Annotated in this window: 107 protein-coding genes (2 of these 107 running past the window's edge); 60 read left to right on the top strand and 47 right to left on the bottom strand. The window is 71.3% G+C overall.

Features of this window, described 5'->3' with window-relative positions; all coding sequences use genetic code 11:
• From dnaE to ABD286_RS03640, 3 genes are all read left to right on the top strand, one after another.
• Positions 1-2,504, top strand: partial view of a DNA polymerase III subunit alpha gene (gene dnaE / locus ABD286_RS03650; protein ID WP_344190363.1) — the 3' portion only. Its footprint begins 1,108 nt before the window's first position; 2,504 of the gene's 3,612 nt are visible here — the last part of the coding sequence; its start codon lies off the left edge, out of view; its stop codon occupies positions 2,502-2,504.
• A 21-nt stretch (positions 2,505-2,525) separates the two neighbouring features.
• On the top strand, positions 2,526-4,688 hold the full coding sequence (locus ABD286_RS03645; RefSeq protein ID WP_344190361.1) for a S9 family peptidase: 2,163 nt from the start codon (positions 2,526-2,528) through the stop codon (positions 4,686-4,688).
• Between the two features lie 94 nt (positions 4,689-4,782).
• Positions 4,783-6,942, top strand: a complete 2,160-nt coding sequence (locus ABD286_RS03640) for an ATP-binding SpoIIE family protein phosphatase (RefSeq protein WP_344190359.1) — start codon at positions 4,783-4,785, stop codon at positions 6,940-6,942.
• A 160-nt stretch (positions 6,943-7,102) separates the two neighbouring features.
• Here ABD286_RS03640 and ABD286_RS03635 read toward each other — a convergent pair whose 3' ends face one another.
• Positions 7,103-8,845: an FG-GAP-like repeat-containing protein gene (locus tag ABD286_RS03635; protein ID WP_344190357.1), complete on the bottom strand. Its 1,743-nt coding sequence runs from the start codon at positions 8,843-8,845 to the stop codon at positions 7,103-7,105.
• A 261-nt stretch (positions 8,846-9,106) separates the two neighbouring features.
• On the opposite strand from ABD286_RS03635, the gene ABD286_RS03630 reads away from it, so the two are divergent.
• From ABD286_RS03630 to ABD286_RS03620, 3 genes are all read left to right on the top strand, one after another.
• On the top strand, positions 9,107-9,271 hold the full coding sequence (locus tag ABD286_RS03630) for a hypothetical protein (protein ID WP_344190355.1): 165 nt from the start codon (positions 9,107-9,109) through the stop codon (positions 9,269-9,271).
• Positions 9,272-9,412: 141 nt separating this feature from the next.
• Positions 9,413-10,255, top strand: a complete 843-nt coding sequence (locus ABD286_RS03625) for a hypothetical protein (protein WP_344190353.1) — start codon at positions 9,413-9,415, stop codon at positions 10,253-10,255.
• A 36-nt stretch (positions 10,256-10,291) separates the two neighbouring features.
• Positions 10,292-10,813 carry a hypothetical protein gene (locus ABD286_RS03620; RefSeq protein WP_344190351.1) on the top strand — a complete coding sequence of 174 codons (522 nt, stop codon included), beginning with the start codon at positions 10,292-10,294 and terminating at the stop codon, positions 10,811-10,813.
• Here ABD286_RS03620 and ABD286_RS03615 read toward each other — a convergent pair.
• Entirely contained in the window at positions 10,810-13,056 is a 2,247-nt protein-coding gene (locus ABD286_RS03615) for an MMPL family transporter (protein WP_344190349.1), read from the bottom strand. The genes ABD286_RS03620 and ABD286_RS03615 overlap by 4 nt on opposite strands.
• 188 nt (positions 13,057-13,244) lie before the next feature.
• Here ABD286_RS03615 and ABD286_RS03610 point away from each other — a divergent pair, with 188 nt between their 5' ends.
• Both ABD286_RS03610 and ABD286_RS03605 read left to right on the top strand, forming a co-directional pair.
• Positions 13,245-13,817 carry a TetR/AcrR family transcriptional regulator gene (locus ABD286_RS03610; protein WP_344190347.1) on the top strand — a complete coding sequence of 191 codons (573 nt, stop codon included), beginning with the start codon at positions 13,245-13,247 and terminating at the stop codon, positions 13,815-13,817.
• A gap of 42 nt (positions 13,818-13,859) precedes the next feature.
• Complete coding sequence (locus ABD286_RS03605; RefSeq protein WP_344190345.1) at positions 13,860-16,181, top strand: exo-beta-d-1,3/1,6-glucosidase; 2,322 nt, start codon at positions 13,860-13,862, stop codon at positions 16,179-16,181.
• Here the strand turns inward: ABD286_RS03605 and ABD286_RS03600 are convergent.
• From ABD286_RS03600 to glnA, 4 genes are all read right to left on the bottom strand, one after another.
• Positions 16,174-16,530 (bottom strand): VOC family protein, encoded by a 357-nt coding sequence (locus ABD286_RS03600; RefSeq protein ID WP_344190343.1) that lies wholly within the window; start codon positions 16,528-16,530, stop codon positions 16,174-16,176. The genes ABD286_RS03605 and ABD286_RS03600 overlap by 8 nt on opposite strands.
• 94 nt (positions 16,531-16,624) lie before the next feature.
• Positions 16,625-18,214 (bottom strand): HNH endonuclease signature motif containing protein, encoded by a 1,590-nt coding sequence (locus tag ABD286_RS03595; protein ID WP_344190341.1) that lies wholly within the window; start codon positions 18,212-18,214, stop codon positions 16,625-16,627.
• A 122-nt stretch (positions 18,215-18,336) separates the two neighbouring features.
• Entirely contained in the window at positions 18,337-19,437 is a 1,101-nt protein-coding gene (locus ABD286_RS03590) for a cell wall-binding repeat-containing protein (protein ID WP_344190339.1), read from the bottom strand.
• 330 nt (positions 19,438-19,767) lie between these two features.
• Positions 19,768-21,192, bottom strand: coding sequence for a type I glutamate--ammonia ligase (gene glnA / locus ABD286_RS03585; RefSeq protein ID WP_344190337.1), 1,425 nt, complete (start codon positions 21,190-21,192; stop codon positions 19,768-19,770).
• 159 nt (positions 21,193-21,351) lie between these two features.
• On the opposite strand from glnA, the gene ABD286_RS03580 reads away from it, so the two are divergent.
• On the top strand, positions 21,352-21,828 hold the full coding sequence (locus ABD286_RS03580; protein ID WP_344190334.1) for an RDD family protein: 477 nt from the start codon (positions 21,352-21,354) through the stop codon (positions 21,826-21,828).
• Here ABD286_RS03580 and ABD286_RS03575 read toward each other — a convergent pair.
• Both ABD286_RS03575 and ABD286_RS03570 read right to left on the bottom strand, forming a co-directional pair.
• Positions 21,812-22,423, bottom strand: a complete 612-nt coding sequence (locus tag ABD286_RS03575; protein WP_344190332.1) for a PadR family transcriptional regulator — start codon at positions 22,421-22,423, stop codon at positions 21,812-21,814. The two genes, ABD286_RS03580 and ABD286_RS03575, sit on opposite strands and share 17 nt — an antisense overlap.
• Positions 22,420-23,244, bottom strand: coding sequence for a DUF4097 family beta strand repeat-containing protein (locus tag ABD286_RS03570; protein ID WP_344190330.1), 825 nt, complete (start codon positions 23,242-23,244; stop codon positions 22,420-22,422). Before ABD286_RS03570 ends, ABD286_RS03575 begins: the two co-directional genes overlap by 4 nt.
• Before the next feature lie 119 nt (positions 23,245-23,363).
• Between ABD286_RS03570 and ABD286_RS03565 the strand changes: the two genes are divergently transcribed.
• The 6 genes from ABD286_RS03565 to ABD286_RS03540 all read left to right on the top strand — a co-directional run bounded on the left by ABD286_RS03565 (position 23,364) and on the right by ABD286_RS03540 (position 29,981).
• Positions 23,364-24,233: an ATP-grasp domain-containing protein gene (locus ABD286_RS03565; protein ID WP_344190328.1), complete on the top strand. Its 870-nt coding sequence runs from the start codon at positions 23,364-23,366 to the stop codon at positions 24,231-24,233.
• A gap of 116 nt (positions 24,234-24,349) precedes the next feature.
• Complete coding sequence (locus ABD286_RS03560; protein WP_344190325.1) at positions 24,350-25,645, top strand: ABC transporter substrate-binding protein; 1,296 nt, start codon at positions 24,350-24,352, stop codon at positions 25,643-25,645.
• A 6-nt stretch (positions 25,646-25,651) separates the two neighbouring features.
• The gene (locus tag ABD286_RS03555) at positions 25,652-26,614 is read left to right on the top strand and encodes a carbohydrate ABC transporter permease (protein WP_344190322.1); all 963 of its coding nucleotides are present in this window, start codon (positions 25,652-25,654) and stop codon (positions 26,612-26,614) included.
• A 7-nt stretch (positions 26,615-26,621) separates the two neighbouring features.
• Positions 26,622-27,575: a carbohydrate ABC transporter permease gene (locus tag ABD286_RS03550; protein ID WP_344190319.1), complete on the top strand. Its 954-nt coding sequence runs from the start codon at positions 26,622-26,624 to the stop codon at positions 27,573-27,575.
• Positions 27,576-27,577: 2 nt separating this feature from the next.
• Positions 27,578-28,927 (top strand): GH1 family beta-glucosidase, encoded by a 1,350-nt coding sequence (locus tag ABD286_RS03545; RefSeq protein ID WP_344190317.1) that lies wholly within the window; start codon positions 27,578-27,580, stop codon positions 28,925-28,927.
• Positions 28,928-28,931: 4 nt separating this feature from the next.
• Positions 28,932-29,981, top strand: a complete 1,050-nt coding sequence (locus ABD286_RS03540) for a LacI family DNA-binding transcriptional regulator (RefSeq protein ID WP_344190315.1) — start codon at positions 28,932-28,934, stop codon at positions 29,979-29,981.
• Positions 29,982-29,999: 18 nt separating this feature from the next.
• On the opposite strand, the gene ABD286_RS03535 is transcribed toward ABD286_RS03540, so the two are convergent.
• The 4 genes from ABD286_RS03535 to ABD286_RS03520 all read right to left on the bottom strand — a co-directional run bounded on the left by ABD286_RS03535 (position 30,000) and on the right by ABD286_RS03520 (position 33,356).
• A complete protein-coding gene (locus ABD286_RS03535) occupies positions 30,000-30,734 on the bottom strand; it encodes a DUF4191 domain-containing protein (RefSeq protein ID WP_344190312.1) in 735 nt (244 codons plus the stop codon).
• Between the two features lie 19 nt (positions 30,735-30,753).
• On the bottom strand, positions 30,754-31,791 hold the full coding sequence (gene lipA / locus ABD286_RS03530; RefSeq protein WP_344190310.1) for a lipoyl synthase: 1,038 nt from the start codon (positions 31,789-31,791) through the stop codon (positions 30,754-30,756).
• 172 nt (positions 31,792-31,963) lie between these two features.
• Positions 31,964-32,599: a lipoyl(octanoyl) transferase LipB gene (lipB, locus tag ABD286_RS03525; RefSeq protein WP_344190308.1), complete on the bottom strand. Its 636-nt coding sequence runs from the start codon at positions 32,597-32,599 to the stop codon at positions 31,964-31,966.
• Positions 32,600-32,609: 10 nt separating this feature from the next.
• Positions 32,610-33,356, bottom strand: a complete 747-nt coding sequence (locus ABD286_RS03520; protein ID WP_344190306.1) for a Type 1 glutamine amidotransferase-like domain-containing protein — start codon at positions 33,354-33,356, stop codon at positions 32,610-32,612.
• A 72-nt stretch (positions 33,357-33,428) separates the two neighbouring features.
• Here ABD286_RS03520 and ABD286_RS03515 point away from each other — a divergent pair, with 72 nt between their 5' ends.
• Positions 33,429-35,021, top strand: coding sequence for a serine/threonine-protein kinase (locus ABD286_RS03515; protein ID WP_344190304.1), 1,593 nt, complete (start codon positions 33,429-33,431; stop codon positions 35,019-35,021).
• Positions 35,022-35,054: 33 nt separating this feature from the next.
• On the opposite strand, the gene ABD286_RS03510 is transcribed toward ABD286_RS03515, so the two are convergent.
• Genes ABD286_RS03510 through lpdA form a run of 3 tightly spaced genes read right to left on the bottom strand, consistent with a single transcriptional unit; the run spans position 35,055 to position 39,319 of the window.
• Positions 35,055-35,957 (bottom strand): TIGR01777 family oxidoreductase, encoded by a 903-nt coding sequence (locus ABD286_RS03510; RefSeq protein ID WP_344190302.1) that lies wholly within the window; start codon positions 35,955-35,957, stop codon positions 35,055-35,057.
• A 26-nt stretch (positions 35,958-35,983) separates the two neighbouring features.
• Positions 35,984-37,891: a 2-oxoglutarate dehydrogenase, E2 component, dihydrolipoamide succinyltransferase gene (gene sucB, locus ABD286_RS03505; RefSeq protein ID WP_344190300.1), complete on the bottom strand. Its 1,908-nt coding sequence runs from the start codon at positions 37,889-37,891 to the stop codon at positions 35,984-35,986.
• A 48-nt stretch (positions 37,892-37,939) separates the two neighbouring features.
• Positions 37,940-39,319, bottom strand: coding sequence for a dihydrolipoyl dehydrogenase (gene lpdA, locus ABD286_RS03500; RefSeq protein WP_344190298.1), 1,380 nt, complete (start codon positions 39,317-39,319; stop codon positions 37,940-37,942).
• Positions 39,320-39,497: 178 nt separating this feature from the next.
• Here lpdA and ABD286_RS03495 point away from each other — a divergent pair, with 178 nt between their 5' ends.
• Together ABD286_RS03495 and ABD286_RS03490 are read left to right on the top strand one after the other, a co-directional pair.
• A complete protein-coding gene (locus ABD286_RS03495; RefSeq protein WP_344190296.1) occupies positions 39,498-39,833 on the top strand; it encodes a hypothetical protein in 336 nt (111 codons plus the stop codon).
• A gap of 143 nt (positions 39,834-39,976) precedes the next feature.
• On the top strand, positions 39,977-40,183 hold the full coding sequence (locus ABD286_RS03490) for a DUF5302 domain-containing protein (RefSeq protein ID WP_056918074.1): 207 nt from the start codon (positions 39,977-39,979) through the stop codon (positions 40,181-40,183).
• 105 nt (positions 40,184-40,288) lie between these two features.
• Here ABD286_RS03490 and ABD286_RS03485 read toward each other — a convergent pair whose 3' ends face one another.
• Positions 40,289-41,827 (bottom strand): leucyl aminopeptidase, encoded by a 1,539-nt coding sequence (locus ABD286_RS03485; RefSeq protein WP_344190291.1) that lies wholly within the window; start codon positions 41,825-41,827, stop codon positions 40,289-40,291.
• A 103-nt stretch (positions 41,828-41,930) separates the two neighbouring features.
• Here ABD286_RS03485 and gcvT point away from each other — a divergent pair, with 103 nt between their 5' ends.
• Genes gcvT through ABD286_RS03470 form a run of 3 tightly spaced genes read left to right on the top strand, consistent with a single transcriptional unit; the run spans position 41,931 to position 44,438 of the window.
• Positions 41,931-43,037 carry a glycine cleavage system aminomethyltransferase GcvT gene (gene gcvT, locus ABD286_RS03480; RefSeq protein ID WP_344190290.1) on the top strand — a complete coding sequence of 369 codons (1,107 nt, stop codon included), beginning with the start codon at positions 41,931-41,933 and terminating at the stop codon, positions 43,035-43,037.
• Positions 43,038-43,065: 28 nt separating this feature from the next.
• On the top strand, positions 43,066-43,524 hold the full coding sequence (locus tag ABD286_RS03475; RefSeq protein WP_344190289.1) for an OsmC family protein: 459 nt from the start codon (positions 43,066-43,068) through the stop codon (positions 43,522-43,524).
• Positions 43,525-43,577: 53 nt separating this feature from the next.
• On the top strand, positions 43,578-44,438 hold the full coding sequence (locus ABD286_RS03470; protein ID WP_344190287.1) for an LLM class flavin-dependent oxidoreductase: 861 nt from the start codon (positions 43,578-43,580) through the stop codon (positions 44,436-44,438).
• A 28-nt stretch (positions 44,439-44,466) separates the two neighbouring features.
• On the opposite strand, the gene ABD286_RS03465 is transcribed toward ABD286_RS03470, so the two are convergent.
• Positions 44,467-46,059, bottom strand: coding sequence for an ABC transporter ATP-binding protein (locus tag ABD286_RS03465; RefSeq protein ID WP_344190285.1), 1,593 nt, complete (start codon positions 46,057-46,059; stop codon positions 44,467-44,469).
• A gap of 83 nt (positions 46,060-46,142) precedes the next feature.
• Here ABD286_RS03465 and ABD286_RS03460 point away from each other — a divergent pair, with 83 nt between their 5' ends.
• Entirely contained in the window at positions 46,143-46,358 is a 216-nt protein-coding gene (locus ABD286_RS03460) for a hypothetical protein (protein ID WP_344190283.1), read from the top strand.
• 26 nt (positions 46,359-46,384) lie between these two features.
• Here the strand turns inward: ABD286_RS03460 and ABD286_RS03455 are convergent, their stop codons facing one another.
• Positions 46,385-46,966 carry a DUF3043 domain-containing protein gene (locus tag ABD286_RS03455; protein WP_344190281.1) on the bottom strand — a complete coding sequence of 194 codons (582 nt, stop codon included), beginning with the start codon at positions 46,964-46,966 and terminating at the stop codon, positions 46,385-46,387.
• Positions 46,967-47,040: 74 nt separating this feature from the next.
• Between ABD286_RS03455 and ABD286_RS03450 the strand changes: the two genes are divergently transcribed.
• The 4 genes from ABD286_RS03450 (at position 47,041) to ABD286_RS03435 (ending at position 52,495) form a co-directional block, all read left to right on the top strand.
• Positions 47,041-48,405 carry a dipeptidase gene (locus tag ABD286_RS03450; RefSeq protein WP_344190279.1) on the top strand — a complete coding sequence of 455 codons (1,365 nt, stop codon included), beginning with the start codon at positions 47,041-47,043 and terminating at the stop codon, positions 48,403-48,405.
• A 60-nt stretch (positions 48,406-48,465) separates the two neighbouring features.
• Positions 48,466-49,485, top strand: a complete 1,020-nt coding sequence (locus ABD286_RS03445; protein WP_344190277.1) for a glutathione S-transferase family protein — start codon at positions 48,466-48,468, stop codon at positions 49,483-49,485.
• Positions 49,482-50,768 (top strand): saccharopine dehydrogenase family protein, encoded by a 1,287-nt coding sequence (locus ABD286_RS03440; RefSeq protein WP_344190275.1) that lies wholly within the window; start codon positions 49,482-49,484, stop codon positions 50,766-50,768. The genes ABD286_RS03445 and ABD286_RS03440 overlap by 4 nt, the downstream gene beginning before the upstream one ends.
• A 173-nt stretch (positions 50,769-50,941) precedes the next feature.
• Positions 50,942-52,495: a DEAD/DEAH box helicase gene (locus ABD286_RS03435; RefSeq protein ID WP_344190273.1), complete on the top strand. Its 1,554-nt coding sequence runs from the start codon at positions 50,942-50,944 to the stop codon at positions 52,493-52,495.
• Between the two features lie 231 nt (positions 52,496-52,726).
• Here ABD286_RS03435 and ABD286_RS03430 read toward each other — a convergent pair whose 3' ends face one another.
• Positions 52,727-53,917, bottom strand: coding sequence for a ScyD/ScyE family protein (locus ABD286_RS03430; RefSeq protein ID WP_344190271.1), 1,191 nt, complete (start codon positions 53,915-53,917; stop codon positions 52,727-52,729).
• Positions 53,918-54,041: 124 nt separating this feature from the next.
• Positions 54,042-55,238, bottom strand: a complete 1,197-nt coding sequence (gene nadA, locus ABD286_RS03425) for a quinolinate synthase NadA (RefSeq protein WP_344190269.1) — start codon at positions 55,236-55,238, stop codon at positions 54,042-54,044.
• A 73-nt stretch (positions 55,239-55,311) separates the two neighbouring features.
• Between nadA and ABD286_RS03420 the strand changes: the two genes are divergently transcribed.
• Positions 55,312-56,091 carry a maleylpyruvate isomerase N-terminal domain-containing protein gene (locus ABD286_RS03420; RefSeq protein ID WP_344190267.1) on the top strand — a complete coding sequence of 260 codons (780 nt, stop codon included), beginning with the start codon at positions 55,312-55,314 and terminating at the stop codon, positions 56,089-56,091.
• A 14-nt stretch (positions 56,092-56,105) separates the two neighbouring features.
• Here ABD286_RS03420 and ABD286_RS03415 read toward each other — a convergent pair whose 3' ends face one another.
• Together ABD286_RS03415 and ABD286_RS03410 are read right to left on the bottom strand one after the other, a co-directional pair.
• A complete protein-coding gene (locus tag ABD286_RS03415; RefSeq protein ID WP_344190265.1) occupies positions 56,106-56,327 on the bottom strand; it encodes a hypothetical protein in 222 nt (73 codons plus the stop codon).
• 144 nt (positions 56,328-56,471) lie between these two features.
• On the bottom strand, positions 56,472-57,692 hold the full coding sequence (locus ABD286_RS03410; protein ID WP_344190263.1) for an extracellular catalytic domain type 1 short-chain-length polyhydroxyalkanoate depolymerase: 1,221 nt from the start codon (positions 57,690-57,692) through the stop codon (positions 56,472-56,474).
• 198 nt (positions 57,693-57,890) lie between these two features.
• On the opposite strand from ABD286_RS03410, the gene ABD286_RS03405 reads away from it, so the two are divergent.
• Positions 57,891-59,057, top strand: a complete 1,167-nt coding sequence (locus ABD286_RS03405) for a glycerate kinase family protein (protein WP_344190261.1) — start codon at positions 57,891-57,893, stop codon at positions 59,055-59,057.
• A gap of 104 nt (positions 59,058-59,161) precedes the next feature.
• A complete protein-coding gene (locus ABD286_RS03400) occupies positions 59,162-59,551 on the top strand; it encodes a HesB/IscA family protein (protein WP_344190259.1) in 390 nt (129 codons plus the stop codon).
• A gap of 133 nt (positions 59,552-59,684) precedes the next feature.
• On the opposite strand, the gene ABD286_RS03395 is transcribed toward ABD286_RS03400, so the two are convergent.
• The 3 genes from ABD286_RS03395 to ABD286_RS03385 form a co-directional block, all read right to left on the bottom strand.
• The gene (locus tag ABD286_RS03395; RefSeq protein WP_344190257.1) at positions 59,685-60,230 is read right to left on the bottom strand and encodes a hypothetical protein; all 546 of its coding nucleotides are present in this window, start codon (positions 60,228-60,230) and stop codon (positions 59,685-59,687) included.
• Positions 60,227-60,601 (bottom strand): PadR family transcriptional regulator, encoded by a 375-nt coding sequence (locus tag ABD286_RS03390; protein ID WP_344190255.1) that lies wholly within the window; start codon positions 60,599-60,601, stop codon positions 60,227-60,229. The genes ABD286_RS03395 and ABD286_RS03390 overlap by 4 nt, the downstream gene beginning before the upstream one ends.
• Positions 60,602-60,699: 98 nt before the next feature.
• A complete protein-coding gene (locus ABD286_RS03385; protein WP_344190253.1) occupies positions 60,700-61,425 on the bottom strand; it encodes a flavodoxin family protein in 726 nt (241 codons plus the stop codon).
• Between the two features lie 91 nt (positions 61,426-61,516).
• Between ABD286_RS03385 and ABD286_RS03380 the strand changes: the two genes are divergently transcribed.
• Together ABD286_RS03380 and aat are read left to right on the top strand one after the other, a co-directional pair.
• Positions 61,517-62,503 (top strand): carbohydrate kinase family protein, encoded by a 987-nt coding sequence (locus ABD286_RS03380; protein WP_344190251.1) that lies wholly within the window; start codon positions 61,517-61,519, stop codon positions 62,501-62,503.
• 2 nt (positions 62,504-62,505) lie between these two features.
• Positions 62,506-63,186: a leucyl/phenylalanyl-tRNA--protein transferase gene (aat, locus tag ABD286_RS03375; protein WP_344190249.1), complete on the top strand. Its 681-nt coding sequence runs from the start codon at positions 62,506-62,508 to the stop codon at positions 63,184-63,186.
• Between the two features lie 6 nt (positions 63,187-63,192).
• Here aat and ABD286_RS03370 read toward each other — a convergent pair whose 3' ends face one another.
• Both ABD286_RS03370 and ABD286_RS03365 read right to left on the bottom strand, forming a co-directional pair.
• Positions 63,193-63,492: a sulfurtransferase TusA family protein gene (locus ABD286_RS03370; protein WP_344190247.1), complete on the bottom strand. Its 300-nt coding sequence runs from the start codon at positions 63,490-63,492 to the stop codon at positions 63,193-63,195.
• Positions 63,489-64,679, bottom strand: a complete 1,191-nt coding sequence (locus ABD286_RS03365) for an aminotransferase class V-fold PLP-dependent enzyme (protein ID WP_344190245.1) — start codon at positions 64,677-64,679, stop codon at positions 63,489-63,491. Before ABD286_RS03365 ends, ABD286_RS03370 begins: the two co-directional genes overlap by 4 nt.
• Before the next feature lie 96 nt (positions 64,680-64,775).
• On the opposite strand from ABD286_RS03365, the gene ctaC reads away from it, so the two are divergent.
• The 4 genes from ctaC to ABD286_RS03345 all read left to right on the top strand — a co-directional run bounded on the left by ctaC (position 64,776) and on the right by ABD286_RS03345 (position 69,482).
• Positions 64,776-65,672 (top strand): aa3-type cytochrome oxidase subunit II, encoded by an 897-nt coding sequence (gene ctaC / locus ABD286_RS03360; RefSeq protein WP_425565308.1) that lies wholly within the window; start codon positions 64,776-64,778, stop codon positions 65,670-65,672.
• The gene (gene ctaD / locus ABD286_RS03355; protein ID WP_344190242.1) at positions 65,672-67,471 is read left to right on the top strand and encodes an aa3-type cytochrome oxidase subunit I; all 1,800 of its coding nucleotides are present in this window, start codon (positions 65,672-65,674) and stop codon (positions 67,469-67,471) included. Before ctaC ends, ctaD begins: the two co-directional genes overlap by 1 nt.
• A 2-nt stretch (positions 67,472-67,473) precedes the next feature.
• Positions 67,474-67,875 (top strand): cytochrome c oxidase subunit 4, encoded by a 402-nt coding sequence (locus ABD286_RS03350; protein ID WP_344190240.1) that lies wholly within the window; start codon positions 67,474-67,476, stop codon positions 67,873-67,875.
• Positions 67,876-68,234: 359 nt separating this feature from the next.
• Positions 68,235-69,482, top strand: a complete 1,248-nt coding sequence (locus tag ABD286_RS03345) for a L,D-transpeptidase (RefSeq protein WP_344190238.1) — start codon at positions 68,235-68,237, stop codon at positions 69,480-69,482.
• A gap of 111 nt (positions 69,483-69,593) precedes the next feature.
• Here the strand turns inward: ABD286_RS03345 and ABD286_RS03340 are convergent, their stop codons facing one another.
• From ABD286_RS03340 to ctaE, 5 genes are all read right to left on the bottom strand, one after another.
• Positions 69,594-69,935 carry a metallopeptidase family protein gene (locus ABD286_RS03340; RefSeq protein WP_344193242.1) on the bottom strand — a complete coding sequence of 114 codons (342 nt, stop codon included), beginning with the start codon at positions 69,933-69,935 and terminating at the stop codon, positions 69,594-69,596.
• Between the two features lie 148 nt (positions 69,936-70,083).
• Positions 70,084-71,838 (bottom strand): cytochrome bc1 complex cytochrome b subunit, encoded by a 1,755-nt coding sequence (gene qcrB, locus ABD286_RS03335; RefSeq protein ID WP_344190236.1) that lies wholly within the window; start codon positions 71,836-71,838, stop codon positions 70,084-70,086.
• Positions 71,835-72,923 carry a cytochrome bc1 complex Rieske iron-sulfur subunit gene (qcrA, locus tag ABD286_RS03330; RefSeq protein ID WP_344190234.1) on the bottom strand — a complete coding sequence of 363 codons (1,089 nt, stop codon included), beginning with the start codon at positions 72,921-72,923 and terminating at the stop codon, positions 71,835-71,837. The genes qcrB and qcrA overlap by 4 nt, the downstream gene beginning before the upstream one ends.
• Positions 72,924-73,008: 85 nt before the next feature.
• The gene (gene qcrC / locus ABD286_RS03325; RefSeq protein WP_344190232.1) at positions 73,009-73,794 is read right to left on the bottom strand and encodes a cytochrome bc1 complex diheme cytochrome c subunit; all 786 of its coding nucleotides are present in this window, start codon (positions 73,792-73,794) and stop codon (positions 73,009-73,011) included.
• A 73-nt stretch (positions 73,795-73,867) separates the two neighbouring features.
• Positions 73,868-74,539: an aa3-type cytochrome oxidase subunit III gene (gene ctaE / locus ABD286_RS03320; protein WP_425565354.1), complete on the bottom strand. Its 672-nt coding sequence runs from the start codon at positions 74,537-74,539 to the stop codon at positions 73,868-73,870.
• 263 nt (positions 74,540-74,802) lie between these two features.
• Here ctaE and ABD286_RS03315 point away from each other — a divergent pair, with 263 nt between their 5' ends.
• Both ABD286_RS03315 and trpD read left to right on the top strand, forming a co-directional pair.
• Positions 74,803-75,255, top strand: coding sequence for a response regulator transcription factor (locus ABD286_RS03315; RefSeq protein ID WP_344190230.1), 453 nt, complete (start codon positions 74,803-74,805; stop codon positions 75,253-75,255).
• Positions 75,252-76,319, top strand: coding sequence for an anthranilate phosphoribosyltransferase (trpD, locus tag ABD286_RS03310; protein ID WP_425565353.1), 1,068 nt, complete (start codon positions 75,252-75,254; stop codon positions 76,317-76,319). The genes ABD286_RS03315 and trpD overlap by 4 nt, the downstream gene beginning before the upstream one ends.
• A gap of 83 nt (positions 76,320-76,402) precedes the next feature.
• Here trpD and ABD286_RS03305 read toward each other — a convergent pair whose 3' ends face one another.
• Together ABD286_RS03305 and ABD286_RS03300 are read right to left on the bottom strand one after the other, a co-directional pair.
• A complete protein-coding gene (locus ABD286_RS03305) occupies positions 76,403-78,940 on the bottom strand; it encodes an SCO7613 C-terminal domain-containing membrane protein (RefSeq protein ID WP_344190225.1) in 2,538 nt (845 codons plus the stop codon).
• A gap of 170 nt (positions 78,941-79,110) precedes the next feature.
• Positions 79,111-79,395: an Lrp/AsnC family transcriptional regulator gene (locus ABD286_RS03300; RefSeq protein ID WP_056914887.1), complete on the bottom strand. Its 285-nt coding sequence runs from the start codon at positions 79,393-79,395 to the stop codon at positions 79,111-79,113.
• 38 nt (positions 79,396-79,433) lie between these two features.
• Between ABD286_RS03300 and ABD286_RS03295 the strand changes: the two genes are divergently transcribed.
• Positions 79,434-81,194: a glycoside hydrolase family 9 protein gene (locus ABD286_RS03295; RefSeq protein WP_344190222.1), complete on the top strand. Its 1,761-nt coding sequence runs from the start codon at positions 79,434-79,436 to the stop codon at positions 81,192-81,194.
• Here ABD286_RS03295 and ABD286_RS03290 read toward each other — a convergent pair.
• Complete coding sequence (locus ABD286_RS03290) at positions 81,191-82,936, bottom strand: DEDD exonuclease domain-containing protein (protein ID WP_425565352.1); 1,746 nt, start codon at positions 82,934-82,936, stop codon at positions 81,191-81,193. The genes ABD286_RS03295 and ABD286_RS03290 overlap by 4 nt on opposite strands.
• 149 nt (positions 82,937-83,085) lie before the next feature.
• Here ABD286_RS03290 and ABD286_RS03285 point away from each other — a divergent pair, with 149 nt between their 5' ends.
• From ABD286_RS03285 to ABD286_RS03270, 4 genes are all read left to right on the top strand, one after another.
• Positions 83,086-83,307, top strand: a complete 222-nt coding sequence (locus ABD286_RS03285) for a hypothetical protein (protein WP_344193238.1) — start codon at positions 83,086-83,088, stop codon at positions 83,305-83,307.
• Positions 83,308-83,345: 38 nt separating this feature from the next.
• Positions 83,346-84,704: a hypothetical protein gene (locus tag ABD286_RS03280; protein WP_344190218.1), complete on the top strand. Its 1,359-nt coding sequence runs from the start codon at positions 83,346-83,348 to the stop codon at positions 84,702-84,704.
• Positions 84,701-85,216, top strand: coding sequence for an NUDIX hydrolase (locus ABD286_RS03275; protein ID WP_344190216.1), 516 nt, complete (start codon positions 84,701-84,703; stop codon positions 85,214-85,216). Before ABD286_RS03280 ends, ABD286_RS03275 begins: the two co-directional genes overlap by 4 nt.
• Before the next feature lie 166 nt (positions 85,217-85,382).
• Complete coding sequence (locus tag ABD286_RS03270; RefSeq protein ID WP_344190214.1) at positions 85,383-86,072, top strand: snapalysin family zinc-dependent metalloprotease; 690 nt, start codon at positions 85,383-85,385, stop codon at positions 86,070-86,072.
• Between the two features lie 17 nt (positions 86,073-86,089).
• Here ABD286_RS03270 and ABD286_RS03265 read toward each other — a convergent pair whose 3' ends face one another.
• The gene (locus ABD286_RS03265) at positions 86,090-87,541 is read right to left on the bottom strand and encodes a hypothetical protein (protein ID WP_344190212.1); all 1,452 of its coding nucleotides are present in this window, start codon (positions 87,539-87,541) and stop codon (positions 86,090-86,092) included.
• Positions 87,542-87,557: 16 nt separating this feature from the next.
• On the bottom strand, positions 87,558-89,357 hold the full coding sequence (locus ABD286_RS03260; RefSeq protein WP_344190210.1) for an AMP-dependent synthetase/ligase: 1,800 nt from the start codon (positions 89,355-89,357) through the stop codon (positions 87,558-87,560).
• 128 nt (positions 89,358-89,485) lie between these two features.
• Between ABD286_RS03260 and ABD286_RS03255 the strand changes: the two genes are divergently transcribed.
• Genes ABD286_RS03255 through ABD286_RS03225 form a run of 7 tightly spaced genes read left to right on the top strand, consistent with a single transcriptional unit; the run spans position 89,486 to position 94,767 of the window.
• Positions 89,486-89,836: a hypothetical protein gene (locus tag ABD286_RS03255; protein WP_344190208.1), complete on the top strand. Its 351-nt coding sequence runs from the start codon at positions 89,486-89,488 to the stop codon at positions 89,834-89,836.
• A gap of 10 nt (positions 89,837-89,846) precedes the next feature.
• On the top strand, positions 89,847-90,293 hold the full coding sequence (locus ABD286_RS03250) for an SRPBCC family protein (protein WP_344190206.1): 447 nt from the start codon (positions 89,847-89,849) through the stop codon (positions 90,291-90,293).
• A 24-nt stretch (positions 90,294-90,317) separates the two neighbouring features.
• Positions 90,318-91,556, top strand: coding sequence for an ArsA family ATPase (locus ABD286_RS03245; RefSeq protein ID WP_344190204.1), 1,239 nt, complete (start codon positions 90,318-90,320; stop codon positions 91,554-91,556).
• Positions 91,549-92,130, top strand: coding sequence for a hypothetical protein (locus ABD286_RS03240; RefSeq protein ID WP_344190202.1), 582 nt, complete (start codon positions 91,549-91,551; stop codon positions 92,128-92,130). The genes ABD286_RS03245 and ABD286_RS03240 overlap by 8 nt, the downstream gene beginning before the upstream one ends.
• The gene (locus ABD286_RS03235) at positions 92,127-93,083 is read left to right on the top strand and encodes an ROK family glucokinase (RefSeq protein WP_344190200.1); all 957 of its coding nucleotides are present in this window, start codon (positions 92,127-92,129) and stop codon (positions 93,081-93,083) included. The genes ABD286_RS03240 and ABD286_RS03235 overlap by 4 nt, the downstream gene beginning before the upstream one ends.
• Positions 93,080-94,045: an ROK family glucokinase gene (locus tag ABD286_RS03230; protein WP_344190198.1), complete on the top strand. Its 966-nt coding sequence runs from the start codon at positions 93,080-93,082 to the stop codon at positions 94,043-94,045. Before ABD286_RS03235 ends, ABD286_RS03230 begins: the two co-directional genes overlap by 4 nt.
• Positions 94,042-94,767 (top strand): endonuclease/exonuclease/phosphatase family protein, encoded by a 726-nt coding sequence (locus tag ABD286_RS03225; protein WP_344190196.1) that lies wholly within the window; start codon positions 94,042-94,044, stop codon positions 94,765-94,767. Before ABD286_RS03230 ends, ABD286_RS03225 begins: the two co-directional genes overlap by 4 nt.
• A gap of 38 nt (positions 94,768-94,805) precedes the next feature.
• Here ABD286_RS03225 and ABD286_RS03220 read toward each other — a convergent pair whose 3' ends face one another.
• The 4 genes from ABD286_RS03220 to ABD286_RS03205 all read right to left on the bottom strand — a co-directional run bounded on the left by ABD286_RS03220 (position 94,806) and on the right by ABD286_RS03205 (position 97,640).
• Complete coding sequence (locus tag ABD286_RS03220) at positions 94,806-95,648, bottom strand: hypothetical protein (RefSeq protein ID WP_344190194.1); 843 nt, start codon at positions 95,646-95,648, stop codon at positions 94,806-94,808.
• A gap of 53 nt (positions 95,649-95,701) precedes the next feature.
• Positions 95,702-96,160 (bottom strand): hypothetical protein, encoded by a 459-nt coding sequence (locus ABD286_RS03215; protein WP_344190192.1) that lies wholly within the window; start codon positions 96,158-96,160, stop codon positions 95,702-95,704.
• 197 nt (positions 96,161-96,357) lie between these two features.
• A complete protein-coding gene (locus tag ABD286_RS03210) occupies positions 96,358-96,849 on the bottom strand; it encodes a hypothetical protein (RefSeq protein ID WP_344190190.1) in 492 nt (163 codons plus the stop codon).
• A 35-nt stretch (positions 96,850-96,884) separates the two neighbouring features.
• Positions 96,885-97,640 carry an alpha/beta hydrolase gene (locus tag ABD286_RS03205; protein WP_344190188.1) on the bottom strand — a complete coding sequence of 252 codons (756 nt, stop codon included), beginning with the start codon at positions 97,638-97,640 and terminating at the stop codon, positions 96,885-96,887.
• 112 nt (positions 97,641-97,752) lie between these two features.
• On the opposite strand from ABD286_RS03205, the gene ABD286_RS03200 reads away from it, so the two are divergent.
• From ABD286_RS03200 to ABD286_RS03165, 8 genes are all read left to right on the top strand, one after another.
• The gene (locus tag ABD286_RS03200; protein WP_344190186.1) at positions 97,753-98,661 is read left to right on the top strand and encodes a lysophospholipid acyltransferase family protein; all 909 of its coding nucleotides are present in this window, start codon (positions 97,753-97,755) and stop codon (positions 98,659-98,661) included.
• Between the two features lie 22 nt (positions 98,662-98,683).
• Positions 98,684-99,886 (top strand): MacS family sensor histidine kinase, encoded by a 1,203-nt coding sequence (macS, locus tag ABD286_RS03195; RefSeq protein ID WP_344190184.1) that lies wholly within the window; start codon positions 98,684-98,686, stop codon positions 99,884-99,886.
• A complete protein-coding gene (locus ABD286_RS03190) occupies positions 99,883-100,599 on the top strand; it encodes a response regulator (protein ID WP_344190182.1) in 717 nt (238 codons plus the stop codon). Before macS ends, ABD286_RS03190 begins: the two co-directional genes overlap by 4 nt.
• Before the next feature lie 83 nt (positions 100,600-100,682).
• A complete protein-coding gene (locus ABD286_RS03185) occupies positions 100,683-102,035 on the top strand; it encodes a class II 3-deoxy-7-phosphoheptulonate synthase (protein WP_344190180.1) in 1,353 nt (450 codons plus the stop codon).
• 8 nt (positions 102,036-102,043) lie between these two features.
• On the top strand, positions 102,044-103,105 hold the full coding sequence (locus tag ABD286_RS03180; RefSeq protein WP_344190178.1) for a threonine aldolase family protein: 1,062 nt from the start codon (positions 102,044-102,046) through the stop codon (positions 103,103-103,105).
• A 57-nt stretch (positions 103,106-103,162) separates the two neighbouring features.
• A complete protein-coding gene (locus ABD286_RS03175) occupies positions 103,163-103,549 on the top strand; it encodes a VOC family protein (protein ID WP_344190176.1) in 387 nt (128 codons plus the stop codon).
• Between the two features lie 197 nt (positions 103,550-103,746).
• Positions 103,747-104,085, top strand: coding sequence for a hypothetical protein (locus ABD286_RS03170; protein ID WP_344190174.1), 339 nt, complete (start codon positions 103,747-103,749; stop codon positions 104,083-104,085).
• A 190-nt stretch (positions 104,086-104,275) separates the two neighbouring features.
• A complete protein-coding gene (locus ABD286_RS03165) occupies positions 104,276-104,635 on the top strand; it encodes a YciI family protein (RefSeq protein ID WP_344190172.1) in 360 nt (119 codons plus the stop codon).
• A gap of 25 nt (positions 104,636-104,660) precedes the next feature.
• Here ABD286_RS03165 and ABD286_RS03160 read toward each other — a convergent pair whose 3' ends face one another.
• The 3 genes from ABD286_RS03160 to ABD286_RS03150 all read right to left on the bottom strand — a co-directional run bounded on the left by ABD286_RS03160 (position 104,661) and on the right by ABD286_RS03150 (position 108,982).
• Positions 104,661-105,575: a DMT family transporter gene (locus ABD286_RS03160; protein ID WP_344190170.1), complete on the bottom strand. Its 915-nt coding sequence runs from the start codon at positions 105,573-105,575 to the stop codon at positions 104,661-104,663.
• A gap of 47 nt (positions 105,576-105,622) precedes the next feature.
• Positions 105,623-107,596, bottom strand: coding sequence for a Stk1 family PASTA domain-containing Ser/Thr kinase (gene pknB / locus ABD286_RS03155; protein WP_344190168.1), 1,974 nt, complete (start codon positions 107,594-107,596; stop codon positions 105,623-105,625).
• Between the two features lie 69 nt (positions 107,597-107,665).
• Positions 107,666-108,982, bottom strand: a complete 1,317-nt coding sequence (locus ABD286_RS03150) for a LysM peptidoglycan-binding domain-containing protein (RefSeq protein ID WP_344190166.1) — start codon at positions 108,980-108,982, stop codon at positions 107,666-107,668.
• Positions 108,983-109,159: 177 nt separating this feature from the next.
• Between ABD286_RS03150 and ABD286_RS03145 the strand changes: the two genes are divergently transcribed.
• Positions 109,160-109,543: an Rv2175c family DNA-binding protein gene (locus ABD286_RS03145; RefSeq protein ID WP_344190164.1), complete on the top strand. Its 384-nt coding sequence runs from the start codon at positions 109,160-109,162 to the stop codon at positions 109,541-109,543.
• A 99-nt stretch (positions 109,544-109,642) separates the two neighbouring features.
• Here ABD286_RS03145 and ABD286_RS03140 read toward each other — a convergent pair whose 3' ends face one another.
• Entirely contained in the window at positions 109,643-110,728 is a 1,086-nt protein-coding gene (locus tag ABD286_RS03140) for a polyprenyl synthetase family protein (RefSeq protein WP_425565351.1), read from the bottom strand.
• Positions 110,729-110,869: 141 nt separating this feature from the next.
• Between ABD286_RS03140 and metF the strand changes: the two genes are divergently transcribed.
• Positions 110,870-111,787 carry a methylenetetrahydrofolate reductase [NAD(P)H] gene (metF, locus tag ABD286_RS03135; protein WP_344190160.1) on the top strand — a complete coding sequence of 306 codons (918 nt, stop codon included), beginning with the start codon at positions 110,870-110,872 and terminating at the stop codon, positions 111,785-111,787.
• 225 nt (positions 111,788-112,012) lie between these two features.
• On the opposite strand, the gene ABD286_RS03130 is transcribed toward metF, so the two are convergent.
• A complete protein-coding gene (locus tag ABD286_RS03130; protein ID WP_344190158.1) occupies positions 112,013-113,299 on the bottom strand; it encodes an MFS transporter in 1,287 nt (428 codons plus the stop codon).
• Positions 113,300-113,409: 110 nt separating this feature from the next.
• On the opposite strand from ABD286_RS03130, the gene ABD286_RS03125 reads away from it, so the two are divergent.
• Positions 113,410-113,724: an ArsR/SmtB family transcription factor gene (locus tag ABD286_RS03125; RefSeq protein ID WP_344190156.1), complete on the top strand. Its 315-nt coding sequence runs from the start codon at positions 113,410-113,412 to the stop codon at positions 113,722-113,724.
• Positions 113,725-113,784: 60 nt separating this feature from the next.
• Here ABD286_RS03125 and ABD286_RS03120 read toward each other — a convergent pair whose 3' ends face one another.
• Positions 113,785-113,861: the 3' portion of an HAD-IIA family hydrolase gene (locus ABD286_RS03120; protein ID WP_344190154.1), read on the bottom strand. It continues 733 nt past the right edge of the window; 77 of the gene's 810 nt are visible here — the last part of the coding sequence; its start codon lies off the right edge, out of view; it ends in the stop codon at positions 113,785-113,787.

The following is a 113,861-nucleotide window of genomic DNA, read 5'->3' as shown; positions in this document are numbered from 1 at the left end:
TCGTCGTCGCCGACTTCATCAACTGGGCCAAGAAGAACGGCATCCGCGTGGGTCCCGGTCGTGGTTCGGGTGCCGGCTCCATGTGCGCCTACGCCATGAAGATCACCGACCTCGACCCGATCCCGCACGGCCTGATCTTCGAGCGCTTCCTCAACCCCGAGCGCGCGTCGATGCCCGACTTCGACATCGACTTCGACGAGCGCCGACGCGGCGAGGTCATCAAGTACGTGACGGAGAAGTACGGCGCCGAGCGCGTCGCGCAGATCGTCACCTACGGCACGATCAAGGCCAAGCAGGCGGTCAAGGACGCGTCCCGCGTGATGGGCCACCCCTTCGTCGTCGGCGAGCAGCTGACCAAGGCGATGCCCCCGGATGTCATGGGCAAGGGCGTCCCCCTGTCGGAGATCTACAACAAGGACCACAAGCGCTACAACGAGGGTGGCGACTTCCGGGCCCTGGTCGAGTCCGAGCCGCACTTCAAGGAGATCGTCGAGACCGCCAAGGGCCTCGAGGGGCTCAAGCGCCAGTGGGGCGTCCACGCCGCCGGCGTCATCATGTCCAGCGAGCCGCTGATCGACGTCATCCCGATCATGCGACGGCTCCAGGACGGCCAGGTCATCACCCAGTTCGACTACCCGAGCTGCGAGTCGCTCGGCCTGGTCAAGATGGACTTCCTCGGCCTGCGCAACCTCACGATCCTCGACGACGCCATCGAGAACATCAAGGCCAACCGCGACGAGGACATCGACCTCGACGCGCTGTCCAAGGACATGACCGACAAGGCGACGTACGACCTGCTCGCCCGCGGCGACACCCTCGGCGTCTTCCAGCTCGACGGCGGCGGCATGCGCACGCTGCTCAAGCTCATGCAGCCCGACAACTTCGAGGACATCTCCGCCGCCCTCGCGCTCTACCGCCCGGGGCCGATGGGCGTCAACGCGCACACCAACTTCGCGCTGCGCAAGAACGGCAAGCAGATCCTCACGCCGCTCGACCCCCAGCTCGAGGGCAAGCTCCAGCAGGAGATGATCGACGCCCTCGGGCCGATCCTCGGCACGACCTACGGCCTGGTGATCTACCAGGAGCAGGTCATGGAGATCGCCCAGAAGCTCGCCGGCTACACCCTCGGCAACGCCGACCTGCTGCGTCGCGCCATGGGCAAGAAGAAGAAGGAGGTGCTCGACGCCGAGTACGTCCCCTTCTCCGAGGGCATGAAGGCCAAGGGGTTCAACGAGGCCTCGATCGCCGCGCTGTGGGGCGTCCTCGTCCCGTTCTCCGACTACGCGTTCAACAAGGCGCACACCGCCGCCTACGGGTTGGTCTCCTACTGGACCGGCTACCTCAAGGCCAACTACCCGGCCGAGTACATGGCCGCGCTGCTCACCAGCGTCGGCGACGACAAGGACAAGTCCGCGCTCTACCTCGGCGAGTGCCGTCGGATGGGCATCAAGGTGCTGCCCCCGGACGTCAACGACTCGGTGGGGAGGTTCGCCGCCGTCGGCACCGACATCCGCTTCGGCCTCCAGGCCATCCGCAACGTCGGCCACAACGTCGTCGAGGGGATCATCGCCGCGCGCGAGGAGAAGGGGCGCTTCACCTCGTTCAAGGACTTCTTGTCCAAGTGCCCGGCCGTCGTGTGCAACAAGCGCACCATCGAGTCGCTGATCAAGGCCGGGGCCTTCGACGGGCTCGCCGAGTCGCGCCAGGGCCTGGTCCGGGTCCACGAGGACTACGTCGACAACTTCGTCGACATCAAGCGCCAGGAGGCCATCGGCCAGGACTCGCTGTTCGGGTCCTTCGGCGGCGACGACAGCGGCGCGGAGTCGGTGGACTTCTCCGTGCTGCCACCCATCCCGACGACGGAGTGGGACAAGAAGACGCTGCTGCAGTTCGAGCGCGAGATGCTCGGCCTCTACGTCTCCGACCACCCGTTGTTCGGCATCGAGCACGTGCTGAGCTCGCACGCCGACACCTCCATCGCGAGCCTCACGGGAGAGGACGGCAAGCCCGAGGGCTCCAACGTCACGATCGCCGGGCTCATCACCGGCCTGCAGGTCAAGCGCACCAAGAAGGGCGACCTCTGGGCGATCGTCACGGTGGAGGACCTCGAGGGTGCCATCGAGTGCCTGTTCTTCCCCTCGGCCTACCTCACGGTCCAGCACGCCCTGACCCACGACGCCGTCGTGGTCGTCAAGGGTCGGGTCAACCGGCGCGACGACACCCCGTCGATCTACGCCTCCGACCTCACGCTGCCCGACATCTCCGAGGGGCCCCGCGGGCCGGTCGTGGTCACGATGGACACCAACCGGGCCACGGCGGCCAAGGTCGAGGAGCTCAAGTCCGTGCTCTCGTCGCACCCGGGGTCGACCGAGGTGCACGTCCGGCTCAGCCAGCCCGGCCGGTCGGTGCTGATGAAGCTCGAGGACGCCTACCGCGTCAACGCCACCGAGGCGTTGTTCGGCGACCTCAAGGTGATCCTCGGGCCACGCTGCCTCGTCGGCTGAGGCACCCGTAGTGTTCGTGGCGTGAGCACGCCTTCGGTCACCCCGCTGACACCACCGCGTCCCGAGCACCGCGACACCATCCGTGAGCACCACGGCGATGTCGTCGTCGACCCGTACGAGTGGCTGCGCGACAAGTCCGACCGCGCCGTGGTGGCCCACCTCGAGGCCGAGAACGCGTATGCCGAGGCTGCCACCGCGCGGCTCCAGCCACTGCGGGACGAGATCTTCGAGGAGATCCGCTCGCGCACGCAGGAGACCGACCTCTCGGTGCCGGTGGCCAGCGGACCGTGGTGGTACTACTCGCGCAGCTACGAGGGGTCGCAGTACTCCGTCGAGTGCCGCGCGCCGCGGGTCGAGGGCGCGCCCCGGCCGAACCCCGGCGCAGGGGCCTCCATCGAGGGGGAGCAGGTCCTGCTCGACGGCAACATCGAGTCCAAGGGACACGACTTCTTCGCCCTCGGCGCGCTGAGCATCAGCCCAGACCACCGGCTGCTCGCCTACGCCATCGACACCGAGGGCGACGAGCGCTTCGCCCTGCGCATCAAGGACCTCGGCACGGGGGAGGTGGTCGACACCGCCGTGCAGGAGGTGGGCTACGGCTGCGTCTTCTCCTTCGACGGCCGCTACCTGTTCTACACGCGCGTCGACGAGACCTGGCGTCCGCACCAGACCTGGCGGCACGAGGTCGGCTCGCCCGCCGACACCGACGTGCTGGTCCACGAGGAGCCCGACGAGCGCTTCTGGATGGGGCTGGGCTCCTCGCGCGACGACCGCTGGATCATGATCGGCCTCGGCTCCAAGACGACCTCCGAGGTGCGCCTGCTGGACGCCACCGACCCGCTCGGTGAGTTCCGCGTCGTCGCGCCCCGCCGCGAGGGCGTCGAGTACGACGTCGAACCCGCGGCTGACCGGCTGCTCATCGTCCACAACGCCGACTCCATCGACTCCGACCTCGCCTGGGCGCCGCTCGACGCGACCTCGGCCGACCAGTGGCAGCCGCTCATGCGCTCCGCAGGGGGCGAGAGGTTCCAGGGCGTGGAGGCGTTCGACGACGTCGCCGTCCTCGCGCTGCGACGGGACGGGCTCACGGCCGTGCGGGTCCTCGAGCGCGACGCCTCCTCCCCGACGGGGTATGGCGCCTCGCACGACCTCGACTTCGACGAACCGGTCTACTCGGTGGGGCTGGGGGAGAACCCCGAGAGCGCCACGACCAGCCTGCAGGTCGTCTTCGAGTCCCTGGTCACCCCGCGCACGGTGCTGGACTACGACCTGGGCACCCGCGAGTACACCCTGCTCAAGCGACAGTCCGTGCTCGGTGGCTACGACCCGACGCAGTACGAGCAGCGGCGCGAGTGGGCCACCGCCGAGGACGGGACCAGGGTGCCGATCTCGCTGGTCTACCCCGCCGGCAGCGTGCCCGACGGCAGCCGTCCCGGCATGCTGACCGCCTACGGCTCCTACGAGATCTCCTCCGACCCGTACTTCTCCGTGGCCAGGCTGTCCCTGCTCCAGCGCGGGTTCGTCTACGCCATCGCGCACGTCCGCGGCGGCGGGGAGCTCGGCCGCTCGTGGTACGACCAGGGCAAGCTCACGCACAAGCGCTCGACCTTCACCGACTTCGTGGCCTGCGCCGACCACCTCGTCGAGACCGGCTGGGTCCACCCGGACCGGCTCGTGGCCGAGGGCGGGTCGGCGGGTGGTCTGCTCATCGGCGCCGCGATCAACCTCGCGCCGCAGCGGTTCAGGGCGGTGCACGCCGCGGTGCCCTTCGTCGACGCGCTCACGACCATCCTCGACCCGAGCCTGCCGCTCACCGTGGTCGAGTGGGAGGAGTGGGGCAACCCGCTCGAGGACCCCGAGGTCTACGCCTACATGAAGTCCTACTCGCCGTACGAGAACGTGCACCGCGCGCCATACCCCGCCGTGCTGGCGACCACGTCGCTCAACGACACGCGCGTGTACTTCACCGAGCCGGCCAAGTGGGTGGCCCGCCTGCGCGAGAACACCACCAGCGGTCCGGATGAGCGCCCTGTGCTGCTGCGCACCGAGATGGTGGCCGGCCACGGCGGCAAGAGCGGCCGGTACGACTCGTGGCGGCAGGTGGCGTGGGAGTGGGCCTTCCTCGTCGACCAGGCCGGGGCAGCGACGATCTCCCGGGAAGGCGTTGCCCCACACGCCTCATGAACCGGGCCGATCGGCCGATGGGAGGGTCAACAGACAGATGAGGCCCCACGGCACCAGGTGACCCTGCGCTGCGTGGAGGCGAAAGGTGGAGCAGGTGGTCGACGTCGGTACGCAGGGCACGCGCGCGCTCGCTGCCCACACCGACTGGGCCGCCACCGCGACCGGTGCCGCCGACCAGTGGCCCGCGGCCCTGCTCGCCGCCTGGGACCTCGCCCTCGACTCCCTCGTGCCCACCGCCCTGCTCGTGGGTCCGCGCCGGGTGCTGCTCTACAACGACGCCTTCGCGGAGCGGCTCGGGACCCGTCACCCGGCCGCGTTCGGCTGCCCGGCGCAGGAGGTGCTCCCGGAGCTGTGGAGCGAGTCGCACCTGGGCGGCCTGATCGACCGGGTCCTCACCGACGGTGACCCTTTCCTCGACGCAGACTCCCGCGTAGGGCACCTGCCCGTGGGGGCGCCCGAGACCTCCGGCGTCCCCCTGCTCGGCCACCACCTGCGCACGGCGTCCGCCGTCCGCGACGGAGCCGGTGCGGTGGTTGCAGCGCTGCACGTGGTCGTCGAGACCTCCTCGAGCCACGACCGGGCGCGGGCCGTCGCGGAGCTGGCGACTGCCCTCGGCACCGCCGTCACCGTGGACGACGTCTGCAAGGTGGTGCTCCGCGAGGCCGTGACGGCCTTCGGCGCGCGGACCGCCGGCATCTGCCTGCCCTCACCGGGACCGGGCGGCTGGCGCATCGCCCGGCGGCACCGGATCGAGGACCTCTCCCCGGACGAGGAACGTCTGCCGCTCATCTGGTCTGAGGTGCCCGACGACCTCGCCGAGACGGTCTCGTGGGCCGTCGACGAGGGGGAGGTGCACCGGTCGGGCTCCGGTGAGCTCGTCGTGGTCCCCCTCGAGGCCCGCGCGATCCGCGCCGCGGTCGTCGGCTTCAGGGAAGCCACCCCGTTGCCGCCCTCGCTGGGGACGGTGCTGTCCGCGTTCACCGACCTGGTCGCCGAGGCGCTCGGGCGCGCGGTCGTCTACGACGCCGAACGCTCCACCGCTGAGCTGCTCCAGCGGACCCTGCTGCCCCCGAACCTGCCCCAGTCCGACGCGGTGAGCGTCGCGGCCCGGTACGAGCCGGTCTCCGAGGGCACCGTCGCAGGTGGCGACTTCTACGACTCGTTCTTCCTGCCCGACGGGCGGCTCGCCCTCGTCATCGGTGACGTCGTCGGCCGTGGCGTGATGGCGGCCACGGTGATGGGCCAGGTGCGTGCCGCCGTCCGCGGTGCGGCGCTCGCGAACAGCCGTCCCGAGGCGGTCATGGGCGCCCTCGACCGCGTGGTGTGGGACCTCGACGCCCTCTGGCCGGCGTCGCTCCCGCTCGGCACGACTCGTGCCCGACCGGGGATGTCCTTCGGTGGCGAGCTCTTCGTCACCATGCTCTACGCGACCATCACACCCGACACCGGTGTCGTCGAGATCGCCAGCGCCGGGCACCCCCTGCCCGCCCTGCTCTCCGGCCGGGCGTCCCGCGACGACGGTGCGCCCCGCGGTCGACTGCTCAGCATGCCGGTGGGCCCGCCCCTGGGCATCGCCGGAGCGCGCCCGGCCACCGAGCTGGTCCTCGAGGTCGGCGACATGCTCGTGGCCTACACCGACGGGCTGCTCGAGCGTCGCGGCGAGGACCTGGTCCGCGGCGAGGAGCGGCTGCTCGCGGTGCTCGCCGACGTCCCGCCCAGCAGCCCGCGCCGGGTGGCGCAGGTCGTCATGGAGGCGATGGTGCCGCGGACCGGTCAGGAGGACGACTGCGCGGTGCTCACCGTCGGCCGCTCGCCGGCCGGGCACCGGCGGTGCTCGGTCGTCGTGCCGCCGATGCCGGAGTCGGTCAAGGCGGCCCGTGACTGGGCCCGCGCCCAGCTCACGCAGTGGCACGTCGACGACGCCGACCAGTACACGATCGTCACCGGGATCTCCGAGCTCATCACCAACGCCGTCCTGCACGCGGGCACCGAGTCGCACCTCACCATGGACCTGGACTCGGGCCAGGTGTCGGTCACCGTCGCCGACAGCGGGAACCGCGGGGAGCCGTTGCTCACCGGCGGCGAGTCGATGGCCGTCCGTGGGCGCGGGCTGTCACTCGTGCAGGCCATCAGCGACGCCTTCGGCTCGCACCGCACCTCAGCCGGCACGACCGTGTGGTTCGAGGTCGCGGTCACCCCGGCGGGAACGACGTCGACCCTCGACCTGCCCGCGGTGGGGGAGCCAGTGCGCTGAGTGGGCCTGTGGACGTCACGTGACGTCCTGACCCACCCAGCGCACCGACGACGGGGATGCCCCCCTCAGCGCATCCCCTTCGGCGTGCGTCAGGGACGCACGCTGTCCGTGGGGGCGTCCGGTGGTCGGCCGTCAGCCGACGACCGCCACCGTCCGCCCGTCAACGCACTCCGACGACCAGCTCCTCGGAGGACCAGTCGCCCCGGGAGACCTGCTGCCCGGAGCCGGCGGCGAAACCACCAGAACCGTTGCCGTAGTAGGCGAGCCAGCGACCATCGGCGGTGCGGCCGAGCACATCGGAGCGTCCGTCGCGGTTGAGGTCCCCACCGGCGACGAGGCTGGTGAGGTCCTGGAGGCCGGAGGCCACCCACTTCTTCGAGCCCGACCACAGGCCCTTGCCGTCACCCTTGTAGAGCCAGAGCGAGCCGTCAGGCCGACGGGCCAGGACGTCGGCGCGCCCGTCACCGCTGAAGTCACCGGGGGAGAAGACCTTGTCGAATCCCTGCCAGCCCCAACCGATCTGGGCGCTGCCGGAGAAGCCACCCCTGCCGTTGCCCTCGATGCGGTAGAGCGTGCCGTCGGGGCGCAGCCCGATCACGTCGGACCGCCCGTCACCCGTGAAGTCGCCGGGGGAGAAGACGGTGGAGTAGACGTTCCAGCCTTTGCCCCACGTCACGGCCGGCGCGAAGGTGGCGTTGCCGGTGCCGCGGTGCACCCGCAGGGCGCCCGCGGAGGTGCGGCTGAGCAGGTCGGGGTAGGCGTCTCCGGTGAAGTCGCCGGGTGCGACCACGGCCGTGACGTCAGACCACTGGGTAGTGAGCACCCGGCCGTAGGGATCGGCGACCGAGTCGCTGAGCTTGAGGCGTCCCTCGGTCAGGCTGAGGATGTCGGAGTCGATCGAGGCGTCGAGGCCCAGCGAGACCGGCTGGGCCGCGTGGAAGCGGATCAGGGCCCGCCACGTGGCGACGTCGGTGACCCCGGTGGCCGGGACCCCGTTGCGCTTCTGCCAGGCGATCAGGGCGTTGTAGGTGGTGGTCGAGAACGACCCCGTGGCGCTGGTGCCGATGGCCGTCTGCACCGAGGTCACCGCCGGGCCGAAGCTCCCCTTCTTCAGGTACATGCCCGAGATCGAGACCAGCCGCTTGCCCAGCGTGCTGGCCGAGGGGAGCGGGGTGACCGACGCGGGGACCTGGCATCGGGTGAGGTTGGCCGACGAGCGTGGGCTGGCCCAGTTGGTCTGCCAGGTGCGGCACGGCCCGTACTCCGGCGGCGCGACCTTCTTCGACCAGTAGGAGCTGCGCTTCATCGCCCCGGACCACGACAGCGAGACGTGGACGTGGTTGCGGTGGCAGGTGGTGTCGTAGGCGCTGCCGGCCTTCGACGACGAGAGGCAGCCGTTGTACTCGCGCCAGCCGTCGGACGGGCGGTACGCCGACCAGGACCGGTTGTTCCAGATGAGGTACATGACGCCGAGCCGGCGGGCCATCGCGTAGGGGTTGCCGGCCTTGTCCTTGGCGAGCATCCAGGCGACGGCAGCATTGCCTTGGGCCTTCTGCGTCGCGTTGCGGCTGTTGACCATCCAGTCGACGGCACGACCGTCGTAGTGCTCGGAGGTGGCCAGCGAGTCCGATGCGCAGGCGCGGGCGGTGCCGTAGCTGGTGCCCGGGTAGGTCTTGACGAGGAGGGCGCCGAGGGCGGCCGAGCCGGGTTTCGTCGCGGCGTCGCAGGAGTTGGCGCCGACGTAGGACGACAGCTCCTCGACACCGGCGGGGAGACCGGTCGGGGTGGGCGGCACGGGGGTCGCCGCGGAGGCGGCGGGAGCGGTGACGAGGACGCTGCTCAGCAGCGCCGCGATGGTCAGCAGGAGACCGGCAGACAGGCGGGGGTGCGGCGATCGGGACATGACAACTCCGGTGACAGGGTGCGTGTGGGGGGAGACGCGGGTGTCAGTTTGTGGCATTTGGACCGTCTCCAGCGCGGTTCGGTCCCGGATGCACCCGTTCGCTGGTTGCCGGGCCTCATACGAACGGGTGAGACTGTCCGCAGAATGGTTGAGGTGCCCCGCTGCGGCGAGGCGCCGCACCATCACGGGTTGCATGCTCGATGCTGCGCGGTAGACCCAGATCGGCGATGTCGCTGATCCCGCAGAAGGGTAGGTGTGGACATGTGGCAGCTTTTCCTGGAGCGCTTCGTCCCGGTGATGGAGGACGACACGTCCGTGCTCGACGCCCGCGACGGTGTGGGGTACCCCGCTTCTGCCCGGTCGACCAGCGGTGAGCCGGTCGCTGTCGCGGTCGGCGGCGACGCCTCCTCCCTCCCGTACGCCTGACCTGACCTCGCCGCGGCGCCCTCGTCGCGCCGTGGGGCTCGAGCCCTGAACGCTCGTCCCCCCTTTGCGTCCCGGTCGCCGCCGTTGCAGGCTGGAGGCACCGCGGGCACCGTGCGCCCCGCCGACCAGACGGAGTGCGTCATGGGATTCCTCGACCGACTGCTGGGCCGCGAGGCCCGCGAGACCTACCCGCCGCAGGGCACCGGGTCCACCTCATCTCCCAGCCCCGTCACCGCTCCCGCCCGGTATGGCGCCGGCCCCTCGGCCGGGGCCTCGACCACCGACCCGGGGGCGCAGCAGCGCGCGGTGGACGAGCGCGCGGTGGCGCGGTACCGCTACCTGCTGAGGACCGCCCCGCCGGAGTCGCTCGAGCAGGTGCACGCCGAGGCCTTCGCGCAGCTCGGCCCCGAGCAGCGGCGCCAGGTGCTCGCCGAGCTCTCGCGCGACCTCCCGCCGGGGGAGCAGGTGCCGAGCGACGACCCGCAGTCGATGGCGCGGTTCGCCACGCGTGCGGAGCTGCGCCGTCCCGGCTTCCTCGAGCAGGCCTTCGGGGGACGCGGCGGTGGTGGTCTGGGCAGGGGTGCCGGTGGACTGGGTCTGGGCGGGACGGTGATGGGTTCGATGATGGGCACCATCGCCGGTGTCGTCGTGGGATCGATGGTCGCGGACGCCCTGCTGACCGACTTCGACTCCTCGCCCGAGGCGACGGACGCGACGGATTCTGCTGGGACCACTGGTGACTCGGCGGATGCTGCGGACGACGGCACCGATGGCACCGACAGCGCCGCGGGCCCCGACGCCGGCAGCGACGTCGGCACCGAGGCCGGCGCCGACACCACCGGCGACGCGGGTGCTTTCGACTCCGCCGGCTACGACGCGGGGGGTTTCGGCAGCGGGGACTTCGGCGGTGGCAGCGACTTCGGTGGCGGTGGTTTCGGCGGGGGTGACTTCGGCGGGGGCGGCGACTTCGGTGGAGGATTCTGACCCCGGAACCGCTAGGTGTCGGCCTATCCTCTCGGCATGGCCACCGTCCTGATCAGCCCGCCCGCCCCGGACGTGCCGACCGAACCACCACTGCCTGCGGTCTGCCTCAAGACGGGTGTCCCCACCGGTGACCGGGTCCGCGTCCGCGGTCGGGCAGCACCCTCCTGGGCGGGCGCGACCATCGTGTTCGGGCTGGTCGCCTGGCTCTTCGTCAGCTCGGCGTCGTCGAGGTCGTACGACATCCTCGTGCCGTTCCGCGCCGAGGCGTGGCAGCGGTACCGGACCCTGCGCCGGGCCGCCTCGGTGACGTTCTGGGCCGGGATCGTCCTCGCCGGGGTCGTGGGCGTGGCCGGGGCCTCGGCCCCGTGGATGCTGTTGCTGCTCAGCGTCGTCGGGCTGGCCATGTTCGTCGTCAACGACTGGCGCAACAGCTTCGGGGTGCGCCTGGGTCGTGACGGCGCCCTGGTACTGACCCGCGTCCACCGCGACTTCGCGGCCGCCGCCGAGGGCCGACAGGACCAGTCGGCCCCGTCGGCGCGGTCCTCGAAGATCTCCTAGCCCTCCACGGCGTCGGCGAGCTCGCGCGAACCCGTCCGACCGGCGTCGGCCCCCGCAGCGCTGCCGGCTCCCCTCGCGGTCGTGTCGACCGGCGGGAGGGTCTCGCCCTCGATGTCGACGCGGGGCAGGACCCGGTCGAGCCAGCGGGGGAGCCACCAAGCGGCGTCGCCGAGGAACGACATGATCGCCGGGACCAGCGAGAGCCGGACGACGAACGCGTCCACGAGCACCCCGAACGCCAGGGCGAAGCCCATCGACTTGATGATCGGGTCGTCGACGAGCATGAAGCCGGCGAACACCGAGATCATGATGAGGGCTGCGGCCACCACGACCCGCGCCCCGTGGCCGACCCCGGAGACGACGGCGGCGCGCGCGCCCTGCCCGTGGACGAAGTCCTCACGCATGCGCGACACGAGGAACACCTCGTAGTCCATGGCCAGGCCGAAGAGGATTCCGATGAGCAGGATCGGCAGGAAGCTCACGAGCGGTCCGGGCGTCTGGAGCCCGACGAGGTCGGCCAGCCAACCCCACTGGAAGATCGCGACGGTGGCGCCGAAGGTCGCGCCGACGGTGAGTAGGAACCCGGCGGTGGCCTTGAGCGGGACGAGCAGCGAGCGGAAGACCAGGGTCAGCAGGACGAAGCTCAGCCCCACGACGACGAGCAGGTAGACCGGCAGGGCGTCGCTGAGCTTGTCGGAGACGTCCACGCCGGCGGCCGTCGCCCCGGTGAGGGCGATGTCGGTCCCGGTGGTGTCTGCGGTCGGAGCGACCCCCTCGCGCAGGTCCCGCACGAGGTCGAAGGTGGCTGCGTCGGAAGGGCCGGAGGCGGGGATGACCGCCACGAGCGCCGTACGTCCATCGGCGCTGACCCCACCCGGTGCGACGGCGACGACGTCCTTGGTCCTCGCCATGACGGCGCTCGCCTCGGTGACGGCCCGCTGGACCGTGGCCGGGTCGTCACCGTGGACGACCATGACGAGGCGGCCGTTGAAGCCGGGGCCGAAGCCCTCGGCGATGAGGTCGTAGGCCACGCGCTTGCTCGTGCCGACCGGGGCGGTGCCGTCGTCCGGCAGTGCCAGGCGCATGTCGGCGGCGGGCAGCGCGACGGCGCCGAGCAGGACGATCCCGCCGAGGATGACGGGGATGCGCAGCCGCACCATGGCCCGGCCCCAGCCGAAGCCGCGGCCTGCCCCGTCGGGGTCGGTCGCACTGGTCGCGGAGGCCGCCCCGGCCCTGCGCTGGGAGCGGGGCAGGACGCGGTCGCCGGCGAACCCGAGCAGCGCCGGGAGCAGCGTGATCGCCACAAGGACGGCCACAGCGACCGTGCCGGCGGCGGCGAGGCCCATGGCGGTGAGGAAGGGGATGCCGACGACGGACAGGCCGGCGAGGGCGATGACGACGGTGAGCCCGGCGAACACGACCGCGGACCCGGCGGTGCCGATGGCCCGGCCGGCTGCCTCCTCGCGGCCGAGGCCGGTCGCGAGGTTGTGGCGGTAGCGCGAGGTGATGAACAGCGAGTAGTCGATGCCGACGGCGAGGCCGAGCATGAGGGCCAGCACCGGCGTCACGCTCGTCATCTCGAACAGGTGCCCGGCGAGGAGTAGTCCGAGCAGCCCGACACCGACGCCGATGAGGGCGTTGACCATGGTCATGCCGGCGGCGACCAGGGAGCCGAACGTCATGAGCAGCACCACGAGGGCGACTGCGACACCGATCGCCTCGGTGGACCCGACCTCGGGTTCGGTCATGAGTGGCTCACCGCCCGCAGCGACGGTCCAGCCCGCCGGTGCGGACTCCCCGAGCTCCTCGTATGCGGTGCGCTGCTCGGGCGTGAGCGCGTCGGAGGTCTCCTTGAACTGCACCGTCACCAAGGCGTAGCGGCCGTCCTGGCTGATCGCCTTGGAGTCGTAGGGGCTCACCGCGCCGACGACCCCGGGCAGCTTCGCGGCCCGGGCCACGATGCCGGCGACGGTGGGCTGGTTGGCCTCGTCGGCGACGCTCTGGCCCTCGGGCGCCCGGACGACGACCGTGCCGGCCGCACCACTGGCCTGGGGGAACTCGCGAGCCAAGGAGTCCAGCGCCCGCTGCGACTCGGTGCCGGGGATGGCCACCCCGGCCGTCGGCGCGGTCCCGACCGAGACCACCGTCGCCACGAGGGCACCGAGCAGCACCAGCCAGACCGAGGCGACCACGCCACGACGGCGGAAGCCGAGGCGCCCGATCCGGTAGAGAAGATTGGCCATCGGTGAGCTCCCCGTGCGTGACGGTCGACCCGGGTGGTCGGCCACTCATCAAGTTAGTCGATCGGCAAGGCTGGAACAAGCCGATCGGCTAACTACGGTGCTACCGTGGCCGCCGTCACGGCCGACGAGCGGTCGCCGACGCCCGCGCCGGGCACGGTTCCGGCGCGCCATACGAACGAGGGGACACGATGGCCAGGCCGCAGGCACCACGGGGTCAGGGCCGCGCCAGGGTCCTCGCGGCGGCCCTCGAGCTGTTCGCCCTGCACGGGGTCAGCGGCACGTCGTTGCAGATGATCGGTGACCACCTCGGGGTGACCAAGGCAGCGGTCTACTACCAGTTCCACGCCAAGGAGGACATCGTCCTCGCGGTCGTCGAGAGCGCCGTCGAGCAGCTGCGCGGCCACATCGAGGCGGCCGAGGCGGCGCCGACCCCGGAGGAGTCGACCGTGGTGGCGCTCGACGGGCTCATCGACGTCGTGCTCGCCCACCGCCAGGTCGTGGCCTCGATGCTGAGCGACCCGGAGGTGACGCGGATCCTCGAGGCGCACGAGGACTTCAACGACCTCACCACGAGACTCGGCGAGCAGCTGCTCGGACCCGAGCCCAGCCAGCGTCGAGCCGTGGCGGTGCCGCTGCTCGCGCTCGGCATCGCGCACGCCGGCGCCGACCCGCATCTCGTCGACATGGACGACGACACCCTCCGTGCGGAGATGCGCCACCTGGGCAGGGTGCTCGTCGAGGCCTCGTCCCGCACGCCCTGACGCGTCTGCGGACCCACGCCGTCCGGGCCTAGCATCGTCAGGGTGACCGAGACGCTGCCGTACCTCGACCCCACCCGCCCCGTCGCCGAGCGCGTCGCCGATCTCCTCGGGCGGATGACCGTGCAGGAGAAGGTCGGGCAGATGATGCAGCTCGATGCGCGCGAAGGCCTCGACGACCACGTCCTGACGACGCATGTCGGTTCGATCCTGCACGCGTCGCCGGAGCGGCTGGCCCGGGCGCACGAGCTGGTGCCGCAGAGTCGGCTCGGCATCCCGCTGCTCGTGGGGGAGGACTGCATCCACGGGCACTCGTTCTTCAAGGGCGCCACGATCTTCCCGACCCAGCTCGGCATGGCCGCCTCGTGGGATCCCGAGCTGGTCGAGCGAGCCGCTCGGGCGACGGCCGTCGAGGTCGCCGCGACCGGGGTCCACTGGACCTTCTCTCCCGTGCTGTGCATCGCGAGGGACCTGCGGTGGGGGCGCGTCAACGAGACCTTCGGCGAGGACCCGCACCTGCTCGGTGAGCTCGCCTCGGCGATGGTGCGCGGCTACCAGGGGGACGGGCTCGACGACCCGACCGCGATCCTCGCGACGGCGAAGCACTTCGCGGGGTACTCCGAGACGCAGGGTGGCCGCGACGCGAGCGAGGCCGACATCTCGCGGCGCAAGCTGAGGTCGTGGTTCCTGCCGCCGTTCGAACGCGTTGCGGCAGAAGGCTGTCGGACGTTCATGCTCGGCTACCAGACGATGGACGGCGTCCCGATCACCATCAACGACTGGCTGCTGAGCGACGTGCTGCGCGGTGAGTGGGGGTACACCGGGACGCTCATCACCGACTGGGACAACGTCGGCCGGATGGTGTGGGAGCAGCAGGTGCAGCCGGACCACACCCACGCCGCTGCCGCTGCCGTGAAGGCTGGCAACGACATGGTCATGACCACGCCGCAGTTCTTCGACGGCGCCCTGGACGCCATCGAGCGTGGGCTCTTGGCCGAGACGGACCTGCACGCCGCGGTCAGCCGCATCCTGACGCTGAAGTTCGAGCTGGGGTTGTTCGAGGACCCGCGTCGTCCCGACGCAGACCGTCAGCGCGAGGTCATCGCGTCGGCGCCGCACACCGAGCTCAACCTCGAGGTGGCCCGCAGGTCGCTGGTCCTGTTGCGCAACACCGGGATCCTGCCGCTGCGCGACGCTTCGGGTGCAGCGGGTTCTGTGGCCGGTCCTGCCGGTGCCCCCCGCCGGGTCGCCGTCGTAGGACCGCTCGCCGACGACGCCCAGACGCAGCTGGGGGACTGGGCCGGGTCCTCCGGCCAGGCCGACTGGATCATGGAGGGGCACCCGCGCGACATGATCACCACGGTGCTCGATGGCCTGCGCGCAGCGGTGCCGGACGACTGGACGGTCAGCCACGCCCGCGGCGCCGACATCCTCACGCTGGCCGCAGACCCCGCTGGCGAGTTCTTCCCGGACGGCCAGCCACGCCCCCAGGTGGCCGCGCCGTGCGCCCCGGACGCAGCCCTCATCGAGGAGGCGGTGGTTGCCGCTGCGGAGGCCGATGTCGTGGTCGCGGTGGTGGGTGACCGCATCGAGCTCGTCGGCGAGGGGCGTTCCACCGCGACGCTCGAGCTGGTCGGTGGCCAGGTCGCGCTGCTGGATGCGCTCGCCGCGACCGGGACGCCGCTCGTCGTGGTGCTGCTCGCGTCCAAGCCGCTCGTCCTCCCGGGCTCCGCGCTCGACGCCGCTGCCGTGGTGTGGGTCGCGAACCCCGGCATGCAGGGTGGCCGGGCGGTCGCCGAGCTGCTCCTCGGCGAGATCGAGCCCAGCGGTCGGCTGCCGATCTCGTTCGCCCGTCACGTCGGCCAGCAGCCGACCTACTACAACCAGGTGCGGGGCCAGCACGGTGACCGGTATGCCGACCTGACGCAGCGGCCGGCGTACGCCTTCGGCGAGGGACTCTCCTACACAACGGTCGAGTACACCGACCTCGTCCTGGAGGGCGACGCGACGGGGGAGGGTGGCACGGCTGCATACCCCATCGATGGGGTGGTGCGTGCGCGAGTGACGTTGTCCAACAAGGGAACTCGACCATCCTTGGAGACGGTGCAGGTCTACGTGCGGGACCTCGTGACATCGGCGAGCTGGGCCGACAAGGAGCTGAAGTCGTTCACCCAGGTCGTCGTCGAGCCGGGACAGTCGGTCCCGGTCGCCGTGGCTGTGCCGGTGTCGGCGTGCTCGATCGTCGACGCGGCGGGCCGCAGGGTGGTCGAGCCGGGGCGGTTCGAGCTCCTGGTCGGGTCGTCGTCCTGCGACGAGGACCTCCTGGTGGTGCCGTTCGAGGTCTCGGTCGACGGCCGGGTCAGCTGAGGCAGAGGCAGAACGGGTGACCTGCGGGGTCGAGGAAGACCCTGAACGTCGTCCCGGGCTGGTGCTCGTGCTTGGTGGCGCCCAGCGCGATCACCTCGGCCTCGGCGGCGTCGAGGTCATCGACGACGACGTCGATGTGCATCTGCTGGGGCGAGTCCTGGCCGGGCCAGACCGGGGCGCGGTAGTCGTCGACCTTCTGGAAGCAGATGCACTGCCCGTAGTCAGCCCGGATCTCGTACCAGTCGTCCTCCTCGGTGACCTTCCAGTCGAGCATCGTGCCGTAGAAGGTCGCCAGGGCTGCGGGGTCGGGGCAGTCGAGGACGAAGCTGGGGAAGCGCGCGATAGCCATGCCAGCACCGTACCGACGGTTGCGGACGCTGCGCGTCCGAAATCGCGGGACGACGATGAGTCCACTGTCGTGGTGGTCGAGTACCGCCGAGGCCTCATTCCCAGGGAATGAGGCCTTCGGAGATGATGACGAGCCCGGCTCCGGAGGACGTGGTCCTGCGCTTGGTTGGGGTGCGGGGTGTGCGGGTGGGGCGGCCTGGTGGCCTGGTGCGGTCGAGTTCGGGGTGGTCGATCTCGTGGTCGGAGGGGAGCTCGATGTCGTTCCAGCTGGCGTTGCCGCCGGTGGGTGGTCGGTAGGTGCCGGCCGGGACGGGTGGGTCGCCGGCGGGTGGTGGGGCTGTCTCTGCGGGTCGGGGTGGGCGGATGGGTAGCCCGTACCGGTTGATCACGGTCAGGCCGTCGGGTCGGTCGGGGTCGCCGGTGATCTGGTAGTCGCCGCGGTCGATGCCGTCGTGGTGCTTGGTGCACAAGCTGATCTGGTTGGTGGTGTCGGTGGCACCGCCATCGGCCCAGGGGTGCAGGTGGTGGATCTCGACGAAGCCGGTGTTGGTGGTGGGGCAGCCGGGGAACCGGCAGCCTCGGTCGCGGTCGAGGACCAGGCGTCGGGAGCGTTCGGGCAGGATCCGCATCGACCGCCCGACCGAGACCGGTCGCCCTTGGGTTTCCCAGACGGGTTGGACCACGCCATCCGACACGAACCGCCCGAGCAGTCGCTTCGGGATCGCGTGCCCGCCGGTGGCCCAGGCACCGTTGGTGTCCAGGTGCAGGTACACCCGGTAGTGCGCCGCCCGTGATGTCGAGGTGATCGAGGCCAGGGAACGGTTGGCCATCTCCTCGAGCGCGTCGGCATACGTCGGCAACCCGGCGTGCGGGTCCTGGCTGTGGCCCAGCCCTGCGCCCGACTCGGCGCCATCGGCACGGCCATCGCTGGCGGCATCGCTCCCGGCTTCGCCAGATGCGGCCGTGTCGCGGCGGCGGGTGAACAACGCGTCCTTGGCCTCCTTGACGGCTTGTTCGACCAGCGCGCCGATGGTGGCTGGGGCGGAGTAGCGCAGCTGGAATCGACCATCAGCGTCATACGACATCGACAGGTCCGGCCTGGCACAAGCCCGATCCTCCGCCGCCGACGCACGGGCCGCCTCGTGGTCGGCCTGCACCTGCGCGCGAGCGTCTGGCGTGGCGGACGCTTCTGGTTCGGTGATAGTCGCTTCTGCTTCGGGGGCGGTCGAGGCTGGGACAGGGTCGGCGGGGAAGGCGTGCATCCGGACCGCACGGCGTAGCTGGGGCACGGTCGCTTCGCGCGCGAATCGGGTCAGTGACTTCTGGTGACTCGCGGGCACGTTGCGGGCCAGGACCGCGACCTGGTCCAGGGACAGCTCACCGGCAGACAGTGCAGTCCCGGCATCGGTCAGCTCGGTGCGGCGCCGTGCGACGGCGACGATGTCGGCGGCGTGGGCAGGGGCCAATCCGGCCCGGACGACGAGGTAGTGCTCGGGGGACTTGAACCCGCCCTCACCCCAGTGACCGCCGGTCATGACCTCGTCGATGATGTCGACCAGCTCGGCCTGCGCACGGTTCAACCGTCCTGCAACGGCGGCGGTCCGGTCCCACAGGTCCCGGTTCCGCACACCCCAGCTGCCCGGCGCAAGTGCGTCGGGGACGGTGCTAAGGGGAGCGGTCGACATACCCCAATCGTACAGGTGTTCGAACGATGACGAAAGAGTTGTCCACACCCGAACGTGGTGAATTCACCTACAGCTGAACATGATTCGTCGCGGGAGGTCCTGCAGCAGAGCGGGCACGAAGGCTATGGCGCGCCAGGCAGGTCTTCACAGGCGATGAGGTCGCCGTCCCTGTCCAGACGGAAGACGTCTCCATACGCGGGGTAGTACCGGTCGAAGACGGCCTGGGCCTCGGGCCACGTCGAGAAGTCGCCGCAGTCGTAGTCCACGGACGGCGGTGACGGCGGTGTGGGCGGGGGCGGGGGCGGTGTGGGTGCTACCGGCGTGCTTCCGCAGACGGTCCCGCTGGTCGTGACGACTCCAGTGCCGCCGACGAAGACACGCAGGCTCGGGCTGAGGGATGCGGATGCCGACGCCGTGGGGCTCGGCATGCAGGACTTCGAGGTCAGCAACAGGGGGGCCTTGTTCACCGCTGCGGACGGGGTCGCGGAGAGCCCGTCAGGGAACGACGTTCCGGAGGCATCGAAGACGGTTCGTGAACCGTTGGGCCACACCGCCTTCGCAACGGAGGCCGCTGTCGCATACCGATCCGCCCCGCTGTAGCGGGTGATCCTCGCACTGGGGACGGCGGCTTGGATCTGGCTCTGGACGCGGCTGGATACTGCGCCGTTGCCTCCAAGGATCTTCACCGCACTGGGCTGCAGGCGTGTCAGTTCGGCGCGGGTCGCCGCCGGCAAGGAGGTCGCGGACGTGAGCAGCATGGGGGCGGCCTGCTTGGCGGCCGCAGGTCCGCCAGCAAGGGCGTCGGCGAAACCCAGTCCTGAGGCGATGTACACCGTCGAGGCGCTGGTGAAGATGGCCTTGGAGGTATTTGCAGCCGTTGCATAACGATCGGCGCCACCGATGCGCTGCGTGGGGGCGATCCCGTTGAGAGCTACAGCAGTGGCGCCCGAGACTGCACCGGTGCCGCCGAGGATGTAGATCTTCGAGGGTCGTAGCCGCTTGAGCTCGTTCGATGTGGCCCCGCTCAAGCGGGAGCTCGACGTCAGCAGGAGGGGGCCGACCTGCTTCGCCGCTGCGGCGCCCCCCGCGAGGGCGTCAGGAAAGTTCTGCCCCGAGGCGACGAAGACGGCGCCCTGCGGAGAAGTGAACGACTTCGCCGACACCGCTGCCGATGTCGCGTACCGATCGGCTCCTGCAATTCGTTGTGTCCCCGTGGATGTCATCGGGGTCGGCGCCGCCGTCGCCAACGCTGTAGACAAACACAGCAGGGGTGCCGTAGCGCAGGCAGCCACCAGCAACCTCGAAGTCTTCACGGTCAGCCCCTCGTGTCACCGACCCCGGGTCGCTGATCGACCACGCAGCAATCGGTTCGTGCCGAGTATGGGGCGCAGGTGCGTGAGATGAAGCCATTTCGTCGCAAACGCCCACACAGTGGGATTCGTCATCGGTTGGCATCGGTCGCACCCCTTGCCCTACAACGAGCCCCGGCCAGGGAATCCCTGGCCGGGGCTCGTCCTCCCACAACTGAGCCGGGAGGAAGTTGGCAAGCTCGACTAGATGTCGAAGTACATCTCGAACTCGTGCGGGTGCGGGCGGAAACGGATCGGGTCGACCTCGTTCTTGCGCTTCCACTCGATCCAGGTCTCGATGAGGTCCTTGGTGAACACGTCACCCTCGAGCAGGAACTCGTGGTCGGCCTCCAGCGCATCCAGCACGGCCGGCAGCGAACCGGGGACCTGCTCGATGGCGTCGTGCTCCTCGGGCGGGAGCTCGTAGAGGTCCTTGTCCACCGGCTCCGGGGGCTCGATGCGGTTCTTGATGCCGTCGAGGCCGGCCATCAGCATCGCGGAGAACGCGAGGTACGGGTTGGCCGACGGGTCCGGCACGCGGAACTCGACGCGCTTGGCCTTCGGGTTGTCACCGGTGATCGGGATGCGGATGCAGGCCGAGCGGTTACGGGCCGAGTAGACCAGGTTGACCGGGGCCTCGTAGCCGGGGACCAGGCGGTGGTAGGAGTTCACCGTCGGGTTGGTGAAGGCGAGCAGCGCCGGGGCGTGCTTGAGCAGGCCACCGATGTACCAGCGGGCCAGGTCCGACAGGCCGCCGTAGCCGCGCTCGTCGTAGAAGAGCGGCTCGCCGTCCTTCCAGAGCGACTGGTGCGAGTGCATGCCTGAGCCGTTGTCACCGAAGATCGGCTTCGGCATGAAGGTGACGGTCTTGCCGCCCTCCCAGGCCACGTTCTTGACGATGTACTTGAACTTCAGCACGTCGTCGGCGGCCTGCTTCAGCGTGTTGAAGCGGTAGTTGATCTCCTGCTGACCGGCGGTGCCGACCTCGTGGTGCGCGCGCTCGACGGACAGGCCGGCCTCCTCGAGGGCGAGGGACATGTCGTCACGCATGTCGGCGAAGTGGTCGGTCGGGGGCACGGGGAAGTAGCCGCCCTTGTAGCGGGTCTTGTACCCCTTGTTGCCACCCTCCTCCTCGCGACCGGTGTTCCACGCGGCCTCGATGGAGTTGATGTAGTAGTAGCTGGCGTTCTGCTTGGTCTCGAAGCGCACGTCGTCGAAGACGTAGAACTCGGCCTCGGCACCGAAGTAGGCGGTGTCCGCGATGCCGGTCGACTTGAGGTAGGCCTCAGCCTTCGCAGCGATGTTGCGCGGGTCGCGGGAGTACTCCTCGCCGGTGAACGGGTCGACGATGGAGAAGTTGAGGATGAGCGTCTTTTCCTTGCGGAACGGGTCGAGGTACGCGCTCGTGGGGTCCGGCACCAGCTTCATGTCGGACTCGTGGATGGCCTGGAAGCCGCGGATCGAGGATCCGTCGAACATCTGGCCTTCCTTGAAGAAGTCCGCGTCCAGGCTCTTGGCGGGCACGTTGAAGTGCTGCATCACGCCGGGCAGGTCGCAGAAGCGCACGTCGACGAACTTGACGTCCTCGTCCTTGATGAACTTCAGGACCTCGTCAGCATTGCTGAACAAATTGGGGCCTCCTGTTGGTGGGACGGAGGGGATCCGCCCATGACTGAACTGCTGTCGACGTCGACCCTAACGGGTGGAGGTTGCCCGACCATGACCCGAATGTTTCGTGGGTGTTACACCGCCTGTGGCTTCGACAGGGCGGCGGCATAGGCTTCCGGGATGGTCGACCGCAGGGACATCGGGTCCTGGCTCGAAGGGCCGGGTTCGCGCTCGGGTGACCCCTCGGCATACCCGGGGGAGCGCCTCGGTATGCCGCGCGGTGGCGTGGGCTCGCTCGGCCGGTTCGGGCGCCGCCTCCTCGGCGTCGTCATCGACTGGACCGTCTGCCAGCTCATCGCCTTCGCCTTCTTCAGGGTCCCGCTCCCCTTCACGGACGTGGCGACCGGGCGCGACACGGCGATCCTGCTCGGACTCTTCGCGCTCGAGAACCTGCTCCTCGTCGGCACCGTCGGCGCCACCCTGGGTCACCGCGTCGTGGGCCTGCGCGTCCACTCGACCGACGGCCGCACGCCGCGGCCCTTCCAGACCCTGGTGCGGACCGTGCTGCTGTGCGCGTTCATCCCGGCGATGTTCTGGGACCGCGACGGCCGCGGCCTGCACGACAAGGCCGCCGGCACCGTCATCGTCCGGACCTGACCACCACCTCGCGGATCCGCGCCGAGGCGTCGCCGAGGATCTCGACGATCTCGCGGGTCTGCTCACTGGTCAGCCCGTGCCGCTTCCAGGCGTCGCGAGCCTCCTGGCGCAGCTGGTGGACGGCGCGTTCGAGGTCGCCCCCGCCGTTGCCCTCCCACGTGCTCCTGTCGCCCCACTGCTCGTGGCCACCGACCGGCGTGGCGGTGCGCCGGGCCTCCTGGGCCGCGGCCCGCAGCTCGGCGCGCAGGTCGCTGGTCTGCCCCCGCACCCGGGACCGCACCTCCTCGGCGAGGGAGCGCACCGACAGGTCGAGGTTCGACTCCAGGCTGGACAGGTCGTCCTGGCGGGCGGCAACCTCGGCGCGGCCGGCGTCGGTGATCCGGTAGACCGCCTTGCGGCCCTCGTCGGTGCGCTCGACCAGCCCTTCCTCCTCGAGCTTGGCCAGGCGCGGGTAGACCGTCCCGGCGCTGGGGGAGTACAGCCCGTTGAACCGCTGCTCGAGGTCCTGGATGACCTCGTACCCGTGCCTGGGCCCGTCGTTGAGCAGGGCCAGGACGTACAGCCGCAGCTGGCCGTGCGCGAAGACGGGGCTCATGCCGGGCTCCCGGAGACCGACTGGAGGACCACGACGTTGCCGGAGACGGCGTTCGCCTTGAGCCGCAGGCTGCCGGCGCCGTCGGCCAGCCGACCGTTCGCCGGGCGCGAGTACTTGTCGAACGTCCTGCCGTCGATGACGACCTGCCCCGAGGCAAGGCTGGCCTTCACGTCGTAGCCGTCGTGCGGCGAGCGCACCGTGACGTCGCCGGACACGGAGTTGGACCCGATCGTCGTGGTGCCGTTGAGCAGGTCCAGCGTCACGTCGCCGCTGACGGTGTGGATGCTCACCTCGGGGACGTCGCTGCGCTGGGCGGTCACCGACCCGGAGACCGAGTTGACCTTGAGTGGTCCACGCAGGCCACCGCACTCGACGTCGCCGCTGACGGTGTTAATGTCGACGGGTCCGGTGACGTCGTCGAGGGTGAGCGAGCCGGACACCGTGTTGGCCTTGACCCCGTTGCGCAGCCCGGCGATCAGGCCCGTGGCGCTCACGGTGCTCACCGTGGCCCGGGTGTCCTCGGGGACGGAGATGCTCAGGGCCACGCGGTTGTGCTCGAGGCCGTCGAAGGCCTGCCGCACCTTGTCGAGGATCCGCGACCCGTCGACGCCGTGGGTGATCTTGAGCTTGCTGCCGTCCCACACGACGCGCAGCGGCATGCCCTGGACATCGGCGACCTCGACCCGCGCCGTGGACGAGTCGGTGTGGGTCACGACGTCGACGCGTCCCCCGACGACGGCGACGCTGAGGGCGCCGACCTGCTCACCGTCACCGCCGATGTCGAGCACCCTGGGGGAGTCGATCGACCATTCCTGGCTCATGGGAGTTCCTCTCTGACCGTTCGTCGCTTCACGCTATATCGCGTTGTCGGACTTCACGTTATATCGCGTATCACGCGACGGCAAGACCCTTCATCCTGCGCCTTTGGCAGACTCGCGCCATGACGTCCCGCATCGCCCTCTGCACCTGGTCCGACCCGTCCTACGTCGACCCCGAGCCGCGGCAGGCGGCTGCCCTCCTGCAGGACCGCGGCCACCGGGCGGATGTCGTGATCTGGCACCATGACGTCGACTGGAGCGCCTACGACCTTGTGGTCATCCGGTCGACGTGGGACTACTTCGACCGGCTGGAGGAGTTCCTCGCCTGGGTCGACCGCGTCCATGTCGAGAGCCGGATCATCAACCCTCCCAACGTGATTCGCTGGAACGTGCACAAGGGGTACCTCGCGGAGCTCGGCGCGGCCGGCATCGCCGTGCTGCCCATGCTCGTCCTGCCGCGCGGGGCGTCGGACGTCGTTGCCCGACTGGCCGCCACCGGGTGGGACAGGGTCGTCGTCAAGCCTGCCGTCGACGGGGGAGCGCGCCGGGCGGCTCTGGGTGAGGTGGGATCGGCCGTCCTCGTCGAGCACCTCGACAACATCGTCGCCCTCGGTGACGTCGTCGTGCAGCCGTACGCCCCCGGCATCGAGGACGGTGAGGTCTCCCTCCTGCTCTTCGGCGGTGAGGTGTCGCACGCGGTGCGCAAGGTGCCGGCCGCCGGCGACTACCGGGTCCAGGCGCACCACGGTGGCTCCGAGCTCGCGCACGAGGTCACCGAGGCCGAGCTCGCCACGGCACGGGCGGCGCTGGCCCTGGTGCCCGACGGGGTCGTCTACGCCCGGGTGGACCTCGTCCAGCACGACGGGGTCCCCACCGTGATGGAGCTCGAGCTCATCGAGCCGGACCTGTTCCTCCGGGTCGACGACCGGGCCCTGGAGCGGTTCGTCGATTGCATCGTGGCGCAGTTGGCCGAGGGCGACGAGCCCGCATAGGTCACGGGAAGGTCACGAAATGGGAAGGCTCCCACGAGAGTCTTGACGCGCCGTACCCGCCGGACGCACTCTGTCCGGGAGCGCTCCCATGAGGGGGCCCGACGAAAGGTGCAACGGTGCACTCACGTTCTCGCTGGCTGGTGCCGGCCACCGTCCTGATCACCACGGCCTCCCTCACGGCAGCGTGCGGAGGTGGTGGATCCTCGCCCTCGTCCTCGGGGGAGAAGATCACCCTGCGGGTGAGCACGTTCGGGAAGTTCGGCTACACGGACCTCTACACGCAGTACATGAAGGACCACCCGAACATCACGGTCGTCGAGACCGCGGAGGGTGACCTCGGCAAGTACAACACCCAGCTGATCCAGCGGATCGCCGCCGGGTCCGGTGCAGGCGACGTCGTCGCGATCGAGGAGGGGCAGGTCGTCAACTTCCTCCAGAGTGCCGACAAGTTCGTCAACCTCCAGAAGTTCGGCAGCAACGAGCTCAAGGACGACTGGCTCCCCTGGAAGTACACGAACGCCACCACGGCCGATGGTGCGACGACGATCGGGCTCGGTACCGACGTCGGTGGCCTGGCCATGTGCTACCGCACGGACCTGTTCGAGAAGGCGGGCCTGCCCACCGACCGCGTCGAGGTCGGCAAGCTCTGGCCGACGTGGGACGACTACATCGCCACCGGCCAGAAGTACCAGGCGGGCATCAAGGACCCCAAGGCGAAGTTCGTCGACAGCGCCACGAACACCTACAACTCGATCCTCATGCAGTCCGGTGACCACACCTACTTCGACAAGAGCAACGCGCTCGTCATCGAGTCCAACCCGGCCGTGAAATCGGCGTGGGACGAGTCGCTCAAGATGGTCGACACCGGGCTTTCCGCCAAGCTCAAGGCGTTCTCGCCCGAGTGGAACGCCGGGTTCAAGAACGGCTCGTTCGCGACGCTCGCCTGCCCCGCGTGGATGACCGGCTACATCAAGGACCAGGCCGGCGAGGCCAACAGCGGCAAGTGGGACATCACCACCGTCCCCGGCGGCGGTGGCAACTGGGGTGGCTCGTGGCTCGGGGTCCCGACGCAGAGCAAGCACCAGAAGGAGGCCGTCGAGCTCGCGAAGTTCCTCACGACGGGCGACAGCCAGCTGACCGCCTTCAAGGCCGCGGGCAACCTCCCGTCCAACCCCAAGCTGTACGCCGACGCGGCGCTCAAGGACGCGAAGAACGAGTACTTCAACGACGCCCCCGTCGGCGAGCTCTTCGTCGCAGGTGCGGCCAACCTCAAGCCGGTCTACCTCGGGGCCAAGAACCAGCCGGTCCGCGACGCGGTGGAGAACGCCATGCGCAGCGTCGAGGGCGGCCAGCGCAGCGCCAGCGAGGGCTGGTCCGAGGCGGTCAAGGCTGCCACGAAGGCCGCGAAGTAGTCCCTCGTGACCACGACGACAGCAGTACCCCGCTCGGCGCCACCGGGTCAGCACCCGGCCCGGTGGCGCCAGCGGCTGCGCCGCGCGGACACGCGGTACACCCCGTACGCGATGGTCTCGCCGTTCTTCCTGCTCTTCGCCGTTTTCGGGCTCTTCCCGCTCGTCTACACGGCCTGGGTCTCGACGCACGACTGGAGCCTGCTCGCCGGGAACGAGGGCTACGTCGGCCTCGGCAACTACCGCGAGCTGATGGCGGACACCGACTTCTGGAACGCCATGCTCAACACCTTCACGATGTTCGTCATCGCGACCGTGCCGCAGCTGGTCCTGGCCATGGTCCTCGCGCAGCTGCTCAACTCCCGGCTGCGCGGAGCGACGTTGTGGCGCATGGGGATCCTGCTCCCGAACGTCACCTCGGTCGCCGCCGTCGGCATCATCTTCACGATGATGTTCAGCCGGGACTTCGGGTTGTTCAACTGGCTCCTCGGTCACGTCGGGGTCGACCCGATCGCCTGGCAGGACCACCGCTGGTCCTCCTGGCTCGCGATCTCCACGATGGTCGACTGGCGGTGGACCGGCTACAACGCGCTGATCCTGCTGGCGGCCCTGCAGTCCGTGCCGACCGAGATCTACGAAGCGGCCCGGATCGACGGGGCGAACGCCTGGCGGACGTTCTGGTCGATCACCGTCCCCATGCTGCGGCCCACCCTGATCTTCGTCTCCGTCGTGGCCACGATCGGCGGCACCCAGCTGTTCACCGAGCCGCTGCTGTTCAACCCCGGCGCCAACTCCATCGGTGGGGGGACGACGGCGCAGTTCCAGACCGCGGCGATGTACCTCATCCAGCAGGCCTTCACCGGCCAGCGCTTCGGGTACGCCGCCACCGTCGCCTGGGTGCTGTTCCTGTTCATCGCCGTGTTCTCGGCGGTCAACGTGCTGCTGCTGCGCCGGATCCGATCGGCCGAGTGAGGACACCGTGACCCAGACCCAGATCCCCGTCGTGCCCGCCGCGACCACCGTGCCGCCCCGAGCAGGCGGCGACCGATCACCGCAGGTGAGCAGGCGCCGTACCCGGTCGCTCGCGCGCGCCGCCGCGCGCAGCACCTCCGCCACGCCGGCGACCCCGCTGGTCTACCTCACCCTCGCGGTCTCGGTGCTGATCGCCGCCGGACCGCTCTACTACATGGTCGTCATGGCCTCGCGGCCCAACAGCGACATCACGTCGATCCCGCCGCCCCTGACACCCGGCGACCAGCTCGGCGCGAACATCTCGCGTGTCTTCGCCAACCAGGACGTCATGTTCGGCCAGGCGATGCTCAACTCGGTGCTCGTCGCCGGACTGGCCACGGTGTCGGTCGTCGTGCTCTCGGCGTTGGCCGGGTTCGCGTTCGCCAAGCTGCCGTTCAAGGGCCGAAATGCGTTGCTGCTCATCGTGATCGGCACGATGATGGTGCCGGTCCAGCTCGGCCTGGTGCCTCTCTACATGCTCATGGGCAAGCTCGGTCTCGCGGGCACCCTGCCCTCGGCGCTGCTGCCGTTCCTCGTCAGCGGGTTCGGGGTCTTCATGATGCGGCAGTACGCCGCGCAGGCGATCCCCAACGAGCTCATCGAGGCGGCTCGGGTGGACGGGGCGTCGACGACCCGGATCTTCTTCTCGATCGTCTTCCCCATCCTGCGACCCGCCGCGGCGGTCCTCGGGCTGCTGACGTTCATGGAGCGCTGGAACGACTTCCTGTGGCCCTACCTCACCCTCGACGCCGAGCACCCGACCGTGCAGGTCGCGCTGTCCCGGCTGTCCGGGGGCTACTACACCGACCAGGCGCTGGTCATGGCCGGCACGCTCCTCGGGACGCTGCCGCTCGTCGTGGTGTTCATCGTGTTCGGCCGCCAGATCATCGGCGGCATCATGCAGGGCGGAGTCAAAGGATGACCATGGACCTGTCGCGCAGCGACTTCCCGGCCGACTTCACGTGGGGCGTCGCCACGTCGAGCTACCAGATCGAGGGGGCGACCACCGAGGGTGGCCGCGGCCCGTCGATCTGGGACACCTTCTCGGCGACGCCGGGACGCGTGGTGGGTGGTGACAGCGGGGAAGTCGCCGTCGAGCACTTCCACCGCTACGCCCAGGACGTCGACCTCATGGCCGACCTCGGGGTCGATGCCTACCGGTTCTCGATCGCCTGGCCCCGGGTGCAACCGACCGGCTCCGGCGCGGTGAGCAGGGCCGGCCTGGCGTTCTACGACCGGCTCGTCGACACCTTGCTGGACAAGGGCATCACCCCCTGGGCGACGCTCTACCACTGGGACCTCCCGCAGCCGCTCGAGGACGCCGGCGGCTGGCCGGTGCGTGACACCGCGCACCGCTTCGCGGAGTATGCCGCGCACGTCGCCGACGCCCTCGGCGACCGGGTCGGGCACTTCATCACCCTCAACGAGCCGTGGTGCTCGGCCTTCCTCGGGTATGGCTCGGGCCGGCACGCGCCGGGTCGCTCCGACGCGGGAGCAGCCCTCGCGGCGTCGCACCACCTGCTGCTCGGTCACGGACTCGCGGTGCAGGCCCTGCGCGAGCGCGCCCCGCAGGCGCAGGTGGGCATCACGCTCAACCTCTACCCGGTGGCGCCGGCCCACGACGGCCACGGCACCCAGGACGTGGTCCGCCGCGTCGACGGCCTGTCGAACCGGTGGTTCCTCGACCCGGTCCTGCGTGGCAGCTACCCCCAGGACGTGGTCGACGACGTGGCGCACCTGACCGACCTGTCGTTCGTCCACGACGGCGACCTCGAGGTCACCAGTGCCTCCCTGGACTTCCTCGGGGTCAACTACTACACGCGGCACGTGGTGGCTCCGGGTGCGCTGCCTGGCACCGGCGAGGTCGACTTCGCCTCCCGCGGCCTGCCGACGACGGCGCTCGGCTGGGAGGTTGACCCCGAGGGGCTCAGCGACATCCTCCTGCGGGTCACCCGTGACTACGGAGACATCCCGCTGGTCATCACCGAGAACGGTGCCGCCTTCGACGACGAGCTCGTGGACGGCGCGGTGCACGACACCGAACGCGTCGACTTCCTGCGTGGGCACCTCGAGGCCGGGGCCAAGGCGATCGCCGGCGGCGTGCCGCTGCGCGGCTACTTCGCGTGGTCGCTGATGGACAACTTCGAGTGGGCCGAGGGCTACGCGAAGCGGTTCGGGATCGTCCACGTCGACTTCGACACCCAGGTCCGCACGATCAAGGACAGCGGGCACTGGTATGCCGCGTTCCTCGCGGGGGAGCGCACGCAATACTGACCCCATGACGAGAGGTGCCACGAACGGCATGACCCACGGTTCGGGTGCGCAGCCCACCCTCGAGGCGGTCGCCGCCCGCGCCGGTGTGGGCCGGGGGACGGTGTCGCGCGTCATCAACGGCTCGCCGCAGGTCTCCGAGCGCACCCGCGTCCGCGTGATGAAGGCGGTCGACGAGCTGGGGTACGTGCCCAACATGGCGGCCCGCGCGCTGGTCACCCGGCGCACCGGGGCCATCGCGCTGGTCATCTCCGAGTCCGAGGAGCGGATCTTCGGCGAGCCCTTCTTCGCCGGGGTGGTCCGCGGCATCACGACGGTCGTGGGGGAGGCCTCGCGCCAGCTCGTGCTCGCGCTGGTGCAGACCCGCGAGCAGGTCGACCGGCTGGACACCTACCTCACCCCGCAGCACGTCGACGGCGTCCTCATGCTCTCGGCGCACGACGCCGACACCCTGCCCGGCCTGATCCAGGGACGGGGGCTGCCCATCGTGTTCTGTGGCCGCCCCCACGGACTGGCCCACGCCAGCTACGTCGACGTGGACAACACCGGCGGGGCACGGGACGCAGTGGCGCACCTGTTCGCCGGCGGTCGGTCCGCGGTCGGCCACATCGCGGGCCCGCAGGACATGATCGCCGGCCGCGACCGCCTCGACGGCTACCGCGCCGCCGTGCAGGCGTCCGGGCGGGACGTCGACGACTCGCTCGTCGAGGTCGGGGACTTCAGCGAGGCCAGCGGCGCCGCGGCGATGCGTGCCCTGCTGGCGCGGCGCCCCGACGTGGACGCGGTCTTCGCAGCCAGCGACCCGATGGCCCTGGGGGCTCTGCGCGCATTGCGCGAGGCGGGTCGCTCGGTGCCCGGCGACGTCGCCCTGGTGGGTTTCGACGACGGTCCGCTGGCGGAGGTCGCCGAACCGCCGCTGACGACGGTGCACCAGCCGATGGAGCAGATCGGCCGCGAGATGGCCACGATGCTGCTCGCGCAGATCAGCTCGGGCGAGGGCCGGGTCGACCAGCAGCTCGTGCTGGACACCGAGCTGGTCGAGCGCGCCTCGGCCTGAACCGAGCGCCCTGCCCGATCAGCGGCCGCGCATCGCCTTGCGGTCGACGCGCTGGCGCTGCGGGTCCACGCCCGCCGGGATGGGGGGACGCATGCCGCCGAGGGACTTCAGCCGCTTGTTGACCGCGGAGACCTCCTCCTTGGTCAGCACCGGCTTCATGCGGGTCATCTTGCCGCTCAGCTTGCGCACCGGCACCTGGTCGGCGCCGTCACCGACGACGATCGCCGAGACCGGGACACCGGGGGCGACGCGCTCGATCTTCTTGCGCTCCTGGGCGATGAGCTTGGTGCGACGGGCGTCGGGGCCCTCGGCGACCAGGACGACACCGGGACGACCGATCGCCCGGTAGACGAAGGCTGCGCCGATCATGTCCTCGGGCCGGGTCCCGCGGGCGCCGTCGATGGCGACCGGCTCCTGCGAGTAGAACCAGCCGCGACGCAGGGCACCCAGGGCGGCACCGGCCGCACCCGGCTGGCCCGCGAGGCTCGCGTAGGCAGCACGCTCAGCGCGACGGCTCAGCACGAGGGTGGCGGCCAGCATGGCCATCGGGATGCTGAGGACGAGCGCGTAGATCCAGTGGCCCACGAGCACACCGATGCCCGTGCCCACCGCGAGCACCGCGACGAACGCGAGGAGCATCCACCACGGGATGGTGGGGTCTGCCTTGCGTGCCGCCGTGAACACCTGGCGGACCTGGGCGAGCCGACCCGGCTTCTTGGGCGTGTCGGACTCGGTCTTCTTGTTGCGGGCCATGGGGGTCAGGATACGGGTGTCAGGCGGGTGCACCCAACGCGGCCGGCGTGCGCGCGGCCACGAGGGAGGCGGCCTCCTGACGAGCGGGGTCGCCCGCGGCGTTGGCGAGGTGCTGGAGGTGCTCGGGGATGTCGCGGCCCCACTTCTTCATGGCCGTCGCCCACAGGCGACCGGCGCGGTAGGACGAGCGCACGAGCGGGCCGGCCATGACGCCCTTGAAGCCCATCTCCTGGGCCACGTCGGACCAGTGCACGAACTCCTCGGGCTTGACCCACCGGTCGATCGGATGGTGCAGCTTCGAGGGGCGCAGGTACTGGGTGATCGTCAGGATGTCGCAGCCGGCGTCGTGCAGGTCGCGGATCGCCTGCTCGACCTCGTGGTCCTCCTCGCCCATCCCGAGGATGAGGTTGGACTTGGTGACGAGCTCGGCCTCGCGGGCCATCGACAGCACCTTGAGCGACTTGTCGTAGGTGAAGGCGGGGCGGATCTGCTTGAAGATGCGCGGGACGGTCTCGAGGTTGTGCGCGAACACCTCGGGGCGGGCGTCGAAGACCTGGCCGACGAGCTCCGGCTTGGCGCCGAAGTCGGGGGGCAGGATCTCCACGCCGGTGGTGGGGTTCTTGGCGTGGATCTGGCGGATCGTCTCGGCGTAGAGCCACGCGGCACCGTCGGGCTGGTCGTCGCGGGCGACACCGGTGACGGTGGAGTAGCGCAGGCCCATCGAGGCGACCGACTCGGCCACGCGGCGGGGCTCGTCACGGTCGAGCGCCTCGGGGCGGCCGGTGGCGATGTCGCAGAAGTCGCAGCGGCGGGTGCAGACGTCACCGCCGATGAGGAAGGTCGCCTCGCGGTCCTCCCAGCACTCGAAGATGTTGGGGCACGCCGCCTCCTGGCAGACCGTGTGCAGTCCCTCGGTCTTCACCATCGAGTGCAGCTTGGTGTACTCCGGGCCCATCTTCGCGGTGGTCCGGATCCACTCGGGCTTGCGCTCGATCGGGGTCTCGGCGTTGCGCGCCTCGACGCGCAGCATGCGCCGTCCCTCGGGTGCCACGGTCACAGCAGACTCCCTCGCCTTTGCCTTCGGGTGCGCCGCCGGCGGCCGGTATGCCGCGGGGCACGGGTACGCCCGGAGGTCACCGGGCGTCGTCTAAGACTACGCCTGCCCCTGTCGAGGTATTCCGCCGCCGTCCTCGTGGTGGGTGGACACCGCGGTCGGGGGAAGCCCTCGTTCAGGACGAGGCGAGGACGTCCGCGAGGTGCTTCTCGGCATACGGGAGCACGTCCTGGACGGTGACCACGCGGCCGGCTTCGCGGCTCACCGAGCTGACCCCGGCGTCCTCGATGCCGCAGGCGATGATGTTGTCGGCCCACGAGAGGTCGGCGTCGCAGTTGAGCGCGAAGCCGTGCATGGTCACCTGGCGACTGACGCGCACGCCGATGGCCCCGAGCTTGCGATCAGGCCCCCGGTCGTCGGCGAGCACCCAGACGCCGCTGCGGCCCTCGACCCGGACGGTCTCGACACCGAACTCGCGGCAGGTCCGGATCATCACCTCCTCGAGCCGGCGCACATGCGCGACGACGTCGATCGGCACACCGTGGAGGCGGACGATGGGGTAGCCCACGAGCTGGCCGGGGCCGTGCCACGTGATGAGGCCTCCGCGGTCGACGTCGACCACTGGTGTGCCGTCGACCGGCCGCTGCTGGGGCTCGGTGCGCTTCCCGGCGGTGTAGACGGCGGCGTGCTCGAGCAGCAGCACGGTGTCCTCACCCCCGGCGACGACACCGGCGTGGACCTCGCGCTGGTGGGCCCAGGCCTGCTCGTAGTCGACGAGGTCAGGGGCGAAACCGACGTGCTCGAACCGCATGACCGTGACTTTACGCCCGCGTGGGCGGGGCCTTGAGGCGGACCGGCTCGAGCCGCTCCTCGACGGCGGTGTCGCCCTCACGGGTCACGAGGTAGGCGCCCTTGCCGTCGGCCTCCGACACGGCGCCGACGAGCTCGGTGCCGCGGTAGAGCAGGCCGACGCCGTCGTCGGTGCAGTGGGTCGTCGACAGGGTGCCGTCGGCGACGAGCTGGTGGACGAGCGGGCGGCGGCGCTCCTCGGAGTCGTAGTGGACGCCGTTGCCATAGGGGAGCAGTGCGAGACCGTTGGTGACGGCGCGCAGCTCCGGGCCGAAGGAGTCGGTGGTGCCACCCTGGTACCAGCAGATCGATCCGGCCGACACCCCGCCGAGGACGACCCCGGCCTGCCAGACGCGCGGGAAGATCTCGTCGAGTCCGTGCACCCGCCAGACGGCGAGGAGGTTCGCGACCGAGCCACCGTTGACCCAGACGACGTCCTGCTCGAGCAGGTGGCCCTCGATGTCGTCGACGCTCGGCATCGAGAACAGGTTGAGGTGGCTGAGCTCGAACCCGGCGACGCCGGCCGCCTCGCTCATCCAGCTGTTGAAGTAGGCCTGGTCGCCACCGGCCGTGCCGAGGTGGGTGATCCGCGGCGCGCGGCCCTGGACGCCCGAGAGCTCGACCGCGTGGTGCACGAGGGAGTTGAACTCCAGGCGCGTCCGGGAGCCGTAGCGGTAGCCACCCGAGGTGGCCAGGATCGTGGGCTGGTCTGCAGGCATGACCCGACCCTATGTGCCGGGGCCTGTGGACAACCCGACGGCCGGTGACGTCGTCGTGCCCAGACTGGGGTGGTGGACGAACGAGGACCGCATTCGCCCGACGACGGGTCGCAGGCACCGACCGTGCCCGGGTACGCGGTGGGCAGGCGGATCGGTGTCGGGGGCACCGCCGTCGTGTGGGCGGCGACGCGGGAGGCCGACGGGGCGCCGGTGGCCGTCAAGGTGGTGACGGTCGGTGCCGACGGCCCGGCGGGAGCCGCGGTGCGCGAGCTCGGCGTCCTCAGCCGGGTCCGCGTCGAAGGGCTGGTGCGGTTCCACGAGGCCGTGCCGCTGCCGGGTGAGGACCGGCGGGTCGCGCTCGTCCTCGACCTTGTCGCCGGCGGGTCGTTGGAGGCCGTGGTCCGGGCCCGCGGTCACCTCAGCGTGGGGGAGTCGGTGACGGTCCTCGCACCGGTGGCCAGGACCCTCGCCGGGCTGCACGAGGCAGGGGTGGTCCACGGGGACCTGACCCCCGGCAACGTCCTGCTCGAACGGTCCGGGCGCCCGCTGCTCGCCGACCTCGGGGTGGCCCGCCTCGTGGGCGAGGAGCCGGGCGACGCCTTCGGCACCGAGGGCTTCGTGGCCCCCGAGGTCATGGACGGCGGGGCAGTGACCACCGCCGCAGACGTGTATGCAGCCGGCGCCCTGGCCTGGTGGTGTGTCACCGGCCGGGCGCCCGGTCCCGCCTCCTGGCGCCCGGCCCTCGACGAGCTCGCGCCGGGCCTGCCGACCGCCTGGCGGGACACGACGGTGCAGGCCCTGTCGTCCGACCCCATGGCACGTCCGAGTGCGGCGGAGGTGGCGCTGGCGTGGTTCGACTCCGCGTCGTGCGAGCCGCTGCGGCTGGTCGTCGGCGCGGACGAGACCTCGCTGGTCACCCACCGACTGAGGCGCTCGGTGGCGCCGGCCCCCGTCACGGCGCCTCCCTCGACCAGGCGGGAGCGCCTGGCCCGGGTGGCCGGGTCGCGCCGGATCCATCGCCTGCCGCGGTGGCCCCGGGACCGCGTGGCGGCCGCCGTCGCCGGGCTCGGACTCGGGGTGCTGCTGCTCCTCGGGGGGTTGGTGGCGACCGACCGACTGCCCGCACCGTCGTGGCTCACCCCCGCGGCCGCTCCGGCCGCGACCGTCCCGGTGGCGACGCCTTCACCGGCCCCCGCGGGGGCGACAACGGGGACGGCGGCGGCGCCGCAGGCGACCGCGTCGTCGTCGGTCGTCCAGCGTGACCACGGTGCCGCGGCCCACCGCACCCGGGCGCTGATGCAGGAGCTCGCCGACCTGAGGGCCAGGGCGATGACCAGCGGCAAGTCCTCCGACCTCGCTGCCTTCGACGCCCCCGGGTCGGCAGCCCACGCGCGGGACACCTCGGACCTGCATCGGCTCGCCCGTGACCAGCTCAGCTACGAGGGTGTGCGCCTGGTCGTGCGGTCGGCGCGCCCGGTCACCGTCACGGCACGCGAGGTGACCGTGGATGCCGTCGTCGACACGGCGGCATACCGAGTGGTGTCGGGGTCGGCCGGGCAGCAGGTGACGCGCTCGGGGAAGGCCGTGCGCGGTCACGCGCTGCGTTTCGCCCTCGTGTGGTCCGCAGACCGCTGGCTCATCGAGGACGTGGCTGCCGTGGGTTAGCGCCTCGTCGTGGCGCGGCAGGTCGCCGCTCGGTCAGGACTGCTGGGCGAGGACCCAGCGCAGCGCAGAGGCCACGTCGGGGTCGCGGTGCACGAAGCCCGACGCCGTGAGGCGCTGGGCGACGACGCGCTTGCTCGTGAGGATCTCGTCGGAGAACCCACCGAGGATGAGCTTGATGCCGAACGCGGGCGCCGGGAAGATCGCCGGTCGGTGGATCTGGCGACCGAGCTCGCGGGCGATGTCGATCTGGCGGTCCGGCACCGGCGCGACGAGGTTCACGGGGCCTTCGACCTCGGGGTGGTCGACGAGGTGGGCAAGCCCGGACACGGTGTCGCGCAACGAGATCCAGGGCCACCACTGCTTGCCGTTGCCCAGCGGGCCGTTGATCCCGAGCCTGGCCAGCGGCAGCATCCTCGACAGGGCACCGCCCTCGGGGGACAGCACGATGCCGGTGCGCGGGTGGGCCACCGACAACCCGGCCTCGCGGGCGGGGTCGGCCGCAGCCTCCCAGGCGCGCACGACCTCACTGAGGAACCCGCCACCCGGCGTCGAGTCCTCGGTGAGGACCTCGTCGCCACGGTCGCCGTAGACGCCGACGGCGGAACCGCTGACGAGGCGGACCGGTTCGCCGAGGGCAGCCAGGGCGGTGGCGATCGTCGTGGTGCCGTCGACCCGGGAGCCGAGGATCTGCTGCTGGTAGGACGGCGTCCACCGGTGGTCCCCGACGCCGGCACCGGCGAGGTGGACGACAGCGGTCACCCCGGTCAGCGACGCAGGGTCGAGCAGACGGGACGCCGGGTCCCAGCGCACCTCGTCGGGCTGCTCGGGGGCACGCCGGACGAGGCGCACCACCTCGTCCCCGCGCTCGCGCAGGAATGCCGACAGCGCGCTGCCGATCAGTCCGGTGGAACCGGTGATGGCAACGCGCTGCGGCATGTCTGCTCCTACGAGGTGTGTGTGGGTCAGAGTCCGAGGTCGGACTCGAAGCCGCCCTCCTCGAGACGCGTCTTCATCGTGGTGAGGAAGCGCGCCGCGTCGGCACCGTCGACGACCCGGTGGTCGTAGGACAGGGCCAGGTAGACCATGGACCGGACCGCGATCGTCTCGCCACCGTCACCGTCGGACACGACGACGGGTCGCTTGACGACCGCGCCGGTGCCGAGGATGGCGACGTTGGGCTGGTTGATGATCGGGGTGTCGAACAGTGCGCCCCGGCTGCCCGTGTTGGTCAGCGTGAAGGTGCCGCCACCGAGCTCGTCCGGACCGATCTTGTTGGTGCGGGTGCGCTCGGCGAGGTCGGCGATCTTGCGGGACAGGCCGGCGATGTTGAGGTCGCCCGCGTCCTTGATCACCGGGACGAGCAGCCCGCGCTCGGTGTCGACGGCGATGCCGAGGTTCTCGGTGCCGTGGTAGGTCACCTCGGTGCCCTCGACGCTGGAGTTGACCGACGGGTGGGCCTTGAGGGCCTCGACGGCAGCCAGCGCGAAGAACGGCAGGAAGCTGAGCTTGGTGCCCTCGCGCTGCTCGAACTCGCTCTTGGCCTTCGCCCGCAGCCGGGCGATCTTGGTGACGTCCACCTCGACCACGGTGGTGAGCTGCGCCGACACCTGCAGCGACTCGACCATGCGCTTGGCGATGGTCTGGCGCAGGCGCGACATCTTCTCGGTGGTGCCGCGCTTCGGCGAGACGGATGCAGCAGCAGAGGGGCGCGACGAGCCACCAGGGGCCGCGGGAGCGGCGGCGGGCGCAGCAGCCGGAGCCGGGGCGGCAGCAGGCTTGCTGGCCTCCTCGGCGGCCTTGGCCGCGTCGAGGACGTCCTGCTTGCGGATGCGGCCACCGACGCCGGTGCCCTTGAGCGAGCCCAGGTCGACCTTGTTGTCCGCGGCGAGCTTGCGCACGAGCGGGGTGACGTAGGCCGAGGCGTCCTGGCTGTCGCCGGAGGACGCCTTCGGGGCGGGGGCGGACTCTGCGGCCGGTGCGGACTCGGCGGCGGGGGCCTGGGGGGCCTCCTGCTTCGGCTCCTCGGCCTTCGGCTCCTCGGCCTTGGGCTCCTCGGCCTTGGGCTCCTCGGCCTTCGGCTCCTCGGCCTTCGGCTCAGGGGCGGGCTCGGCCTTCGGCTCCTCCTTGGGCGCCTCGGCGGGGGCGCCGGCGGAACCACCGGACGACCCGCCGATGACCGCGAGCTCTCCACCGACCGGGACCGTGTCGTCCTCCTGGACGAGGATCTTCGTCAGGGTGCCGGCGAACGGCGAGGGGATCTCGGTGTCGACCTTGTCGGTGGACACCTCGAGCAGCGGCTCGTCGACCTCGACGGTGTCGCCCTCGGCCTTGAGCCAGCGGGTGACCGTGCCCTCGGTGACGGACTCGCCCAGGGCCGGCATGGTCACGGTCTCGCCGGAGCCGCCGTCCCCCGAACCATCCGCGGACGAACTGTCGTCGGATGACCCGCTCTCGGCAGAGGCGGCAGCCTCGGGCTCGGAGGTGGACTCCTGGGGGGCCTGCTCGGTCGAGGGGGCCTCGGCCGGTGGCTCGTCGGACCCGGCCGACGCCTGCTCGGTGGACTCCTGCTGACCGGCGTCCTGCTGACCGGCGTCACCGGACTGGTCGCCGGCGTCGCTGCTGCCGCTGTCGGTGCCGTCGCCGATGACTGCGAGGTCGGCGCCGACGGGGACGGTGTCGTCCTCCTGGGCGAGGATCTCCTGCAGCACCCCGGCCACGGGGGACGGGATCTCGGTGTCGACCTTGTCGGTGGACACCTCGAGCAGCGGCTCGTCGACCTCGATCGTGTCGCCGACGTTCTTCAGCCAGCGCGTCACGGTGCCTTCGGTGACCGACTCACCCAGGGCCGGCATGGTCACGCGTTCAGACATGTGCCTCTATCTCCTTGTTTCGTGTTCGCTGGCGGATCAGCAGTAGCTCTAGTTGTGGGCGTGCAGGGGCTTGCCGGCCAGGGCGAGGTGCGCCTCGCCGAGGGCCTCGTTCTGCGTCGGGTGGGCGTGGATCAGCCCGGCGACGTCGGAGGGCAGGGCCTCCCAGTTGTAGATCAGCTGCGCCTCACCGATCTGCTCACCCATGCGGGCGCCGATCATGTGCACGCCGACGACCGGGCCGTCCTTCTCGCGGACGAGCTTGACGAAGCCCTGAGTCTGGAGGATCTGGGACTTGCCGTTGCCCCCGAGGTTGTACTCATAGGTCTCGACCTCGCCGTACTTCTCGGTGGCCTGCTTCTCGGTGAGACCGACCGACGCGATCTCGGGGTCGCAGTAGGTGACGCGCGGGATGCCCATCTCGTCGATCACGGCGGGCGCGAGCCCGGCAATCTCCTCGGCGACGAAGATGCCCTGGGCGAACCCGCGGTGGGCGAGCTGGAGCCCGGGCACGATGTCGCCGACGGCGTAGACACCCTCGACTCCGGTGCGCAGTCGCTCGTCGGTCGTGACGAATCCACGGTCCAGGGTGACGCCTGCCTCGGCATACCCGAGGCCCTCGGTGACCGGACCGCGGCCGACGGCGACGAGCAGCAGGTCGGCCTCGATGGTGCCGCCGTCCTCGAGGGACACCGTCACGGTGTCACCGGACTGGGTGGCACCGGCGAACTTCACGCCCGTCCTGAACGCGATCTTGCGCTTGCGGAACGAGCGCTCGAGCGTCTTGGAGACCGCCTCGTCCTCCGCGGCCACGAGCCGGGGGAGCGCCTCGACGATGGTCACCTCGGACCCGAAGGAACGGAACACCGAGGCGAACTCGACCCCGATGACACCGCCACCGAGGACGACGACGCGCGGGGGGACGAAGTCGAGCGCCAGCGCCTGCTCGCTGGTCATGATGCGACCACCGATCTCCAGGCCGGGCAGCGACTTCGCGTAGGAACCGGTGGCGAGGACGACGTTGCGGCCGGTGACCCGGCGTCCGTCGACCTCGACGGTGGAGCGGTCGACGAGGCGTCCCGCACCCTCGACGAGCTCGATCTTGTGGGCCTTGGCCAGACCCTGGAGCCCCTTGTAGAGACGGGCGATCACACCGTCCTTGTAGGCGTTGACGCCGGACATGTCGACCGACTCGAAGGTCGTCTTCACGCCGAACTGCGCACCCTCGCGGGCGGTGTCGGCGACCTCGGCGGCGTGCAGGAGGGCCTTGGTCGGGATGCACCCGACGTGCAGGCAGGTGCCACCGAGCTTGTTCTTCTCGACGAGCGCGACGCTGAGCCCGAGCTCTGCGGCACGGAACGCGCAGGCGTAGCCGCCACTTCCTCCACCCAGGACGACGACATCGAAGGTGGTCTCGGCGTCAGCCGACATGCTCGCTCCCTTGCGTGGTGGGCACTGGACGGTCTCAGTCGTCCGTGAGGCAGTCAGGTCGTGACCACCCCGGAATCGACACAGTGCATCTTGTCACTGTTTGAGGCCCGGGGTGCAAGCAGGTCCACGCGGGCGCAATGGCCGACGGCGGGCAGCCCTGTCCCCGTATCGTTGTCGCATGGCGTGGTGGAAGCGGGGACGCAAGGGCTCCGGACGTGGTCCCTCCGACGGGCCCAACATGGCGGTGGACCAGCAGGCGGTGCGCAAGCACCTCGCCGAGTTCGCCGAGAGCCGGCGCGGGGTCGAGGCCTACGTCGAGCCACCCACCAACGTCACCGCCACGACGGTCATCCTCATCGCCCACGACGGTGAGTGGACGCGTCGCGCGGCCGGGTCGCGACAGGCGGCCTTCGAGCTGGCAGGCAGCCTCGGTGTCCCGGTCTACGACGTCCTCCAGACGGGGTACCCCGGACGCATGCGCGAGTGGAACTCCCGGCAGCGCAAGAAGGGCTGAAGCGCCATACGCCGCAGCGTGATCGGGCGTGGTGAACGGTGCCGGACGGGATATGCGGTGGTGCCCTGCCGAGCCGGGATGCGAAGGTTGACCCACGGCGGGTCCGCACGCGGCCCGCGCCGCACGAGCAGCAGGAGGGCACGATGGCCAAGTCCGACGGTGCGAAGTCCCAGGGGAGCACGGGACCCAGCGAGGAGATGAAGCGCAAGTTCCGCGAAGCGCTCGACAAGAAGCAGTCCCACGCCGGGCGTGACGTCTCCGACGACAGCGAGCACGGCAAGGTCGACCACGCGCAGGGTGCGGCGACGAGCGCGACGCAGCAGATGTTCCGTCGCAAGAGCGGCGGCTGACGACCAGCGCGCGAGCGTGCAGATATATCCACAGAGGGGCCCGTCCGATCCGGACGGGCCCCTCTGGCGTGGAGCAGCGGCGGTGCCGCGTATGGCGCGTGGCCGTCAGCCGGCGTAGCCCTCCACGAGCGAGAGCAGGGTGCCGACGCCGTAGCCGGTCGCGCCCTTGGGCGTGTAGCCGTAGGCCGAGCCCTCGTTGAAGGACGGGCCCGCGATGTCGACGTGCGCCCACGGGGTCGACTCGTCGACGAACTCGCTGAGGAACAGCCCGGCGGTGAGCATCCCGCCCCAGCGCTCACCCTTGTGGGACAGGTCGGCCACGGCCGACTCGAGCTGCGCGCGGAGGTCCTTCGGGAGCGGCATGGGCCAGGCGGCCTCGCCGGAGCCGTCGGCTGCCGCGCGGACTCGGTCGCGGAAGGCGTCGTCGTTGGCCATGATCCCGGCGACACGGCCACCGAGGGCGACCATCTGCGCGCCGGTGAGGGTGGCGATGTCGACGATGGCGTCGGGGTTGGACTCGCCCGCGAGGACGAGGCCGTCGCCGAGGACCATGCGGCCCTCTGCGTCGGTGTCGAGGATCTCGACCGTGGTGCCGTTGCGCATCGACACGACGTCGCCCGGGCGCTGCGCGGAGCCGCTCGGCATGTTCTCGGCGAGGCAGAGGTAGCCGGTGACCTTGACGGGCAGGCCGAGCCGGGCGGCGGCGAAGACCGTCGCGGCGACCGCGGCGGCGCCGGCCATGTCGGACTTCATCGTGAGCATCGAGGCCGGGGGCTTGATGCACAGGCCGCCCGAGTCGAAGGTGATGCCCTTGCCGACGAGGGCCACCGAGTGGGTCGCCTTCGCCGGGGCCCAGGTGAGGGTGACGATGCGCGGCGGGTTGACCGAGCCCTGCCCGACGCCGACGATGCCGCCGAAGCCGCCCTTCTCGAGCGCCTTCTCGTCCAGGACCTTGATGGTCACCTTGGCCTTGGCGGCGGTGTTGCGCGCCTTGACCGAGTCGGCGAACGACTGGGGGAAGAGCACGTTGGGCGGGGTGTTGACCAGGTCGCGGGCGTAGGCCTTGGCGTCGGCGAGGACGGCGGCGCGGGTGGCAGCGGCCTTGACGGCCTTGAGGCGCGCGTCGGCGGTCACCACCGTGATGGCCGTGACGCCCGCGTCCTTCGCGGCCGCCTTGGTGCCCTTGGCGGCCGAGCTCGTGCTCTTGTCGGTGCCCTGGGTCTTGGAGTAGCGGTAGGCGCCGAGTGCGGCACCCTCGGCCACGGCGGCCACGGACTCGACACCGGAGGTGGGCAGGGCCAGGACGACCTTGGGGGCCTTCTTCAGCGAGCGCACGGCAGCACCGGCAGCGCGGCGCAGGACCTCGGCGTCGAAGGACGTGGTGCGGGAGGTCGCGGAACCCAGGCCCGTGAGGACGACCCGCGCGGCGGCGACCGACGGGACGGCGGCGAGGGTCAGGACCTCCTCGGGCTTGCCGGTCGCGTGCAGGGCCGCGAGCTGCGCGGCCACGTGGGCGGCGGCGTCGCGGGGGAGCCCGTGGCCCGCGGCGAGGGCCGCGGAGCCCGAGTCGTCGACCGTGCCGAGCACGACGACGTCGGCCTTGAGGTCGTGGGCGGATCGGTCGGAAACGCTGACGGTGGTCACGTTCGCATCCTTTGCGTGGTGTGCGTGGGGTGGGTTTGGCCCTGCTCGCCGAGGATATCCGTGCCGGTGGGGGCCCGCCGGACGGGGCGGTAGCGTTCGGCCCATGAGCGACGCAGCCCTGAAGACCTCCCCCCTGCACGACCGGCACGTGGCGCTGGGCGCCAAGATGGCCGACTTCGGTGGCTGGGAGATGCCGATCGAGTACCCCGGTGGCGGAGTCGTCCGCGAGCACACGGCCGTCCGTTCGTCCGTCGGGATCTTCGACGTCTCGCACCTGGGCAAGGCACGGGTGTCGGGACCGGGGGCGCGTGAGTTCGTGAACTCCTGCCTCGCCAACGACCTCGGCCGGATCCACGAGGGCAAGGCGCAGTACACCCTGTGCTGCGACGAGAACGGTGGTGTCGTCGACGACCTCATCGCCTACCTGCGCTCCGACGAGGACGTCTTCCTCATCCCCAACGCCGCCAACACCGCCGAGGTGGTCCGTCGCCTCGCCGCCGCCGCGCCCGAGGGCATCGTCGTCGAGGACCTGCACGAGTCCTACGGCGTCATCGCCGTCCAGGGGACGAAGTCCGACGAGGTGCTCGACGCCCTCGGCCTGCCCACCGGGCACGAGTACATGTCGTTCGTCGAGACCGACTGGAACGGGCTGCCCGTCATCGTGTGCCGCACCGGCTACACCGGCGAGCGCGGCTACGAGCTCGTCCCCGCGTGGGACGTCGCCGCCCAGCTCTGGGACGCCCTGACCGAGGCAGCAGCCCCCTACGACGGCCTGCCCTGCGGGCTCGGCGCCCGCGACACCCTGCGCACCGAGATGGGCTACGCGCTGCACGGCCACGAGCTGTCCACCGAGATCACGCCGGTCCAGGCCCGCGTCGGCTGGGCGGTCGGCTGGAAGAAGGACGCCTTCTGGGGCAAGGACGCCCTCGTCGCCGAGAAGGCCGCAGGCCCCGAGCGGGTGGCGTGGGGCCTGCTTGCCACCGGCCGCGGCATACCCCGTGCGGGGTGCGCCGTGAAGGCGGACGGTGCGGTCGTCGGCGAGGTGACCTCGGGGACGTTCAGCCCGACCCTGAAGAACGGCATCGCGCTCGCGCTGCTCGCTCCGTCCGTCGCCGAGGGCGCCGAGGTCGTCATCGACGTCCGCGGCCGCGAGGTCACCGCCACCGTCGTCAAGCCCCCGTTCGTCACCGTGGACGTCCGCGAGGGCTGATCTGGAGACGGCGGCGAGGGGAGCAGGTATGGCGCCGCACGAGTACCGCGCGCAGGTCCGGTGGGACGGGTCCACCGGTGTCGGCTACCGCGACTACCCGCGGGCGCACTCGGCGTTCCTGCCGCCGGCGACGGACGGCCTCGACCTGTCGGCGGACCCGCACTTCCGCGGCGACGCCGACCTGCCGAACCCCGAGCAGCTGCTCGTCCTCGCCGCGTCGTCCTGCCAGCTGCTGTCGTTCCTCGCGGTAGCGGCGCGGGCAGAGGTCGACGTGGTGGCCTACGCGGACGACGTGACGGGCGAGATGCCGCAGGACGTGACCCCGGTGAGGATCACGCGGATCGTGCTCCGCCCGGTGGTCACGGTGACGGGCACCGTGTCGGACGAGGACGTCGTGCGGCTCCTGCACGAGGCGCACGACCAGTGCTACATCGCCAACTCGCTGACGACCGACGTGGTCCTCGAGCCGCTGGTGCGTCGCGCCTGAGTCATCCTCGCTCGGACGGTGACGGTGTCGGTGGCCGCGGGTAGCGTGCCGGCATGAAGTTCGGGTTCGTGGTCCCCTTCGCCGACGCCCTCGAGTTCACCGAGCTCGCCGTGCTGGGGGAGCAGCACGGGTGGGACGGGGTCTTCACGTGGGAGACCCTCTGGGGCACCGAGGCGTGGGTCACGCTGGGGGCTGCCGCCATGGTCACCTCACGCATCCGCCTCGGGACCCTGCTGACCCCGGCGTCCCGGCACCGACCGTGGGACCTCGCCTCGCGCGTCGGCACCGTGGACCGCCTGAGCGGTGGGCGGACGATCATGTCGGTGGGGCTGGGGGCGCTGCACGAGGGGTGGACGGCGTTCGAGGCCGACGAGGGGCGCGGTGAGCGGGCGAAGAAGCTCGACGAGTGCCTCGCGGTCTACGCCGGCCTCTTCCACGGCCAGCCGTTCAGCCACGAGGGCCGGCACTACTCCGCGAAGCCCACCGAGTTCATGCTGCCGAAGCCGCCCGTGCACCAGCCGCACCCACCTGTGTGGGTCGTCGGCGCCCACGTCGTGGGGGCCGACAGGCAGCGTTCGCTGCAGCGGGCGGCACGGTGGGACGGCCTGCTGCCCACGGTCGTCGACGAGCACGCCAAGAAGGGTGCTCCTTCCTACGACCTAGAGTCGTTCGCCGAGGTCCTGCGCATCGTGCGCGGGATGCGCGAGGACGCCGGGTTGCCGTGGGAGGGCTACGACCGCGTGGTCGAGGCCGACAGCACGCGGGAGTTCGTCCAGCTCGACGGCACCCCCGCCGACTGGGAGCAGGCCGGGGCGACGTGGTGGGTGGAGAGCTGGTGGAGCGTGCAACCCGGGCCGGAGGGCCTGGCCGAGGTGCGCCGCCGGGTCGAGGCGGGTCCCCCCAGCGGCGGGTGATGCTCGGCCCAGGGCCGCTCGACGGCGGCTAGCGCTCTCGCCCGGGCAGGCCGGCGACGAGGGCGGCAACGGTCAGGTACGGCGCCGGGCGCACCACCTTGGCGACCTGTGGGGCGAAGGCGGGGGAGTCGAGCAGCACCGTCACCGCTGGTCCGTCGGCGACGACCTCGCCCTCGGCGAGCACGACCACCCGACCGGCGACCTCGGCAGCGAGCTCGACGTCGTGGGTCGCGACGAGGACCGCGCCGCCGTCCCGTGCCAGCTCGCGAAGGACGGTGACGAGGCGCGCCTTGGCCCCGTAGTCGAGCCCTCGGGTGGGCTCGTCGAGCAGGGTGAGCGGCGCTCGCCGGGCGAGGACGGTCGCCAGGGCGAGGGCCATCCGCTGGCCCTGGGAGAGCGCACCGACCGCACGGCCCGCGTCCACGCCGGGCGCCAGCCGCTCGAAGACCACCGCGGCGGTCCCGGGGTCGAGGTCGTGCGCCCGGTCCGCGGTGCGCAGGACCTCGGCCACCGAGCTGTCGGGTCCGGCACCCAGCGTCGCGCCCGGGTCCTGGGTCGACAGGGCAACCACGGTGCTGCCGTCCCGGTGGACCCGCCCCGCGGTCGGTGGCAGGTCACCGGCCAGGGCGTGCAGCAGGGTGGACTTGCCGGCCCCGTTGCGTCCCATGAGGGCGACGACCTCCCCGGGAGCCAGGGCGAGACCGACGTCCCGGAGGGCGACGGTGTCTCCCCGGACGACGCCCAGCCCGCGGGTGCGGACCACCGGGGCGCCGCGGTCGGCAGGCTCCGTCGTCGTTCTCGCCGCAGTCGTCGCCGGGCCGTCGAGGGTGTCCTGCAGGCCACGCGCCGCTCGGCGGGCGTCGCGCACGGACAGGGGCAGCGGGTCCCAGCCCAGGGCCCGACCGAGGTCGACGAGCGGCGGGTGGACCTGCGAGTGCGCCATCGCCTCCGCGGTCCCGAGCAGCGCGCTCACCACCCCGTCGCCGACCAGCAGGACGGAGTCGGCGTGGTGGACGACGCGTTCGAGCCGGTGCTCGGAGACCAGGACCGTGACGCCGACGTCGTGGACGAGCCGGTGCAGCGTGGCCAGGACCTCCTCGGCGGCGACCGGGTCCAGGGCCGAGGTCGGCTCGTCCAGGACCAGCACACGAGGGCCGGTGACGAGCGCCGCAGCGATGGCCACGCGTTGCTGCTCGCCGCCGGAGAGGTCGGTGAGCGGGCGGTCCCGGAGCAGGGCCAGCCCGAGCAGGTCGAGGGTCTCCTCGACACGACGCTGCCCGCCGTGCAGGTCGTGGTCGTGCGCCCGCACGTGGCGGGCCACCTCGGCCTCGACCGTCGGCGCGCCGAACCCGGTGGCCGGGTCCTGCGCCACCCACCCGACGAGGGCCGACAGCGTCGCCGGCTCAGCGGTGCGCGGGTCGGTCCCGTCGATGTCGAGCCGTCCCGCAGAGACGACCGACCGGGCGTGCCCGGAGTCGGCGAGGGCCCGCAGCAGCGTGGTCTTGCCCGACCCGGTCGGGCCGACGACGAGCACGAGCTCACCCTCGGGGACGCGGACCGTGACGTCCCGCAGCGCCGACTGCGCGCCATACGCCAGGCACACACCCTCGAGGACGATCACGGGCCCGACCGTTGCACCGGGGGCCGCAGGTGTCAAAGCCGCCGTCCGGGCGGACGACGGGGGTGCGGCCTACAGTGGCGGCCATGAGCGAAGCCTGGACCTGGACCTATCTCGACGCCGACGGCAAGGAGCTGTCCGGCGACGAGCTCGTGACTACGGCGTTCCCGTCGCAGTCGGACGCGGAGAACTGGTTCGGGGAGAGCTGGCACGAGCTCGGCGAGGCAGGCGTGGACGCCGTCGTGCTCCACCGCGAGGGTGTCGTCGTCTACGGCCCGATGAGCCTGCGCGCCGCGGAGTAGCGACGCCGCAGGGGCCGTCGGCCGGGTCAGGTGGGGAAGTCGCCGCGCTTGACGAGCGCGCGCGGCATGCGCGAGCGGCGCAGCTGGAAGCCGCGCATCACGGCGTACATGGCGAGGCCGCGACCGACTTTGTCGGCACCGAACTTGGCGACGAGCTTCGGCTTGAGGCGGCGCCACATCAGCCACGAGTCGATGGCGGCGGCGAAGAGCAGGCCGTAGACGCCGAGCGAGACGACGAGGAAGACCCAGGGGAGGCGGACGAATGACAGCGCCAGCACGACGATCATCACCGGCAGCATGAACTCGCCGAGGTTCCAGCGCGCGTCGACGTAGTCGCGGATGTAGCGACGGACCGGGCCCTTGTCACGGGCCGGCAGGTGGGCGTCGTCGCCGGTCGCCATGGCCTGGCGCTGGAGCAGCTGGGCCTCTCGGCGCTTGGCGCGGTCCTGGTTCTTGGCCACCTTGCGGTCCGCGACGACCAACGGGCGACGGTTGGCCGCCTCCTGGTCCTTGCGCTTGGGCGTGGGCCGGTTCTTGGCACCCTCGCGGTGCTCGCGCTCGATGGCTTCGGCCTGCTGCTCGTTGACAGTCTTGTTGCGTCCAAACACGAGGTCACTGTATGCCGTGGAGTGCCGTTCCCCGGAATCGCAACCGCGCGGGCGGTCCCGTTAGGCTCGCGGCCGTGACCGACGACGTTCTGAGCACCGACCAGGTTTCCGCCCTCAAGGCCACGGTGGCCGACCTCATGCCCGGCCTGCGCGCCGACCTCGAGGCGCTCACCCGCATCCCGAGCGTCAGCCTCGACGCCTTCGACCAGGCCCATGTCGAGGCCAGCGCCGAGGCGACCGCAGAGCTGCTGCGCGCCGAGGGCCTCGAGGTCGAGATCGTCCGCGAGGGCGGTCGCCCCGCGGTGATCGGGCACCTCGACGGGCCCGAGGGCGCGCCGACCGTGATGCTCTACGCGCACCACGACGTGCAGCCGCCCGGTGATGACAAGGACTGGGACAGCGCACCGTTCGAGCCGACCGAGCGCGACGGGCGGCTCTACGGCCGCGGCGCCGCCGACGACAAGGCCGGGATCATGGCCCACCTCGCGGCTCTTCGGGCCCACCATGGCCGGTTGCCGGTCGGGGTCACCGTCTTCGTCGAGGGCGAGGAGGAGATCGGCTCCGACTCGCTGCCCACCATCCTCGAGCGGCACGGCGAGAAGCTGCGGGCCGACGCCATCGTCCTGGCCGACTCGACCAACTGGGCCATCGGTGAGCCCGCCCTCACCACGACGCTGCGCGGGCTGATCCGCGTCGTCGTCACCGTCACCACCCTCGACCACGGCATCCACTCGGGCATGTTCGGTGGGGCGGTCCCCGACGCGATCACCGCCCTGGTGCGCCTGCTCGCGACGCTGCACGACGACGCCGGCGACGTCGCCATCGCCGGGCTGCGCTCCGGCACGGCCAGCAACCTCGACTTCGACGAGGCGCGCCTGCGCGAGGAGTCCGGCCTGCTCGACGGCGTCGACGTCATCGGCACCGGCTCGCTGCTCGACCGCATCTGGGCCAAGCCCACGGCGACCGTCATCGGCATCGACGCCCCCTCGGTGGCGAAGTCCTCCAACACCCTCGTGCCCACCGCGAGCGCCAAGGTGTCCATCCGCCTCGCCCCGGACGAGGACCCCCTGGACGCGTATGCCGCCGTGCAGCGCCACGTCGAGGCCAACATCCCGTGGGGCGCCAGGGTCGAGGTCCACCTCGACGACCAGGGCTCCGGCTTCGCCGCTGACGCGAACGGGCCGGTCTACGACCAGACGCGGGCCGCGTTCACCGACGCGTGGGGCGTGGAGCCGGTCGACATCGGCGTGGGCGGCTCGATCCCCTTCGTCGCGGCGTTCGCGGAGAAGTTCCCGCAGGCGGCCATCCTCGTCACGGGCGTCGAGGACCCGGACACCCGGGCGCACGGTGCCAACGAGTCGCTGCACCTCGGCGAGTTCGAGAAGGTCTGCGTCGCGGAGGCGATCCTGCTGGCCCGCCTCGGCGCCCTGCCGCGCTGAAGCGAGGCGGCGCCGTACCCGTCCCCTGCGGTGGCGCGCTCCTGCGGTTAGGTTCGTGACATGGCTGAGAGCAAGGGCAAGGGCTACGTCGAGCCGTCGTTCGAGCGCGACACGCGCTACATCAACGACCGCATCACCGTGGACGGCGAGGGCGAGGAGAACTGGCCGGTCGAGCCGGGGCGCTACCGCCTCGTCGCCGCACGCGCCTGCCCGTGGGCGAACCGGACGATCATCGTGCGACGACTGCTGGGCCTCGAGGACGTGATCTCGCTCGGCCTGTGCGGGCCGACCCACGACGAGGACAGCTGGACGTTCGACCTCGACCCCGGCGGGGTCGACCCGGTGCTGGGCATCCCGCGGCTCAAGGACGCCTACGAGCAGCGCCAGCCCGGCTACCCGCGGGGGATCACCGTGCCGGCGATCGTCGAGGTCGACAGCGGCAAGGTCGTCACCAACGACTTCGCCCAGATGACCCTGGACTTCTCGACGCAGTGGCGCGAGCACCACCGGGCGGGTGCGCCCGACCTCTACCCCGAGGCGCTCCGCGAGGAGATGGACGAGGTGATGAAGCGCGTCTACACCGAGGTCAACAACGGGGTCTACCGCTGCGGGTTCGCCGGGACGCAGGAGGCCTACGACCAGGCGTACGAACGGCTGTTCACGGCGCTGGACTGGCTGGAGAACCGGCTGGCCGACCGCCGCTACCTCATGGGCGACACCATCACCGAGGCCGATGTCCGGTTGTTCACGACGCTGGCGCGGTTCGACCCGGTCTACCACGGGCACTTCAAGTGCAACCGGCAGAAGCTGAGCGAGATGCCGGTGCTGTGGGCCTACGCGCGCGACCTGTTCCAGACGCCCGGGTTCGGCGACACCACGGACTTCGCACAGATCAAGGCGCACTACTACGTCGTCCACCACGACATCAACCCCACGGGGATCATCCCCGCCGGCCCCGACCTCTCGGGCTGGCTGACCGAGCACGGGCGGGAGTCGCTCGGCGGCAGCCCGTTCGGCAACGGGACACCGCCCGGGCCGGTTCGCGACGAGGAGGCCGTCCCGGCCGAGGGGCGCGCATGACCGACGCAGGACACGACGCGCGGCACGAAGTCCGAGACGCCGGGGACACCGAGCGGCGCACCCACGACGTGGTCGTCTACGGCGCCACCGGCTTCGTCGGCAGACTCCTCGCGGAGTACCTCGCCCGCAACGCCCCGTCAGGCACCCGTATCGCCCTCGCAGGACGCTCCCGCACCAAGCTCGAGGAGGTCCGCCGGGGCCTGCCGCGCGCAGCGCGCGACTGGCCGCTGGTCGTGGCGGACGCCGTCGACGAGGTCGCGCTGCGGTCCCTCGCCGCCTCCACCACCGTCGTCGCCACCACGGTCGGCCCGTACCTGCGCTACGGCCTGCCGCTCGCGCGGGCCTGCGCCGAGGCCGGCACGCACTACGCCGACCTGACTGGCGAGATCTTGTTCGTGCGCAAGGCGATCGACGAGTGCGACGCGCTGGCGAAGGCCAGCGGTGCCCGCATCGTCACCGCCTGCGGCTACGACTCCGTGCCGTCCGACCTCGCCGTCCACCTGCTGCACCAGCAGGCGCAGCACGATGCTGCCGGGGGACTGCTCGACACCACGTTGCACGCCAGGGCGAAGGGCGGCGTCAGCGGCGGCACGGTCGACTCCTCCCGCGCCCAGCTCGACGCCGTGTCGACCGACCGTCGTGCCGTGAAGACCCTCTTCGACCCCTACGGCCTGAGTCCCGACCGCAACGCCGAGCCCGACCTGGGCAAGGAGCGAGACCCCATGGCGGTCTTCCGCGACGCCGACACCGGCGACTGGGTCGGGCCGTTCGTCATGGCCAGCTTCAACACGCGGATCGTCAGGCGCAGCAACGCTCTTCGCGACCACGCCTACGGTCGCCGGTTCCGTTACCGCGAGCTGTCGGCCTACGGGCGCGGACCTGTCGCACGTGGTCGGGCCACCGCGTTCACGGTGGGCCTCGGCCTGGCGATGAAGGCGATGGGTGACGACCGCACCCGTCCCGTCTTCGACCGGATCGCGCCCTCGCCGGGCGAGGGCCCGAGCGAGAAGACCCGCCGCACCGGCTGGTTCTCGATGAAGGTCCGGACCACGACGGAGACCGGCCGCCGTTACCTCGCGACCGTGACGGCACAAGGGGATCCGGGGTATGCCGCGACCACGGTCATGCTCGGGGAGGCGGCTCTCGCGCTGGCCCTGGACGGCGACCGGCTGCCGCCTGCCGCAGGGGTGCTCACGCCTGCGACCGCCCTCGGGGACGTGCTCGTGGACAGGCTGCGCCGCCGGGACTTCACGCTCCGGGTCGAGGAGATCCCGAGCGCCTGAGCAGCACCGGGGGACCATGCGGTCGAGCGGGAGGGCCGCGGGGCGATAGGGTGGTGCCACCGGCCCGCACAGTTCTGCCTCGGGCCGTGGCACGTGATCAAGCTCTTGCGCTGCGAACCCACGTCGGTTTCGCGCCGGGCGGAACACCCCTTTGACTGCTCTGGAGTACCTCTGTGTCTGTCGACACCACCTTCCCGAGCCTCGGCGTCCCTGACGCCCTGGCTTCTGTCCTCGCCGCACGCGGCATCACCGTCCCGACCCCCATCCAGACCGCGACGCTGCCCGACTCGCTCGCCGGTCGGGACGTCCTCGGTCGGGGCCGCACCGGCTCCGGCAAGACCTACGCGTTCCTGCTGCCGATGCTGGCCAGGCTCTCCTCGTCCAAGGCTCCTCGCCAGTCGCGTCGCCCGCGTGCGCTGATCCTGGCCCCGACCCGCGAGCTCGTCACCCAGATCCAGGCCGCCATGGCTCCCATGGCCGAGCCGCTCGGGATCTCGTCGGTCACCATCTTCGGTGGCGTCGGCCAGAACCCGCAGGTCTCGGCGCTGCGCAAGGGCGTCGACGTCGTGCTGGCCTGCCCGGGTCGCCTCGAGGACCTGCTGCAGCAGGGCGCACTCACCCTCGACGGCATCGAGGTCACCATCCTCGACGAGGCCGACCACATGGCCGACCTGGGCTTCCTGCCCGGTGTGAAGCGCATCCTCGACAAGACCCCGCGAAACGGCCAGAAGCTGCTGTTCTCGGCGACGCTGGACGCCGGCATCGACGTCATCGTCAAGCGCTACCTGTCCAATCCCGTGACGCACCAGGCCGATTCGGCTCAGTCGCCGGTGTCGACGATGGCGCACCACGTCTTCCACGTGCACCGCGACGCGCGCCTCGACGTGCTCCTGGACCTCACCTCGGCCCCCGGTCGCAAGGTCGTCTTCACGCGCACCAAGCACGGTGCCAAGAAGCTGGCCAAGCAGCTCAACGCCTCGGGCGTGCCCGCCGTCGAGCTGCACGGCAACCTCGGCCAGGGCGCCCGTGACCGCAACATGGCGGCCTTCCACGAGGGCAAGGCGTCCACGCTGGTCGCCACCGACATCGCCGCCCGGGGGATCCACGTCGACGACGTCGCCCTCGTCATCCACGCAGACCCGCCGGTCGAGCACAAGGCCTACCTGCACCGCTCGGGACGCACCGCCCGCGCCGGCGCCGACGGCACCGTCATCACGCTGATGACCGACGACCAGGTCTCCGACGTGCGGGTGCTGACCAGCAAGGCCGGCATCAAGGCCAAGACCACGCGCCTCGGACTCGGCCACCCCATGCTGCTCGAGGTCGCCCCGGGGGAGCGCACCAAGACCGAGCCCCTCGTCCTCACCGCGCCCGCCCAGCCCTCCGGCCAGGGTCGGTCCGGTGGCGGGCAGTCCCGCCGAGGTGGGGCCGGCCGTACCGGGGGCGGTGCCCGTTCCGGCGAGGCCCGCACCGGCGAGGGCTCGCGCTCGGGTGGCGGCCGCCGCGGCGGTCGTCCGGCAGGCGCGCAGGACTCCTCCGGCGGTGCCCGTTCCGGCAGTGGTCGCTCCGGCGGTCGTGCGTCCGGTCAGGGTTCGACCGGTGGCCAGCGCTCGGGCGGTCAGCGCTCCGGCGGCCGTGCCGCCGGTGGCTCCACCACCGCCTACTCGACGTCGTCCGGTGGTGCCGCCGCGTTCTCGGCCGGCAGCCGTGGCGGTCGCGGCCGCTGAGCCACCCTCAGCACCATTGCGCGAGACCTCGCACCCAGCACGACACCCCGCCTGACCGGCGGGACCTGACGGGGACCAGCACACGGTGCTGGTCCCCGTCACGACGTCGCCCCTGCGAGGCCGTGACGGGGACCCTTCCCCCTCTAGTGGTCTCCGGTCCGGGATGAGTCGGACCGGGGCTCCCCCTGCGTGCGTCCCGGCGTCGCGCCCCACCCGCGCGGCGCCGGAGTCCTAGAGGCGGTACCTCCAGACCTCTCCGCCACCCGGGCACACCGAGCAGGTGGAGACGTAGGCCGAGCTGCCGCGGATGGCCACGCCGTACGGCGCCGCCAGGTCGTCGGCCACCACCGTGTGGGCGCCGGTGCGGGAGACCTTGACCAGCGAACCGGACGGGAGTTCCTCACCCGCGGCGAGCAGCCCCGTGTCGGCCAGCTGCACGGCGTACAGGTGGCCGCGTGAGTCGAAGCCCAGGCTGGTGACGTTCGTGAGGCCGGTGGCCCACACCGTCGGTGCCTGCCCCTTGACGACGCGGAAGATGCTCGCGCCGCCGGCGGGGAAGGGGAACCCGGTGAGCTGGCTGACGTACCACGCCCCGTCGGGGCCCTTGGTGACCGCGGTCGGCACCGCCTGCGAGGGGATCATCGTCCCGGGCGGCAGGCCGAGGAACGGGGGAGCCTCGGCGAGCTGGTCCTGGAACACGGCGGCGGTGCTCACCCTTCCGTGCTTCGTCGTGAGCAGGTCGTTGCCGCCGGCGTCGGTGACCACGAAGCCGGACCCGGAGCGCTCGACCGAGCTGGGGTTGCTGTCAGGGTCGTGGATCGGGTTGGCCGATGCCTCGTGCGCGGCGAGGTCGGCGATGGTCCAGGTGCGCTGACCGCCCTCGCGGGCGAGCTGGAGGGTGCCGAGCCGGGCCGCGGACTCCGGGAGCCCGTCGCGCACCTCGGGGGGCGCGCCCAGCCCCAGCAGGACGGCCATCACGCGGCCGCCGAGGGACTCGACGTCGGAGGGACCGCTGGCGGCCGAGCCGTCGGGGGCGGCCAGGGACGGGAGTCCGGTCACGACGCGCGACTGGTGTCCCCGGGCACTGACCTTGGTGACGGCACCGGTCGTGCCCAGGCACACCTCGCCCCCCTCGGGTCCGGGCATGCACGGGCCGGTACCCCCGCGGCCGGCCTCGGCGACGTAGACGTCACCGCGACCGGTGACGTCCAGCTGCCGTGGGTTGTCCAGGCCGGAGGCGATCTTCGTCGGTGCCCCCGAATGTGCCCCCGAATGTGTCCCCGAACCGGTGCCGCCGGCTCCGTGCGCTCCGGCCGGTGCAGCGGTCGCTGCGAGGGTGGCCGCGACCAGCGCGGCGCAGGCGCCACCGGTGAGGGCGACGCGTCGTGTCCGATGTCTTCCGAGAAGGGTGGTGCTGTCCATCCGGGTGCTCCTGCGGTCGAGACCCCTGCAAGTCACCCAGTGTGTTGACCCCGCTCGGCCTGTGCCTCCCGCGCGAGGACTAGTCCCGCGACCCACCCCGGACTAGTCCGGAGCAGCGGCCGCACTAGTCCTTGTGCGTCTCCCCGGGCAGGGCCAGCATCTGGTCCAGCGCCACGCGGGCGTGGTGCGCGACGTCGGGGTCGACGCGGATCGGGTTGACCACGCGTCCCTCGACGAGCGACTCGAGCGTCCAGACCAGGTGGGGCAGGTCGATGCGGTTCATCGTCGAGCAGTAGCAGACGTTCTTCTCGAGGAACGCGATGTGCTGCTCGGGGAACTGCGTCGCCAGCCGGCGGACGAGGTTGAGCTCGGTGCCGACCACCCAGGAGGTGCCGTCCGGGGCCGCCGCGATGGTCTTGATGATCTTCTCGGTCGAGCCGACCTCGTCGGCCGCCTCGACGACCTCGTGGCGGCACTCGGGGTGGACGATGACCTTGACGCCGGGGATGTCGCGTCGGGCCTGCTCGACGGCCTCCAGGCTGAACCGGCCGTGCACCGAGCAGTGCCCGCGCCACAGGATCATCGTCGCGTCCTGGAGCTCCTGGCGGGTCAGGCCGCCCATCGGCTGGTGCGGGTCGAAGACGACGCAGCCGTCGAGGGAGCCGCCGAGGTCGCGCACGAACGTGTTGCGCCCGAGGTGCTGGTCGGGCAGGAACAGCACCTTGCCGCCCTCGCCCTTCTCGGCCAGCGCCCACTGCAGCGCGGTCTTCGCGTTCGAGGACGTGCAGATGGTGCCGCCGTGCCGGCCGGTGAAGGCCTTGATCGCGGCAGAGGAGTTCATGTACGTCACCGGGACGGTCTGGTCGGCCACCCCGGCTTCGACGAGGTCCTCCCAGGCGTCCTCGACCTGGCGGATCGCGGCCATGTCGGCCATCGAGCAGCCGGCGGCGAGGTCGGGCAGGATCACCGTCTGGTCGTCGCTGGTGAGGATGTCGGCCGACTCGGCCATGAAGTGCACCCCGCAGAAGACGATGTACGGCGCGTCCGGGCGCGCCGCCGCGTCCTTGGCCAGCTTGAACGAGTCGCCGGTGACGTCGGCGAACTCGATGACCTCGTCACGCTGGTAGTGGTGGCCCAGCACGAAGACCCGGTCACCCAGGGCGGCCTTCGCTGCCCGGGCCCGCTCGACCAGACCGGGGTCGGAGGCGGCCGGGAGTTCGCCGGGGCACTCGACCCCACGCTCGCTGTGCAGGTCGCGGCCACGGCCCAGGACCAGCAGGGGCAGGGGGGTGGTGGGGGAGGCGTCCGTCGAGGTGCTCACGCGCCGATCGTATGCCGCCGCGCGGGCACCGCGTGCCACCCACCCGGGGACGTGGCTGGCCTAGGGTCCGGTCATGGACGACACCGACACCCTGAGGTCGCTGGACCGTGCCACGACGGCGATGGCCGCGACCGTGGCCGAGCTCGACCCGGGGGCGCCCGTGCCGACCTGCCCCGGCTGGGACGTCACCGACCTCGTCGACCACCTCGGGCGGGTCCACCGGTGGGCCGAGGTCGCGGTCCGGACGGGTGCGTCACCCGATCCCTATCCTCGCCGTGACACCGGGCGGGACCTCGCGGGGTGGTACGCCGAGAGCGCGGCGATGCTCGTCTCGACCCTCGCCGAGCGGCACCCGGACGACGCGGCCTGGAGCTTCTCGGCGCAACCGGGTCACGGGACGGTGCGGTTCTGGCGACGCCGCCAGCTGCACGAGACGACGGTCCACCACGTCGACGCCCTGGTGGCAGCAGGAGCCCTCGACGTGTCGCACGAGGTCGGCCCGGTGCCCGGCGTGTCAGTGGAGCAGTCCGCCGACGGGGTCGCCGAGGTGCTCGAGGTCTTCGTGCCGCGGATGCTCGTGCGACGGGTGGGCGAGCCACCCGAGGTCGTCGTCCCGGCAACGGCACCCGTGGCGTTCGTCTGCACCGACGTCGACGCTGCGTGGACCCTGGCCCTGGTCGACGGGGTGCCGGTGGTGCGGGCGGGGATCGCCGCCGACGCCGTGGCCACCGTCCGCGGACCGGCGACCCATCTCCACCTCGCGCTCTGGCACCGGGCCGACACCCGGCTGCTGGCCGTCGAGGGAGACGACCGCCTGGCGAGGCGCCTGCTGGACGCCTCGCTCGTTCCCTAGGCGGGGGTGGCGGTCTAGAGCGGGTGGATCTTGGTGCTGTTGAGGGCCACGCTCACGGTGCTCTGACCGAAGCGGACCTCCATGCGGTCACCGGTGATCCGCAGGACCGAGCCCAGGCCGTGGCGGTCGTGGGTCACCCGGTCGTCGACGGCGAAGTCGTGCAGCTCGGGTGCCGGTTTGGCCTGGAACGGGCTGTTCTTCAGGACGGGCTTCTTGGCGGGCTGTCGGGGGCGCATCAGTCCAGTGTCCTCCTTTTTGTGGCGTGCTGGGGACCGCCGAGCCGGTGCGACGGCGCCAGAAGGCGCCCCGACGACGTCCCGCGGGCCGGGCGCAGGCGCCTGACCTGCGGGAACGTCGTCACCGCCGTCCGGCCGGGCCGATCAGCACTTCTCCCAGTAACCGGGCGAGGACTGCTTGAGGGTCGCCGTGTAGAACGTGTTGTAGAGCCCGAGGTTCTGGTTGGAGCCGACGGCGAGGGCGTAGCCGCCGGACGTGTAGGCCCGCCCCGCCTGCACGTGGTCGTAGTTGCTCGAGGTGATGCACGCCGCGGTCGTCGTCGACGTCGGGGGCGTGGTCGTCGAGGTCGTGCTCGGAGGGGTGGACGTGCTCGACGTGGTCGTCGTCGACCCGCCGCCACCGAGGCCGAAGAACGCGGCGTCGTGGTAGGCGGAGCACACGGTGTCGAGGAAGTAGGCCCCGGCCGTGCCGCACTGCGTCGGACCGGTGCCGGGGTCGACCGGGGTCCCGTGGCCCATGCCGGTGATCTTGGTCAGGCGCACCGCACCGGCGCCGAACTCCTGCCACGTGGTGTTGGCGTCCAGCGAGCCGCTGGCGCTCGGCGTCTGCGTGACGCCCAGGACGTTGGTGAACTGGTCGCGCAGCTCCACGCCGTTGGCCGGGGCGACCGTCGTGTCGGACTGGCCCTGCCAGATCGCGACCCGCGGACGCGGGCCGGAGTACCCGGGGTAGGCGGCCCGGACGAGGTCGCCCCAGGCCTGCGGGGTCTTGTCCACGCCGGGGTTCATGCACGAGTAGGCGGAGCTGACGGTGGTGGCGCAGCGGTAGGCGATCCCGGCCACGACGGACCCGGCGGCGAACTTGTCGGGGTAGGCGGCCAGCATCACCGCGCTCATCGCGCCGCCCGCCGACAGGCCGGTGACGTAGACCTTCGAGGGGGCGGTCCCGTAGCTGGCCACGGCGTGGTCGACCATCGCCGCGATGGAGGCTGCCTCACCCGACCCACGTGCGGTGTCGGCGTTGTCGAACCAGGTGAAGCACTTGTTGGCGTTGTTGGCGGTGGACTGCTGCGGCAGGACGAGCGCGAACCCGCGCTGGTCCGCGAGCTGGCGCCAGCCGGAGTTGGTGAAGTAGGTGTTCGCGTCCTGCGTGCAGCCGTGCAGGGCCACCACGAGCGGGGCGCCGGAGGGGAGCCCGTCCGGGCGGTAGGAGTACATCGACAGGGCACCGGGGTTCGACCCGAACGAGGTGACCTGCTGCAGCGTCGCCGCCTGGGCGGGGCCGGCGGCGAGCACCACGAACGCGGTGGTGCAGGCGAGGACGACGGACGCCAGGCTCGCCAGCCAGCGGAGGGGAACGGACACGACCACGAGAGGACCTCCTGCTCGAGGGCGTCGCCGTTGACGCCCCGACCTTCGGAGGCTAGGCACCTCGCACCCGCCGTGGTGTGTCGCGCGCGCCCAGAATGTCGGGTTTGCCGGTGGCGCCCCGTCACACCCCGGTCGCGTCGCCCGGCGATGCTGCCGGTCACGTCGGCCCGGCGACGCTGCCACAATGACCGGGTGCACGTCGTCATCGCCCCGGACTGCTTCACCGGCACCCTCACGGCCCAGCAGGCCGCGGAGGCCATGGCCCGGGGCTGGCGGCAGACCGCACCCCACGACCTCCTCACCCTGGTGCCGCTCTCGGACGGGGGCCCCGGCTTCCTCGACGTCCTCGGTGGCGCGCTGCCGCAGGCCCGCACCCTCGCGGTGACGGTCGCGGACCCGCTCGGTCGTGACGTCCCCGCGGCGGTCCTCGTGGTCGAGGGCGACGCCGGCCGCACGGCATACCTCGAGTCCGCGCAGGCCGCGGGGCTGCACCTGCTGGCCGCCGACGAACGCAACCCCGCCGTGACGAGCACGTGGGGTGTCGGCCAGCTGCTCGACGCCGCCCTCGCCGAGGGGGCCACCCGCATCGTCGTCGGGCTCGGCGGCAGCGGCACCAACGACGGCGGGGCGGGGCTGCTCGCCGCACTGGGAGTGGGTGGGCCCGCCGAGCTCGCCCGCGGAGGGATGGCGCTCGCGGACCTCGCCGACGACGCCCTCACCGGCCTCGAGGACGTGCGTCGCAAGTTCTCCGGGGTCGAGCTGGTGCTGGCCAGCGACGTGGAGTCGCCGCTGCTCGGGCTTCAGGGCGCCTCGGCCGTGTTCGCACCCCAGAAGGGCGCCTCGCCGGAGCTCGCACAGGCCCTCGAGGGGGCGCTGGGCCGGTACGTCGAGGTGGTGCGGCGCACCCTGCCCGAGACGACCGACCTGATGACGGGCAAGCCGCTGCGCCTCGACAAGCAGCCGGGCGCGGGGGCCGCCGGGGGACTCGGCTACGCGCTCTACCTGCTCGGCGGGCGACGGGTCAGCGGTGTCACCGAGGTGCTGACCGCCGTGGGGCTGCGCGAGCTCGTGGCCGCGGCCGACCTCGTGGTCACCGGCGAGGGCAGCTTCGACTGGCAGAGCCTGCAGGGCAAGGTCGTCGCCGGGGTGGCCGGGCTGGCGCTGGAGACCGCGACGCCCAGCGTCGTCATCGCCGGCCAGACCCTCGTGGGACGCCGCGAGGCGATGACGCTCGGCCTGTCGGGGACCTACGCCGTGGCCGACTCGGCCGCCGAGGTCGAGGCCGCGATGGCCGACCCCGTGGGGACGTTGGCGGCCCGCGCTGCACGCGTCGCGGCCACCTGGTCCCCCCAGCGCTGACCACGACGTACAGTGGTGGGAGCGGGAGGGAACATATCCCGCAGACCGTGGGTTGGCAGAGATGGTCAGCCGACCCCCGACCACCGACATGAAGGACGCAACAGATGAGTGTTCAGGACCAGACCGCTCCGGCCACCACCGAGGCTCCTGCCGAGGCCGCCGAGGCGACCCACGGCGTCCTCCTCTCCGACGTCGCCGCTGCCAAGGTCAAGTCGCTGCTCGAGCAGGAGGGTCGTGACGACCTGCGCCTGCGCGTCGGCGTCCAGCCCGGCGGCTGCTCGGGCCTGATCTACCAGCTCTACTTCGACGAGCGCACCCTCGACGGTGACCTCGTCCGTGACTTCGACGGTGTCGAGGTCGTCGTCGACCGCATGAGCGCTCCGTACCTCGAGAACGCCAGCATCGACTTCGCGGACACCATCGAGAAGCAGGGCTTCACGATCGACAACCCCAACGCCGGCAGCTCCTGCGCCTGCGGCGACTCCTTCAGCTGATCGGCTGCTGAGTCACCGCGGCCACGCCGCGCACGACGAAGGGCCCCACCCGCACGGTGGGGCCCTTCGTCGTGTCCTGAGATCGTGGGCGAGCCGGCGCGGCCACGACGCGTGGTCGGGCTGCCGGGGGGAGTCAGGCGCGCTGGGGCGTCGAGGCGGCCGAGCGACGACGACCGCGGGTGAACGGGCGCCACGGCTGGGCGGCGAGGAGGAAGACGAGCAGCGTCACGACGACGATCACCCACGGAAAGGTGCCACCGACGCTGAAGGCGGTGTTGCCGGGCTCCACGGTGGCCGTGAGCTCGGTGCCCCAGGGGAAGGACGTCTGCGAGACCTCCCGACCGGTGACCCCGCTGGCGATCACGCCGTCGGAGAACCCGAACAGGGTGAACATCCAGGCGTACGACAGCGCCGCGAGGACGAGGCCCGCGACCCCGGCAGCGTAGGACCACCGGGGACGTCCCTCGTGCGCCTCGCCGGCGGCCTCGGCGAGGGCCCTGGGGGAGCCGATCGCGAGGACGGCTGCCCGGGAGCCCGCGTGCGCGGTGGCGTCCGTGAGGTTGGCGGTGAGCTCTTGGCGCAGCTCCTTGCGAGCTCGTCGCGGCACCCCCCGGCTGTCCATCCAGAAGTCGTAGCGGGACACGGCCCAGGCGATGCGTGACTGGTCGAGCAGGTTCATCGGGAGACCCCCTGTGGTGCGGACGTGGACGTGGTGGAGCGGACCGGCAGCGCGGGCGCCGTGACGACGTCCACGGCGGCGACCAGGGTGCGCCAGGAGTCGGCGCGGGTCACCAGCTCGGCGCGGCCGAGATCGGTCGTGCGGTAGTACTTGCGGGCCGGGCCCGAGGTCGAGCGCTCGAGCCGGGAGTCGAGCAGGCCGGCCGCCTCGAGCCGGGTGAGGGCGGGGTAGACCGTGCCCTCGGCGAGGTCGTCGAACCCGGCGTCCTGGAGCCGGGTGACGATGCTGTAGCCGTAGCCCTCCTCGTTGCTGAGCAGGCTGAGGAGCAGGAGGGCCAGGACCCCCTTCAGCATCTGTGCGTCGTGCGTCATGGATGGAGGCTATGCCCGGTACTAGGCATCGTCAAGTACCAGTGTTTCGTCCAGCACGGAGTCGGCCGGACACCCGAGGCCTGGGTGCCCGGGCGGGCTCAGCGGTACTCGGGGTTGGGGTGCTCCTCGTAGTCGAACCGGGCGCCCGCGTCCCACTCGGTGCGCTGGTTGCCCCCCACGGGGAACCCGCCGGCGGCCTTGAACATCGCCGCCAGGTGCATGAGGTTCCACGTCATGAAGGTGGTGTTCCGCTTCGTGAACTCGTTGTCCGGGCCGCCGCTCCCGGGGTCGAGGTAGGAGGGACCGGGACCGGCCTCACCGATCCAGCCGGCGTCGGCGCCCGGGGGGATCGCGTAACCGATGTGCTGGAGGCTGTAGAGGATGTTCGACGCGCAGTGCTTGATGCCGTCCTCGTTGCCGGTGATGATCGCGCCACCGACCTTGCCGTAGTAGACGTACTGGCCCGAGGCGTTGGTCATGGAGGAGCCGGCGTAGAGCCGTTCGATCACCTGCTTGGTGATGGAGGAGTTGTCACCGAGCCAGATCGGGCCGGCGATGACGAGGATGTCGGCGGCGATGATGCGCGAGAAGAGCAGTGGCCACTCGTCGTGCTCCCAGCCGTGCTCGGTCATGTCGAGGTAGACGCCCGTGGCGATGTCGTGGTCCACGGCGCGGACGAGCTCCACCTCCACGCCGTGGCGGCTCATGATGGCCGCGCTCGCATCGACGAGGCCCTGGGTGTGGCTCTGCTCGGGGGAGCGCTTGAGCGTGCAGTTGACGAACATGGCGCGCAGTCCCGAGAAGTCGTCCTTGAGGTTGCTCATGGGGGCATGCTCCTCCGGGCGCGGTCACCGGGGCAATGGTGCGCGGGCCACTGGCTGCCGCGGTGCCGGCGACCGGGTAGGTTTCCGAGCTGTGCAGATAGCCATCACCGGGTCCATCGCCACCGACCACCTCATGACCTTCAAGGGCAGGTTCCGCGACTCCCTCGTCGTCGAGCAGCTCGACAAGGTCTCGCTGTCCTTCCTCGCCGACGACCTCGAGGTCCGGCGCGGCGGTGTCGCGGCCAACATCGCGTTCGGGATGGCGGGCCTGGGCCAGCGCCCGATCCTCGTGGGGGCGGTCGGGGAGGACTTCGCCGACTACCGCAGCTGGCTGGAGCGGCACGGCGTCGACTGCCACTCGGTGCACGTCTCCGACTCCAAGCACACGGCGCGCTTCGTCTGCACGACCGACGAGGACATGGCGCAGATCGCCACCTTCTACGCCGGTGCCATGAGTGAGGCCCGGGCGATCGAGCTCGGTCCGATCGCCGACCGCGTGGGCGGGCTCGACCTCGTCGTCGTGGGTGCCAACGACCCCGAGGCGATGCTGCGCCACACCCGTGAGTGCCGGTCGCGGGGCATCCCGTTCGCCGCCGACCCCAGCCAGCAGCTCGCATTCGCCGACGGTGCCACGATCCGCCAGCTCATCGACGGCGCGGACTACCTGCTCACCAACGAGTACGAGGCCGCGCTCACCTCCCAGAAGACCGGCTGGAGCCCCGAGGAGATCGCCGACCGCGTCACGACGCGCGTCATCACCAAGGGCAAGGACGGCGTGACGATCGAGCGCCGGGGCGAGGAGCCGATCGAGGTGCACGTCGCCCGCGAGGTGCGCCGCGCCGACCCGACCGGTGTCGGCGACGCCTTCCGGGCGGGCTTCCTCACGGGCCTCGCGGTCGACCTCGACCTGAGGCACTCCGCCGAGCTCGGCTCGATGCTGGCGACCTACGTCATCGAGACGGTCGGGACCCAGGAGTACACCCTCGGGAAGCAGAGCTTCCTGCAGCGCCTCGCCGACGCCTACGGCCAGGACTCCGCCGACGCCATCGAGCCCCACATCGCCTGCATCGCCCCCTAGCGGTGAACGAGCCCATCGAACCGCTCCCGACGCCCTGGGAGTTCGACCTCGCAGAGGTCGACGACGGCGAGGACCTCGTCGCCGTCGGGGGAGACCTGCGCGCGGGCACCCTGCTCGAGGCCTACCGCAGCGGGCTCTTCCCGATGGGGCTCGGCGAGGACGGCGACCGCCCGCTGGGCTGGTGGTCGCCCGACCCCCGCGGTGTGCTGCTCCCCGGAGGGGTCCACGCGAGCCGGTCCTTGCGGAAGTCGTTGCGGCACTTCGAGATGCGGGTCGACACGGCTTTCGACGAGGTGGTCGCCGCGTGCGCTGACCCGTCCCGGGACGGCCGCTGGATCACGGACGAGATCGTCGACGCCTACACCGAGCTGCACGCCCTCGGCTGGGCCCACAGCATCGAGACGTGGCGCGACGGCGAGCTCGTCGGCGGCCTCTACGGCCTCGCCGTCGGGGGGCTGTTCGCCGGGGAGTCGATGTTCCACCGGGTCACCGACGCGTCCAAGGCCGCGGTGCTCGCCATGGCCGGGTACGTCTTCGCCGACGGCGACGACCGGCGCCTCATCGATGTGCAGTGGTCGACCGACCACCTCCAGACCCTCGGGGTGGTCACGGTGAGCCGCGAGGACTACCTCGCCCGGCTCGAGCGCGCCATGGAGCTCGACCCGCCGACCTTCGGCGCCTAGCCCGCCTCAGCGCGGCGCGACCACCCGGACGAGGTATGCCGCGTGCGCACCTCCCTCGCCCACCTCCCGCTCCTCGGCGGAGACGAGCTCCTGGCCCCGCATCCGGCACCAGGCCGGGACGTCCGCGGCTGCTGCCGGGTCCGTGGCCCACACCTCGACCAGCGTCCCGGGCGCGAGGTCACGGACCTGCTGGGCGAGCCGGATCACCGGCAGCGGGCAGCGCAGGCCGCGGGCGTCGACGACGACCACCTCGGGGCCTGCGTGCCCACCACCCCTGGTGGGGTCGACGTCCTCGCCGCTGCTCACAGGTGGTCGGCCCCGAGCTCGGCGCGGACCGAGGCGACGGCCGGGGCGACGTGGTCGGCGAAGGCTCGGACGTCGTCGGCGCGGGTGGGTGACACGGCAGCCAGGGGCAGGGTCACCCTGGTGTTGCCGTGGGTCAGCGCGCCCATGGCCGCCAGCACGTGGCTCGGCTCGAGGGTGCTCGACGTGCAGGCGGACCCCGACGAGACGGCGAAGCCCCGACGGTCGAACTCGCGCACGAGGGCCTCGCCGTCGGCGTACAGGGCCGAGAAGGTGACGACGTGGGGGAGCCGCTCGGTGGGGTCGCCGACCACCTCGACGTCCGCGACCCGCGCGGCGGCCGCGCGCAGCTCGTCGACGAGCCGGTGGGCCTCGGCCGCGTCAGCCGTGCGGGTGACCGCTGTCTGCTGCCACGCCTCGGCAGCGGCCAGCGCCAACGGCACCCACGGGGTGTGCCGGCTCGGGCCGTGCAGGGCGGCGTCGGGGTCCGCTGGGCCGGGAAGCAGCCAGCGAGTGCGTTCGGGGACGACGAGGACCCCGAGGCCGCCCGGTCCGCCCCAGGACTGGGCATCACCGGCGAGCACGTCGTATTCCTGCGGTGGTGCGACCCGCCCGAGCGAGGCCTGGGCGTCGACGCCGAGCGGCACCCCCGCCGATCGGCAGGCGTCCCGGGCAGCTGCCAGCGGTTGCACGGTGCCGACCTCGCCGTTGGCGTGCTGCAGCAGGGCCGCGACGGTCCCGTCGACGGACACCTCGCGGGACCACCGCTCGAGGTCGACCCGCCCCAGCCGGTCGACCGGGACGACGCCCGCGAGGGCCGGGTCCCCGGACAGGGCGGCCTCGTGCCGGGCCGGGAGCAGGACGGCGGAGTGCTCGACCGCCGAGGTGACCACGCGCGCACCACGGCGCCGCGCGGCATACGACAGGCCTCGGGCCATCCACCGAACCGCGGTGGGGCCGTCCGGAGCGAAGGTGACCTCCTCGGGCCGGACCCCGAGTCCGTCCGCGAGGACGGCGCGGGAGTCGTCGAGCAGCCGCCGCGCGGTCCGCCCCTCCCCGTGGAGCCGGCGCGGGTCCGCCCATCCCGCCTCGATCGCGGCGGCCAGCGTCTGCGCGGCGACCGGGTGGAGGGGGCCTGGAGCGGCGTCCAGCACCGCCCTGCGCAGGCCGTCGGGGGAGGGGTTCGCCACACCCCGACGTTAGCCGCCCCCTGACCGGAGGAGCGGTCCGGGCTGGAGTAGGGTTTGTGGTCGATGGCCCATCACTGTTTCGAAGAAGGTGCACCGTTGCGTCAGCTCGACGTCTCTGCGCCGCGCCCTAGCCGGCGGCGGTCTGTTAGCAGGAGATCAGCCACGGCCCTTGGCCTGGCGATCACCACGCTCGTCCTGTCCGGGTGCGCCGGTCGCGCCCAGGACGGCTTCCTGCCGCGTGCGGCCACCGAAGGTGGTGAGGTCGTCACCTCCCTCTGGAACGGTGCCTGGATCGCGGCGCTCGCGGTCGGTCTCATCACGTGGGGCCTGATCCTCTGGTGCGTCGTGGCCTACCGCCGCAAGAAGGACGACACCGAGCTCCCGGTGCAACTGCGCTACAACGTGCCGATGGAGATCCTCTACACCGTCGTCCCGGTGTTCATGATCGCGGTGCTCTTCTACTACACCGCCCGTGACGAGGCCACGCTCCTGGACACCTCCAAGCAGCCCGACGTGGTCGTCAACGTCGTCGGCAAGAAGTGGAGCTGGGACTTCAACTACGTCAACGAGCAGACCTACGAGACCGGCACGCAGGCCGAGCTCACCGGTGAGCCCGGGGCGGAGGAGAACCTCCCGACGCTGTACCTCCCCGTGGGCCAGCGCACCGAGTTCGTGCTCACCTCGCGCGACGTCATCCACTCGTTCTGGGTCCCGGCGTTCCTGCAGAAGCTCGACATGATCCCGGGCCGGGTCAACAAGTTCCAGGTCGTGCCGACCGAGGTCGGCACGTTCAAGGGCAAGTGCGCCGAGCTCTGCGGTGCGTACCACTCGCAGATGCTCTTCAACGTCAAGGTCGTTCCGCCGGCCGAGTACGAAGCCCACATCGCCGACCTCAAGGCGAAGGGCAACGAGGGCCAGCTGGACAACAGCCTCAACGTCAACAAGCTGATGAACGAGGACAAGAACCTCGTGCCTAGTGCAGGGAGCAACTGATGGCAGCCGCCACCGAGTCGACCGGGACGTACTTCCGCTCGACCGAGGCCACGGCGACGCGTCGGCTCACCAAGGGCCAGACCGTCGTGAAGTGGATGACGACGACCGACCACAAGGTCATCGGCAACCTCTACTTCATCACCTCGTTCGCGTTCTTCATGTTCGGTGGTGTGCTGGCGCTGCTCATCCGCGCCGAGCTCTTCCAGCCGGGCCTGCAGGTCGTCGACAACCCCGACCAGTTCAACCAGCTGTTCACGATGCACGGCACGATCATGCTGCTGCTGTTCGCGACGCCGCTGTTCGCCGGGTTCGCCAACGCGCTCATGCCGATCCAGATCGGTGCGCCTGACGTCGCCTTCCCGCGCCTGAACATGTTCGCCTACTGGCTCTACCTCTTCGGCGGGCTCATCGCCTCGGCGGGCTTCCTCACGCCGTCCGGCGCCGCCTCCTTCGGCTGGTTCGCCTACGCCCCGCTGTCCGACGCCTCCAACAGCCCCGGCCTCGGTGGCGACCTGTGGGTCTTCGGCCTGGCGCTCGGTGGTTTCGGAACCATCCTCGGTGCCGTCAACTTCATCACCACGATCATCTGCATGCGCGCGCCCGGCATGACGATGTTCCGGATGCCGATCTTCACCTGGACCATCCTCATCACCTCGCTGCTGGTGCTGATGGCCTTCCCGGTGCTCGCCTCCGCGCTGCTCGCGCTCGGCGCCGACCGCAAGTTCGGGGCGCACGTGTTCGACCCGGGGAACGGTGGGCCGATGCTCTGGCAGCACCTGTTCTGGTTCTTCGGGCACCCAGAGGTCTACATCATCGCCCTGCCCTTCTTCGGCATCATCTCCGAGATCCTGCCGGTCTTCTCGCGCAAGCCGATCTTCGGCTACAAGACCCTCGTCTTCGCGACGATCGGCATCGCGGCGCTGTCCGTCACGGTCTGGGCCCACCACATGTACGCCACGGGACAAGTGCTCCTGCCGTTCTTCGCGGTCATGACGATGCTCATCGCCGTGCCGACCGGGGTGAAGTTCTTCAACTGGATCGGCACCATGTGGGGCGGCAAGCTGTCGTTCGAGACGCCGATGCTCTGGTCGATCGGCTTCCTCGTGACGTTCCTGTTCGGTGGCCTGACGGGCATCATCCTGTCCAGCCCCGCCCTGGACTTCCACCTCTCGGACAGCTACTTCGTCGTGGCGCACTTCCACTACGTCGTCTTCGGGACCGTGGTGTTCGCGATGTTCGCCGGCTTCTACTTCTGGTGGCCGAAGTTCACCGGGCGCATGCTCGACGAGACCCTCGGCAAGATCCACTTCTGGATGCTGTTCTTCGGTTTCCACACGACCTTCCTCATCCAGCACGTGCTCGGCATCGACGGCATGCCCCGTCGCTACGCCGACTACCTGCCCGAGGACGGCTTCACCATCGAGAACCAGATCTCGACGTTCGGTGCCTTCCTGCTCGCGGCCTCGACCCTGCCGTTCCTCTACAACGTGTGGAAGACGTGGCGCACCGCGCCGCTCGTCGAGACCGACGACCCGTGGGGGTATGGCGCCTCGCTCGAGTGGGCGACCTCGTGCCCGCCGCCGCGGCACAACTTCGACACCATCCCGCGCATCCGCTCCGAGCGTCCGGCGTTCGACCTGCACCACCCCGAGGCGGCCCCCGCCGGTGGGTTGCAGGCCGACCCCGACACCCTGACGCGGATCATCGGGCCGGCCGAGGTCGGCGAGGGCGAGCACGCCCACGCCACCGGTGCGTACGACACGGACGTGAACCCCCGGTTCCACGAGGAGCGCGACTGACCATGAAGATCGAGTACAAGCTCTTCGTCATCCTCGCGGCGTTCTTCGCGCCCGTGGGCCTGGCCTACGGCATCTTCACGGAGTGGAAGGAGCCGGTCGGTCCCGCCGGGCTGTTCCTGTCCTCCGGTCTGGGCATCATGATCGCCTTCTACCTGTGGGCCACGGCTCGTCGCCTGCCCGAGCGTCCCGAGGACAACCCCAGCGGCGAGATCGCCGAGCAGGAGGGTGAGTACGGCTTCTTCAGCCCGCACTCCTGGTGGCCCCTGCCGCTGGCCGCTGCGGGCGCGGTCTGCTTCCTCGGCCTCGCGGTCGGCTGGTGGCTGTTCATCATCGGTGCCTCGTTCGGCGTGGTCGCCCTGGTCGGGTGGACGTTCGAGTACTTCAAGGGTCCGCACGCGGTCTGACCGCTGCCACCCACGACGGCGTCCCTTCCGCATGGCGGAGGGGGCGCCGTCGTCGTGCCGGGGGAAGGTACGATGGCGACGCGGCCAATGGGGTGGCCGTGGTGGGCCAGGGAAGGCTGCCGTTCTCCGAGAGGCCTGGGCGCACGCGCAGGCCCGGCGGATCAACGTTGCGCAGCCGTGCTCGGTTGTTCCAACATCGCGGCCGCATCAGGGCCGACCACAGACGGTGACAGACCGACGACAACCGTGAGCGGTCCTGCGGCGTCTGTCGACACGGGGGAGCGTGCAGCGGTCCCCCGAGGACCAGGCACGAGCAGGATGCGCTGCTGCTGCGGCGCAGGGACACAGGGAGTTCACACGTGGTGCGTACGACACACCGGTCACGGAGCCTGACGGCAGCGGCGGGAGCCCTGGCCGCGGTCGCGCTCCTCGCAGGATGCTCGGGCAGCTCCACCGGCCCGGCGACCGACCCGGTGGCCGGCAGCGCCTCGGATGGCTCCTCCGGCAGCTCGTCCTCGTCGAGCTCCCCGAGCCCCACCAGCACCCCCGCCGAGCTCGACGTCACGCCCGCGGACGGGACCAAGGGCGTCAAGCCCGACCAGCCCGTCGTCGTCAAGGCCGTCACCGGTTCGCTCGACACCGTCACCGTCACCGATGCCAAGGGCGCCGAGGTCAAGGGCGAGGTCGGCTCCGACGGTGCCTGGACCAGCACGGCACGGCTCGCCCCGAGCACCGGCTACACGGTCACGGCAGCGGCCAAGGGCGAGGACGGCACGCCGTCGACGACCACATCGACCTTCTCCACCCTCAAGCCCAAGGTCACTGCGACCTACGGCATCCTCAACTCCGGTGCCACGGTCGGTGTCGGCATGCCCGTCGCCATCCAGTTCGACTCCGCCGTCACGACGGCGAAGATGCGCGCCGAGGTCGAGAAGCGCGTCAAGGTCACCACGAACCCCAAGCAGCCCGGCGCCTGGGGCTGGCTCGACAGCCGCCAGCTCATGTGGCGCCCCTCGAGCTACTGGAAGCCCGGCACCACGGTCAGCGTCAGCGCACCGCTCACCGGGCTGCAGACCGGACCGGACAAGTGGATCGGCAACGACGACAGCGCGAGCTTCACGGTCGGTTCGGCCATGGTCTCCACCGTGGACATCAAGGCGCACACCATGACGGTGCGGCGCGGGGGAGAGGTCGTCAAGGTCATCCCCGTGAGCACCGGGCGGCCCGGCAAGCTCACCGAGACCCGCTCCGGCACCAAGGTCATCATCCGCAAGGAGGGCGAGGTCACCATGGACTCGACCACCATCGGGATCCCCAAGGGGAAGCCGGGCTACTACAAGATCGACACCAAGTGGAACCTGCGCGTCACCTGGACCGGTGAGTACCTGCACGCCGCGCCGTGGTCGGTCGGCGCCCAGGGCAGCGCCAACGTCAGCCACGGCTGCGTGAACATGTCGCTGGCGAACGCGCAGTGGATGTTCGAGAACTCCAAGGTCGGCGATGTCGTGAAGTTCACCGGCTCCAACCGACCGTTCCTGCCGACCGAGGGCATCGGCGTGTGGCAGTACTCGTACAAGGGCTGGAAGGCCCAGAGCGCCCTCGTCTGACCCCGACCCGTCCCCGACCCGTCCCCGAGCCACTTCGGGAAGCCGACGGGCTGTGAGGCTCCGGGAAGCCGACAGGCTGTGAGGCGCAGCGACAAGCCCTGAGGGGCTGTGTCAGCCCCATCCCAGGGCGTGCAGCCGCTCGTCGTCGATGCCGAAGTGGTGGGCGATCTCGTGGACCACGGTCACGGCGATCTCGTCGAGCAGCTCGTCGCGGTCCTCGCACATCCGGCACAGCGGGCCCCGGAAGATCGTGATGCGATCGGGGAGCGCGCCGGCCCAGGCGTCACCGCGCTCGGTCAGGGGCGTGCCGTCGTAGACCCCGAGCAGGTCCGGGTCCTCAGGTGGTGGTTCGTCCTCGATGAGGAACACCACGTTGTCGAGCAGGGCCATCAGCTCGGGCGGCACCTCGTCGAGGGCGTCACCGACCGCCTGCTCGAACTCGCGCGTCCCCATCTCCACCACGATCCCAGCCTGCCATGGAGGTCAGGCGCGGACGGCAGGCACCCCCGGAGCGGGCACCCCCAGACAGCGGTATGCCGCCTGCTCCGGGGGAGCAGGCGGCATACCTGGATGTCGATCTGGGTCGTGACCCGGGAACGCGTCAGGGGCGCTTGCCCGGCTCCCGGCGCGAGCTCTCGAGAGCCGGCCGCGAGGTCTCTTCCTGCGGGGCCGCCTCGATCGACTCCAGGGCGTGCCCGTCGTGGTGGGCCGCTGCGAGCTCGGCCGGAGTGACGGGGTCGATGCGGTCCTTGAAGTAGAACGAGGACAGCTTGGCGCGCAGCTTCTCCTTGCCCGCGGTGGGGGAGACGACACCGTGCTCGTCGGCACCAGCCGTGAGCTGCAGGGGCTCCTGCTTCTCGTGCTGCACCAGCAGCCAGCGGGTGTACTCGTCGAGCGGCTCGTGCTGCTCGAAGAACTTGCCGTCGGCGGTGCGGACGATGCGGCCGGTCTCGCGACCGTGCAGCACCAGGTCGCGGTCGCGGCGCTGCAGCGACAGGCAGATCCGCTTCGTGACCCAGAACGCGATGACCGGGAAGACGAAGAACCCGAGACGGAAGATGTGGGTCAGGTCGTTGATCGACAGGCCCAGCTTGATCGCCATGAGGTCGTTGGCGGAGGCGAACATCAGCACGCCGTACATCGTCAGCGCGCCCACCCCGAGACCGGTGCGCGTCGGGTTGTTCCGGGGACGGTCGAGCAGGTGGTGCTCGCGCTCGTCACCGGTGACCCAGCGCTCGAGGAACGGGTAGGCGGCCATCAGCCCGTACATGACGGGGATGAGCAGGATGGCACCGATCATGACGTTGAAGCTGAACGTGAACCCGAAGGCCTCGAACTCCAGCCACCCGGGCAGCAGGCGAAGCGCGCCGTCGGCGAAGCCCATGTACCAGTCGGGCTGGGCGCCGGCGGTCACCGCCGAGGGGTCGTACGGCCCGTACGCCCAGATGGGGTTGATCGTCACCAGGGCGGAGATGAGCACCGTGGCGCCGAAGACGATGAAGAAGAAGCCACCGGCCTTGGCCGCATAGACCGGCATGACGGGGAAGCCGACGACGTTGTCGTTGGTCTTGCCCGGTCCGGGGTACTGGGTGTGCTTGTGGATGAAGACCAGGCCGATGTGGGCGACGAAGAGGCCGACGAGGATCGCCGGGAGCAGCAGCACGTGGACCGAGTAGAGGCGGGGGATGATCGCCTCGCCGGGGAAGGCTCCGTCGAACAAGAAGTACGACAGGTACGAGCCGACCACGGGGACCGAGCGCATGAAGCCCTCTGCGGCCCGCAGGCCCGTGCCGGAGAGCAGGTCGTCCGGGAGGGAGTAGCCGGCGAAGCCCTCGACGAGGGCCAGCATCGACAGGATGCAGCCGATGACCCAGTTGATCTCACGCGGCTTGCGGAACGCACCGGTGAAGAAGACGCGCAGCATGTGCACGGAGATGGCGACGATGAACATCAGCGCGGCCCAGTGGTGGATCTGCCGGATCAGCAGCCCGCCACGGATGTCGAAGGAGATGTCGACCGTCGAGGCGTACGCCTCGGAGACCGTGACACCACGCAGCGGGAGGTAGGAGCCGTCGTAGACGATCTGCCCGGCGCTGGGGATGTACCAGAACGTCAGGAAGGTCCCGGTGATCAGGCAGATGATCATCGAGTACATGGCGACTTCGCCCAGCATGAAGGACCAGTGGTCGGGGAAGACCTTCTTCATGAGGTAGCCGATGGGCTTGGCGGCGCCCGTGCGGTCGTCGAGCCAGCCGGCGACGCCGCCGACGGCCTTGGCACCCGGGGAGGCAGGAGCCTCGGGCCGGTGGTCGTCGGCACGAAGCCGATCGGCGCTCGGTGCGGTGTGAGTGCTCATCCACGCTCCCAGAAGCTCGGGCCGACAGCCTCGCGGAAAGGCGAGTCGGCCACCAGGTAACCCTCGGAATCAACGGTGATCTTCAGCTGCGGCAGAGCTCGCTTGGCCGGGCCGAAGATGACCTTGCAGTCCTGCGTCACGTCGAACGTCGACTGGTGGCAGGGGCACAGCAGGTGGTGCGTCTGCTGCTCGTAGAGACCCACGGGGCAACCGACGTGGGTGCAGATCTTGGAGTACGCGACGATGCCCTCGTGGCCCCAGTCGCGCTCCTTCTGGGGCTTGATGTCCTCGGGGTTGAGGCGCATGACCAGGACGGCGGCCTTGGCCTTGTCCTCGAGCACGTGCTCGGACTCCTCGATGGACTCCGGCAGGACGTGGAAGACCGAGCCGATGGTGACCTGGTCGGCGCGGATCGGCGTGCGCTCGGGGTCGCGGACCAGCCGGTCGCCCTTCTTCCAGATGGTCGTGGAGAGCTCGTCCTTCGGCACCGGGCCGAGGCCGGCCACCAGCGGGACGACCAGCGTGATGGGCGGCAGCGCGAGCGCGCCGAGCAGGGAGTACTTGATCAACGGTCGACGGCCGAGCTGGGCCTTGTCGCCGCCGGCTGTGAGCTCGGAGACCACGCGCTGGCGGTCCTCGTCCTTGGCCCGCTGCGGGTGGCGGTACTCGACCGACTCGGCGTCAGGCATGAGCGTCTTGGCCCAGTGCACCGCACCCAGCCCCACGCCCAGGAGGGCGACGGCCATGGTGACGCCGATGACGACGTTGTAGAGGCTCGCCTCACCGATGCCGGGGATGAAGGCGGTGCTCTCCGGGTCGATGGCGAAGAAGGTGATGATGAAGACCACCGTCGCGAGGCTGGAGAGCCCGAACAGCGTGGCCACCTGCTTCTCGGCCCGCTTGGCGGCCTTCTCGTCGCGGTCGGCCATGCGGTCGACGTGCGGCGGGAGGCCGGGGTTCTCGAAGCGCTCGGGGAGACCCCCGGTGCCTTCGATGTGCCCCTGGTCCAGCCGGACCGCCGAAGCGCCGTACCCGTCGGAGGCCGTGCCGACGACCTCGCCGTGGGGCGTGCCGTTATCGCTCATCGTGAGATCGATCCTGTCGCGTTGCAGTCGTGAGTTCCATGGTGCGCCTCGGGCGCGGATGTGGCCACCTCGTGTGACATTCGCATCACGCGGCCTTCTTGCCCAGCCACACCGCGAAGGCGACCATCAGGCCGAGTCCGAAGACCCAGACGAACAGTCCCTCGGACACCGGGCCGAGGTTGCCGAGGTTCATGCCCCCGACGTTCTCCTGCTTGTCGACCGAGTGGAGGTAGGCGACGATGTCGTTCTTGGACTCCGGGGAGATGTTGGTGTCGCTGAAGACGGGCATGGACTGGGGTCCGGTGACCATGGCCTCGTAGATGTGCTTCCCTTCGATGTCGCGCAGGGCCGGGGCGTACTTGCCGCGGGTCAGCGCTCCACCGGAACCGGCGAAGTTGTGGCACATGGCGCAGTTGACGCGGAACAGCTCCGCGCCCTTGGCGACGTCGCCACCCTCGCCACTGGAGTACTCGGCGTCCGGAACGGCCGGGCCGGGAGCCAGGGAGGCGATGTACGCGGCCACGGCAGCGATCTCCTCCTCGCTGAAGCGGACCTCGTCGACCCGGGGAGCCTGCACGCCGGGGGCGGCGAGTGGCATACGACCGGTGCCCATCTGGAAGTCCACGGAAGCCGCGCCGACACCGGCGAGGCTCGGGCCCGCCTTGCTGCCCTGGGCCTGCATGCCGTGGCACGTGGAGCAGTTGGAGAGGAAGAGCTTCTTGCCCTCCTCCACCTGGCTCGCCGAGGCGGTGGCCGCGTCGGCCTGCTTCGGGGCGAAGGTGGAGTAGGCGACGCCGGTGACGACGAGGCCGAGGAGGATGAGCAGGGCGATCGCGGCAGGGTGTCGGCGGCGGGCGGCCAGGGCGTTCACGGTGCGGTCCTGTCGGTGGGTGCGGGCAGGGCGGTCAGGGGGCTGGCCTGGTGCGAGGTCATCGCGGTGCAGGTCACTTCAGCAGGTAGATCGTCGCGAACAGCGCGATCCACACCACGTCGACGAAGTGCCAGTAGTAGGAGGTCACGACCGCGCCAGCGGCCTGGGCGTGGCTGTAGTGCCGCGTCGTGAACGTGCGGCCGATGATGAGCAGGAAGGCGAGCAGCCCACCCGTCACGTGCAGCGCGTGGAAGCCGGTGGTCAGGTAGAAGACCGAGCCGTAGGCCTCGCTGGAGAGCGTGATGTTCTCGTGGACGAGCTCGGAGTACTCCAGCACCTGGCCCGACACGAAGATCGCGCCGAAGAGATAGGTGAGGACGTACCACTCGCGCATGCCCCACTCCTTGACGGACAGGAGGCTGGCGTTGCCGCGGTGCGGCTTGCCGTGCTCCGCGGCGTGGACGCCGAGCTGGCACCACACGGAGGAGATCACGAGGATGATCGTGTTGATCGTGGCGAAGGGGACGTTGAGGATCGCCGTCTTCTCCGCCCACAGGTCGGGCTCGACCGAGCGGATCGTGAAGTACATCGCGAACAGGCCCGCGAAGAACATCAGCTCGCTGGCGAGCCAGACGATGGTGCCGACCGACACCATGTTGGGTCGGGACACGGGCCCGTGACCGGGAATGCTCCCGGTCGGTCGGGGGACGTCGGAAGTCACGGATGCTGTCGCCACGAGCGCCATTATTGCCCATTCCCGGACGGGCACACCGCCGACCCCCCGGCGGATGCCCGACAGAGTCCTGACAGCGCCTCGACAGCCCCACGATCTGGCGTCGACAACGCCCGGACATCGTCCCGACAGCGCCTCGAGATCGCCTCGACAGCCACTCGACGGCGCCCGCACAGCAGGAGGTCGCTGCGCCGAGCCGGCGTCGCGCAGCGCTCCCGCGCCCACGGGTGAGGTGCGCCACGGCTCGACGGCGCGGCACGGGTAGCATCTGCGCCATGACCGCTTCGCACGCGACCGCCGCCGACCCGACCCCCTCCACGGGGTCCACGGCTCGCCAGATCTCGGTGCTCCTCTACAGCGACGACCGGACCACCCGTGACGCCGTGCGCGTCAACGTGGGTCGGCGCCCGGCCCGGGACGTCGAGGTGTCCTCGTGGCGCGAGTGCGCGACGGCCGCCGCCGTCATCGAGGCCGTCGAGTCGACGCAGTTCGACGTGCTGGTCCTCGACGGCGAGACCTCTCCCATCGGTGGCCTCGGACTGTGCCGTCAGCTGAAGAGCGAGATCTTCAACTGCCCCCCGGTCCTCGTGCTCACCGGCCGCCCGCAGGACGGCTGGCTCGCGACGTGGTCCCTCGCCGACCTGGCCGTGCCGCACCCGCTCGACCCGATCGCCCTGGCTGGTGCCGTGGCGGAGCTCGGTCGACGCGGGCGCCCGAGCGCGTCCTGAGTCCCGTGACCGTCCCGGTCGGGTCCGCCTACACCTGGCCAGACCTGCTCTCGCGGCTGCTCGCCGGCGAGCACCTCACCGGCGACCAGGCGTCCTGGGCGATGGACCAGGTGATGAGTGGCGAGGCGTCGGCCGTGCAGGTCGCCGGTTTCCTCATCGCGCTGCGCGCCAAGGGCGAGACCGTCGAGGAGCTGCGTGGCCTCGCCGACATGATGCTGGCGCACGCCAACCGGATCGTCGTCCCCGAGCCCAGCCTCGACATCGTCGGCACCGGCGGTGACCGTTCGCACACCGTCAACATCTCCACCATGGCGTCCGTCGTCATCGCGGCCAGCGGCATCCGGGTCGTCAAGCACGGGAACCGCGCCGCGTCGTCCTCGTCCGGCTCCGCCGACGTCCTCGAGGCGCTCGGGGTCAGCCTGACCCTGACGCCCGAGCGCGTGCAGCAGGTCGCCGGCGAGGCCGGCATCACCTTCTGCTTCGCCCAGACCTTCCACCCCGCCATGCGTCACGCCGCCGCGGCCCGCAGCGGACTCGGCGTCGGGACGACGTTCAACGCCCTCGGCCCGCTCACCAACCCGGCCCAGCCCACGTATGCAGCCGTCGGCGTCGCCGACCCGCGGCTCGCCACCCTGATGGCAGGTGTCTTCGCTGACCGCGGCAAGGACGCGGCAGTCTTCCGCGGCGACGACGGCCTCGACGAGCTCACGCTGAGCACCACCTCCACGGTGTGGTGGGTGCGCGGTGGCACGATCACCAAGCGCACGCTCGACCCGTCGGACCTCGGCCTGGAGCGACAGCCGATCGAGGCGCTCCGGGGGGCCGACGCGGCGCACAACGCCCAGGTCGCCAGGGACCTCTTCGACGGCAGCCGGGGTGCGGTGCGTGACGCCGTGGTCCTCAACGCCGGGATCGCGCTGGCCCTCACCGAACCCGACCGCGGCACCTCCGACGAGGACTTCGTCGCCGGGGTACGTGCCGGGATGGACCGCGCCGAGCAGGCGCTGGACTCCGGTGCGGCCGCCCAGAAGCTCACGGACTGGGCCGCGGCCACCCGGGCCTGACGGTCCTGACGTCCACGACGTCCCCGACGTCGCCGAGAACCCGGCTGGCCTCCGAATCCGGCGGTCCGTCCGGGACGACGCGGTCAGGACATCGAGCTCAGCCAGCTGACGGCGTTGCGGGCGCCGGCCCGGCTCTGCTCGTACCGCGCCCCGACCAGGAGCAGCGCGACGCCGACGGTGCCGAGGGTGAGGAACCGTGGGGCCCGCAGGGTCATCGGCCCGAGCTGGGTCACCGCGACGAGGGCTGCCGCGAGGGCGCCCAGCACCACCAGCGACTGCCAGCGCCGCCAGGCGCCGAGGGCCAGCAGCCCGGCTCCCAGGGTGACCGTGGCCAGCGCTCGTGGCAGGTCGTCCCCGACGGCCGTGGCCAGCGCCGACGGCAGCAGTGCCACGGCCAGGCCAGGTCCCGCCACGGTCCAGGACCGGTCGCCGAGCTCCCGGTGCGACCAGAGCCCGGCAGCGAGCAGGAGCAGCGCCAGCGGGACGGTGTACGCCTCCAGCCGCGTGACGTCGGCGTCGAGCAGCTCGATCCAGGTGGCTCCGGTGAGCCCGACCACCGCGGCGGTGACGACGGCGCGGCGGTGCGGCGGTGCGGCATACGCGACGGCGATGAGCCCGTATGCAGCCGCGGCGCCGGCTGCTGCGTGCGGCCACGAACGGTCGAGCGCCACGGCGACGGTGGCGATGGAGGTGAGCGCAGCACCGGTGCCGAGCACCACCTCGTCCAGGGTTCCGCGGCGCCAGCTCGCCAGCGCGACCAGCAGGGCCGCGACGAGGGCGAGCAGGATCCACTGGACGTCGGGGGAGCCCAGCCCGCCCGCGAGCCACAGGGCGCTCGTCCCGGTGACGGCCGCGACGGCTTCCGCCACGGGGCGGACGAGCTCGCGAAGGACGGCGGCGGCGATGGTGGCGACGGTCAGGGCCGTCAGCACGGTGGCGACGATGCCCTCGGACAGGCCGAGACCGACCGCCTGGAGAAGGGCCAGGGCGAAGGCCAGCCCCGCGACGGCGCCGAGCGGGAGCTCTTCGCTGCGGCCCGGCCGGGCGAGGGCGGCGGCCGCGAGGACGAGGGCGAGGGTCGTGACGGTCAGCACCTGGAGGGTGGGCGAGCCCAACCCGGACGCGAGGGTGACCGCACCGAGCAGGGCAAGGGCTGCCGTCCCGACCGCCGCTGCACGCCAGGACGGACGCAGGACGGCGGTCGCGGTCGCCACGGCGGAGACGACGAGCAGGGTGATCGTGGTCGGGACGTCCGAGCCGTGGGCGACGGCGACGCCGACGAGCAGCAGCACGGCGAGTCCGGCCTGGCCGAGGAGCCAGCGGTCACCGGTGGAGCGAGTGGCCGGACGCAGTACCAGCAGCGCGACCGCTGCCGCACCGGTGACGACGGCGAGGACGGCGGTGCCGACAGCGCCCACCTGGAGGCCCAGCGTCCCGACGGCCGCAGGAACCGCGAGGCTGGCGACGAGGGCGACGAGGCCGACGGCGCGCCAGTCACCCGTGAGCGCACGCTTGGCCCAGTCGGCGCGGACGGCGGCGCGGGAGCCGAGCTCCGTCGCGCGCCCATCGACGACCCGGCGCACGGTCAGGGCTCCGGCAGTGGCGAGGACTGCCAGCAGGGCGACGCACGCGAGGCCGGCGAAGGTCACGCGCGGACCCGGGTGCTGGCTGGCTGACGCGAGCGCACCGCCGGTGGCGGTCAGCAGCGCCACGGCCGCCCAGCCGGAGGCGGGTCCGGCCGCTGCTCGACGCGTCAGGCCCAGCGACTCCGGCAGGAGCACCCGGGCGGCGCCGAAGACGACTGCTCCGGCGAGCGCGATGGTGGCACCGGTCGCGGCGGCGTCGGCGAGGGCCACCAGTCCGGCCCAGCCGACGGAGGCGGAGGTGAGGGAGGCCAGTGCGAACGCCGCGATCCGACGGTCGCGCCGGTGCAGGGCCGCCAGGACCACGGCGACGAGGAGTCCGAGGACGGCGGTGTAGGCACGCGCGTCCAGGGAGTCCAGTCCCAGCAGTCCGAACCGTCGGGCCGCGGTCGCGTCGAGCAGCATCAGCCCGCCGGCGACGAGGGCGAGGGCCTCGGCGCTGCTCGAGAGCCCGCGGCGGGACAGCCGCAGGGAGGACCACGCGGCGAGGCTGGTGAGACCACCCATGACGATGACCTGGCCGTACCGACCGATGACGAACCAGGCGACCGCAAGCGCGATGGACGACGCGACGAGGACGAGCAGCACGCCGATGGCGAGCAGCGTCTGCTGGGTGCTCCAGCTGCGGCGGGCGGTCGGTGCCTGCGAGGACACGGGAGCCGGTGCAGCGGTGAACCCGTCAGCGGTGACGACCGTCGGTGAGGGGAAGGCTGCGGAGTGACCAGGGACGGTCGGGTGGGCGGTGGCAGTTCTTGAGGAGGAAGGGCTCGAGGAGGAAGGGCTCGCGGCGGGCTGGGTGCCGCGGGCGCGCAGGGCTGCGATGACCTCGAGGCGTTCGACCTGCAGCGCGGCGAGGCGCTGGTCGAGCTGCCACAGCAGGGCTGCCTCGGGGCCGGTCAGGGGCAGCTGGCAGCTGGGGCACCGGACGGGCTGGGCCGGCAGGGCCTGGCCGCAGGACGGGCAGGGGATCGGAGCCATCGGTCCTCGCATCGGTCGTTCCGGGGGGAGCAGCGCACACCGTGCGCGGTGGCACGAGTGTGGAGCGTTGGGCCCTGCGGTGGATGCGCTTTGGTACTCAGATCAGCCGGTCGGCCGCACGACCCGGCTGTGGTTCGGACGAGCCGTCGGGGCGTCCTGTCGAGTGCAGGTCAGTCGCCGTCGAGCCCCAGGCTGAAGGCTGCCTCGAGGTCGTGCTTGGAGTAGGTCCGGAACGCGATGTGCGTGTTGGTGCCAGTGACTCCTTCGACCTTGTTGAGCCGCCCGGCGATGACGTCGTGCAGCTCCTCGTGGGCGCGCACGCGGACCAGGGCGATGAGGTCAGCATCACCGGCCACGGAGTAGACCTCGCTGACCCCGTCCAACTCGGCGATCGCCTGGGCGACCTCGGGGATCCGGTCGACTTCGGCGTTGATGAGGACGATGGCGGAGATCACGAGCCCACTGTATCGGCGAGACACCTACGGTGAGACGTATGTCGTGGCCACCGTTCTCACCGACGGCTGCCGTCAGACGACGTCCAGCCGTGCGACTCAACCAGATGGGGTACCCCCGATGGGCACGAAAGGTCGCCACGGTCCTGTGCCTGGAGCAGGAGCCACAGGACTTCGTGGTCGAGGACCGCGATGGTCGTGAGGTCCTTGCCGGCATGACGCGTCCGTGGCCGGCTCGTCCGGAACCCACCTCGGGCTTCACCCTTCACCTCGTCGACTTCTCCACGGTGAAGGGTGAGGGGTCGGGCTACCGCGTCCGTGTGGGGGAGCTCGTCAGTCACGCGTTCCCCCTGGGTGCGAACCCGCACGCCGAGCTCGCCGACGAGGCGCTGCACGTGTTCCGGCTGATGCGATCCGGGGACGCGGTCCCGGAGGAGTTCGGTGCCCACGCTCGGCCGGCCGGCCACCTCGGGGTCGCCCCCAACACCGGCGACACCGCAGTCCCTGCCTGGACTGGTCCGGAGGCCTCAGCGCTCTACCCGGGATGGACCTGTCCGGGAACCTTCGACGTCTCCGGCGGTTGGTACGACGCTGGGGACCACGGCAAGTACGTGACCAGCGGCAGCACCGCCCTGTGGCAGCTGCTGATGACGCTCGACCTCCTCGGCGACCTGCTCCCGTCATCGACCCGGGAGGCGCTCGTGGAGGAGTGCCACTGGCAGCTCGAATGGGTCTGCCGGATGCAGGTGCCGACGGGATCGCCGCTGGCCGGCATGGCGTTCCACAAGGTCCATGGCACGACGTGGTCCCCCCTGCCGGGCCTGCCTCACGTCGACCCGACCGTCCGGGTGCTGCACCGGCCGTCGACCTCTGCCACGTGGCACCTCGCTGCCGTGGCCGCGCAAGGGGCCCGGGTCCTCAGGGCGTTCGATCGCAGCTGTGCCGTACCCCTCCTGGCTACGGCGCGCAGAGCAGCCGCAGCGGTGGCTGCCCACCCCCACCTCGCCGCCCCCGCGGGTGGATCACAGTTCGGTGGCGGTCCCTACGGTGACGCAGACACGACCGATGACGAGTACTGGGCGACTGTTGAGCTGTGGCTGGCGGGACGTTCGAGCGAGGACCTCACCCGGCTGCAACGGTCGCCATGGCACCACGCGGAGGTGTTCTCCCCGCTCGGGTTCGACTTCGATGCCATGGCTGCTCCGGCACGACTCGACCTGTCCCTGCACGGTACGAGTCTGGAGGAGAAGGAGAGCGTCGACGAGTCCGTTGTGGTGGCGGCCGAACGACTCGTGCGGCTGCAGGAGCAGCAGGCGTGGGGTCAGCCGTACGCGCCGGACGCGGGATGGACGTGGGGTTCGAATGGGCGGTTGCTCAACAACCTCGTCGTCATCGCCGTCGGCCACCACCTCGCTCCTGGTCGCGTGGCAGCGACTGCCGTGGCCGAAGGGCTCGACCACGTCCTGGGCCGCAATGCCTTGGGACAGTGCTACGTCACGGGGTTCGGCGTGGACGACAGCCGTCGGCAGCGCACCCGGTTGTTCGGGCAGGCGCTCGACCCTGCTCTGCCGCCGCCACCCCGTGGGGCCCTCGCGGGCGGCGCGAACTCGGTGCCCAGCCCCGGCTTTCACTACGACGACCGACTCCGGGGCCTGCCACCTCAGTGGTGCTACCTGGACGAGCCGACCTCTGAGGTGACCAACGACGTCTGCATCCGCTGGAACGCTGCTCTCGTGTTCGTGGCGGCGTGGCTCGCGGCGCAGACACGGGCTCGCAACGGCCCAGCCGCGCCGTCTACCTAGGACGCAGCGACGAAGGCCGAGCGCTGGGAGCGCTCGGAGGTCCCCTCGAGGGCGGCGCGGGCACCGGCAGCGCCCCCGACAGGGCAGGTCCACTCACCCTCCACGTCGACGACCCGGACGCCGGGCTGCTCCAGCCAGCGCAGGATCTTCTCGGTCTCCTCGGGGATCGCGGCCGGCGCCGGCCAGGGCGCCGGGAGGACGACCTCCGCGGCTTGGCGCATGGCCTCGACGTAGGGCATCGGGTCGGCTCCCCGGGGGGAGACGGTCGAGGCGGCGAGGCGACCGTGACGGACGACGACGAGCTCCCAGCCGCCGGTGGCCGCGCGCCGGGCCGCCACGATCTCGGGGCTCGCGGCGAGCGGCGCGATCCGCTGCGCGCGCGCCATACCGCGGACGAGCGCGAGGAGGCGGTCGCGCAGGGTGCCGGCGTCCTCGTAGCGCTCCTGCTCGGCGAGGGTGCCCATCCGACCGCGCAGGGCGGTCACCACCTCGCGGGAGTCGCCGACGAGCGCGTGCACGGCCTCCTGGACCACGACGTCGTACTGCTGCACGGACTGGGCCCCGGTGCAGGGGGCGCCGCAGCGGCCCATGTCGGCGAGGGCGCACGACCCGACGAAGCGGGTGGGGGACAGGCGCTGCACGCACTGCCGCAACGGGATCACCTCGTGCACGGCGGCCACGGCTGCCTCGGCGGAGGACCGGCTGCCGAAGGGCCCGATGTACTTGGCGCCGTCGGCCCGGACCTCGCGGACGATGGACAGCCGGGGGAAGGCCTCGACGGTGAGCTTGACCCAGGTGGCGCGCTCGGGCGTCTTGGAGCGCCGGTTGTAGCGCGGCTTGTGCTCGGCGATGAGACGCAGCTCGCGGACCTCTGCCTCCAGGGTGGTGGCGCAGACGACCGGGGTGACGCTCTCGGCGAGCCGCACCATCTCGGCCATCCGGGTGCGGTGCTCGGAGGCGGTGAAGTAGCTGCGCACCCGGGTGCGGATGTTGACCGAGGTGCCGACGTAGAGGACCCGGCCCGCACCGTCCTTGAACAGGTAGACGCCCGGCTGGTCGGGCAGGCCGTCGGCCAGCCAGCGCTTGCGTCGCTGGGCCGGGCTGACGCGCGAGGTGTAGCTCGACAGCTCCTCGAGGGTGTGGACGCCGAGGCTGCCCACGCGGCCGATCAGCGCGTGCAGGACGTCGACCGTGGCCCGCGCGTCGTGCAGTGCCCGGTGGTCCGGGGTCGTCCCGGCGCCGAAGAGGGCGGCCAGGGTGGACAGCTTGTGGTTGCGGGCCTCGTCGCGGGTGACGAGCTGACGGGCGAGGTGGACGGTGTCGAGGACGGTGTGGCGCGGCCACTCGATGCCCTGCACGGAGGCCGCCATCTTGAGGAACCCGATGTCGAAGCGCGCGTTGTGGGCGACCAGCACGGTGCCCTTCGCGAACTCCATGAACGCCGGCAGCGCCGACTCGATGCGCGGGGCGTCGGCGACCATCGCCGTCGTGATGCCGGTGAGGGCCTGGATGAACGGGGGGATGGGCAGGTGCGGGTTGACGAGGGTCTGGAACTCGCCGAGCACCTCGCCGCCGCGGACCTTCACCGCCCCGATCTCGGTGATCGCGGAGTCGGCAGGGCTGCCGCCGGTGGTCTCGAGGTCGACGACGACGAACGTGACATCGGCCAGAGCCGTGCCCAAGTCGTCGAACGTGCCCTGGACCATCTGCATGTCCCTGACGGTATGCCGGTGGTGTGACAGCCCCACGCAGGCGCGCGGCGGTCGGCTCCCGCACCCGTCGGAGACTGGTGCTGCGCATGGCGTCGGAGGGCGTTGTCGGTGGTGTCTCGTAGCGTCGTCGTCAGGTGGAAGTGGTCCACCGAGCTGCCGACGAGGAAGGGGTGATCGCGATGATCATCGACTGCCAGAGCTGCCCCGTGCGTGACCTGCACTGCGATGACTGCATGGTCACGGCGCTGCTCACCCCCACGAGCTCCGAGCTGGGCCTCGATGCCGCCGAGCGGCTGGCCGTGACGCGGTTCGCCGCGGCCGGCCTCGTGTCGGCGCAGGAGGCCGGGACCGTCACGGCTCGCCGTGAGCCCTGGGCCGCCCACGTCCGCGCCGTCGGCTGAGCCGACCCCACGGGCGGCCGCCTGCCTACGATGGGGCCGTGCGGACCAAGGCGGGGCAGCGACGAGGCGTGCGGCCCACGACCTTCGCGGCTCCCGTCGCAGCCTCCATCTGCCTGGTTCTGGGGCTCGCGGCATGTTCCGATCCCGAGACGCCGCCGTCGTCCTCCTCGTCCTCCTCGGCGGCGACCACCACGACGCAGCAGGGGTCGAGCACCCCGACCGTCGACCGCGAGGAGGCCCTCGCCACCCTGCTCGAGCGCCGTGCCGCAGCCGTCCGCGCCCGCGACGAGGCAGCCTTCCGGGCCACGCTCGACGACCCGACCTCAGGCTTCGGCCTGCGTCAGCTGGCCCAGTTCCAGGCCTTGGGGAAGCTGCCGATCGGCACCTTCCGGTACGGCACCCCCGAGCCGGCGCCGGAGCTGTCGGTCGAGCGCACGGCCCAGCTCGGACCTCAGGCGTGGGTGTCCCGGGTGGCCGGGCGCTACAGCTTCGCCGGGTTCGACACCGGCACCCGCGAGTTCGAGTCCTACTTCACCGTGGTGCGACGGTCCGACGGCTGGAAGCTCGCCGACGACACCGACGGAGGCACCCAGGTGCAGGTCTGGGACCTGCCCCGCCTCACCGTCAGCCGCAGCGCCACGACCCTGGTCATCGGCTCGGGTCCGGCGAGCAGGCTGCGGCCCTACCTGGCCCTGGGAGACCGGGCCGTCACCGCCGTCCGAGAGGTCTGGACCGCGCCCTGGAGGGCCCGGCTCGTCCTCGTGGTGCCGGCGACCGCGACCCAGATGGCCGAGCAGGTCGGTCAGGACCCGGCTGGTGTCGCCCAGGTCGCCGCGGTGACCGACGGTCCCTTCGACACCGCGGGTCGCGCCGGTGCCGACCGTGTCGTGGTCAACCCCGAGGCCTTCGCGACGCTCGAGCAGACGGGCAAGCAGGTGGTCGTCAGCCATGAGGCGACCCATGTGGCGATCCGTGCCACGACCACCAAACAGGTGCCGCTCTGGCTCTCCGAGGGGATGGCCGACTACGTGGGGTACCGCGACGTCGACGCCACCCGACAGCGCATCGCGGCCGCGTTGCTCCAGCAGGTGCGCGACGGCTCCGGTCCCACGGCGCTGCCCGGTGCGGGTGACTTCGACCCCGGTCGTTCGACGATCGCGCCCAGCTACAACGCCGCCTGGTTGGCGGTCTGCCGGATCGTCGACCGAAGGGGTCAGGCGAGCCTGGTGAGGTTCTACCTCGCCGCCGCGACGGCGCCGGGCTCGCCGGGCTCGGCCGGCACCGGGGCGGACGCCGACGCCGTCACGGCGGCGGCCTTCGGCACCGTCCTGAAGACCACCGAGGCCGCCTTCACGCGTGAGTGGCTGGCCTACCTGCGCCGGTTGGCCGCGTCGTGACCGGCTCGCGGACGGGCGAGAGCAGGGCAACCGCCGACGTCACCGCCCCGGACGTGCACCGGCGTGCCGCCCGTGTCGTGGTCGTCGACCCGGACGGTCACGTCCTGATGATCCAGGGCTTCGACCCGCACCGCCCCGAGGACGCCTACTGGTACACCATCGGTGGCGGTGTCGAGCCGGGCGAGGACGACCTCGGGGCCGCCGTCCGCGAGGTGTGGGAGGAGACCGGGGCCACGATCACGGCCGAGGACCTCCTCGGGCCGTTCCACCACGACCGGGGCAGCTTCTCCTTCGAGGGACGCACCATCCACCAGGAGCAGGTCTTCTACGGCTGGCTGACCGAGCGTTTCGAGGCGGAGCCGGCGGGGTTCGAGGACCTCGAGTCCCGTTCGACGATCAGGATCGACTGGATCGACCCGGCGGCGACGCGGGCAGCCGGCGAGGCGGTCTACCCCGCGTCGCTGGAACGACTCGTCGAGGACGTCCAGGACGCCGCGGCGACGCGCTCCTGACCTTCCAGACCTGCGGCACACGCGGCATACGTCGATCTGTCGGGCTCTGGCGAAGCCTTGACCCGGACATTTCGGGCACCGGACCTCCTGCCGGTTAGGAATGGAGCAGTGCCGCCGACACCGGTCGGCGGCACCGACCTGACACCGATCCCACAGGAGCCTGGACATGTCGAAGTACCGCCTCACCCTCGTCGCGGCCACCGCCGCACTCGCCTCCGGCGCGGCGCTGGCCGCCGCACCGGCCTCGATCGGGGCGGCACCTGCCCCGGACGGCGCGAGCTCGGCCGCCCGCACGAGCAGCTATCTGCCGAACGAGCGCGAGAAGGCGCAGAACGAGCGGCTCCAGAGGAACCTCGACGCCGCGATCGCCAAGGCGGCCAAGGACAAGGCTGCCGGGCGCCAGTCCGCCGCCTCCGCGGTGACGACCGTCTACTACGACGACTCCAACGCCCCGTCGTTCGACTCGCTCATCGACCAGGGCGCCGCCATCTGGAACTCGCGGGTCAGCAACGTCCGACTCGTCGAGGGGACGGCATCGAACGCCAGCCTCAGCTACTACGAGGGCAGTGACCCCAGCGGCTCGTACTACTACGGCGACGGCCACGGCAGCGGCTACATCTTCATGGACTACGACCAGGCCAACACCTACGCGCCGCTGCGCATCGTCACGCACGAGACCGGTCACGCGCTCGGCCTGCCCGACCGCTACACCCAGCCCTGCTCGAAGCTGATGTCCGGCGGTGGCCCCGGCCCGTCGTGCACCAACCCCTACCCGGACTCCGTCGAGGCGTCCGAGGTGAACACCCTCTGGGCCAACGGATTCGCCGATGTGGGGGCGTTCGCGAAGATCCGCTGACCGAGGGCCGTCGCTGCTCAGCGCGGCGACCGGTCGCGCCCCCCACCCCCGTGGGCGGGCGCGCTCTGCCGTGTCCGGGCCACCACCGGGACGGCCAACGACACCACGACCAGGGCGCCCACGAGCCAGAACTGGTTGTAGAACGCCTGCTTGTTCACGAGGTTCGCCGCGAGCAGCACGACGGCCAGCCACCTCAGCAGCGAGCCGAGGTCGGGCTGGCGCCGCCACACGGTCCACACGACCGCGCCCAGCGTGCCGAGGACGACCACGCCGGTGACGTAGAACGGCAGCGTCACGCCAAAGGTGTTGAGCGCCAACAGGTAGAGCGTGTTCGCGAACTTGATCGGGTGGAACGACAGCAGGAGCGTGATGGTGTCGTGCAAGAAGTCCGGCGGGCTCGCGAGGAACCACGGCGCCAGCAGCGCACCGGTGAGCGCACCCGTGGCGATGGTCCGGCGCCAGCCGAACGGTCGCCACACCAGGAGGATCGGCAGGAGCAGCGCGAGGTGCTGCTTGCTCGCGCAGGCCAGCGCCAGCGGGATGACCGCCCACCATGCTTTTCCGCGTTGCACGAGGACGGCCCACCACACGAGGCCGGTGAGCAGCAACGGTTCGGTCCACGCCTGGTCGAGCTGGGTGAGGGTGCCGGGCGCGAGGAGCAGCAGGGCGGTGACCGCAGCCGCGGTCCACGTCCACGACGTCGTCGCCGGGGTGGTTGCGGAGGTCGCCCCGGTCGCTGAGCGCGACCGGCCTTCGCCGAGGGACGTATGGCGCGCCAGGAGCCAGACCCCCACGACGCCGACCAGGGTCCAGAAGGCCAGTGCCCACCGCACGTCGCCGAGGAGCCAGCGTCCCGGGGCGAGCAGCACCGCCGTCCACGGCAGGTAGGTGAACGCGTCCTGGATGCCGGGGGAGCCGGTCCAGTTCATCGCGTAGAAGTTCTCGCCGCGGCCCAGGCCGTCGCTGGCCTGCTGGAGCGTCACCCAGACGTCGATCTGCGGGCGGGGTGAGGAGATGACGGCAGTCGCGGCAGCGGCGGCATACGCGAGGACTGCGAGCCCACCGGCGGCGCGGGTGGACCGCGCCGCTCCGCGGCCGTTCGTCCAGAGCAGGGCCGCGCACGCGAGCGGACCGAGCACGAGCAAGCTCGAGGCGACGGCGAGACCGGTGGGGGCGAGGTAGCTGAACAACGGGACGGTCAGCGTGGCGAGGGCCGCACCGGTCAGCGCCAGGGCGACCGCGGGTCGGGTCAGCTGGACCTGCCACCCCCGCCACTGCCACAGCCCCAGCGCCACGGTGGCCAGCGTGAGCGTGGCCACGATGGGGATGCGGTAGCGGACCACGCTCCACTGCAGGACGGTGAAGAACACCAGCCAGGCCACCGCGAAGACGATGGCCTGGCTGGGGTGGGCGCTGCTCGGTGAGCTGGAGTGCGCGCGGGCACGGTGCGTGCTGGTGCCGTGGGGCATGCCTAGACCGTAGAGGTCACTCCTTCGCCCCGGAGTACAGGGCCTCCACCTGGTCGTGGAAGTCCTTCATCACGATGTTGCGCTTGAGCTTGAGGCTGGGCGTGAGGTAGCCGTTGTCCTCGGTGAAGTCGTCCTCGAGGACGGCGAACTTGCGGATCGACTCGGCCTTGGACACCGACTTGTTCGCGTCGTCGACGGCGTCCTGGAGCGCCTTGAGCACGGTCTCGTGGGTGTGCGCCTGCGCGAAGGTGACGCCCTCGATGCCGTTGTTCTTGGCCCAGGCGGGGTACATCTCCTCGTCGAGGGTGAGGAGGGCGGCGATGAACGGCTTCTGGTCACCGACGACGATGCACTGCGAGACCAGGGGGTGGGCGCGCAGGCGGTCCTCGAGCGCCGCGGGGGCGACGTTCTTGCCGCCGGCGGTGACGAGCAGCTCCTTCTTGCGTCCGGTGATCTTGAGGTAGCCGTCCTCGTCGAGCTCCCCGATGTCGCCGGTGTGGAACCAGCCGTCCTGCATCGCGCCGGCCGTCGCGTCGGGGTTGTTGTGGTAGCTGGCGAAGACGTTGTTGCCGCGGATGAGGATCTCGCCGTCGTCGGCGATGCGGATGCCGACGCCGGGCAGGGGTGCACCGACGGTGCCGATCTTGACGCGGTCGGGGACGTTGACCGTCGCCGGCGCGGTCGTCTCCGTGAGGCCGTAGCCCTCCAGGACAGTGACGCCGATGCCGCGGAAGAAGTGGCCGAGGCGGGTGCCGAGCGGTGCGCCGCCGGACACGGCATACATGACCTGCCCACCCATGGCGGCACGGAGCTTGGTGTAGACGAGCTTGTCGAAGACGCCGTGCTTGACCTTGAGGCCCAGGCCGGCGCCCCCGGTGTCCTGCGCCGCCGACCAGGCGATCGCGGTCTCGGCGGCGGTGGCGAAGATCTTGCCCTTGCCGTCGGCGGTGGCCTTGGCCTCGGCGGAGTTGTAGATCTTCTCGAAGACCCGGGGCACCGACAGGATGAAGGTCGGCTTGAAGTCGCCGAAGTCGGCCAGGAGGTTCTTGATGTCGGCGCTGTGGCCCATCTTCGCCTCACCCGTGACGCACAGGATCTGGATGAAGCGCGCGAACACGTGGGCCAGCGGCAGGAACAGCAGCGTCGAGGCGTTGTCGGCCTTGACGACCTCCTTGAGCTTGGTGATCGCGTTGTCGGCGAGCGCCATGAAGTTGTCGTGCGTCAGCTGGACACCCTTGGGGCGCCCGGTCGTGCCGGACGTGTAGATGATCGTGGCGGTGCTGGCGCGGTTCACCCCGGCCGTCGCCGCGGCGAGGTCCTCGTCGCTGACGGATGCCCCCGCCTGCTTCAGCTCGGTGATGGCGCCGGCGTCGACCTGCCACACGTGGTGCAGGCCGGGAAGCTCGGAGCGCACCTCCTCGAGAGTCGCCTGGTGGGACGGCGTCTCGAGCATGATCCCGCTGGCGCCGGAGTCGGCGAGGATCCAGGCCACCTGCTCCGCCGAGGAGGTCTCGTAGATCGGCACGGTGACGCCGCCGGCGGTCCAGACGGCGAAGTCGGTCAGGGTCCACTCGTAGCGCGTCTTGCACATGATGGCGACGCGGTCACCGGGGGAGATTCCTGCGACGAGCAGGCCCTTGGCCACCGCGCGGACGTCGTCGTTGAACTCGCCCGCGGTGACGTCGACCCACCGGGAGCCCTCCCGGCGGGAGAACGCGACGTTCCGGGGGTTGGTGGCCGCGTTGCGGGCGGGCAGGTCGGCGAGGCTGCCCTCTGTCTGCGGCTCGACGAGCGGGGGCGCGAGGTGTTCCTGCACGGAGTCTCCTTTGACGGCGGCGTCACTGGCCTGGAGGGGTGGGCCCTCGAGGACAGCCTACCGATGGGTAGCAGCGCTGGGGAGGGCGCGCCGCGACGAGTCGTGCACGGTGCGGAACACTGGCGGTCGTGAAGGACACGCGCATCGACGTCGTCGACGAGACCTTTGTCGACGCGGCCCCGGGGGTGATCCGCGCCCAGCTCGACGACCAGGCGTGGGCCGACCAGGTCTGGCCGCACGTCCGGCGCGAGGTCGTGCGCGACCGCGGGGTGAAGGGCATCCGGTGGACCGTGACGGGTCAGGTCGTCGGGGAGATGGAGGTCTGGATCGAGCCCTGGTGGGAGGGCGCTGTGGTGCACCACTACCTGCGCGGCCACCGCCAGCCCATGGCCCCGCGCGACGTGGCCACGCGGCACGTGCTCCGGTGGAAGCGGGCGGTGCACGGGCTGAAGGACAGGCTCGAAGACAACTCGTTGTAGCCTTCGGCGCATGGCCGACCGCACCGAGTCCAGCATCGACATCGCCGCCACCCCCGGCGAGGTCCTGGACGTCATCGCCGACTTCGAGAGCTACCCCGAGTGGGCCACCGAGGTGAAGAAGGTCAGCGTCCTGACCGAGGAGGGCGACGGCTGGGCGGACCAGGTCCAGTTCACGCTCGACGCCGGCGCCATCAAGGACACCTACGTCCTGGACTACGAGTGGGACGTCAAGAAGAACGGCACCGGGGTGGTGTCCTGGTCGCTCGTCGAAGCCAACGTCCTCAAGGCCATGAACGGCTCGTACACCCTTGCGGCGCAAGGGAAGACGGGCACCACGGTGACGTACCGCCTCGCGGTGGACGTGAAGATCCCCATGCTCGGCATGCTCAAGCGCAAGGCCGAGAAGGTCATCATCGACACCGCGCTCAAGGAGCTCAAGAAGCGCGTCGAGGGCTGACCCGGCGCCAGCCGGTCACACCACATGCGCGTCATCCTCTTCACCGGCAAGGGCGGGGTGGGCAAGACCACGACCGCCGCGGCGACCGCTGTCCGTGCTGCCCGCGGTGGCGTCAAGACGCTGGTCATGTCGACCGACGCGGCGCACTCCCTCGGCGACGCCCTGGGCGTCGAGCTCTGGGCCGCAGCAGGGCAGCCGGTCGAGGTCGAGCCGGGCCTGTCAGCGCTGCAGATCAGCCCGCCCCACCTGCTCGGGGAGTCCTGGCGCGTCGTCCAGGACTACCTCCTGTCGGTCCTCGGGACCCTCGGCATCGACACCGTCGTCGCCGAGGAGCTCACCCGACTGCCCGGGGCGGAGGAGGTCGCGGCGCTGCTCGAGATGCGGGCGCAGGTCGAGTCCGGGCCGTGGGACCTCGTCGTCGTGGACTGTGCGCCGACGGCCGAGACGTTGCGCCTGCTGGCTCTCCCGGAGGCACTGGCGTGGCACCTCGACCGGTTGCTCCCGGCGCAGCGCGGGCTGATCCGCACGTTGCGTCCTGCCGCCGCTGCCGCCGCGGGCGTGCCGCTGCCCGAGCCGGCGGTGATCGAGGCGGTCACCGGCTGGCAGCGGCAGATGCGCCAGGTCCACCGCATCCTCACCGGTGACGAGACGTCGGTGCGCCTGGTGCTGACGCCGGAGCGGGTCGTCATCGCCGAGTCCCGTCGGACGTGGACGTCCCTGTCGCTGTACGGGTTCGTCGTCGACGCGGTCGTCGTCAACCGCATCTTCCCCGGTGCCGCCGAGTCGTCCGACGCGGCGCAGCCGTCCGACGTGGCCGCAACGCCCGACCCTTGGCGCACCGGGTGGAACACCGCCCAGCAGGCCGGGCTGGTCGAGGTGCGCGAGTCCTTCGCCGGGCTGCCGGTCGTCGTCGCGCCCTACCTCGCCGCCGAACCGATCGGGGTCGAGGCGCTCGCAGAGCTGGGCCGGGCCCACGGTGGCGACGACGCGCAGGACCTGCTGGCGCCGGTCACCCACCGCGGCATGACCGTCGAGCGGACCGACGAGGGGTTCACCCTCACCCTGCCGTTGCCGCTGGCCCATGCCCGCGACCTCGGGCTGCAGCGCCGCGACGACGAGCTGCTCGTGGCGGTGGGCGAGCACCGTCGCGTCCTCACCCTCCCTGCTGCTCTGCAACGATGCGTGGTCGACGGGGCCTCGGTGCGCGAGGGCGTGCTCCAGGTCCGCTTCGTCCCCGACGAGGAGGTGTGGCCGCGTGGCTGACCAGGACGAGCCCCAGCCCCCGGTGGACCCGGTGAAGCCGGTGGGCTCGGTGGCCGAGGAGGCTGCCCGGCTGCTCGACGCCCTCGGGGGGTGGGTGAGCACGAGCGGGTATGGCGCCGCACCGGCTCATGCCCACGCCTCCGACCCGGACGTCCCCGACGTCCCGGACGCACCGGACGTCCCGGACGCACCGGACGTCCCGGATGCCCAGGAGGCGTCCGGCGAGTCGGGCACCGTGCCGCCGGGTGAGACGCGGTCGCACGGGCCCGGGCACTGCGACCAGTGTGGTGCCGCCAACGGCACCGGCCAGGCCGTCACCTGCCAGTGGTGCCCGTTGTGCCAGGGGATCGGGCTGCTCCGGTCCGTGCGACCCGAGACGGTCGACCGGCTCGCAGACCTGGCCGGTGCGCTGGCCACGGCCCTGCGTGACGTGGCGACGCAGACGCGCTCCGCCTCCGGGACCCCTCCGGGAACCCCCGGCGGGCCCACGGCACGGCACGACCCCAGGACCCGCGGACCGCGGGTGCAGGACATCACCATCGACGACGAGGACCAAGGGAGCGCAACCCGATGAGCGTGACGATCGGCGTGGACATCGGCGGCACGAAGATCGCCGCCGGTGTCGTCTCGGCGACCGGCGAGATCCTGGCCAGGACCCGTCGGGACACCCCGGCGCAGGACCCCGACCAGATCGCCCACGACGTGGCCGACCTGGTCAACGAGCTCGCCGAGCCGAGGTCCGACGTCGTGGCGGTCGGCGTGGCGTGCGCCGGGTTCGTCGACCGCACCGGCTCCACGGTCCTCTTCGCACCCAACCTCGCCTGGCGGGACGAGCCGCTCAAGCGTCGGCTCGAGGCGCTGGTCGACTTCCCCGTGATCATCGAGAACGACGCCAACGCCGCGGCGTGGGGCGAGTTCCGCTACGGCGCGGCGCACGAGGCCGACGACATGGTCCTCGTCACCGTCGGCACCGGCATCGGGGGCGGCGTCGTCGTCGACTCCCGGCTCCTTCGCGGCGCCTACGGCGTCGGCGGCGAGCTGGGTCACATGCGCGTCGTCCCCGACGGCATCCGCTGCGGCTGCGGCAACCGCGGCTGCTGGGAGGTCTACGCCTCGGGCAACGCGCTGGTGCGGGAGGCCCGGGAGCTCGTCGCGTCGGGCACCCCGCACGGTGCTGCGCTGTCCGAGGCGTGCGGCGGCGACCCCGCCGCCCTGCGCGGCCACATGGTCACCACCGTCGCCCAGTCCGGCGACGCCGCCGCGGTCGAGCTGCTCGCCGACCTGGGGCGCTGGCTCGGTGAGGGTGCGGCCTCCGTGTCGGCGATCCTCGACCCCGAGCTGATCGTCATCGGCGGCGGTGTGGTCGCGGCAGGTGACCTGCTCATCGAACCCGCCCGCGCGGCATACGCGAGGAACCTGACGGGCCGCGGGCACCGTCCGGTGGCAGAGTTCGTCCCGGCGGCGCTCGGCAACGACGCAGGCCTCATCGGCGCCGCGGCGCTCGCGGCGGAGGGGATCGGTTCATGAGCGAGCGGCTCGCGGTCGGCATCGACATCGGCGGCACCAAGGTGGCCGGAGGACTCGTCGCCGAGGACGGCACGATCATCGCCCGCGCGCGACGCGACACCCCGCACCGGTCGAAGAGCCCCGGGGTCGTCGAGAACACCATCGTCGAGGTGGTCACCGAGCTGTTGGAGACCGCGAAGGACGAGGTCGTCGCCGTCGGCATCGGCGCTGCCGGATTCGTCGCCGCGGACCGGGCCACCGTCGTCTTCGCCCCCCACCTGTCCTGGCGGGGAGAGCCCCTCGAGGCGAACCTCCAGCGCCGCGTGCCCGTCCCGATCTCGGTCGACAACGACGCCAACGCCGCAGCCTGGGCCGAGTGGCGCTTCGGTGCCGCGCAGGGCGAGACGCACCTGATGATGATCACGCTCGGCACGGGCATCGGCGGTGCGCTGCTGTTCGACGGCCAGGTCGTCCGTGGCAAGTACGGCATCGCCGGCGAGTTCGGCCACATGCAGGTCGTTCCCGGCGGCCAGCGCTGCGAGTGCGGCAACCGAGGGTGCTGGGAGCAGTACGCCTCCGGCAACGCCCTCGTCCGCGAGGCGCGCTCGCTCATGACCGCGAACAGCCCGGTCGCCTCCGACCTGCTGGCGCGGGTCGACGGTGACCCGATGGCCCTCACCGGCCCGCTCATCACCGAGGCGGCACAGGAGGGTGACCCCACGGCCACCGAGCTGCTCGGCGAGATCGGCACTTGGCTCGGCGTCGGGATCGCCAACCTGGCGGCGGCCTTCGACCCCGGCACGTTCGTCGTCGGCGGCGGCGTCAGCGCCGCGGGCGACCTGCTGCTCGACCCGGCGCGCACGACGTTCCGCCGCCACCTCACCGGTCGTGGCTACCGTCCCGAGGCGCGCATCGTCGCGGCCCAGCTCGGCAACGACGCCGGCCTCATCGGGGCGGCCGACCTGGCCCGTCGCGACGCATGAGCACCATGCGGGTGGCGTCCTACAACCTCAAGGACCTCACCCTGGACCGGCATGCGGCGGCCCGGGTCATCCGGGCGATCGACCCGGATGTGCTGTGCCTCCAGGAGGTGCCGCGCCGGCTGTTCGGGTCGTGGCAGGTCTCCGCCTTCGCTGCGGAGTGCGGGCTCTACTGGTCGGGTCGCCACCGCGGCAGCGGCGGCACCACCATCCTCACCTCGCTGCGCGTCGACGTGCGGGAGTCGCGTCACCACCGCCTGCGCGTGGCCACCCTGCAGCGCACCCGCGGGTATGCCGTCGCGCGCGTCGCGCCCGCCGGCCACGAACCGCTCGTGGTGGCCTCGGTCCACCTCAGCCTCGACGCCGCCGAGCGCGAGCGGCACGCCGGTCAGATCCTGCGAGGCGTGTCCGGTGGTGGGCCCGTGCTGCTCGCCGGCGACCTCAACGAGGTGGAGACGGGGCGCGCGTGGCAGGTCTTCGCCTCGCCGCTGCACCTGGTGTCGCCCACCACGCCGACCTACCCCGCAAGGGCGCCGCGGAAGGTGCTCGACGTCATCTTCGCCTCACGCGACCTCACCGTCCTGCCCCACCGCGAGGTGCCGCTCGACGCCGCCGACCTCGTCGCGGCCAGCGACCACCGACCCACCTGGGTCGATGTCGACCTCGACCCGCAGGCGGTTCCGTCCGCGGAGGTCGAGACCGGTCCGGACGAGGCCGCGAGCTAGACGTGCGCCGAGGCCTCGGGCCTCGGCGCACGACCCCGCTACCTCGCGGCCTCGGAGAGAACAGCTCGGGCCTTCGCCAGGCGTGCGTCGCGCCATGACCTCAAGGCGCTGAAGGCGCCCGGGTCGTCAGCGATCACCTGACGTTGGGCGCGGCTCTCGGCGTTGAGCCATGCGGCGACGAGCGACGTGGACTGCTTGCACCTGACGTCTGCGGTCGCGGTGCGCACCTCCTGCGCCGAGCCCCGAGGCTGTGGCCAGCGGTGGTTGGAGGGGTCGAAGGTGCGCGTGAAGGACAGGCCCTGTTCGGCGAGGCATCGACTCCACCGACGCTCGGCTGCCAGGACCTCCGGATCCGAGGCCGCCCTGTCGATCGTGGACAGTCCGGCCGCCTCGACATCGGCCATCGTGCTGTCAGGGAGCCCGAGGGTCGTCTCGGCCTGCCGAGCGCATCCCCCCTCTGGAACGTCGACCTGCGACCCCGGCACGGACTCGCCCGTGAGCACAGCCTTCTGGGTCGCACTGGGCCGCCACTCACCTGCTCTGACCGAGTCGAGGAAGAGCGTCTGTCCGAGGTACCCGTGGGTGCGGGCGCGCTCGGCGTCGAACAGGCCGTAACGACGGGCATTGGAGTCGACGGGGATCTCGGCGGGCGGCATCGTCAGGGCAACGCCATGGTCCGCAGCACAGCGGCGGACCAGTTCTCGGTAGGCGTCGTTCTCCAGGCGCTGTGCTTCCGGTGGGACCTGGTAGGCGTCGAAGGGCAGCACGATGTCCGCGGGCACCTTCGGATCGGCGACGGGGTCATCGACGGGCACTCGATCGGGAGCCGAGCAGCAGGAGACGCAGGCCAAGGTCACCGTCGTCACGGCGAGGAGGGACACCCCGCGGAGGGTGGTCCGGACGAGCCGGGCCACCCCCCGCGTCGTGATGGTGCTCAGTCCCACTTGATGGAGCTGGCGCGGTCGTTCCACCCGCTCAGGTTGTACGGGGAGCCGGGGCCGGCGTTGAAGTACGGGCTACCCGGGTCGGAGGTGTGCTCGCCCTCGAAGTTGTCGAACTGGTAGAGCGCCGTGTCGCAGTTGGCGTAGTCGTTGAGCGAGGACGTGCGGTTGTCGAAGTCCTCCTGCGACAGGGAGATCTCCGCGTAGTCGGCCGCCCCCGTGACCTCGGCGTCGCACTGGGCGCCGCCGTACCACTCGATCCGGGCGCCGTCCCCGTTGCTGTTCTGGTAGATCGTGCCGATCTTGTAGGTCATGCCGGCGGCGCCGCGGTCAGGGTGCAGCCGCTGCACCGGCGGGGGCGCTGCCTCGGCACTCGTGGCGGCGGCCCCTGCCAAGACGGTGGCGATGCCGACCACTGCTGCGCCACTGACGGCGCGCGAGAACTTCTTCATTCAGGTCTTTCCCCTCTGCTGGGTCGGGGAGACCCCAATGTCCCCCCGAACGCTGGGAAAGTTATCCACCGGCGAACGCGGTCCGGACCTCCGCTTGGTAAATATTCTCTACGCGAACCGCATGTTCGCCAATTATTTACCTGTGTGCCGAGCAAGCGGGCGTGGTGCAGCCCCGCGTCGGCGACGTCGTGCTCGAGCTAGACGCGAGCCCCGTTGTCGGGGTCGTTCTCGTCGCGGTCGCGGGGCTGGCGGAGCACCAGCAGCACGAACCCACCGATGGTCATGGCCAGGGCGCCCAGGGTCCACCAGTCGCTGACGTCGGGGCGGAACAGCACGAGCCAGAGCAGCACGATCGGGCCGACGACGAGACCGACGACGATGCCCCAGAACTGCACGTCCTCCTGCGGCGGCAGGGGAGCGGTCGGGCCGGGCTCGAAGTGCTCCTCCTCGTCGAGGTCCATGAGCTCGGCGGGTGCCTGCTCCTGCTCGTCCTCCTCGGCCTCGGGCTCCTGCTCGATCTCGGCACCGCGCCAGACGACGAACGGGCGCGTCGGCGGCGGGTTGACGTGGGTGTCGGGTTCCAGCGCGGGGTTCACCCCGGTGTGGTGCGGCTTGTCGGGAAGCGACTGGACCTCGTCCCAGTGCGCGACGATGTCCGCGAACTGCGCGTCCACGTCCTTGTCGCCCATGACAGACCTGCTTCCTGCTGAGGAGGGCTGCGCGATCAGCTGAGCCGCTCGATGAACTGCACCGACTCCTCAAAGATACGTGGCGCGTCGTGGTCGAGGGTAGCCACGTGGTAGCTGTCGTGCAGGACGTTCTCGGTGACGTCGGTGCTGGAGACCCGGGAGAGGAACAGCTCCGAGCTCGAGGTGGGCACGATGTGGTCCTCGACGCTGTGCCACAGGACGACCGGCTGGGTCACCTCGGGCAGGTCGCGGACGACCGTGGCCCACAGCCGGGTCTGGGAGAACAGCGCCTTGAGCGGGATGCGGTCGTAGCAGACCTCGTCCTCGCCAGCCTTCTTGATGTCGTTGCCGATGCCGGGCAAGGAGGGCAGGACGGTCTGCAGGACCGGCAGGGCGCGCAGGCGGATGTCGTCCACCTTGTACGCCGGGTTGACGAGCATCAGGCCCCTCACCCTCGGACCGTGCTCCTGCGCGAGCCGGGTCGCGAGGGCACCTCCCATCGAGAGCCCTGCGACGAACACCTGGTCGCACTGCTCGTGTAGCTCGCGGAACGCGCTGTCCACGGCGGCATACCAGTCCTGCCACCGGGTGCGGTTCATCTCCTGCCACGTCGTGCCGTGGCCGGGCAGACGGGGGACCCGCACGGTGTACCCGGCCTCGGCGAGGAACTGGCCCCACGGGCGCATGCTCGCAGGGCTGCCGGTGAAGCCGTGGGCGAGGACGATGCCGGTCCGGGCGTGGTCACCGGTGCCGTCGTGGGAGTAGGGCTCTGCACCGGGTCGGACGGACAAGAGGAGCGCTCCTTGGGCGGGCCGCGGACGGACGTTGGCGCGCATCCTGTCACGCACCGCGGCGGTCGTCGATAGTGCCGTAGAGTTCACCGCGTCACATGGAGGTGAACGGTTGTTCTACTGGGTTCTCAAGACGGTCGTGCTCGGCCCGATCCTCAAGCTGTTGTTCCGGCCGTGGGTCGAGGGCGAGGAGAACATCCCCGAGGACGGGGCCGTCATCTTCGCGAGCAACCACCTGTCGTTCTCCGACTCGATCTTCCTGCCGCTCGTCGTCCCACGGCGGATGACCTTCCTGGCGAAGTCGGACTACTTCACCGGTCGAGGGATCAAGGGCCGCCTCACGGCGGCCTTCTTCCGCGGTGTCGGCCAGCTGCCCGTCGACCGCTCCGGCGGCCGCGCCGGTGAGGCCGCGCTGCGCTCCGGCCTGCGCGTCCTGCGCCGCGGCGAGATGCTCGGCATCTACCCCGAGGGCACCCGCAGCCCCGACGGTCGTCTCTACCGAGGGCGTACCGGTGTCGCGCGGATGGCGCTCGAGGGTGGCGTCGTCGTCCTGCCCGTCGCGATGATCGGCACCGACAAGGCCCAGCCCACCGGCAAGAAGATCCCCAAGCTGATGCGCATCGGCGTGAAGATCGGCAAGCCGCTGGACTTCTCGCGCTACGAGGGCATGGAGGACGACCGGTTCGTCCTGCGCTCGATCACCGACGAGATCATGTACGAGCTGATGCTGCTGTCCGGCCAGGAGTACGTCGACATGTACGCCACGTCGATGAAGGACCGCATCCTGGCCGCTGCGAAGACCAAGGCCCGCGAGCTGCAGGAGGCCGCCCTGCCGGGTTCGGCCGCCAAGGAGCTCGAGGAGGCCTTGGACGCCCACGACGACGAGGCCATCCGCCGGGCCCGCCGACGGGTCGACGACGCCGCCGCCGACATCGACGAGAACACCGAGCGTGGTGGCGGGCTCGAAGCCGACGACGAGGACGACTCCCGCGGTCGGCGCCGCCGCCGCGAGGCCAGCTGAGCCCTTGACGCAGGGGGACGCGATGTCACGGGGGGACGGCGCAGCGCGGGGTGGCCACGGCACGCGCCTGCGCCTCGTGGCCGTGCCCGACTCCCAGCCCGAGGTCGTGTCGGCCTTCTGGAAGGGCATCGACGTCTTCCGCCCGATCGCGTTGGCGTATGCCGCGTACTCGCTGTGGGACCGCCCCCAGGACCTCGTCCGGCCGGCCCTGGGATGGGCCGTCCTCGCCGTCCTCGGCGTGTGGACGGTGTTTCTCGTCTTCTACCGCCGTCGCCGGCTGTCTCTCGTGGTCGTCGAGCTGGTGCTCGCCGCCGCAGCGATCCTCGCGACGCGGTTGGTCGACTCCGCCGAGGCCATCGAGGCCGGGTCGCGGACCCTGCCGACGTTCTGGCCCGCGGCAGGTGTGGTCTCGGCGGCGGTGCTGCTCGGCCGCAAGGGCGGGGTCGTCGCGTCGGTGTTCATCGGCGTCGTCGACCTCGTCGAGGTCGGGCGGGCCACCCCCAACACGATCAACAACATCGTCCTGCTGCTGCTCATCGGGACGCTGATCGGCTACGCCGTCGACCTCGCCCGCGAGGGGCACACCAAGCTGCGGGAGGCGCTCGCGCTCGAGGCGCAGGTGCGGGAGCGCGAGCGACTCGCCCGCACGGTCCACGACGGCGTGCTGCAGACCCTGGCGTTCATCAACCGGAGGGGCGCCCAGCTCGGCGGTGAAGCCATGCAGCTCGGTGGCATGGCGGCCGACCAGGAGCGGCTGCTGAGGGCACTGGTGAGCGGCACGACACCCGACGAGTCGGCCTCCGCGGTGCACGGCGACGTCGACCTGCGCCAGCAGCTCGCACGGTTCGCCGAGGGACGGGTCCACCTCGTCGCCCCCGCCGACCCCGTGCTCGTGCCACCGCGTGTCGCCGGCGAGCTCGTGGCTGCGGTGGGAGCGGCCCTGGACAATGTGCACCAGCACGCCGGGGAGGCCGCCGAGGCGTGGGTGCTGGTCGAGGACGAGGGGGAGGTCGTGGCCCTGACGGTGAGGGACAACGGCACCGGTATGGCGCCCGGGCGCCTCGACGAGGCGGCCGCCGCCGGGCGGTTGGGTGCCTCCTCGAGCATCCGGGGGCGCTTGTCGGACCTCGGGGGAGAAGCGGTGTACTCGGGCCGGGAGGGTTCCGGGACGACGGTGACGATGCGGGCGCCCAGGTCGGGCGCTCGCGGTGGAGGGGTGGCATGAACGTGCAGTCGCAGGGGCAGGTCGGGGCGCAGGGGGCGGACGGCGCGGCGCAGGAGTCCGTGCCGCTCAGGGTGGTCGTCGCAGACGACCACCCGCTCTGGCGGGACGCGGTCGCCCGCGACCTCGCCGAGGCGGGCATGACGGTCCTGGCCACGGCGGACGACGGCCCGTCGGCGGTGAACCGGACCAGGGCGACCCGCCCGGACGTGCTCGTCCTCGACCTCAACCTGCCGGGCATGCGGGGGCACGAGGTCTGCGCCGCCCTCGGCTCGCTGGAGACCCGGGTGCTGGTGCTGTCGGCGTCCGGTGAGCAGCAGGACGTCCTCGAGGCGGTCAAGGCCGGGGCGACCGGGTACCTCGTGAAGTCCGCGTCCCGCGAGGAGATCGTGGCGGCGGTCGAGGCCACCGCCCGCGGCGAGGCGGTGTTCACGCCGGGCCTGGCCGGGCTGGTCCTGGGCGAGTTCCGCAAGCTGTCGACCCAGCCGCAGGCCGACCCCTCGCGCCCCATCCCCGAGCTCACCGAGCGCGAGACCGAGGTGCTCAAGCTCGTCGCGACAGGCATGTCCTACAAGGAGATCGCGTCGGAGCTGTTCATCTCCCACCGCACCGTGCAGAACCACGTGCAGAACACCCTGGGCAAGCTGCAGATGCACAACCGCATCGAGCTGGTCCGGTTCGCCATCGCCAGGGGACTGGACACCCCCGAGGCCTGAGGCAGGCGCCATACCGGGGTTGCGCGGTGACCGGGATGCGGGCTGGCGGACGGAGCGGTCCGGCGCGCACCTATCCTTGACGGGTGAGCACCACGCAGCACCATGACGCCCTCGCCAGCCTCGCGGCCGGCGCCGACCTCCCGGCCGCCCAGCAGCCGGTCTGGCCCGACGCCGCCCGACTCTCCAGCGCTGTCGCCGAGCTCGCGTCGTATCCGCCGCTGGTGTTCGCGGGCGAGTGCGACGTCCTGAAGTCGCGGATGGCCGCTGCCGCGCGCGGCGAGGCCTTCGTCCTGCAGGGCGGCGACTGCGCCGAGACGTTCGCCGCGGCGACCGCCGACAACATCCGTGACCGCGTCAAGACGATCCTGCAGATGGCTGCCGTCCTCACCTACGGCGCCTCGGTGCCGGTGGTCAAGGTCGGTCGGATGGCGGGGCAGTACGCCAAGCCCCGCAGCAGCGGCGACGAGACCCGTGAGGGTGTGACCCTGCCGGCCTACCGCGGCGACATGGTCAACGACTTCGACTTCACCCTCGAGTCGCGCACCCCGGACCCGCAGCGCCTCGTCAAGGCGTACCACGCGAGCTCGGCGACGCTGAACCTCGTGCGCGCCTTCACCATGGGTGGCTTCGCCGACCTGCGCCACGTCCACGACTGGAACAAGGGCTTCGTCTCCAACTCGGCCAACAGCCGCTACGAGCGCCTGGCCAAGGACATCGACAAGGCGATGAAGTTCATGTCGGCCTGTGGCGCCGACTTCGACGCGATGCGCACGACCGAGTTCTTCTCGGCGCACGAGGCGCTGCTGCTCGACTACGAGCGCCCGCTGACCCGCGTCGACAGCCGCACCGGTGAGCTCTACGACACCAGCGGCCACTTCATCTGGGTCGGCGAGCGCACCCGCGACCTCGACGGTGCGCACGTCGACTTCGTCTCCAAGGTCCTCAACCCCATCGGGGTGAAGCTGTCGGCCAAGGCCGAGGTCGACGACGTCCTGCGGCTCATCGACAAGGTCGACCCGGACCGTGAGCCCGGTCGCCTGACGTTCATCACCCGGATGGGTGCCAAGACCGTCCGGGAGGCGCTGCCCACCCTCGTCGAGAAGATCACCGCCTCGGGCGCGCAGGTCACTTGGATCTGCGACCCCATGCACGGCAACACCTTCGAGTCGGCCAGCGGCTACAAGACGCGCGACTTCGAGGACGTCGTCGAGGAGGTGCGCGGGTTCTTCGAGGTCCACCAGGGCCTCGGCACGGTCCCCGGCGGCATCCACGTCGAGCTCACCGGCAACGACGTCACCGAGTGCATCGGTGGCGCCGAGAAGATCCTCGACGCCGACCTCAACAAGCGCTACGAGACGGTCTGCGACCCCCGTCTCAACCACCAGCAGAGCCTGGAGCTGGCGTTCCTCGTCGCCGAGATGCTCTCCAAGGACTGACCGCCCTGATGACCACTGCCGTCGACGTCGACCTGCTGTCCGACACCCTGACGCGGCCGACGGAGGCGATGCGCCACGCCATGGCCACCGCCGCCGTCGGCGACGACGTGTTCGGGGAGGACCCGACCGTCCGGGAGCTCGAGGAGCGCGTGGCCGGGCTGCTCGGCCACGAGGACGCGCTGTTCACCCCGACCGGCTCGATGGCCAACCAGCTCGGGCTTCGGCTGCACGTCACCCCGGGTGAGGAGCTCATCGCCGACTCGCTGGCCCACGTCCTGCGTGCCGAGATGGGCGCTGCCGCAGCGCTTTCCGGTCTGTCGTCGCGGTCGTGGGTCGCCCAACGGGGACTGCTCGACGCCGCCCAGCCCTTGGCGCTGATGATCCCGGACGGTGGGACCTACCAGGTCAACACCCGGCTCGTGGTCGTGGAGAACACCCACAACTTCGGTGGCGGCACGGTGCAGCCGCTCGACCAGATCGCCGCGCTGCGGGCGGGGACCCAGCCTCGCGGCGTCGCGATGCACCTCGACGGTGCACGACTCTGGAACGCGCACGTGGCCACCGGGGTGGCGCTGTCGGACTACGGCCAGCACTTCGACACCGTCAGCGTCTGCCTCTCCAAGGGCCTCGGCGCTCCGGTGGGTTCGGTGCTGGTCGGGTCGCGCGACCGCATGGCGGCGGCCCGTGTCTGGCGCAAGCGCTTCGGCGGGGGCATGCGGCAGGTCGGCATCCTCGCTGCCGGCGGTCTGCACGCGCTCGACCACCACGTCGAGCGACTCGCCGACGACCACGCCCGTGCGCACCGGTTCGCGACCGCTGCCGCCGAGGCTGCCCCGGGGTCCATCGACCCGGCGACCGTGCAGACCAACATCGTCGTCCTCGACGTGTCGGTCACCGGGTGGACGTCGGCCGCCTTCGTCGAGGAGGCGGGCCGACGCGGCATACGCCTCTATCCGGTGAGCCCCACGGCGGTCCGCCTCGTCTGGCACCTGGACGTCGACGACGCCGGGACGTCCCGCGCGGTCGAGGCGCTCACGCCGCTGCTCGAGCAGGGCCCCTCCGCCGCCTGACCGTCCGTGGCAGGATCGCGGCGACGACACCCCGCCACGAGAGGCACGACCGTGCAGATGAAGCTGGAACTGATCCCCCTGCCGGTCTCGGACGTGGACCGGGCCATCAGCTTCTACGTCGACCGGCTCGGTTTCACCAAGGACTTCGACGTCACGCCGAGCGAGGGTGTCCGGGTCGTCCAGTTCACCCCCGAGGGGTCGAGCTGCTCGATCGGCGTCGGCACCGGGCTCGACGTCTACCGCGGTGTCCCGGGAAGCATCCGAGGCGTGCACCTGGCCGTCGAGGACGTGGCAGCGGCGCGCGCCGAGCTCATCGGTCGAGGGGTGGAGGTCGGTGAGGTCCACGACTTCGGTGGCGGCGTGCTGGGCGCGAACTTCGCCGACCCCGACGGCAACTCGTTCGAGCTCCAGGAGATGGCGTGGCGGAAGGGCGCCGCGTTCTGACCGCCTGCCCGTCGACAGAATGTCGCGACATCGTGTGATGGGTCGGACACGCGTCTGCACGACGAATCGTCAATCACCGCAGATGTTCTAGCGATGGTCATGGTGTCGGTGGAGGCGGCGTGCCGGGCCGGGGTCCTAGCGTCGACAGGAGCCGCGCTGGCTGCAGGGCGGCTGTCCACCACCGAAGGGAGCCACCCATGCGCCTCACGCGCCTGATCATCGTCCCGGCGGCCGCCGGGGTCATCGTTCTCGTCGGGATGTCGGCGGCGAGTGCCGGGGAGATCACCGGCAACGGCAAGCCTGCCCAGGGCCCTGCCCATGCCAACTCCATCTGCGCCTTCTCCGGCCTCGAGGACGGCGACGGGGCAGGGTTCCCCGGACCGGGGGGAGCGCCTCCGCAGAACTGGGGCCACGTGCAGCAGGCCGAGCGTGCAGCAGGGGCGACCCCTGCCGACCTCAAGGCGTCCGGCTTCCAGCCCGGCGACTCCTGCAACGGGCACAGCGGCTTCCTCGCAGGCGGCGGCGAGGAGCCGTAGACCGCCTCGACCTCGGGGCGGATCACAGTGCAGAGCCGCCGTCGACGGGTGCCAGGGGCGAAGAGTGCCGCGCCCCTGGCACCCCTGTGTCCTGGTGGTGGCCCGACCCGAGGGAAAAGTGTGCACCGCTGTCGATCTGGGAGGGTGTCGCTCGTCACCCTGGTGCAGACCACCACAGAAAGGACATGCGATGACCGAGTACGTCGTACTCTTCCCCGCCGACGACGAGGCGCAGTGGGAGGCCGCTTCGGAGGCCGAGCACCAGGCCACGTTCGACACCGACGCCGAGTTCGTGCAGCTGCTCAAGGCGAGTGGCGGTGCCGTGGTCGGGGGTGCCGGGCTCACCCACAGCAGCAGGGCCCGCACGATCCGCCGCGGGTCCGCCCCGACGGACACGGTGGTCACCGAGGGTCCGTTCGCGGAGACCGTCGAACAGCTCTCGGGCTTCTACATCGTGACGTGCGACGACCACGACGCGCTCACCGAGGCCGCCCGGGTGCTGACGCGGGCCCACCCGGTCGTCGAGATCCGCCCCGTCGACGAGTTCTGAGGGACCCGGACTGCTGCCGGCTGCCTCAGACCTCGTGGTGCAGCAGCTCCGCCGGTCTATCCTCCTCCGCGGTGGCGCCGGGGGACCGCCGCCCGAGGATCTCGACGACATACATCGCGGTGAGCACGAGGCCACCACCGAGCAGCATGCGCGCGGTCAGGGACTCACCACCGAGCAGGACGGCGAAGAACGCGGCGAACACCGGCTCCATGGTCATGACGATGGCGGCCCGGGTGGCCGGCATGTGCGACTGCGCCCACGTCTGCGACCAGAGGGCGACGGCTCCGGCGATGAGGGCCATGTAGAGCAGTGACGCCCACTGCCCGCCGTCCTGGGGGAGCGTGATGCCGTCCGGCACCGCGCCGACGAAGGTCACCGCCGTGATGACGAACGCCTGCACTGTGGCCAGGCCCGTCGCGGAAGCCGCCGTCGAGTACCGGCCCAGCCCGATGATGTGCAAGGCGTAGAGCACCGCCGCAGCCAGGGTCACCGCCTCCCCGAAACCCATCGTCATCCCGCGCAGGGAGAGGACTCCCAGCCCCACCGTCGCGAGCCCGACGGCCAACCAGGTGGAGCCGGGTATGCGGTCGCGGAGCAGCACCGCGCCGAGGACCGGGGTGAGCACGACGTAGGTCCCCGTCACGAAGCCGGACACCGATGCGTCGGTGTGCTCGAGGCCGACGGTCTGGAGCAGCTGGGCCAAGCCGTACAGCACCCCGAGCCCGACACCGATCAGCACCTCGCGCCGGGTCAGCGCCAGGGTCTGTCGACGGAAAACGACAGCCATGACGACCGCGGCGATGGCGAACCGCACGGCCAGGAAGTCGGCCGACGGCACGTGCTCGACGAGGTCGCGGATGAGGAAGAACGTCGAGCCCCACACCGCGGTGACGGCGATGAGGAGCAGGGTGGCGAGGCGACTCGCGGGCAGGGTCCGCACGGGTGGGCCGGTCAGCTCGTCTGTCGGTGGTCGTCGTTCGGTGGTCGTCAGACGACGACGAGGGTGACGGTGGTGTCCTTGGGCTGCTCGCTGCCGGCAGCGGGGTTCTGGCTGCGGACGGTGCCGAAGATCCCACCCATGAAGCGTTCGACGGCGACCTTGAAGCCGGCGTCCTCGAGGATCTTGCGGGCCTCGGCCTCCTGCTTGCCCTGCACGTCCGGGACCTTGATCAGGACCGGCCCCTTGGAGACGACGAGGGTGACCTTGTCTCCCTTGAACAGCGTGCCGCTCGACGGGCTCTGGGAGATGACGCTGCCCTTCGGGACGGTGTCGTCGTTCTCCTGCCTGGTGGCGTCGACCTCGAGGCCCTTGCCCGTCAGGTCCCGGACGGCGTCGTCGGCGGGCTTGCCGGTGAAGTCGGTGACCTCGATCGGCTGGCGCCCCTTGCTCACGACGAGGGAGACCTTGGTGCCCCGCTTGAGGGACGAGCCCTCCTTGGGGCTGACGCTGATGACCAGGCCCGCGTCGACCGTCTCGCTGAATGCCTGCTTGGTGTCGCCGAGGGTGAGTTTCTCCGCCTTGATCCGGGCCGTGGCCTCGTTGGCGCTGGCACCCACGACCTGGGGCACGGCATACCGCTCCGGGCCCTTGGACACGGTCACGGTGACGTCCTGGCTGCGACGCAGCTCGGTCCCGGCACCGGGATCGGTGGAGATGACCACACCCTTGGGGATCGTCTCGTCGAAGGCGTCGACCCGCTCGGGGGACAGGTGCGAGGTGGTGAGGGCGCTCTGGGCCTGCTCGTACGTCTGGCCGGTCACGCGGGGGACCGTGGTCGGCGACCCGGGCCCGGCGAGGAACCACCAGGCGGCGACGCCGGCGACCAGGGCGACGGCCAGCGCCGCGACGATCCAGCCCCACGGGCCACGACGGCGGTCATCGACGACCCGGCCCTCGAGCGCGCGGTGCCGGTCCTCGAGGTAGGGGTCGGGTCCGGGCGGTGCGGTGGGGGTGTGGTCCATCGGCAGCGCCACGGGTCCGATGGGACGCGACCGTCGCGGCTCGTGGCCGGCCTCGACCGGCAGGGCGCTGGTGCGCTCGACGGCGATGGTGCTCGCACCGGGACCGGCCGCGGACGGGCCCTCGGGCCGACGGTCGAGCTCGGTGGGGGTGAGCATGGACCGCGACTTGCGCACCTCCGCCAGGAAGTCGCCGGCGTCGGCCGGTCGCTGGTCGGGGTCGCGCGAGGTGGCCAGGGCCACGAGGGCGTCGAGCTCGGCGGGCACGGTCGTGACCCGCGAGGACGGGGCCGGCACCGAGCTGTGCACGTGCTGGTAGGCGATGTGGATCGGGGTGTCCCCGGTGAACGCCTTCGAGCCGGTGAGCATCTCGAAGAGGATCAGGCCGGCGGCATACACGTCGCTGCGGGCGTCGGCGATGCCGCGTTCGACCTGCTCGGGCGACAGGTAGGCCACGGTGCCCAGCAGGACGCCGGTCTGGGAGTGCGAGGTCTGGTTGCTCACGGCACGGGCGAGGCCGAAGTCGGCGACCTTCACCGTGCCGTCGTCCTCGCGCAGGATGATGTTCTCGGGCTTGACGTCGCGGTGGATGATCCCGGCACGGTGGGCGGCACCGAGCGCCTGCAGGACCGGCGCCATGATGTCCAGGGCCGCGCGGGGGGTGAGCGGTCCTTCCGCCTTCATCACCTCGCGCAGGGTCTGCCCGGGGACGTACTCCATCGCGAGGAACATGTGGCCGTCGTCGTCGCCCTGGTCGAAGACCGACACGACGTTGGGGTGCGACAACCGTGCTGCGGAGCGCGCCTCACGGCGGAACCGGCTGACGAACGCGTCGTCCCGGGCCAGGTCGCGGCGCAGCACCTTGAGGGCGACGTCGCGGTCCAGACGGGTGTCCAGGGCCAGGTAGACCGATGCCATTCCGCCGTCGGCGATGTGCGACTGGACGCGGTAGCGCCCGTCGAACACACGGCCGAGCAAGGACTCGGTGACACCTGAAGACACCCGCAAAGTGTAGGAGGTCATTCTGGCCAACTCATGCAGGCAGGTCCGGGGGAGGCGTCACGAACCCTCCTAGAACCGGCTGCGATGGGCCTTGATCGCCTTCACGTAGACCTTGGTGTCGGCGTACATCCCGTAGCGCTGCACCGAGTAGAGGCCCTGGTAGTAGCCGGCGATCGCCTGGTCGACGTTCTTCGCCGACCGGGTCAGCGACCGCAGGATGACGACCCCCGCGGTGATGTTGTCCTGGGTGCGCAGCAGGTTGATCTTCTGGCCGCTCATCTGCGAGGCCCACTCGCCCGAGGACGGGATGACCTGCATGACGCCGATGGCGTTCGCGACCGAGACCTGGCGCTGGTTCCAGCCGGACTCCTGCCACGCGACGGCCAGGGCCAGGCTCGGGTCCACGCCGTGGCGGCGGGCGGTGGCGACGATCATGTCGCGGGTCTGGCTGCGGCTGGGGACCGACGCCTGCGCCAGGGCGTCACGGTTGCGGTTCGCCGCCCCGACGACCGAGCTCGGGTAGGTGCGACCGGCGAAGGTGTTGGCGCTGCTCGCCGACGAGGCCTTCTTCCCGGGCACCCGGAGCTTCTGCCCGATGGACAGCTGGTTGGCGTTGGCGAGCCGGTTGGCCTTGAGCAGGGACGCCAGGGAGACGCCGTGGCGTGCTGCGATGCCGCTCAGGGTGTCGCCGCTGCGCACGGTGTAGCCGGACGTCGAGGCGCTGGCCACCGCCGTGGTGCCGCGGACCTTCAGTTTCTGCCCGGGGTGGATGACGCTGCGGCCGCTGAGGTGGTTGAGCGAGTAGAGCGTGGCCAGAGGGGTCCGGGTGCGGGTCGCGATGCCGCTCAGGGTGTCGCCGCTGCGCACCGTGTAGCGGGTGGTCGAGAGGCCACCGCTGCTCGAGGGGCGGCTCGCGCTCGCGGCCCCGGCGCCGGGGATGCGCACCTTCTGGCCGATCTGCAGCACCGAGCGGGCCGACAGGCCGTTGGTCTTGAGCAGCGACGCCAGCGAGACGCCCTTGCGAGCCGCGATGCCACCGAGGGTGTCGCCGGAGCGGACGACGTAGGTGCTGCGGGCGATGGCTGCGGCGCGTGCGGCGGAGGCTGCGCGGGCGCGGTGTGCGTCGACGCGGGCCTGGGCCGCGGACCTCGGCACCGACAGGTGCTGGCCGATCGAGAGGTGGTGCCCGCCGCCGGCCAGCTTGTTGCGTGCCACGAGGACACCGGTGGTGGTGCCGATCCGGCTGGCGATCGCGGCGAGCGTGTCGCCGTTGCGGACGGAGTACGAGGTCCAGCCGTGGGGGGCGGGCTTGGCCTTCTGGACGACCGCGGTGGGCGCGTGTGTCGAGGCCGAAGGGAGCGCCGCGGGAGCGATCACTGGGGACATCGTGGTGCCTTTCGGGACGTCCACCGCAGACAGGGCGGGGGACTGCAGAGGAAGAAGGTGCTCAAGTGAGGGGTGTGGCGACTGTGACGAGAGTGAAAGGTACACCACGCACCCGCACCCATATCGACTTACATCGATGTAATTTGCAATGCCCCCGCGTGCTGGCAGGCTGTCCTCGTGACCGACCAGACCCCCACCTCGCCCGAGCCGTCCCTGGAGGACCTCGTCGGGTCCTGGCTGACCGTCCCAGACATCGCCGAACGGCTCGGCATCCCCCTGTCCGGGGTGCGCCGGCTCATCGAGGAGCGAGAGCTGCTGAGCGCCCGCATCGGCGAGCGCCGGGTCGTGGCGGTGCCCGAGCAGTTCCTCCTCGATGAGGTCTACCCCTACCTGCGGGGCACCTTCACCGTGCTCGCCGACGGCGGGATGGGTGACGAGGAGATCCTCCAGTGGTTGTTCACCCCCGACCCGACCCTGCGCGTGCCCGGCACGCCGGTCGACAACCTCGCGGCCGGGTTCAAGACCGAGGTGCGTCGCCGCGCGATGGAGCAGGCCTTCTAGGTCGGCCTCGCCCCGTTCGTCCCTGCGGCGCTGGTCCCGGCGGTCGTGACGGTATGCCGCCCGGGACCGGCTCGCTGTCCCGTCACCCAGCGAGCGGTGTCAGTGCTCCCGCGTGGTGGCGCTGTCGATGAGCTGGTCGAGCACCGCGACGGCGTCGGGGTCCAGCGACCGCGTCGACTTCAGCGCCATACGGGCCGAGTCGGCCAGCCGGGCGATGTCGGCCTCCACCGCGTCGACCGCGCCGCTGGCGGTGATCACCTCGCGCAGCCGGTCCACCGTGTCCGTGTCGAGGGCGGGGTCGCCGAGCCGTGACTCCACCAGTTCTCGCCCAGCATCGTCGGCCCCGGCGAGGGCATGGGCGACGAGCACGGTCCGCTTGCCCTCGCGCAGGTCGTCGCCGGCTGGCTTGCCGGTCGCCACGGGGTCGCCGAACACCCCGAGCAGGTCGTCGCGCAGCTGGAACGCCTGGCCGAGGTCGAGCCCGTAGCGCGACAGGGCGGCGAGGTCGTCGGCGTCGACGCCGCCGGCGCTCGCGCCGATGAGCAGCGGGTGCTCGACGGTGTACTTCGCGCTCTTGAACCGGATGACCCGCTCGGCCCGCTCGATGCGCTCGGACGTCGGCATGCCGTCCCAGGACCGCACCGACTCGACGACGTCGAGGAACTGGCCGCCCATGAGCTGGGTGCGCATGAGGTCGAAGACCTTGCGGCCGCGGGCGAGGTGCTGGGCGTCCAGCCCCGAGGTGGCGTAGAGCTCCTCGGTCCAGTTGAGGCACAGGTTGCCGGCGAGGATCGCGCCCGCGACCCCGAACCGTCCGGCGTCGCCGGACCAGGACTCCTGCTCGTGCCGGGCCGCGAGGGACCGGTGCGCTGCGGGCATCCCGCGGCGGGTGTCGCTGTCGTCCATGACGTCGTCGTGGATCAGGGCCGCAGCCTGGAAGAACTCCATCGCCGTGGCCACCCGGACGACGGCGTCGGAGTCGGGCTGTCCGGCGCTGCGGTACCCCCAGTAGAGGAAGGCCGCACGCAGCCGCTTGCCGCCGGTGAGGAGACGGGCCACAGCGCCGAGCAGCTCCTGCGCGTCGGGGCCGACCTCGGCCAGGACGGTGGACTGGTGGACGAGGACGTCGTCGACGCACCGTTGCACGCGCTCACGCAGCTGCGCGGCATCGAGGGGGCTGACCACCACGCGCTCCTCCTGTTGCGGCCTGCTCGGTCATGGTTGGGCTTCGTCAGCACCCGCCGTCCCACCACGGCCGCGGCCGTGGTGTCTCACCGTGTGCTGGCTCCGAGCCTACGGCGTGGGGCCTCGACTAGTCTCACCGCCATGGCACTGGGGCAGCCCTCTCGTCTTGCTCGGCCGGCTCAGCTGACCCGGTCGATCCCCGGCATGCTCTCCTCGCCCGCCCCGTCGGTGAGCTTCGAGTTCTTCCCGCCCAAGGACGACGCGAGCGAGGCCCTGCTCTGGGACGCCATCCGTCGGCTCGAGTCCGCGCGCCCCGACTTCGTCTCCGTCACGTACGGCGCCGGTGGCTCGAACCAGGACCGCACCGTCCGCGTGACCGAGCGGATCGCCCGCGAGACCACCCTGACGCCCCTGGCCCACCTCACCTGCGTCGGTGCATCCGTCGGTGCGCTGCGCCAGGTCGTGGGCCTGTATGCCGCCTCGGGCGTCCGCAACATCCTCGCCCTGCGCGGCGACCCGCCGGGTGACCCCGGTGGCGAGTGGGTGTCGCACCCCGAAGGCCTCAACCACGCGACCGACCTCGTCGCGCTCGTGAAGTCGTTGGGGGACTTCACGATCGGTGTCGCGGCCTTCCCCGACGTCCACCCCGCCTCGCCGAGCTTCGAGCACGACGTCGAGATCATGGTCCGCAAGGCCGATGCCGGGGCCAGCTTCGCCATCACCCAGATGGTCTTCGACGCAGAGAGCTACCTGCGGCTGCGTGATGCCGTCGCGGCCCGCCGACCGGAGCTGCCGATCACCCCCGGCCTGATGCCGGTGACGAACTTCAAGCAGGTCGCCCGGATGTCCCAGCTCATGGGGACCCCGCTCCCCACGGCTGTCGTGTCGCGGCTCGAGGCCGTGGCGGACGACCCGGCCGCGACGCGCGAGGTCGGCGTGCAGATCGCCACGGAGCTCGCGACCCGGATGCTCGGCGAGGGTGCCCCGGGCCTGCACTTCATCACGATGAACCGCTCGACGGCGACGCTCGAGGTGCACCGCAACCTCGGCCTGGACTGAACCTCGTCCTGCGCCGACCGTCCGGTCCGGACCGACTGCGCAGGTGATGGTTCCACCACGGACGAGCGCGGGGCACGAGCCCGACGCGGCCTCCCCTCCTGACTGCGCCTGCGGTTCGTGCCCCGCGCCGTCGCATTCCCCCGACTGCGACGCGACGAGCCTGCCGGTGCCGAGCGGACGCCGGCATCCGTACCCGTACTCAGATCGGACCGGTGCCGACGGCGCTCAGTCGCGGGTGGTGAACCTGCGCAGCAGCGCTGCGGCGGCCGACAGGACCGCGACGGCGACGCCATACCCGGTCGCGGTGGCCTCCAGGCCGAGGTGAGGCACGACGAATCCCGCTGCGACAGCAGGCAGTCCGAAGGCGAGGTAGCTGACGACGAACACCGACGAGAACAGCTCGCCGCGCTGGTCCGGACCCACGGTCGGCGTCACGGAACGCATGATGCCCAGGAACGACGTCCCGAACCCGGACCCGGCGACCACCACGGCGAGCAGGAAGCCGACCAGCGACTCGAGGTTGAGCGCGACCAACGTCAGGGCGGTGCCGAGGGCGAGCATGGTCGTGCCGTACAGGGTGACGGTGCGGGCCGAGCGGCGGCGGGCGAGGTAGGAGCTGAGGCCACCGGCGCCCGTGAGGAGCGCGACCGCCGCGCCCTGGGCGACGTGGTCCCGGCCCCCGAGCGAGGCCACGAGAGGTGCGCCGAGGGACAGGTAGAGGCCACCGGTGGCCCACCCTGCGACGAGAGCAGGAGCGCTGAGGTTGAAGGCTTTTCGTGCGGTGACCGGGATGCCGACCTGGGGACGCAGCGAGCGCACCCAGCCGCCGTGGCGCGGCGACGTCTCCGGCAGCGCGAGGGTCACGAGGGCGAGGAGGAGGTAGGCCGCGGTGAGGGCCCCGAAGACGAGGGGCAGGGCATCGGGGGACCAGTCGATCGCCGCACCGGCAACCAGGGCGCCGACCGCGAGCCCCGCCATCGGGGTGACGCCGTTGACCGTCGCGGCCAGGCCGGGGCGGGTGGATGGCTCGAGGTCGACCGCCGCCGCTGACACCGTCGACATCAGCAGGCCCGCGGCGATGCCCTGGACGGCTCGCGACACCAGGAGGGTCGTCACGTCGTCGGCGTGCCAGAAGCCCAGCGTGCTCGCGGCCAGGACGACGAAGCCGGTGGCCAGCACCGGGCGGCGACCGATGTGGTCCGACAGCGAGCCGGTGACGAGCAGGGTCACGAGGAGCGTCATGGCGTAGACGCCGAAGATCGTCGTCATGGTGCCGGCCGAGAAGCCGATCTGCGACTGGAGCACCGGGTAGAACGGTGAGGGGGCACTGGCGCCGACCATGAGGGCGGCGAGGGCGCCGACGGCTGTCACGAAGGCCGGGCCGCGCGCCAACCGACGTGGCCGACGTCCCGACGCGGCGGTTGGGGCGGGCTCGGCTGAGGGGGTGGTGGTGGTGGTGGTGGTGGGCGTCGCTCGGGGCGGGAGCGTGCTGGGGGTGGTGCGCTCGGCCATGACGGCTACCTCTCGGGGGACGCTCGCGGACAATGGTTCGACATTTGTCGAACGGTGCCGAGAGGTGGGGCATTCCCGCTGGGGCGAATCAGTTCGAGTATTGTCGAACCATGAGTGGAACGCCGGAGCTCGTGCACCCCGACCTCGAGGACGTGGCCCTCACCGATGTCCTCTTCGCCCTGAGCGACCCGGCCCGGCTCCAGATCGTGCGGGACCTCGCTGACGGACCCCTCGAGATGGCCCAGTGCGGGGCGACCAACCCGGCGCTGCCCAAGTCGACCAAGTCGCACCTCATGAAGGTGCTGCGTGAGGCCGGGCTCATCCGCAACGAGCCGCACGGTCGCCAGCGGCTCGTGTCGCTGCGCCGCACCGAGGTGGACGCGGCGTTCCCAGGGCTGCTCGACAGCGTGCTCGGCCCGCGCTGAGGGCGGACGTCGCTGGGACGGTCTCTCGCTGGGACGGTCTCTCGCTGGGACGGTCCGTCGCTAGGACGGTCCGTCCAGCGGGCGCAGCTCGGCGACGAGCGGGACGATGTCGGCGACCGAGTCGACGACGCGCGTCG

Origin of the sequence: Pedococcus aerophilus (assembly GCF_039532215.1) — a bacterium.
GTDB classification, from domain to species: Bacteria; Actinomycetota; Actinomycetes; order Actinomycetales; family Dermatophilaceae; genus Pedococcus; species Pedococcus aerophilus.
This window is presented reverse-complemented; position numbering and strand designations above follow the sequence as displayed.

Bases quoted from the DNA above. Each gene is read 5' to 3' on its own strand.
- ABD286_RS03635 (WP_344190357.1), bottom strand. From the start codon at position 8,845: ATGTCCCGATCGCCGCACCCCCGCCTGTCTGCCGGTCTCCTGCTGACC.
- ABD286_RS03630 (WP_344190355.1), top strand. From the start codon at position 9,107: ATGTGGCAGCTTTTCCTGGAGCGCTTCGTCCCGGTGATGGAGGACGAC.
- ABD286_RS03625 (WP_344190353.1), top strand. From the start codon at position 9,413: ATGGGATTCCTCGACCGACTGCTGGGCCGCGAGGCCCGCGAGACCTAC.
- ABD286_RS03620 (WP_344190351.1), top strand. From the start codon at position 10,292: ATGGCCACCGTCCTGATCAGCCCGCCCGCCCCGGACGTGCCGACCGAA.
- ABD286_RS03615 (WP_344190349.1), bottom strand. From the start codon at position 13,056: ATGGCCAATCTTCTCTACCGGATCGGGCGCCTCGGCTTCCGCCGTCGT.
- ABD286_RS03610 (WP_344190347.1), top strand. From the start codon at position 13,245: ATGGCCAGGCCGCAGGCACCACGGGGTCAGGGCCGCGCCAGGGTCCTC.
- ABD286_RS03600 (WP_344190343.1), bottom strand. From the start codon at position 16,530: ATGGCTATCGCGCGCTTCCCCAGCTTCGTCCTCGACTGCCCCGACCCC.
- ABD286_RS03595 (WP_344190341.1), bottom strand. From the start codon at position 18,214: ATGTCGACCGCTCCCCTTAGCACCGTCCCCGACGCACTTGCGCCGGGC.
- ABD286_RS03590 (WP_344190339.1), bottom strand. From the start codon at position 19,437: ATGACATCCACGGGGACACAACGAATTGCAGGAGCCGATCGGTACGCG.
- ABD286_RS03580 (WP_344190334.1), top strand. From the start codon at position 21,352: ATGGTCGACCGCAGGGACATCGGGTCCTGGCTCGAAGGGCCGGGTTCG.
- ABD286_RS03575 (WP_344190332.1), bottom strand. From the start codon at position 22,423: ATGAGCCCCGTCTTCGCGCACGGCCAGCTGCGGCTGTACGTCCTGGCC.
- ABD286_RS03570 (WP_344190330.1), bottom strand. From the start codon at position 23,244: ATGAGCCAGGAATGGTCGATCGACTCCCCCAGGGTGCTCGACATCGGC.
- ABD286_RS03565 (WP_344190328.1), top strand. From the start codon at position 23,364: ATGACGTCCCGCATCGCCCTCTGCACCTGGTCCGACCCGTCCTACGTC.
- ABD286_RS03545 (WP_344190317.1), top strand. From the start codon at position 27,578: ATGGACCTGTCGCGCAGCGACTTCCCGGCCGACTTCACGTGGGGCGTC.
- ABD286_RS03540 (WP_344190315.1), top strand. From the start codon at position 28,932: ATGACGAGAGGTGCCACGAACGGCATGACCCACGGTTCGGGTGCGCAG.
- ABD286_RS03535 (WP_344190312.1), bottom strand. From the start codon at position 30,734: ATGGCCCGCAACAAGAAGACCGAGTCCGACACGCCCAAGAAGCCGGGT.
- lipB (WP_344190308.1), bottom strand. From the start codon at position 32,599: ATGCGGTTCGAGCACGTCGGTTTCGCCCCTGACCTCGTCGACTACGAG.
- ABD286_RS03520 (WP_344190306.1), bottom strand. From the start codon at position 33,356: ATGCCTGCAGACCAGCCCACGATCCTGGCCACCTCGGGTGGCTACCGC.
- ABD286_RS03510 (WP_344190302.1), bottom strand. From the start codon at position 35,957: ATGCCGCAGCGCGTTGCCATCACCGGTTCCACCGGACTGATCGGCAGC.
- sucB (WP_344190300.1), bottom strand. From the start codon at position 37,891: ATGTCTGAACGCGTGACCATGCCGGCCCTGGGTGAGTCGGTCACCGAA.
- lpdA (WP_344190298.1), bottom strand. From the start codon at position 39,319: ATGTCGGCTGACGCCGAGACCACCTTCGATGTCGTCGTCCTGGGTGGA.
- ABD286_RS03495 (WP_344190296.1), top strand. From the start codon at position 39,498: ATGGCGTGGTGGAAGCGGGGACGCAAGGGCTCCGGACGTGGTCCCTCC.
- ABD286_RS03490 (WP_056918074.1), top strand. From the start codon at position 39,977: ATGGCCAAGTCCGACGGTGCGAAGTCCCAGGGGAGCACGGGACCCAGC.
- gcvT (WP_344190290.1), top strand. From the start codon at position 41,931: ATGAGCGACGCAGCCCTGAAGACCTCCCCCCTGCACGACCGGCACGTG.
- ABD286_RS03475 (WP_344190289.1), top strand. From the start codon at position 43,066: ATGGCGCCGCACGAGTACCGCGCGCAGGTCCGGTGGGACGGGTCCACC.
- ABD286_RS03470 (WP_344190287.1), top strand. From the start codon at position 43,578: ATGAAGTTCGGGTTCGTGGTCCCCTTCGCCGACGCCCTCGAGTTCACC.
- ABD286_RS03460 (WP_344190283.1), top strand. From the start codon at position 46,143: ATGAGCGAAGCCTGGACCTGGACCTATCTCGACGCCGACGGCAAGGAG.
- ABD286_RS03445 (WP_344190277.1), top strand. From the start codon at position 48,466: ATGGCTGAGAGCAAGGGCAAGGGCTACGTCGAGCCGTCGTTCGAGCGC.
- ABD286_RS03440 (WP_344190275.1), top strand. From the start codon at position 49,482: ATGACCGACGCAGGACACGACGCGCGGCACGAAGTCCGAGACGCCGGG.
- ABD286_RS03430 (WP_344190271.1), bottom strand. From the start codon at position 53,917: ATGGACAGCACCACCCTTCTCGGAAGACATCGGACACGACGCGTCGCC.
- ABD286_RS03420 (WP_344190267.1), top strand. From the start codon at position 55,312: ATGGACGACACCGACACCCTGAGGTCGCTGGACCGTGCCACGACGGCG.
- ABD286_RS03415 (WP_344190265.1), bottom strand. From the start codon at position 56,327: ATGCGCCCCCGACAGCCCGCCAAGAAGCCCGTCCTGAAGAACAGCCCG.
- ABD286_RS03400 (WP_344190259.1), top strand. From the start codon at position 59,162: ATGAGTGTTCAGGACCAGACCGCTCCGGCCACCACCGAGGCTCCTGCC.
- ABD286_RS03395 (WP_344190257.1), bottom strand. From the start codon at position 60,230: ATGAACCTGCTCGACCAGTCACGCATCGCCTGGGCCGTGTCCCGCTAC.
- ABD286_RS03390 (WP_344190255.1), bottom strand. From the start codon at position 60,601: ATGACGCACGACGCACAGATGCTGAAGGGGGTCCTGGCCCTCCTGCTC.
- ABD286_RS03385 (WP_344190253.1), bottom strand. From the start codon at position 61,425: ATGAGCAACCTCAAGGACGACTTCTCGGGACTGCGCGCCATGTTCGTC.
- ctaD (WP_344190242.1), top strand. From the start codon at position 65,672: ATGGCAGCCGCCACCGAGTCGACCGGGACGTACTTCCGCTCGACCGAG.
- ABD286_RS03350 (WP_344190240.1), top strand. From the start codon at position 67,474: ATGAAGATCGAGTACAAGCTCTTCGTCATCCTCGCGGCGTTCTTCGCG.
- ABD286_RS03340 (WP_344193242.1), bottom strand. From the start codon at position 69,935: ATGGGGACGCGCGAGTTCGAGCAGGCGGTCGGTGACGCCCTCGACGAG.
- qcrB (WP_344190236.1), bottom strand. From the start codon at position 71,838: ATGAGCACTCACACCGCACCGAGCGCCGATCGGCTTCGTGCCGACGAC.
- qcrA (WP_344190234.1), bottom strand. From the start codon at position 72,923: ATGAGCGATAACGGCACGCCCCACGGCGAGGTCGTCGGCACGGCCTCC.
- ctaE (WP_425565354.1), bottom strand. From the start codon at position 74,539: ATGGCGCTCGTGGCGACAGCATCCGTGACTTCCGACGTCCCCCGACCG.
- ABD286_RS03315 (WP_344190230.1), top strand. From the start codon at position 74,803: ATGACCGCTTCGCACGCGACCGCCGCCGACCCGACCCCCTCCACGGGG.
- ABD286_RS03305 (WP_344190225.1), bottom strand. From the start codon at position 78,940: ATGGCTCCGATCCCCTGCCCGTCCTGCGGCCAGGCCCTGCCGGCCCAG.
- ABD286_RS03295 (WP_344190222.1), top strand. From the start codon at position 79,434: ATGTCGTGGCCACCGTTCTCACCGACGGCTGCCGTCAGACGACGTCCA.
- ABD286_RS03285 (WP_344193238.1), top strand. From the start codon at position 83,086: ATGATCATCGACTGCCAGAGCTGCCCCGTGCGTGACCTGCACTGCGAT.
- ABD286_RS03270 (WP_344190214.1), top strand. From the start codon at position 85,383: ATGTCGAAGTACCGCCTCACCCTCGTCGCGGCCACCGCCGCACTCGCC.
- ABD286_RS03265 (WP_344190212.1), bottom strand. From the start codon at position 87,541: ATGCCCCACGGCACCAGCACGCACCGTGCCCGCGCGCACTCCAGCTCA.
- ABD286_RS03250 (WP_344190206.1), top strand. From the start codon at position 89,847: ATGGCCGACCGCACCGAGTCCAGCATCGACATCGCCGCCACCCCCGGC.
- ABD286_RS03245 (WP_344190204.1), top strand. From the start codon at position 90,318: ATGCGCGTCATCCTCTTCACCGGCAAGGGCGGGGTGGGCAAGACCACG.
- ABD286_RS03235 (WP_344190200.1), top strand. From the start codon at position 92,127: ATGAGCGTGACGATCGGCGTGGACATCGGCGGCACGAAGATCGCCGCC.
- ABD286_RS03230 (WP_344190198.1), top strand. From the start codon at position 93,080: ATGAGCGAGCGGCTCGCGGTCGGCATCGACATCGGCGGCACCAAGGTG.
- ABD286_RS03225 (WP_344190196.1), top strand. From the start codon at position 94,042: ATGAGCACCATGCGGGTGGCGTCCTACAACCTCAAGGACCTCACCCTG.
- ABD286_RS03215 (WP_344190192.1), bottom strand. From the start codon at position 96,160: ATGAAGAAGTTCTCGCGCGCCGTCAGTGGCGCAGCAGTGGTCGGCATC.
- ABD286_RS03210 (WP_344190190.1), bottom strand. From the start codon at position 96,849: ATGGGCGACAAGGACGTGGACGCGCAGTTCGCGGACATCGTCGCGCAC.
- macS (WP_344190184.1), top strand. From the start codon at position 98,684: ATGTCACGGGGGGACGGCGCAGCGCGGGGTGGCCACGGCACGCGCCTG.
- ABD286_RS03190 (WP_344190182.1), top strand. From the start codon at position 99,883: ATGAACGTGCAGTCGCAGGGGCAGGTCGGGGCGCAGGGGGCGGACGGC.
- ABD286_RS03180 (WP_344190178.1), top strand. From the start codon at position 102,044: ATGACCACTGCCGTCGACGTCGACCTGCTGTCCGACACCCTGACGCGG.
- ABD286_RS03175 (WP_344190176.1), top strand. From the start codon at position 103,163: ATGAAGCTGGAACTGATCCCCCTGCCGGTCTCGGACGTGGACCGGGCC.
- ABD286_RS03170 (WP_344190174.1), top strand. From the start codon at position 103,747: ATGCGCCTCACGCGCCTGATCATCGTCCCGGCGGCCGCCGGGGTCATC.
- ABD286_RS03165 (WP_344190172.1), top strand. From the start codon at position 104,276: ATGACCGAGTACGTCGTACTCTTCCCCGCCGACGACGAGGCGCAGTGG.
- ABD286_RS03150 (WP_344190166.1), bottom strand. From the start codon at position 108,982: ATGTCCCCAGTGATCGCTCCCGCGGCGCTCCCTTCGGCCTCGACACAC.
- metF (WP_344190160.1), top strand. From the start codon at position 110,870: ATGGCACTGGGGCAGCCCTCTCGTCTTGCTCGGCCGGCTCAGCTGACC.
- ABD286_RS03130 (WP_344190158.1), bottom strand. From the start codon at position 113,299: ATGGCCGAGCGCACCACCCCCAGCACGCTCCCGCCCCGAGCGACGCCC.
- ABD286_RS03125 (WP_344190156.1), top strand. From the start codon at position 113,410: ATGAGTGGAACGCCGGAGCTCGTGCACCCCGACCTCGAGGACGTGGCC.